The 115,343-nt window shown below is 74.8% G+C and carries 100 protein-coding genes and 3 pseudogenes (2 of these 103 only partly in view); 38 read left to right on the top strand and 65 right to left on the bottom strand.

Annotated elements, in window-relative coordinates:
* Positions 1-1,016, bottom strand: partial view of a histidinol dehydrogenase gene (gene hisD, locus ACGFI2_RS11960; protein ID WP_393514633.1) — the 5' portion only. The gene continues 307 nt to the left of window position 1, outside the view; 1,016 of the gene's 1,323 nt are visible here — the first part of the coding sequence; its start codon is at positions 1,014-1,016; the stop codon falls past the left edge of the window.
* A gap of 107 nt (positions 1,017-1,123) precedes the next feature.
* On the opposite strand from hisD, the gene ACGFI2_RS11955 reads away from it, so the two are divergent.
* Positions 1,124-1,834 carry an LON peptidase substrate-binding domain-containing protein gene (locus ACGFI2_RS11955; protein ID WP_393514630.1) on the top strand — a complete coding sequence of 237 codons (711 nt, stop codon included), beginning with the start codon at positions 1,124-1,126 and terminating at the stop codon, positions 1,832-1,834.
* A gap of 91 nt (positions 1,835-1,925) precedes the next feature.
* On the opposite strand, the pseudogene ACGFI2_RS11950 reads toward ACGFI2_RS11955, so the two are convergent.
* The 25 genes and pseudogenes from ACGFI2_RS11950 to mraZ all read right to left on the bottom strand — a co-directional run.
* A pseudogene (locus ACGFI2_RS11950) lies at positions 1,926-2,777 on the bottom strand (DUF2567 domain-containing protein); the annotation flags it as partial.
* A 48-nt stretch (positions 2,778-2,825) separates the two neighbouring features.
* Entirely contained in the window at positions 2,826-4,367 is a 1,542-nt protein-coding gene (locus tag ACGFI2_RS11945) for an ATPase (protein WP_393514628.1), read from the bottom strand.
* A gap of 140 nt (positions 4,368-4,507) precedes the next feature.
* Positions 4,508-5,362, bottom strand: coding sequence for a hypothetical protein (locus ACGFI2_RS11940; protein ID WP_393514625.1), 855 nt, complete (start codon positions 5,360-5,362; stop codon positions 4,508-4,510).
* A gap of 2 nt (positions 5,363-5,364) precedes the next feature.
* Positions 5,365-6,309 (bottom strand): RluA family pseudouridine synthase, encoded by a 945-nt coding sequence (locus ACGFI2_RS11935; RefSeq protein ID WP_393514622.1) that lies wholly within the window; start codon positions 6,307-6,309, stop codon positions 5,365-5,367.
* A complete protein-coding gene (lspA, locus tag ACGFI2_RS11930; protein WP_393514619.1) occupies positions 6,306-6,905 on the bottom strand; it encodes a signal peptidase II in 600 nt (199 codons plus the stop codon). The genes ACGFI2_RS11935 and lspA overlap by 4 nt, the downstream gene beginning before the upstream one ends.
* 67 nt (positions 6,906-6,972) lie before the next feature.
* Positions 6,973-7,392, bottom strand: coding sequence for a TraR/DksA C4-type zinc finger protein (locus ACGFI2_RS11925; protein ID WP_091268039.1), 420 nt, complete (start codon positions 7,390-7,392; stop codon positions 6,973-6,975).
* Positions 7,393-7,612: 220 nt separating this feature from the next.
* Complete coding sequence (locus ACGFI2_RS11920) at positions 7,613-9,118, bottom strand: potassium/proton antiporter (protein ID WP_393514616.1); 1,506 nt, start codon at positions 9,116-9,118, stop codon at positions 7,613-7,615.
* Positions 9,119-9,140: 22 nt separating this feature from the next.
* Positions 9,141-9,449: a DUF167 domain-containing protein gene (locus tag ACGFI2_RS11915; RefSeq protein WP_393514613.1), complete on the bottom strand. Its 309-nt coding sequence runs from the start codon at positions 9,447-9,449 to the stop codon at positions 9,141-9,143.
* Between the two features lie 2 nt (positions 9,450-9,451).
* Complete coding sequence (locus tag ACGFI2_RS11910) at positions 9,452-10,099, bottom strand: hypothetical protein (RefSeq protein ID WP_393514611.1); 648 nt, start codon at positions 10,097-10,099, stop codon at positions 9,452-9,454.
* Between the two features lie 73 nt (positions 10,100-10,172).
* Positions 10,173-10,982, bottom strand: coding sequence for a DivIVA domain-containing protein (locus ACGFI2_RS11905; protein ID WP_393514608.1), 810 nt, complete (start codon positions 10,980-10,982; stop codon positions 10,173-10,175).
* 41 nt (positions 10,983-11,023) lie between these two features.
* Complete coding sequence (locus tag ACGFI2_RS11900) at positions 11,024-11,329, bottom strand: YggT family protein (RefSeq protein ID WP_393514605.1); 306 nt, start codon at positions 11,327-11,329, stop codon at positions 11,024-11,026.
* A 29-nt stretch (positions 11,330-11,358) separates the two neighbouring features.
* Positions 11,359-12,063, bottom strand: coding sequence for a cell division protein SepF (locus tag ACGFI2_RS11895; RefSeq protein WP_393514602.1), 705 nt, complete (start codon positions 12,061-12,063; stop codon positions 11,359-11,361).
* A 193-nt stretch (positions 12,064-12,256) separates the two neighbouring features.
* On the bottom strand, positions 12,257-13,003 hold the full coding sequence (locus tag ACGFI2_RS11890; RefSeq protein ID WP_393514599.1) for a YggS family pyridoxal phosphate-dependent enzyme: 747 nt from the start codon (positions 13,001-13,003) through the stop codon (positions 12,257-12,259).
* A gap of 9 nt (positions 13,004-13,012) precedes the next feature.
* Positions 13,013-14,128: a cell division protein FtsZ gene (ftsZ, locus tag ACGFI2_RS11885; protein ID WP_393514596.1), complete on the bottom strand. Its 1,116-nt coding sequence runs from the start codon at positions 14,126-14,128 to the stop codon at positions 13,013-13,015.
* 217 nt (positions 14,129-14,345) lie between these two features.
* Positions 14,346-15,164 carry a cell division protein FtsQ/DivIB gene (locus tag ACGFI2_RS11880; protein WP_393514593.1) on the bottom strand — a complete coding sequence of 273 codons (819 nt, stop codon included), beginning with the start codon at positions 15,162-15,164 and terminating at the stop codon, positions 14,346-14,348.
* Positions 15,161-16,642 (bottom strand): UDP-N-acetylmuramate--L-alanine ligase, encoded by a 1,482-nt coding sequence (gene murC / locus ACGFI2_RS11875; RefSeq protein WP_393514590.1) that lies wholly within the window; start codon positions 16,640-16,642, stop codon positions 15,161-15,163. The genes ACGFI2_RS11880 and murC overlap by 4 nt, the downstream gene beginning before the upstream one ends.
* A 31-nt stretch (positions 16,643-16,673) precedes the next feature.
* Positions 16,674-17,780 carry a glycosyltransferase gene (locus tag ACGFI2_RS11870; RefSeq protein ID WP_393514587.1) on the bottom strand — a complete coding sequence of 369 codons (1,107 nt, stop codon included), beginning with the start codon at positions 17,778-17,780 and terminating at the stop codon, positions 16,674-16,676.
* Positions 17,780-19,195: an FtsW/RodA/SpoVE family cell cycle protein gene (locus tag ACGFI2_RS11865; RefSeq protein ID WP_393514984.1), complete on the bottom strand. Its 1,416-nt coding sequence runs from the start codon at positions 19,193-19,195 to the stop codon at positions 17,780-17,782. The genes ACGFI2_RS11870 and ACGFI2_RS11865 overlap by 1 nt, the downstream gene beginning before the upstream one ends.
* A gap of 237 nt (positions 19,196-19,432) precedes the next feature.
* A complete protein-coding gene (mraY, locus tag ACGFI2_RS11860; protein WP_393514584.1) occupies positions 19,433-20,557 on the bottom strand; it encodes a phospho-N-acetylmuramoyl-pentapeptide-transferase in 1,125 nt (374 codons plus the stop codon).
* A complete protein-coding gene (gene murF / locus ACGFI2_RS11855; RefSeq protein WP_393514581.1) occupies positions 20,554-21,963 on the bottom strand; it encodes a UDP-N-acetylmuramoyl-tripeptide--D-alanyl-D-alanine ligase in 1,410 nt (469 codons plus the stop codon). Before murF ends, mraY begins: the two co-directional genes overlap by 4 nt.
* Complete coding sequence (locus ACGFI2_RS11850; protein ID WP_393514578.1) at positions 21,960-23,522, bottom strand: UDP-N-acetylmuramoyl-L-alanyl-D-glutamate--2,6-diaminopimelate ligase; 1,563 nt, start codon at positions 23,520-23,522, stop codon at positions 21,960-21,962. Before ACGFI2_RS11850 ends, murF begins: the two co-directional genes overlap by 4 nt.
* A 52-nt stretch (positions 23,523-23,574) precedes the next feature.
* Positions 23,575-25,776, bottom strand: a complete 2,202-nt coding sequence (locus tag ACGFI2_RS11845; RefSeq protein ID WP_393514575.1) for a peptidoglycan D,D-transpeptidase FtsI family protein — start codon at positions 25,774-25,776, stop codon at positions 23,575-23,577.
* A gap of 3 nt (positions 25,777-25,779) precedes the next feature.
* Positions 25,780-26,367, bottom strand: coding sequence for a hypothetical protein (locus ACGFI2_RS11840; protein ID WP_393514572.1), 588 nt, complete (start codon positions 26,365-26,367; stop codon positions 25,780-25,782).
* Positions 26,364-27,422 (bottom strand): 16S rRNA (cytosine(1402)-N(4))-methyltransferase RsmH, encoded by a 1,059-nt coding sequence (gene rsmH, locus ACGFI2_RS11835; protein WP_393514981.1) that lies wholly within the window; start codon positions 27,420-27,422, stop codon positions 26,364-26,366. Before rsmH ends, ACGFI2_RS11840 begins: the two co-directional genes overlap by 4 nt.
* Positions 27,423-27,627: 205 nt before the next feature.
* The gene (mraZ, locus tag ACGFI2_RS11830) at positions 27,628-28,059 is read right to left on the bottom strand and encodes a division/cell wall cluster transcriptional repressor MraZ (RefSeq protein WP_091060154.1); all 432 of its coding nucleotides are present in this window, start codon (positions 28,057-28,059) and stop codon (positions 27,628-27,630) included.
* Positions 28,060-28,415: 356 nt separating this feature from the next.
* Here mraZ and ACGFI2_RS11825 point away from each other — a divergent pair, with 356 nt between their 5' ends.
* The 5 genes from ACGFI2_RS11825 (at position 28,416) to ACGFI2_RS11805 (ending at position 32,334) form a co-directional block, all read left to right on the top strand.
* On the top strand, positions 28,416-29,663 hold the full coding sequence (locus ACGFI2_RS11825) for a MurT ligase domain-containing protein (protein WP_393514978.1): 1,248 nt from the start codon (positions 28,416-28,418) through the stop codon (positions 29,661-29,663).
* The gene (locus ACGFI2_RS11820; RefSeq protein WP_393514569.1) at positions 29,653-30,375 is read left to right on the top strand and encodes a type 1 glutamine amidotransferase; all 723 of its coding nucleotides are present in this window, start codon (positions 29,653-29,655) and stop codon (positions 30,373-30,375) included. Before ACGFI2_RS11825 ends, ACGFI2_RS11820 begins: the two co-directional genes overlap by 11 nt.
* Positions 30,372-31,088: a TVP38/TMEM64 family protein gene (locus ACGFI2_RS11815; RefSeq protein WP_393514566.1), complete on the top strand. Its 717-nt coding sequence runs from the start codon at positions 30,372-30,374 to the stop codon at positions 31,086-31,088. The genes ACGFI2_RS11820 and ACGFI2_RS11815 overlap by 4 nt, the downstream gene beginning before the upstream one ends.
* A gap of 1 nt (position 31,089) precedes the next feature.
* Positions 31,090-31,851 carry a phosphotransferase family protein gene (locus ACGFI2_RS11810; RefSeq protein WP_393514563.1) on the top strand — a complete coding sequence of 254 codons (762 nt, stop codon included), beginning with the start codon at positions 31,090-31,092 and terminating at the stop codon, positions 31,849-31,851.
* A gap of 237 nt (positions 31,852-32,088) precedes the next feature.
* Entirely contained in the window at positions 32,089-32,334 is a 246-nt protein-coding gene (locus ACGFI2_RS11805) for a hypothetical protein (RefSeq protein WP_393514560.1), read from the top strand.
* 47 nt (positions 32,335-32,381) lie between these two features.
* On the opposite strand, the gene leuS is transcribed toward ACGFI2_RS11805, so the two are convergent.
* The gene (gene leuS / locus ACGFI2_RS11800) at positions 32,382-35,222 is read right to left on the bottom strand and encodes a leucine--tRNA ligase (RefSeq protein ID WP_393514557.1); all 2,841 of its coding nucleotides are present in this window, start codon (positions 35,220-35,222) and stop codon (positions 32,382-32,384) included.
* 349 nt (positions 35,223-35,571) lie between these two features.
* Between leuS and ACGFI2_RS11795 the strand changes: the two genes are divergently transcribed.
* From ACGFI2_RS11795 to ACGFI2_RS11785, 3 genes are read left to right on the top strand one after another with little or no spacing between them, the layout of a single operon-like run.
* Positions 35,572-36,630, top strand: a complete 1,059-nt coding sequence (locus ACGFI2_RS11795; protein ID WP_393514554.1) for an AAA family ATPase — start codon at positions 35,572-35,574, stop codon at positions 36,628-36,630.
* Between the two features lies 1 nt (position 36,631).
* Positions 36,632-37,930: a DUF58 domain-containing protein gene (locus tag ACGFI2_RS11790; RefSeq protein ID WP_393514551.1), complete on the top strand. Its 1,299-nt coding sequence runs from the start codon at positions 36,632-36,634 to the stop codon at positions 37,928-37,930.
* 16 nt (positions 37,931-37,946) lie between these two features.
* The gene (locus ACGFI2_RS11785; RefSeq protein ID WP_393514548.1) at positions 37,947-40,412 is read left to right on the top strand and encodes a DUF3488 and DUF4129 domain-containing transglutaminase family protein; all 2,466 of its coding nucleotides are present in this window, start codon (positions 37,947-37,949) and stop codon (positions 40,410-40,412) included.
* 771 nt (positions 40,413-41,183) lie between these two features.
* Here ACGFI2_RS11785 and ACGFI2_RS11780 read toward each other — a convergent pair.
* The 9 genes and pseudogenes from ACGFI2_RS11780 to ACGFI2_RS11740 all read right to left on the bottom strand — a co-directional run.
* Positions 41,184-41,585, bottom strand: coding sequence for a DUF3040 domain-containing protein (locus ACGFI2_RS11780; RefSeq protein ID WP_393514545.1), 402 nt, complete (start codon positions 41,583-41,585; stop codon positions 41,184-41,186).
* A 115-nt stretch (positions 41,586-41,700) separates the two neighbouring features.
* The gene (locus ACGFI2_RS11775) at positions 41,701-42,960 is read right to left on the bottom strand and encodes a DNA polymerase IV (RefSeq protein WP_393514542.1); all 1,260 of its coding nucleotides are present in this window, start codon (positions 42,958-42,960) and stop codon (positions 41,701-41,703) included.
* Between the two features lie 39 nt (positions 42,961-42,999).
* Positions 43,000-44,163, bottom strand: a complete 1,164-nt coding sequence (locus ACGFI2_RS11770) for an alkaline phosphatase family protein (RefSeq protein ID WP_393514539.1) — start codon at positions 44,161-44,163, stop codon at positions 43,000-43,002.
* Positions 44,160-44,909, bottom strand: a complete 750-nt coding sequence (locus ACGFI2_RS11765) for a methyltransferase domain-containing protein (RefSeq protein ID WP_393514536.1) — start codon at positions 44,907-44,909, stop codon at positions 44,160-44,162. The genes ACGFI2_RS11770 and ACGFI2_RS11765 overlap by 4 nt, the downstream gene beginning before the upstream one ends.
* Before the next feature lie 14 nt (positions 44,910-44,923).
* Positions 44,924-45,103: a hypothetical protein gene (locus tag ACGFI2_RS11760; protein WP_089157237.1), complete on the bottom strand. Its 180-nt coding sequence runs from the start codon at positions 45,101-45,103 to the stop codon at positions 44,924-44,926.
* Positions 45,104-45,198: 95 nt separating this feature from the next.
* Positions 45,199-48,579, bottom strand: coding sequence for an error-prone DNA polymerase (locus ACGFI2_RS11755; RefSeq protein ID WP_393514974.1), 3,381 nt, complete (start codon positions 48,577-48,579; stop codon positions 45,199-45,201).
* A gap of 312 nt (positions 48,580-48,891) precedes the next feature.
* Positions 48,892-50,688 (bottom strand): annotated as a pseudogene (locus ACGFI2_RS11750) (DNA polymerase Y family protein).
* A 56-nt stretch (positions 50,689-50,744) separates the two neighbouring features.
* Positions 50,745-51,482, bottom strand: coding sequence for a hypothetical protein (locus tag ACGFI2_RS11745; RefSeq protein ID WP_393514533.1), 738 nt, complete (start codon positions 51,480-51,482; stop codon positions 50,745-50,747).
* Positions 51,483-51,741: 259 nt separating this feature from the next.
* A pseudogene (locus ACGFI2_RS11740) lies at positions 51,742-52,173 on the bottom strand (SAV_6107 family HEPN domain-containing protein); the annotation flags it as partial.
* 547 nt (positions 52,174-52,720) lie between these two features.
* On the opposite strand from ACGFI2_RS11740, the gene ACGFI2_RS11735 reads away from it, so the two are divergent.
* Genes ACGFI2_RS11735 through ACGFI2_RS11700 form a run of 8 tightly spaced genes read left to right on the top strand, consistent with a single transcriptional unit; the run spans position 52,721 to position 59,116 of the window.
* Positions 52,721-52,978: a hypothetical protein gene (locus tag ACGFI2_RS11735; protein WP_393514530.1), complete on the top strand. Its 258-nt coding sequence runs from the start codon at positions 52,721-52,723 to the stop codon at positions 52,976-52,978.
* 41 nt (positions 52,979-53,019) lie between these two features.
* The gene (locus ACGFI2_RS11730) at positions 53,020-53,814 is read left to right on the top strand and encodes a TetR/AcrR family transcriptional regulator (RefSeq protein WP_393514527.1); all 795 of its coding nucleotides are present in this window, start codon (positions 53,020-53,022) and stop codon (positions 53,812-53,814) included.
* 51 nt (positions 53,815-53,865) lie between these two features.
* Positions 53,866-54,354 (top strand): YbaK/EbsC family protein, encoded by a 489-nt coding sequence (locus ACGFI2_RS11725; RefSeq protein ID WP_393514524.1) that lies wholly within the window; start codon positions 53,866-53,868, stop codon positions 54,352-54,354.
* Positions 54,351-55,082 carry a monooxygenase gene (locus ACGFI2_RS11720; RefSeq protein WP_393514521.1) on the top strand — a complete coding sequence of 244 codons (732 nt, stop codon included), beginning with the start codon at positions 54,351-54,353 and terminating at the stop codon, positions 55,080-55,082. The genes ACGFI2_RS11725 and ACGFI2_RS11720 overlap by 4 nt, the downstream gene beginning before the upstream one ends.
* A complete protein-coding gene (locus ACGFI2_RS11715; protein WP_393514518.1) occupies positions 55,079-55,633 on the top strand; it encodes a GNAT family N-acetyltransferase in 555 nt (184 codons plus the stop codon). Before ACGFI2_RS11720 ends, ACGFI2_RS11715 begins: the two co-directional genes overlap by 4 nt.
* A gap of 55 nt (positions 55,634-55,688) precedes the next feature.
* Positions 55,689-56,492 carry a carotenoid biosynthesis protein gene (locus ACGFI2_RS11710; protein WP_393514515.1) on the top strand — a complete coding sequence of 268 codons (804 nt, stop codon included), beginning with the start codon at positions 55,689-55,691 and terminating at the stop codon, positions 56,490-56,492.
* Positions 56,489-57,616, top strand: a complete 1,128-nt coding sequence (locus tag ACGFI2_RS11705) for a glycosyltransferase (RefSeq protein ID WP_393514512.1) — start codon at positions 56,489-56,491, stop codon at positions 57,614-57,616. Before ACGFI2_RS11710 ends, ACGFI2_RS11705 begins: the two co-directional genes overlap by 4 nt.
* Positions 57,617-57,628: 12 nt before the next feature.
* Positions 57,629-59,116: a phytoene desaturase family protein gene (locus tag ACGFI2_RS11700; protein ID WP_393514509.1), complete on the top strand. Its 1,488-nt coding sequence runs from the start codon at positions 57,629-57,631 to the stop codon at positions 59,114-59,116.
* Positions 59,117-59,180: 64 nt separating this feature from the next.
* Here ACGFI2_RS11700 and ACGFI2_RS11695 read toward each other — a convergent pair whose 3' ends face one another.
* Positions 59,181-59,870 carry a CDP-alcohol phosphatidyltransferase family protein gene (locus ACGFI2_RS11695; protein WP_393514506.1) on the bottom strand — a complete coding sequence of 230 codons (690 nt, stop codon included), beginning with the start codon at positions 59,868-59,870 and terminating at the stop codon, positions 59,181-59,183.
* A gap of 45 nt (positions 59,871-59,915) precedes the next feature.
* The gene (gene metF / locus ACGFI2_RS11690) at positions 59,916-60,833 is read right to left on the bottom strand and encodes a methylenetetrahydrofolate reductase [NAD(P)H] (protein WP_393514503.1); all 918 of its coding nucleotides are present in this window, start codon (positions 60,831-60,833) and stop codon (positions 59,916-59,918) included.
* Between the two features lie 222 nt (positions 60,834-61,055).
* On the opposite strand from metF, the gene ACGFI2_RS11685 reads away from it, so the two are divergent.
* Complete coding sequence (locus ACGFI2_RS11685) at positions 61,056-62,510, top strand: helix-turn-helix domain-containing protein (protein ID WP_393514500.1); 1,455 nt, start codon at positions 61,056-61,058, stop codon at positions 62,508-62,510.
* A gap of 9 nt (positions 62,511-62,519) precedes the next feature.
* The gene (locus ACGFI2_RS11680) at positions 62,520-63,602 is read left to right on the top strand and encodes a polyprenyl synthetase family protein (protein ID WP_393514497.1); all 1,083 of its coding nucleotides are present in this window, start codon (positions 62,520-62,522) and stop codon (positions 63,600-63,602) included.
* A 132-nt stretch (positions 63,603-63,734) separates the two neighbouring features.
* Here the strand turns inward: ACGFI2_RS11680 and ACGFI2_RS11675 are convergent, their stop codons facing one another.
* Positions 63,735-64,115 carry an Rv2175c family DNA-binding protein gene (locus tag ACGFI2_RS11675; RefSeq protein WP_393514494.1) on the bottom strand — a complete coding sequence of 127 codons (381 nt, stop codon included), beginning with the start codon at positions 64,113-64,115 and terminating at the stop codon, positions 63,735-63,737.
* A gap of 141 nt (positions 64,116-64,256) precedes the next feature.
* On the opposite strand from ACGFI2_RS11675, the gene pknB reads away from it, so the two are divergent.
* Positions 64,257-66,239, top strand: a complete 1,983-nt coding sequence (gene pknB / locus ACGFI2_RS11670; RefSeq protein WP_393514491.1) for a Stk1 family PASTA domain-containing Ser/Thr kinase — start codon at positions 64,257-64,259, stop codon at positions 66,237-66,239.
* Between the two features lie 251 nt (positions 66,240-66,490).
* Positions 66,491-67,354: a deoxyribonuclease IV gene (locus tag ACGFI2_RS11665; RefSeq protein WP_393514971.1), complete on the top strand. Its 864-nt coding sequence runs from the start codon at positions 66,491-66,493 to the stop codon at positions 67,352-67,354.
* Between the two features lie 16 nt (positions 67,355-67,370).
* On the opposite strand, the gene ACGFI2_RS11660 is transcribed toward ACGFI2_RS11665, so the two are convergent.
* The 3 genes from ACGFI2_RS11660 to ACGFI2_RS11650 form a co-directional block, all read right to left on the bottom strand.
* A complete protein-coding gene (locus ACGFI2_RS11660; protein ID WP_393514968.1) occupies positions 67,371-68,390 on the bottom strand; it encodes a threonine aldolase family protein in 1,020 nt (339 codons plus the stop codon).
* A 176-nt stretch (positions 68,391-68,566) separates the two neighbouring features.
* Positions 68,567-69,973, bottom strand: a complete 1,407-nt coding sequence (locus ACGFI2_RS11655) for a class II 3-deoxy-7-phosphoheptulonate synthase (protein WP_393514488.1) — start codon at positions 69,971-69,973, stop codon at positions 68,567-68,569.
* Between the two features lie 90 nt (positions 69,974-70,063).
* Complete coding sequence (locus ACGFI2_RS11650) at positions 70,064-70,573, bottom strand: hypothetical protein (RefSeq protein WP_393514485.1); 510 nt, start codon at positions 70,571-70,573, stop codon at positions 70,064-70,066.
* 213 nt (positions 70,574-70,786) lie between these two features.
* On the opposite strand from ACGFI2_RS11650, the gene ACGFI2_RS11645 reads away from it, so the two are divergent.
* Positions 70,787-71,761, top strand: coding sequence for an AraC family transcriptional regulator (locus tag ACGFI2_RS11645; RefSeq protein ID WP_393514482.1), 975 nt, complete (start codon positions 70,787-70,789; stop codon positions 71,759-71,761).
* Positions 71,762-71,859: 98 nt separating this feature from the next.
* Here the strand turns inward: ACGFI2_RS11645 and ACGFI2_RS11640 are convergent, their stop codons facing one another.
* Positions 71,860-73,500 carry a glycosyl hydrolase family 18 protein gene (locus tag ACGFI2_RS11640; protein WP_393514479.1) on the bottom strand — a complete coding sequence of 547 codons (1,641 nt, stop codon included), beginning with the start codon at positions 73,498-73,500 and terminating at the stop codon, positions 71,860-71,862.
* Between the two features lie 143 nt (positions 73,501-73,643).
* Here ACGFI2_RS11640 and ACGFI2_RS11635 point away from each other — a divergent pair, with 143 nt between their 5' ends.
* Complete coding sequence (locus ACGFI2_RS11635) at positions 73,644-74,132, top strand: glutathione peroxidase (RefSeq protein WP_393514476.1); 489 nt, start codon at positions 73,644-73,646, stop codon at positions 74,130-74,132.
* Between the two features lie 67 nt (positions 74,133-74,199).
* Here ACGFI2_RS11635 and ACGFI2_RS11630 read toward each other — a convergent pair whose 3' ends face one another.
* The 7 genes from ACGFI2_RS11630 to ACGFI2_RS11600 all read right to left on the bottom strand — a co-directional run bounded on the left by ACGFI2_RS11630 (position 74,200) and on the right by ACGFI2_RS11600 (position 79,337).
* Positions 74,200-75,003, bottom strand: coding sequence for an SGNH/GDSL hydrolase family protein (locus ACGFI2_RS11630; protein WP_393514473.1), 804 nt, complete (start codon positions 75,001-75,003; stop codon positions 74,200-74,202).
* 274 nt (positions 75,004-75,277) lie between these two features.
* Entirely contained in the window at positions 75,278-75,580 is a 303-nt protein-coding gene (locus ACGFI2_RS11625; protein ID WP_393514471.1) for a hypothetical protein, read from the bottom strand.
* 4 nt (positions 75,581-75,584) lie between these two features.
* Positions 75,585-75,935, bottom strand: a complete 351-nt coding sequence (locus ACGFI2_RS11620; RefSeq protein ID WP_393514468.1) for a DUF2203 domain-containing protein — start codon at positions 75,933-75,935, stop codon at positions 75,585-75,587.
* 116 nt (positions 75,936-76,051) lie between these two features.
* A complete protein-coding gene (proC, locus tag ACGFI2_RS11615; protein WP_393514465.1) occupies positions 76,052-76,864 on the bottom strand; it encodes a pyrroline-5-carboxylate reductase in 813 nt (270 codons plus the stop codon).
* A gap of 80 nt (positions 76,865-76,944) precedes the next feature.
* Positions 76,945-77,973, bottom strand: coding sequence for a 6-phosphofructokinase (locus tag ACGFI2_RS11610; RefSeq protein ID WP_393514965.1), 1,029 nt, complete (start codon positions 77,971-77,973; stop codon positions 76,945-76,947).
* Positions 77,974-78,152: 179 nt separating this feature from the next.
* Positions 78,153-78,656, bottom strand: coding sequence for a pyridoxamine 5'-phosphate oxidase family protein (locus ACGFI2_RS11605; protein ID WP_393514462.1), 504 nt, complete (start codon positions 78,654-78,656; stop codon positions 78,153-78,155).
* Positions 78,657-78,839: 183 nt separating this feature from the next.
* The gene (locus ACGFI2_RS11600; RefSeq protein ID WP_091060136.1) at positions 78,840-79,337 is read right to left on the bottom strand and encodes a polyadenylate-specific 3'-exoribonuclease AS; all 498 of its coding nucleotides are present in this window, start codon (positions 79,335-79,337) and stop codon (positions 78,840-78,842) included.
* Between the two features lie 246 nt (positions 79,338-79,583).
* On the opposite strand from ACGFI2_RS11600, the gene ACGFI2_RS11595 reads away from it, so the two are divergent.
* Positions 79,584-80,276: a Crp/Fnr family transcriptional regulator gene (locus ACGFI2_RS11595; protein WP_091059444.1), complete on the top strand. Its 693-nt coding sequence runs from the start codon at positions 79,584-79,586 to the stop codon at positions 80,274-80,276.
* A gap of 87 nt (positions 80,277-80,363) precedes the next feature.
* On the opposite strand, the gene ACGFI2_RS11590 is transcribed toward ACGFI2_RS11595, so the two are convergent.
* Positions 80,364-80,537, bottom strand: coding sequence for a hypothetical protein (locus ACGFI2_RS11590; RefSeq protein ID WP_245716295.1), 174 nt, complete (start codon positions 80,535-80,537; stop codon positions 80,364-80,366).
* A 211-nt stretch (positions 80,538-80,748) separates the two neighbouring features.
* Here ACGFI2_RS11590 and ACGFI2_RS11585 point away from each other — a divergent pair, with 211 nt between their 5' ends.
* The 3 genes from ACGFI2_RS11585 (at position 80,749) to ACGFI2_RS11575 (ending at position 86,916) form a co-directional block, all read left to right on the top strand.
* Positions 80,749-84,216, top strand: a complete 3,468-nt coding sequence (locus ACGFI2_RS11585; protein ID WP_393514962.1) for an ATP-binding protein — start codon at positions 80,749-80,751, stop codon at positions 84,214-84,216.
* A gap of 269 nt (positions 84,217-84,485) precedes the next feature.
* Positions 84,486-85,325 carry a DUF308 domain-containing protein gene (locus ACGFI2_RS11580; protein ID WP_393514457.1) on the top strand — a complete coding sequence of 280 codons (840 nt, stop codon included), beginning with the start codon at positions 84,486-84,488 and terminating at the stop codon, positions 85,323-85,325.
* 172 nt (positions 85,326-85,497) lie between these two features.
* Positions 85,498-86,916, top strand: coding sequence for a trehalose-6-phosphate synthase (locus ACGFI2_RS11575; protein ID WP_393514454.1), 1,419 nt, complete (start codon positions 85,498-85,500; stop codon positions 86,914-86,916).
* 15 nt (positions 86,917-86,931) lie between these two features.
* On the opposite strand, the gene ACGFI2_RS11570 is transcribed toward ACGFI2_RS11575, so the two are convergent.
* The 6 genes from ACGFI2_RS11570 to ACGFI2_RS11545 form a co-directional block, all read right to left on the bottom strand.
* Positions 86,932-87,759 (bottom strand): alpha/beta hydrolase, encoded by an 828-nt coding sequence (locus ACGFI2_RS11570; RefSeq protein ID WP_393514452.1) that lies wholly within the window; start codon positions 87,757-87,759, stop codon positions 86,932-86,934.
* Positions 87,756-89,162 carry a flavin-containing monooxygenase gene (locus tag ACGFI2_RS11565; RefSeq protein ID WP_393514449.1) on the bottom strand — a complete coding sequence of 469 codons (1,407 nt, stop codon included), beginning with the start codon at positions 89,160-89,162 and terminating at the stop codon, positions 87,756-87,758. The genes ACGFI2_RS11570 and ACGFI2_RS11565 overlap by 4 nt, the downstream gene beginning before the upstream one ends.
* Before the next feature lie 486 nt (positions 89,163-89,648).
* A complete protein-coding gene (locus ACGFI2_RS11560; RefSeq protein ID WP_393514446.1) occupies positions 89,649-90,350 on the bottom strand; it encodes an endonuclease/exonuclease/phosphatase family protein in 702 nt (233 codons plus the stop codon).
* A gap of 1 nt (position 90,351) precedes the next feature.
* A complete protein-coding gene (locus ACGFI2_RS11555) occupies positions 90,352-91,299 on the bottom strand; it encodes an ROK family glucokinase (protein WP_393514443.1) in 948 nt (315 codons plus the stop codon).
* A gap of 73 nt (positions 91,300-91,372) precedes the next feature.
* Complete coding sequence (locus tag ACGFI2_RS11550; RefSeq protein WP_393514440.1) at positions 91,373-92,077, bottom strand: hypothetical protein; 705 nt, start codon at positions 92,075-92,077, stop codon at positions 91,373-91,375.
* Positions 92,078-92,119: 42 nt separating this feature from the next.
* Positions 92,120-92,575 carry an SRPBCC family protein gene (locus ACGFI2_RS11545; protein ID WP_393514437.1) on the bottom strand — a complete coding sequence of 152 codons (456 nt, stop codon included), beginning with the start codon at positions 92,573-92,575 and terminating at the stop codon, positions 92,120-92,122.
* Between the two features lie 97 nt (positions 92,576-92,672).
* Between ACGFI2_RS11545 and ACGFI2_RS11540 the strand changes: the two genes are divergently transcribed.
* The 5 genes from ACGFI2_RS11540 to ACGFI2_RS11520 all read left to right on the top strand — a co-directional run bounded on the left by ACGFI2_RS11540 (position 92,673) and on the right by ACGFI2_RS11520 (position 99,635).
* Complete coding sequence (locus ACGFI2_RS11540) at positions 92,673-94,481, top strand: AMP-dependent synthetase/ligase (protein ID WP_393514434.1); 1,809 nt, start codon at positions 92,673-92,675, stop codon at positions 94,479-94,481.
* 14 nt (positions 94,482-94,495) lie between these two features.
* Positions 94,496-96,190 (top strand): GAF domain-containing sensor histidine kinase, encoded by a 1,695-nt coding sequence (locus tag ACGFI2_RS11535; protein ID WP_393514431.1) that lies wholly within the window; start codon positions 94,496-94,498, stop codon positions 96,188-96,190.
* A 7-nt stretch (positions 96,191-96,197) separates the two neighbouring features.
* Positions 96,198-96,866, top strand: a complete 669-nt coding sequence (locus ACGFI2_RS11530; protein ID WP_007072219.1) for a response regulator transcription factor — start codon at positions 96,198-96,200, stop codon at positions 96,864-96,866.
* A 197-nt stretch (positions 96,867-97,063) separates the two neighbouring features.
* On the top strand, positions 97,064-97,876 hold the full coding sequence (locus ACGFI2_RS11525; RefSeq protein ID WP_393514428.1) for an SAM-dependent methyltransferase: 813 nt from the start codon (positions 97,064-97,066) through the stop codon (positions 97,874-97,876).
* Positions 97,877-97,880: 4 nt separating this feature from the next.
* The gene (locus ACGFI2_RS11520; RefSeq protein ID WP_393514959.1) at positions 97,881-99,635 is read left to right on the top strand and encodes a putative bifunctional diguanylate cyclase/phosphodiesterase; all 1,755 of its coding nucleotides are present in this window, start codon (positions 97,881-97,883) and stop codon (positions 99,633-99,635) included.
* 96 nt (positions 99,636-99,731) lie between these two features.
* On the opposite strand, the gene ACGFI2_RS11515 is transcribed toward ACGFI2_RS11520, so the two are convergent.
* Positions 99,732-100,400, bottom strand: coding sequence for a response regulator (locus ACGFI2_RS11515; RefSeq protein ID WP_393514425.1), 669 nt, complete (start codon positions 100,398-100,400; stop codon positions 99,732-99,734).
* Entirely contained in the window at positions 100,352-101,656 is a 1,305-nt protein-coding gene (locus ACGFI2_RS11510) for a sensor histidine kinase (RefSeq protein ID WP_393514422.1), read from the bottom strand. The genes ACGFI2_RS11515 and ACGFI2_RS11510 overlap by 49 nt, the downstream gene beginning before the upstream one ends.
* A 151-nt stretch (positions 101,657-101,807) precedes the next feature.
* Between ACGFI2_RS11510 and ACGFI2_RS11505 the strand changes: the two genes are divergently transcribed.
* Positions 101,808-103,934, top strand: coding sequence for an MMPL family transporter (locus ACGFI2_RS11505; RefSeq protein WP_393514419.1), 2,127 nt, complete (start codon positions 101,808-101,810; stop codon positions 103,932-103,934).
* Between the two features lie 176 nt (positions 103,935-104,110).
* Here the strand turns inward: ACGFI2_RS11505 and ACGFI2_RS11500 are convergent, their stop codons facing one another.
* The 4 genes from ACGFI2_RS11500 to ACGFI2_RS11485 form a co-directional block, all read right to left on the bottom strand.
* Positions 104,111-105,235: a glycosyltransferase family 4 protein gene (locus ACGFI2_RS11500; RefSeq protein ID WP_393514416.1), complete on the bottom strand. Its 1,125-nt coding sequence runs from the start codon at positions 105,233-105,235 to the stop codon at positions 104,111-104,113.
* Positions 105,232-106,491, bottom strand: a complete 1,260-nt coding sequence (locus ACGFI2_RS11495) for a M48 family metallopeptidase (protein WP_393514413.1) — start codon at positions 106,489-106,491, stop codon at positions 105,232-105,234. The genes ACGFI2_RS11500 and ACGFI2_RS11495 overlap by 4 nt, the downstream gene beginning before the upstream one ends.
* Before the next feature lie 318 nt (positions 106,492-106,809).
* Positions 106,810-107,031 carry a hypothetical protein gene (locus tag ACGFI2_RS11490; RefSeq protein ID WP_393514410.1) on the bottom strand — a complete coding sequence of 74 codons (222 nt, stop codon included), beginning with the start codon at positions 107,029-107,031 and terminating at the stop codon, positions 106,810-106,812.
* 275 nt (positions 107,032-107,306) lie between these two features.
* Entirely contained in the window at positions 107,307-108,704 is a 1,398-nt protein-coding gene (locus ACGFI2_RS11485; protein WP_393514407.1) for an NYN domain-containing protein, read from the bottom strand.
* Between the two features lie 126 nt (positions 108,705-108,830).
* Here ACGFI2_RS11485 and ACGFI2_RS11480 point away from each other — a divergent pair, with 126 nt between their 5' ends.
* The 5 genes from ACGFI2_RS11480 to ACGFI2_RS11460 all read left to right on the top strand — a co-directional run bounded on the left by ACGFI2_RS11480 (position 108,831) and on the right by ACGFI2_RS11460 (position 114,323).
* Positions 108,831-110,588, top strand: a complete 1,758-nt coding sequence (locus ACGFI2_RS11480; RefSeq protein WP_393514404.1) for a DEDD exonuclease domain-containing protein — start codon at positions 108,831-108,833, stop codon at positions 110,586-110,588.
* 128 nt (positions 110,589-110,716) lie between these two features.
* On the top strand, positions 110,717-112,504 hold the full coding sequence (locus ACGFI2_RS11475; RefSeq protein ID WP_393514956.1) for a RelA/SpoT family protein: 1,788 nt from the start codon (positions 110,717-110,719) through the stop codon (positions 112,502-112,504).
* Positions 112,505-112,553: 49 nt separating this feature from the next.
* Positions 112,554-113,093, top strand: coding sequence for an NUDIX hydrolase (locus tag ACGFI2_RS11470; RefSeq protein WP_393514401.1), 540 nt, complete (start codon positions 112,554-112,556; stop codon positions 113,091-113,093).
* Positions 113,090-113,983 carry a sugar phosphate nucleotidyltransferase gene (locus ACGFI2_RS11465; protein ID WP_393514398.1) on the top strand — a complete coding sequence of 298 codons (894 nt, stop codon included), beginning with the start codon at positions 113,090-113,092 and terminating at the stop codon, positions 113,981-113,983. Before ACGFI2_RS11470 ends, ACGFI2_RS11465 begins: the two co-directional genes overlap by 4 nt.
* Before the next feature lie 52 nt (positions 113,984-114,035).
* Positions 114,036-114,323, top strand: a complete 288-nt coding sequence (locus ACGFI2_RS11460; RefSeq protein ID WP_043329379.1) for an Lrp/AsnC family transcriptional regulator — start codon at positions 114,036-114,038, stop codon at positions 114,321-114,323.
* Positions 114,324-114,385: 62 nt separating this feature from the next.
* Here ACGFI2_RS11460 and ACGFI2_RS11455 read toward each other — a convergent pair whose 3' ends face one another.
* Both ACGFI2_RS11455 and ACGFI2_RS11450 read right to left on the bottom strand, forming a co-directional pair.
* Positions 114,386-115,060: a DUF4142 domain-containing protein gene (locus ACGFI2_RS11455; RefSeq protein WP_393514395.1), complete on the bottom strand. Its 675-nt coding sequence runs from the start codon at positions 115,058-115,060 to the stop codon at positions 114,386-114,388.
* Between the two features lie 204 nt (positions 115,061-115,264).
* A protein-coding gene (locus ACGFI2_RS11450; RefSeq protein ID WP_393514392.1) for a cytochrome b N-terminal domain-containing protein crosses the window boundary here: on the bottom strand, positions 115,265-115,343 show its end. The gene runs 1,553 nt beyond the window's last position; 79 of the gene's 1,632 nt are visible here — the last part of the coding sequence; its start codon lies off the right edge, out of view; its stop codon occupies positions 115,265-115,267.

Raw genomic sequence — 115,343 nt, 5'->3', positions numbered from 1 at the left:
TGGATCTCCAGGTGCTCGGCCGCGTACGCGTCGACCACCCGCAGCCCGGCCTCCAGGTCGTCGACGAGGACCACCCCGCTCTGCTCGCCGCGCAGCGCGGTGCCGATCCGTTCGGCGTGCTTGGCGGCCGGCACCTGCCGGGCCAGCTCGGCGTCGACCGCGTCGGCCAGCTCGGTCGACGGGGTGACCAGCACGCTGGCCGCGAGGGGGTCGTGCTCGGCCTGGCTGATCAGGTCGGCGGCGACGTGCGCCGGGTCGGCGGTGTGGTCGGCCAGGACGGCGATCTCGGTCGGGCCGGCCTCGGCGTCGATGCCGACCACGCCGCGCAGCAGCCGCTTCGCGGCGGTGACCCAGATGTTGCCCGGGCCGGTGATCATTTCGACCGGGTCGCAGCGTCGCTCGCCGGCCGGGTCGACGGTCGCGCCGTACGCCAGCATGGCCACCGCCTGGGCGCCGCCGACCGCGTACACCTCGTCGACGCCGAGCAACGCGCAGGCGGCGAGGACCCGGCGGTCGGGCAGGCCGTCGTTCTCCTTCTGCGGCGGGCTCACCACCACCAGCGAGCGCACCCCGGCCGCCTGGGCCGGGACGACGTTCATCACCACGGTCGACGGATACATGGCCAGGCCGCCGGGGACGTAGAGGCCGACCCGGTCGACCGGCATCCACCGCTCGGTCACCGTGCCGCCGGACACCACCCGGGTGGTGTGGTCGGTGCGGCGCTGGTCGTCGTGCACCCTGCGGGCCCGGGTGATCGACTCCAGCAGCGCGGCGCGGACCTGCGGGTCCAACTCGCCCTCGGCGGCGCGGATCACCTCGACCGGCACCCGCAGGTGCTCCGGGGAGACGCCGTCGAACCGCTCGCTGGCCTCGCGGATCGCCGGGTATCCATGCTCCCGGACCGCCTCGACGAGGGGACGGATCCGCTCGACCGCCACGGAGACGTCGAGCTGGGCACGGGGCAGCAGGCGGCGCGGGTCGGGCACCCCGCCGCGCAGGTCGATCCGAGTCAGCACGCCTGCGAGTCTAGGCCGCCGCCGGGCGGACCGGCCGGGCGCGCCCGCACGCCGGGACGGTGAACCGGGACACGCCGGCCGAGCGCGATGGAGATACGCTCGATCACGTGAGCGCACGGCTGCCGGTGTTCCCGCTCGGGACCGTCCTCTTTCCCGGGCTGGTCCTTCCCCTGCACATCTTCGAGGAGCGCTACCAGGCGCTGGTGCGCCATCTGGTGGGGCTTCCCGAGGGCGCGCCACGCGAGTTCGGTGTGGTGGCGATCCAGGCCGGCTGGGAGGCGGCGCAGGCCGGGCCGCCGGGACGGTCCGCCGCCGGGCTGGCCGGCGGCGAGGTCACCCTGCACGAGGTGGGCTGCACCGCCGAGCTGCGGCAGGTCACCGAGCTGACCGACGGCGGGTTCGACATCGTCACGGTGGGCCGGCGCCGGTTCCGCATCGCCGAGATCGACTCCGCCGCCGAGCCCTACCTCACCGCCGAGGTGGAGTGGCTGCCCGAGCCGGCCGACGCGGACGAGGCGGCCGACATGCTGGCGGCCCGGGTGATCTCGGTGTTCCGGCACTACCTCGGCCTGATCCGGCCCGACCAGGAGGACATCTCCGAGCAGCTCCCGGAGGATCCGACCGTGCTGTCGCACCTGGTCGCGGCGACCGCCGCGCTGACCGTCGCCGACCGGCAGCGGCTGCTGGCCATCGACCACACTCCCGACCGGCTCCGCGCCGAGCTGCGCCTGCTCAACCGGGAGACGGCGCTGCTGCGCCAGATCCGGGCCGTGCCGGTGCCGCTCAGCGAGCTGGCGGGTCTCCCGGCGCCGAACTGATCCCGGGCGGTGGCGACTGGCCGCCGCCGGACCCCTGCGGGTACGGCCGATCCGCACCGAACCCCTCCGGGTACTGCCAGTCGGCGCCGGACCCGGGCGGGCTCGGCCGGTCGGCGCCGGACCCGGGCGGGGGCGGCCAGTCGCGGTCGGGCTCCGGCTCCGGGCGCAGCGACGGCCACCGCGACCAGCCGGCCAGCAGGGTGTACGTGACGGCCGCGCCGAACGCCGCGAGCAGCAGGTTGCCGTGCGGCACGGGCAGCGGGCCGAACCAGTCGACCCCACCGGCGCGCAGGTCGGCGGGCTTGGTGAAGTCGGTGCCCGGCGGCGCGGTGTCCACCAGCCGCCGGAACGTGGCCAGCCCGATCCGGCGGCCCACCTGCCAGGCCACCACGGCCGCGCCGAGGCCGCCCAGGGTGGCCGCGAGCAGCCCCACCGGGCCGCGCCGCCGGCGCAGCAGCACCCACAGGGCGATGGCGGAGAGGGCCCCGAAGCCGAGCGCGAGGAGGCTGAACCAGCCGTCGGCCGCGATCGGTTGTTCCGGCTGCGGAACCGCGTAGACCGCGCCGTCCGGGGTCTGCCGCACCGGCGTGCCCGGCGCCAGCCACGCCCAGAGCAGGCCCAGCGGCGCGCCGAGCACGGTGAGCAGCGCCGTCACGCCGAGGGTCGTCGCCACCGACCGCCCGCCGCCCGGACGCGCGACGGCCGTCGTGCCCGGCGACGGCGCGAACGGGTCCGGACGGCCCGCCCACGGTTCGGCGCCCGGCACCCACCCTGTCGGGCCCTGGTGACCGGCGGGCCGGTCCGCGCCGGGGGCCCGCTCCAGCGGAGGCCCGGGTGCGGCGGGCAGGGCATCGGCCCCGGCCGGGGACGCCTCGGCGGAAGGTCGGTCGGCCGCGCCGGGACGGTCGGCGGTCCGCTCGGGATCAGGGGTGTCCGGGCTCACCCGGTGATCCTCTCAGGCCCGGGCACCGCGTGGGGTGGTGGTCGGCGGTCAGCGCGCGAACGGCTCCAGCATCATCGCGGACGCCTTGAGCCAGGCGGTGCGGGTCTCCGCCTGGAGCTGGGGGTATTCGATCGAGGAGCCGGTCTCCAGCGCCGGGTCGTAGGGCACCACGGCGACCGCCCGGGTGCGGGTGGCGAAGTGCCGCTCCAGGTCGTCCTGCAGCGCGCTGCGTCCCGCGGTCGGGCAGGAGATCAGCGTGACCGCGTTGTCGGCCAGTTCACCCATCCCCACCTCGTGCAGCAGGTCGAGCATCCAGTCGGCGCTGAAGGCGGCGTCCTCGCGCGGCACGGTGGTCACCACCAGCTGGTCGGCCGCCTGCATGACGGTGCGCCAGTTCGGGCTCTCCACGTTGTTGCCGGTGTCCACGCAGACCACCTCGTGGGTGCGGCGCAGCAGCTCCAGCACCCGCTTGACGGTGAACTGGTCGAGCCGCTGGGCGAAGCGCGGGCTCTCCTCGCCGGCCAGCACGTCGTACGAGCCGTCGGAGGCGTGCCGCAGGTAGTCGTCGAGGTGGGACAACAGGGTGTCGCCCTCGAGGATCTCGATCTGCGCGAGATCCTGGACCAGGTGACGGATGGTGCGGGCGTGCCGGGCGCTGCCGGCGCGCAGGCCGAGCGTGCCCCGCAGCTCGTTGTCGTCCCAGGCGAGCACGCCGCGCCCGCGTACGCTGCCGACGCTGGCCGCGGCCAGCACGGTGGCGGTGGTCTTGTGCACGCCGCCCTTGGGGTTGGCGAAGGCGAGCACCCGGGGGGTGCCCAGCTCGCGGCGGAGCACACCGGTCGCCCGTTCCAGCTCGGCGTCCGGCTCCGCGGCGCGCCACCGCGCCCGCGCCGCGTCGACCCGGCCCGGTCGGGCCTCCACCGGCCGGCGCGGGGCGGGCACCACCGGTTGCTCCGGCGCCGGCGGGATCTCCGGCCGGTAACGGCCCCGGTCCAGCAGCGCGTACCGGGACTCCGGCGGCGGCGCCGTGGGGCGGTAGCCGCCGTCGAGAAGGGAGTATCGCGACTCGACCGGCGCCTCGGCCCGTCCGCGCGGGTCCGGGTCGGCCCGCCAGGACGGCTCGGCCCGGGGCTCGATCGCCGGTTCCGCGACGTAGGACGGGTCGGCGCGCCACGCCGGCTCGGCCCGCGGCTCGGGCGGGTAGGACGGATCGGCGCGCCAGGACGGCTCGGCCACCGGCTCCGGGTCGGCGCGGTACGCCGGTTCCGCCCGGTAGGCCGGCTCGCCGTCGTAGCGGGGGTCGGCGCGGAACGCCGGGTCCACCCGGAACGTGGCCTCGGCCCGGTAGCCGGGCTCGGCGCCGTACGACCCGTCGGCGGCCCGGCCGACCGCGGCGGCGCGCCCGGTCCAGCCGGCGCCGGCGCCCCGGCGGGGCAGCGGATCGGGGGGCGGCACGAGGCTCTCCTCGGCGCGCCGGTCGGCGTCGGTCTGCTCCGCGCCGCGACCGCCGAGCCGGGCCCGGTCGAGCAGCGCCCGCCACCGCGGTGCCGGCTCACCCTGCCGACCCCAGCCGGTCTCGCTGCCGTCCAAGGATTCGCCCTCCCCCAGCCCATCGATCTCCGCCTGACAGGCTACGAACGAAACCCTATTCGGACCACTCCCCGCGCCGCACATCGCCCGGTGGCCCTCCTCACCGTGGCACCCGGCGAACAACCGCGTGCCCGGGCGTCTCAGGAGGTGGGAGCGGGATTGGGCGGCCCGGACCCGGCGACGCGCGGCCGGCCGGTCGGTGAAGGCGCGCTCACTGTCGGTGCGGCTTCCGACGAATCGCCCATTCCGCCACCCGCGCCCGGCCCGGCGTCGGCCGGCGGGCGGGCCACGTCGCGCTGCTCGGGCAGCGGCGGGGTGAACACGGTCCGGTCCAGCCGGGTCACCTCCGGCGCCGGGTCCACCACCCGTACCCCCGGACGCCCGGCGAGCGCGCGCAACGCGTCCGGGGCGCCGCGCACCACGGCGGCGTAGACGCAGGCGCACCCGGCCCGGTAGCCGGCCGCCTCCCGGGCCGCGACCGCCGCGCCGGTGTCGTACCGCCGGCGCAGCTCGGCATCGGCGGCGGCCGTCGGGGCGGCGGCGCGGGCCCGGTAGTCCGCGGCCTCCCGGTCCTTGCGACCGGCCACCTCGGCCATCCCGCCGACCACGTCGTCGGGCAGCCGCAGCGCGGCGATCCGGACGATCTCGGTCTGCCGGCCCGGCAGCGGCACCCGCGCGACCACCGCCGACACCGACGTGCCGGCCAGCGTGGTCGCCACCCGGGCCGGCGTCAGATAGGCCGCGAACGAGACCAGGGCGTAGCCGTCGGGCGCGTCGAGCCGGGCCAGCTCGTCGCCGGCGGCCCCCAGGTAGGCCGGCACGGCCGCGCCGTCGGCCACCCCGACGCGGGTCACCTCGCCGACCGTGCGGTCGCCCACCGGCCGGTCCCGCCGCTGCGCCCCCGCGACCACCAGCACCACAAGCGCGCACCCGAGCGCCAGCCAGCTCAGCACGGCGGAACGGGACCGGCGCGGCGGCACGGCGTCGTCACCCACGGTCAGTCGCGCAGGTTCTCCAGCGCCCGGGCCAGGTCGTCCGGGTAGTCGCTGACGAACGTGACCTCCTCGCCGGTGCGCGGGTGCCGGAAGCTCAGCGAACGGGCGTGCAGCCACTGCCGGGCCAGCCCGAGCCGGGCCGACAGGGTCGGGTCGGCGCCGTAGGTCAGGTCACCCACGCAGGGGTGTCGCAGCGTCGAGAAGTGCACTCGGATCTGGTGCGTCCGCCCGGTCTCCAACCGCACGTCGAGCAGGCTGGCCGAGGGAAACGCCTCGATCGTGTCGTAGTGGGTGATGCTCGGCTTGCCGCCGGAGACCACCGCCCAGCGGTAGTCGTGGTGCGGGTGCCGGTCGATCGGCGCGTCGATGGTGCCGCGCAGCGGGTCCGGATGGCCCTGCACCACGGCGTGGTAGCGCTTCTCCACCTCGCGTTCCTTGAAGGCCCGCTTCAACGCGGTGTAGGCCAGCTCGCTCTTGGCCACCGCCATGACCCCGGTGGTGCCCACGTCGAGCCGGTGCACCACGCCCTGCCGCTCGGCGGCGCCGCTGGTGGAGATCCGGTGACCGATGCCGGCCAGCCCGCCGATCACGGTCGGGCCGGTCCAGCCGGGGCTCGGGTGCGCCGCCACCCCGACCGGCTTGTCCACCACCACGATGTCGTCGTCGGCGTAGACCACGGTCAGGCCGGGGACGGCCTGCGGCACCACGGTCGGCGGGGCGGCCGGCGCGGGCAGCGTGACCTCCAGCCAGGCGCCGGCCTTGACCTTGTGCGAGTTGGCCCGGGCCACGCCGTCGACGAGCGCGTCACCGGCGTCCACAAGCGCCGCCGCAGCGGTGCGGGAGAGCCCGAACAGCCGGGACACGGCCTGGTCCAGCCGCATGCCGTCGAGGCCGTCCGGGACCGGCAGGGACCGCTGGTCGCCGCCGGTGGCGTACGCGGGAGTCATGCCCGCTCCCGCTCGTCGGCCGGGGCGGCGGCGGCGGTCTCGGCGCGGGCCCGGGAGCCGTCGCGCTGCCGGCCGGTCAGCTCCAGGAAGACCGCCAGCACCACCCCGCAGCACAGCGAGCTGTCGGCCAGGTTGAACACCGGGTAGTACTCGCCGTACGGGCCGAACAGGCTGATCATGTCGACCACGTGGCCGACGAAGTGACCGGGGGCCCGGAAGATCCGATCGGTGAGGTTGCCCAGCGCCCCGCCCAGCACCAGGCCCAGCGACACCGCCCAGGGCAGCGAGCGCAACCGCAGCGCCATCCAGGCGATCCACCCGATCACCGCGAACGTGATCAGCGGGAAGATCCAGGTGTGGTCGGAGCCGATGCTCCAGGCGGCGCCACTGTTGCGGGTGAGGGTGAAGTAGACGGCCCCGCCGAGCACCGACACCGGCTCCCGGCCGGGCAGCTCGCTGAGCGCGAGCTGCTTGGTGCCCAGGTCCGCCAGGAGCGAGACGAGGGAGACGCCGAGCAGCAGCGCGGCCGCCCTGCGGCGGGGCGTGCCGGCGCCCGTCTCGGTGGTGCCGGACCCGGCGGGCGGTGCTGCGGTCATCTGCTCCCCATCGACGCTCGCGACGGTGGCGGTCACCGTCTGCCGTTCGGCCGCCGGGGAACGGACGTCAGCGCCGCTCCTCCAGCTGCTTGCAGCTCACGCAGAGGGTGGCCGACGGGAACGCGGCGAGCCGCTCCACCGGGATCGGGTTGCCGCACCGCTCGCACCAGCCGTAGCCACCCTCGTCGAGCCGCTCCAGCGCGCGCTCGACCTGCGTGATCCGCTCCTTGATGCTGTTGGCGAGTGAGATCTCCTGCTCGCGCTCGAACGTCTTGGTGCCGGTGTCGGCCTGGTCGTCCCCGGCCGAGTCGGTCAGCCGGTCGCGCTGCAGCTCGGTGATCTCGCTCAGCGTCTGATCGTACTCGGCGTTGAGTTCGTCCCGCCGTGCCGCCAACGCGGCCCGGATCTTCTCGGTCTCCGCCGCGCTGCGGGTGGCCTTCGCCACCGGCTTGCGACCGGCGGTCCTGGTGTCGGCTGGCTTCGCCATCGTCAGCTCCCTCAGCCGCGTGGCGCGGCGGTCAACGGTACGTGGGCAGGGGGCAGCGGCGTGTCCCCCGCGAACGGAACGGGGCACGCGGCGACCTCGCCGCGCACTCCGGAGGTTGGCAAGAATACGGAACGTACAGGCGTCCGACAACGTGCCGCACCGTCGCTCCGTGTTTCCGCCGTCAACTGCCACCAATCGGGGCAAAGGGAACGCTAGCAGATCAGCCGGTCCGGTCCTCGCCGTACTCCCCAAACCACCGGGCCAGGCGACCCCGCCGGCTGACCGCCCGCAACCGGCGCTCGGCGGCGTCCCGCACCCCGGCCGTGGCGACGATGAGCAGGCTGTCCCCCACCTTCAGCCGGGTGTCCGGACCGGGCACGAAACCGACGCCGTCGCGCAGCACCAGCGTGACCACGGCGCCGACCGGCAACCGCAGCTCGTCCACGTGCACCCCGGCCAACCGGGAGCCGGACGGCACCTCCAACTGGAGCAGGTCGGCCCGCATCCGCTCCAGCGGGGCGGTCTCCAGCAGGATCTCGCTCGCCTCCGCCGGCGCGGTCACCCCCAGCCGGCGGGCCGCCGGGGCGAGCGTGCCGGCCTGGAGCAATGTGAAGATCACCACCAGGACGAAGACCGCGTCGAAGAGCCGGTCCGCGCCCGGCACCCGAAGCGAGAGCGGAATGGTGGCCAGCACGATCGGCACCGCGCCGCGCAGCCCGGCCCAGGAGAGGAAGAGCTGCTCGCGCGGGGAGACCCGGAACAGCAACGCGGAGACCGCCACCGACAGCGGCCGGGCGAACAGCAGCAGGGCCAGCCCGGTGATCACCGCCGGCAGCACCGCGGCGTCCAGCCGGCTCGGCGAGACGAGCAGGCCCAACAGCACGAACAGGCCGATCTGGGCCAACCAGGCCAACCCGTCGGCGAAACCGAGGATCGCCTGCCGGTGCGGGAGGCGGGAGTTGCCCAGCAGCACCCCGGCCACGTAGACCGCGAGGAAGCCCGAGGCGTGCAGCGCCGAGCCGGCCGCGTACGCCAGGACGGTGAAACCGACCACCGCGATCGGGTAGAGGCCGGCCGACGGCAGCGCGGCCTGGCGCAGCGCGTACCGCCCGGCCAGCCCCACGCCCACCCCCACCGCCGCGCCGACCCCCAGCTCGTAGCCGAGCAGCAGCACCTCGTACCACCAGGCGTGGGCGGCCTCCACCCCGGCGCGGGACAGCAACAGCACCAGCAGGACCACCGGGGCGTCGTTCATCCCGGACTCGGCCTCCAACGTGGCCACCAGGCGCGGCGGCAGGCGCAGCCGGCGCAGGGTGGCGAAGACCGCCGCGGCGTCGGTGGAGGAGAGCACCGCGCCGTAGAGCAGGGCCAGCCGCCAGTCCACGCCGAGCAGCAGATGCACCACCACGCCGACGACCGCGATGCTGACCACCACGCCCACCGTGGAGAGCGCGGCGGACAGGCCGAGCACCGGCCGCAGCAGGCTCCACCGGGCGCTCAGCCCGCCCTCGGCGATGATCACGATGAGCGCGCAGAAGCCGAGCACCCGGGTCAGCTCGACGTCGTCGAACCTGATGCCCAGGCCGGCCTCGCCGATGAGCACGCCGAGCGCCAGGTAGACCAGCAGGCTGGGCACGCCGAGCCGGGTGGAGAAGCGCACCGCGCCCACCGCGACCAGCAGCACGGCGGCGCCCACCAGCAACGCGAGGTTCAGCCCCGGGGTCATCGCCGAGCGGCCCGCCGGTCGGTCACCCGGCGCTGCCGTCGCGCAACCGACGCAGCACCTCGGGCAGCCCGTCGGCCGGACGCTTGACCAGGAAGAGCTTGTCCCGGCTGGCCGCGCCGGAGCGCAGCGACACCGCCGCCGGCCGGATGCCGAGCGCGTCGGCCAGCGCCCGCCGGGCCGCCTCGGTGGCCCGGCCGTCCACCGCCGGCGCGTGCACGGCGACGACCAGGGCGGGACCGTACGGCCCGTCGAACCGGCCGCCGACCCGGGCACGGGCCGCGCCGGGCTTCACGCGCACCGCGACGGTGAGCGGGGCGTCGGCGAGCGTCATGGTCAGCGGGGCCGCGCGTCGCCGAGCAGAGTGGTGGCGGGGGCGCAGTGGGCACACGGGGTGAACCCGAGCCCGACCGCCTCGGCCACCGGCAACGGCTCGTCCAGCCGGCCCACCAGGTGCGGGCAGTCGTCCAGGTGGAAGCGTGGGTGGCCGTCGACCACCCGGACCTGGTCGGACAGTCGCGCCAACCGGGCCACCTGCCCGGCGGAGACGAACTCGGCCGGCGGGTCACCGTCGAACGGGCCGTCCGGCGCCGGCGAGGTGGGCGCCGGCTCGGCCACCGGCGAGTACGGCTCGGCCACCGGCGAGTACGGCTCGGCCACCGGCGAGTACGGCTCGGCCACCGGTGACCCGGGCGGTTGCCGCCACCCGGGTCCACCGGCGCCGACCGTGGACGTGTGGTGCGGGACCGGGCTCACCGGCTCGTCCTCGGACGGGCCGGCGGGTGCGGTCCGGAAACGCGGGCCGGCGTCCCGACCCGCCGCGGCCCGGGTCGCGGCCGCCTGGCGGGCGAACGCGATGAAGGCGACGGCGGACAGCAGGCTGGCCGCGATCGAGACGATCAGCAACGGGCTGGACCCACCGGCCAACCCGACCACCAGCAGCACGACCGCGACGAGGATGAGCAGGAAGCTGGCGGCTATCACGGCTCACCCCCGGCCGCGTCGTGTCGGTCTGGTGGGGTCGGTGGCCGTCACCGGGACGGCCACCGACGCGGGATCAGCGGCCGGACTCGAGCGAGCCGCCGCGGCCGCCGCCGTAGGAGCCGGCGAGGCCGGCGGTGGCGAGGCCGTTGCTGCCGCCGGCGGCACGGGTGCCCTCGGCGCCGCGGTTCATCTCGACCTCGAGGCCCTGGCCGCGACCGTCGAGGTCACGCAGCTGGCTCTCCAGGTAGGCCTTGAGGCGGGTGCGGTACTCGCGCTCGAACTGCTTGAGCTCCTCGATGTGCTTCTGCAGCGCGGTGCGCTTGGCGTCCAGGCCGCCCATGGCCTCCTGGTGCCGCTGGCGGGCGTCCCGCTCCAGGGCGTCGGCCTTGGCCCGCGCCTCGCGGGTGACCTCCTCGGCCTTGGACCGGGCCTCGGAGAGCAGGCTGTCGGCCTCGCGCCGGGCGTCGGAGACGTGGTCGTCGGCGGTGCGCTGGGCCATCATCAGCACGCGCAGCGCCTGCTGCTCGCCGTCCCCGGTCACGCCCGCGGGGCCGCCCTGGGCGCGGACCTGCTCCAGCTCCGACTGCATCGCCCGGGCCGCCTGCTCGGCGGCCGCCTTGTCGCGCTGCACCCGGTCGAGCTGGGCCTTGACGTCGTTGAGCTCCGCCGCGAGCCGGGCGTCGCCGCCGGGGCCGGCGGGTGCGCCACCCCGACCGCCGCGCTCCACCTGGGCGCGCAGCTCGTTGTTCTCCTCGATCAGACGGGCCAGCTCACGCTCGACCTCGTCCAGGAAGGCGTCAACCTCCTCCTCGTCATACCCCCGCTTGCCGATCGGCGGCTTTTTGAAGGCGACGTTGTGGACGTCGGCCGGGGTCAGCGGCATCGAAACTCCTCGGGTCAGTTGCGGCCGCGAAAGCGCTCTGGTCAGGCGAACGCCACGATCAGGCGCTGTAACACGAACTCCATCAGCACGAACAGGATAACCAGGAGCACAAGGGAAGCCAGGTCGATGCTCACGGTACCAATTCGCAGTGGTGGGATCACACGCCTCAACGCGCGCAGGGGCGGATCAGTGACGCTCCACACGACTTCCAGTCCCGCCGATGCCCCCCGCCCCGGTTGCCACCGGCGACCGTAGGCCAGCACGGCTCCGAGGACAAATCGGGCCAAAAGGATAAGCAGGAAGAAGTAGAGCAGCAGATAGAGCACCTGGAACAGGATCGACAACACGGCAGGCGACGTCCCTCGGTCGTGCGTGGTTAGCTCAGACTGAAAAAGCCGCCCTCAGCGATCTTGGCCTTGTCCTCCGCGGTGACCTGGACGTTGGCCGGTGAGAGCAGGAACACCCGGTTGGTCACGCGCTCGATCGTACCGCGCAGCCCGAACGCGAGCCCGGCGGCGAAGTCGACCAGTCGGCGGGCGTCCGCCTCGTCCATCTCGGTGAGGTTGATGATCACCGGCACCCCGTCCCGGAAGTGCTCGCCGATGGTCCGCGCCTCGCGGTAGGTGGTCGGGTGCAGCGTGGTGATCTGGTAACGCTGCTCGTCCTCCGGGGCCACCGCCCGCTCGCGCGGCGAGGCCTGCGGCGCCAGGGCGAGATTGTCCCGGGTGTGGTAGGTCAGCGCGCCGGACGTCTCGCCGGCCGAGGACCGGGTGATCGACCGCACGCTGGCGCGCTCGGCGCGCTCCGGGCGGTCGAGGCGCTCGGCCTCGGACCGGTCGGTGTCGACCCCGCGGCTGGTGGCGCGCTCGGACAGCCGACCCCGGTCGCCGGTCCGGGTCCGGGGTGCCGGCGGCTCCTCGGACTCCTCGTCGTCCTCGTCGGCGAACTCCTCGGCGTACCGGCTCGACCGGTAGCGCGAGTCACGGTAGCCACCCTTGTCGTAGCCACCGTCCTCGTACGCCCGCTCGTCGTCCTCCTCGACGAGACCGAGCCAGACCCCCGCCTTGCGCAGTGCACCCATCCCCGCGCCCTTCCGTCCGCCGTGCGGCACGCGCCCCCGTGCCGTGTCGCTTGATCACGAGTGGACGATCATGCCCACCGGACCGGATCGGCAATCCCCTGACGCGCGGTTCGCGGCCCGCACGCCACGGCCCCCGGCCAGGGGAACGCCGTCCTGAACAACACTGATGTAATTTGCTTCCGTCGCGGCCAGGCTACCCCAGCGTGGGGCGCATTCCGAGCAACGCGCTGCCGACGCGGACATGTGTCGCGCCGTGAGCGATCGCGCTCTCCAGGTCGCCGCTCATCCCCGCCGACAACGCCGTCGCACCCGGATGGTCGGCCCGCAGCCGCGCCGCCACCTCGGCCAACCGGGCGAACGCCCGGTCCGGTTCCGCGCCCAGCGGGGCCACCGCCATCAGGCCGGCCAGCCGCAGCCCGGCCGCCCCGGCGACCGCCGCGGCCACCAGGTCCAGGCCCCGCTGCGGGTCGGCCACGCCCGGCAGCGCCCCGCCCCGGGCCGGGTCACCGTCGATGCTCACCTGCACCAGCACGTCCAACGGCCGATCCCGGACGTCGGAGGCGGCGGCGTCCAGGGCGGCGGCCAGCCGGACGCTGTCCACCGACTGGACCACGTCGGCGTACCGGACGACCGAACGGGCCTTGTTGCGCTGCAGCTGGCCGATGAAGTGCCAGCGCGGCGCCGCTCCCGCGCCGGCCACCGCCGCCGCCTTCGGCGCCGCCTCCTGGTCCCGGTTCTCCCCCACGTCGGTGACCCCGAGCCCGGCCAGCGCGACCACGTCGGCGGCCGGGTAGGTCTTGGTCACCGCCACCAGGGTGACCTCGTCGGGGTCCCGGCCGGCGGCCGTACAGGCGTCGGCGACCCGGGCCCGCACCCGGGCCAGGCCGGCCGCGAGTTCAGCACGACGCTCGGGTCGCACCACGGTGGGTGAGTCCGTCATCGGCGCGGCTCAGGACCCGTTCTTGAGGAAGTCGGGCACGTCGACGTCGTCGAAGAGCACCCGGCGCGACGGCTGCTGCGGGGCCGGCATGGTGGCCGGCGGGCTCACCGGCGCGCTCGGCTGGGTGGGCGGGTTCTGGTTGCTCTTGCGCGGCGGCTCGACCGCCTTGTAGGCCGGCGTGCCCCCGTCGAAGCCCGCCGCGATCACGGTCACCCGCACCTCGTCGCCGAGCGCGTCGTCGATGACCGCGCCGAAGATGATGTTGGCATCCGGGTGGGCCGCGTCGGTGACCAGCTGCGCCGCGTCGTTGATCTCGAACAGGCCGAGGTCTGAGCCACCGGCGATGGAGAGCAGCACGCCCCGCGCGCCGTCCATGCTCTGCTCCAGCAGCGGGCTGGAGATGGCCGCCTCGGCCGCCTCGACCGCGCGGTTCTCGCCGCGGGCGCTGCCGATGCCCATCAGCGCGCTGCCGGCGCCGCTCATCACGCTCTTCACGTCGGCGAAGTCCAGGTTGATCAGACCCGGCGTGGTGATCAGGTCGGTGATGCCCTGGACACCGGAGAGGAGCACCTGGTCCGCGGTGCGGAAGGCGTCCATCATCGAGATGTTGCGGTCGCCGAGGGCGAGCAGCCGGTCGTTCGGGATCACGATGAGGGTGTCGCACTGGTTGCGCAGTTCCTCGATGCCCGTCTCGGCCTGCACCTGCCGGCGCTTGCCCTCGAACGAGAACGGCCGGGTGACCACGCCGATGGTGAGCGCGCCGAGCTTGCGCGCGATGTTCGCCACCACCGGCGCGCCGCCGGTGCCGGTGCCGCCACCCTCGCCGCAGGTGACGAAGACCATGTCGGCGCCCTTGAGCACCTCCTCGATCTCGTCGCGGTGGTCCTCGGCGGCGTTCTTGCCGACGTCCGGGTTGGCGCCGGCGCCCAGCCCGCGGGTCAGCTCCCGGCCCACGTCCAGCTTGACGTCCGCGTCGCTCATCAGCAGCGCCTGCGCGTCGGTGTTGATCGCGATGAACTCGACGCCCTTGAGCCCAACCTCGATCATCCGGTTGACGGCGTTCACGCCGCCACCCCCGATGCCGACGACCTTGATGACCGCCAGGTAGTTGTGCGGAGGTGTCATCTCCGGTCCTTTCCCTTCGAGATTGGCATGGGCCGACCCCACACGGCTTGGCCGGACCAGAGGAGAACCCTCACCCTCTACTAGAGGCTTAGAGTTATGTCAACCACTGATCTCTTCGGGGCAACGTATGCGCCGCCGCGCCAGGAGCCAAGGACCCTTTCCGGCGTGTCGCCGTCCGAGCGACCGGCGACACACCGGACACTCCCTGACTGACCGGTCACTGGAACGTGACCACGTCCGGGGCGCTGACGTCGATCCGGTCGGCCTCGCGCGGCAGCAGGGCGGTGGCCACCGTGGACTTGTCCGCGCTGCGCGAGGCGTCGCCCCAGAAGATCTGCCGGTCGCCGCGCAGCACCAGCGTGATCCGGGCCAGCCCGGCCACGTCCACCGCGACCAGCTCGGCACGCAGCTTCGCACCGAGCGCGGCCAGCACCGTCAGCCCGGCCCGGGTGCCCGGGTCGTCCGGGCCCGGCGCGGCGACCCGGACGAGCGGCAGCCCCGCGGGCGCCCGGTCCGCACGCTGGAAGACCACGCCGGCGGCGTCGACGACGGCGAACCGCCCACCCTGCGGCACCGCCGCCACCGGCACCCGCTCGACCACCCGGATCACCAGCGCCCCCGGCCAGTCCCGCTCCACCGTGGCCCGGGCCACCGGCGGCAGCGTGCCGACTCGGCGGGCGGTCGCGGCCAGGTCCACCCGGGCCAGCGGGGTGTCGTCCGGCACCGCCGCCGCGTCCCGGATCTCCACCGGCGTGACCAGTCGAGCGCCGACCACCCGCACCTCGCGGACGCCGAACAGGCCGGTGCCGAGCATCGTCCAGGCGACCAGAGCGGCGACCGCGACCACCGCCGCGGCCACCGCCCAGGGCAACGCGGCCCGCATCCGCCGCTGCCGGGCCCGCGCCATGAAACGGCGGGTCGACGGCGGCACGGCGTCCGCGCCGGCCCGCACCAGCTGCCAGCGCCGGACCGGGTTGCGCCGGCCCGCCCCGCCGTCCTGGCCGGGGGTGCGGCCGCGGGCCGGGCCGGGGCTCATCCGGCGGTGGTCGCCGCGCCGTCCGGACCGACGCCAGCGCCCAGGGCCGTGACGCCACCGGTACGCGCCAGCAGCGCGTCCAGCAGCTGGTCACCCATCAACGAGATCGGCGGGGCCCCCATGGTCACCACCACGTCGCCGGCGCGGGCCCGGCCGGCCACCTCGGCCGGCACGTCGTCCCACGAGTCGACGAAGACCTTCCGCTCCGCGGGCAACGGCACCGCCTCGACCAGCGCGGCCGACCCCTCACCGGGCTTGCGCGGCTCACCGGGGCCGAAGACCTCCAGCAGCACCAGCTCGTCGGCGATGCCGAGCGCGGCGGCGATCTCCGCCTGCAGGTCACGGGTGCGGTAGAGCCGGTAGGGCTGGAAGACCACGATCAACCGGCCGTCGCCGGCCACCTCGCGCAGCGTCTGCAGGGCCAGCGTCATCGACGTCGGGTGGTAGGCGTACTCGTCGTAGACCAGCACCCCGTCGGCGACGCCCTTGCGCTCGAAGCGCCGCCGCACGCCGGGGAACGCGGCGAGCGCGGCCTCCGCGGCCGCCACCGGCAGCTCCAGCAGGTACGCGGCGAGCACCGCCGCCGCGCTGTTCAGCGCCATGTGCCGGCCCGGGACCGGCAGCCGGATCTCGCCCAGCGCCCGGCCCTCGACCTCGGCCAGGTAGCGCACGCCCTGCGCCGACGAGGTCACGTCACTCATCCGCAGGTCCGCGTCGGCGGACTCGCCGTACGTCCAGACCCGACGGCCCTCCGCCCGCAGCGTCTCGGCCAGCCGCCGTCCACCGGCGTCGTCGGCGCAGGTGATGACGAAGCCGTCCGGGTCGGTGAGGCGGGCGAACTCGGCGAACGCCGCCTCCAGGTTGGCCAGGTCGCCGTAGGTGTTGAGGTGGTCCGCCTCGGCGTTCGTGATGATCGACAGGTACGGGCGGTAGATGAGGAAGGAACGGTCGCTCTCGTCCGCCTCGACCACGAAGTGCTCACCGGTGCCGTGGTGCGCGCCGGAGCCGACCTCGGAGATCTCGCCGCCGATGACGAAGGACGGATCGGCGCCGGCCTGCTGGAGCACCATGGTGACCATCGACGTGGTGGACGTCTTGCCGTGCGTGCCGGCCACCGCCACCGTGCGGCGGCCGGTCATCGCGGCGGCGAGCGCCTCGGAGCGGTGCAGCACCCGCAGGCCCCGCCGGCGCGCCTCGACCATCTCCAGGTGGTCCTGCGGGATGGCGGTGGAGTAGACGACCGTGTCCACCCCGTCGAGGTTGGCCGCCTCGTGACTGGAGTGGATCGTCCCGCCCAGCGCCCGCAGGCCGGCCAGGGACGGCCACTCCCGCAGCTCACTGCCGGAGACCGGCAGGCCACGGGTGAGGAAGAGCCGGGCCAGCCCGGCCATCCCGACCCCACCCACCCCGATCAGGTGGATCCGGCCCAGGTCCTCCGCGGTCATCGTGCCGGCGGGCGTGAACTGCGCGGTGTTCATCTCAGGTACCTTCCCGTCGCGACGCCCGCCATCAGCGGGCCACCGCCTCGTAGACGAAGTTCAGCAGGGCCACGTCGCCGTCGCGGCGGCCGTAGCCGGCCGCGGCGTGGCTCATCGCCCAGAGCCGCTGCGGGTCCCGGATCAGCGGGATCACCGTGTGCTCCACCCAGGCCGGGGTCACCTCGGCGTCGTCGACGAGCAGCCCGCCGCCGGCCTCCACCACGGGCAGCGCGTTGCGCTTCTGCTCCTGGTTGCTGTGCGGGTAGGGCACGTAGACCGTGGGCAGGCCGATCGCGGCCACCTCGGCGCAGGTCATCGCGCCGCCGCGGCCCAGCATCAGGTCGGCCGCCGCGTAGCCGAGCTCCATCTCGGACAGGTAGGGCAGCGTCACGTACGGCACCGGCAGGTCGGTGGGGACGGAGACCGGCTCGTTGCGGGCGCCGATCACGTGCAACACCTGCACGCCGTTGCGGGCCAGCTCCTTGGCGGCGCCGGAGACGGCCAGGTTGATCGACCGGGCGCCCTGCGAGCCGCCGGCCACGAAGAGCACCGGCAGGTCCGGGCGGAGCCCGAAGTGCGCCCGGGCGGCGTCGCGCAGGGCCGCCCGGTCCAGGCCGGCGATGCCGCGGCGCAGCGGCACCCCGACCACCCGGGCGTCGCGCAGCGCCTCGGCCTGCGCCGGCTGGTGCGGGAAGCCCACCGCGACGTTCTTGGTGAACTTCATGCCGAGCCGGTTGGCCACCCCCGGCGGCACGTTCACCTCGTGGATGACGATCGGCAGGTCGCGACGCCACGCGGCCAGGTAACCGGGCACCGAGACGTACCCGCCGAAGCCGACCACGGCGTCGGCCTGGACCTCGTCGATCACCTTGCCCGCCGCGCGGGCCGCCGTCCACATCCGGCCCGGGGTGCGCACCAGGCCCATGTTGACCGACCGGGGCAGCTGATAGGCCGGGATCTGCCGCAGGTCGTAGCCGGCCGGCGGGATCAGCTCGTTCTCCAGCCCCTTCGGGGTGCCGAGGCAGGTGATGCGGACGCTCGGGTCGTGTCGGCGCAGGCAGTCGGCGAAGGCGAGCAGCGGGTAGATGTGCCCGCCCGTACCCCCTCCGCAGAGCACCACCGAACGCAGCGGACCCATCAGCGTCTCCTCTCGCTCGCCGAGCCGGCGCGTGTCCGGTCGGACCGGACGCCGCGGGCCGCGGCCTGATCGTCCTGCCGACGCTGGCGGGACCGGGGCACGGGCCCTCGGTCCGCCGGTGGCGGCGCCGGTCGGCGGCGCCGGCCGGGAAGCGGCGGCAACGGGGCCCACACTAGTCGGACCCATCGGGCCGGCGGACGGGCGTGCAGCGCCCGGGCCGCGTCCGGCTCGGCACGGGCGAAGGAGGCGAGCATGCCGATCGCGGCCAGCGTCACCACCAGCGCGCTGCCGCCGTCGGAGATGAACGGCAGCGGTACGCCGGTCAGCGGCAGCAACCCGGTCACCCCGCCGATGTTGATCACGGCCTGACCGACCAGCCAGGCGGTCACGCCGGCGGCGGCGAGGCGGCGGAACGGGTCCTCCACCCGGCGGGCGATCCGCATGCCGGTGTAGGCGAGCACGGCGAAGAGCACCAGGATCACGGTGCAGCCCACCACGCCCAGCTCCTCGGCGACGATGGCGAAGATGAAGTCGTTGTGCGCCTCGGGCAGCCAGCCGTACTTGAAGCTGCTCTGGCCCAGCCCGACGCCGAACCAGCCGCCGTTGCCGATCGCGTAGCGGGCCTGGATGAGCTGGTAGCAGTTCTCCAACTCCTGGTCGAAGCAGGTCTTCGGCGAGGGCGGGTCGAGCCACATGGTCAGCCGGCCCAGCCGGTAGTTGTCCGCGTCGCGGGAGCCGGAACCGGCACCGAGCGAGGCCACCGCGACCAGCAGGCCGATGCCGACCAGGCCGATCGCGGAGAGCGAGGCGAAGACCCGGCCCCGCACGCCGGCCGCCCACAGCAGGCCCACCACCAGCGCCATCAGGCAGAGCATGCTGCCCAGGTCGTTGTAGCCGACGAGCACGAAGAGCAGACCGACCACCGGGAACAGCGGCGTGGCCAGCTCCCGCCACCAGCCCAGCGCGGCTCCCTTGCGGGCCAGCACGTGCGCGCCCCACAGCACCAGCGCGAACTTGGCCACCTCGACCGGCTGGAGCGAGATCGGCCCGAGGTAGAGCCAGAGCAACTCCGCCCGCAGCGGCCCGATCGACTTGACGCTGAACAGCGACTGGAGCGCGACCAGCAGGTTGAGCAGGAGCAGCAGCGCCACCGCCACGCCGAGCGCCGGGCGGCTCACCGCCCGGAAGGTGCGCGCCGGCAGCCGCTGGCAGGCCCAGAACGCGCCCACGCCGATCACCGCGAACACGGCCTGCTTGGTCAGCGAGGCCGCCGCGTCGTCCTCCAGCACGTAGTCGCGCACGCTCGTCGCGGAGAAGACCATGGTGAGGCCGATCAGCAGCAGCAGGCCGGCGCTGGAGAGCAGCAGGTAGTACGACGCCAGCGGCCGGGCCAGCAGGCCGCGCAGCGCGGCCAGCCCACCGGCCGGGTCCCACCGGGTCGCGTCGGGCTGCGGATCGGCCGTCGGCGTGGCCGCGGGCGCGCGGCGAGCCGGCGGGTCGCTGGTGACCTGGATGTCTCGTCCCTCCCCCACCCGCCCATCATGGCGGCTCGACCCGCCCGCCCGTGGCGCAACCGCCCGGTCGGCGTGTCGGGTCTGAAGGAGGGGCCCCTTTTCAACAGACGGCTGTTGAAAAGGGGCCCCTCCTCACACCTAGCTCACCGCGGCGAGGAACTCGCTGTAGAACAGGCCCAGCGCGATGGCCACCGCGATACCGGCGATGATCCAGAACCGGACCACGATGTTGACCTCGCTCCAGCCGGCCAGCTCGAAGTGGTGCTGCAGCGGCGACATCCGGAACACCCGCTTGCCGGTGGTGCGGAACGAGATGATCTGGATGACCACGGACATCGTGACGATCACGAACAGGCCGCCCAGGATCGGCAGCAGCAGAACCGTGCGGGTGGACATCGCCATGCCGGCGATCAGGCCGCCCAGCCCGAGCGCGCCGGTGTCACCCATGAAGATCCGCGCCGGCGAGGTGTTCCACCAGAGGAAGCCGACACAGGCCCCGGCCGCCGCGCCGGCGATCAGCGCGATCTCCAGCGGATCGCGCACCGTGTAGCAGTAGGCCTCGGTGTAGTTCGGGTCCGCGCACCAGTGCCGGTACTGCCAGAACGCGATCAACGCGTACGCGGCCAGCACCATCACCGAGGCGCCGGTGGCCAGACCGTCCAGACCGTCGGTGAGGTTGACGCCGTTGGTCGCCGCCATCACCACCATGATGATGACGATCACCGCGCCGATCTTGCCGATCTCCAGCGCCGGGATGTCCCGGATGAAGCTCAGCGTCGTGCTGCCCACGGTCTCGGTGTTCGTCGCGTTGCCCCGGACGTCGGTCATGCTCGACGGGAAGTAGACCGCCACCGCGCCGAAGACGGCGCCGACCAGGATCTGCCCGGCCAGCTTGCCCCGCTTGTTGAGGCCGCCGCTGTGCCGCTTGCGGACCTTGAGGAAGTCGTCGATGAAGCCGACCGCGCCGGAGAACACCATCAGACCCAGCAGCACCAACGCCGTGATGGTCGGCTCGACCTGCGCGATCTGCGCGTCCGGCAGCGTGGTCAGGGCCAGGTGCCCGGCGACGTACGCGATCACCGTGGCCAGGATGAAGACCACGCCGCCCATCGTCGGCGTGCCCTTCTTGGTCTGGTGCATGGCCGGGCCCTCGGCCCGGATCGGCTGGCCCGCCTTGAGCCGGGTGAACACCTTGATCGCGATCGGGGTGCAGAACAGCGAGATCAGGAACGCGACCCCGATGGCGACGATGACCGCCCTCATGCGGCGCCGCCCTCCGTCGCCGCCTCCCGGGCGTCCGCGCGCAGCGCGTCGGCCACCTCCCAGGTCCGGTACCGCGAGCCCTTCACCAGCACCACGTCTGACGGACGCAGCTCGCTCCGCAGCACCTCGACGGCCGCCGCCTGATCGGTGAGCAGCACCGACTCTCCTCCCCAGTTGCCTACCGCTGTCGCGCCCTCGTGGATCGGCGCCGCCGGCTCGCCCACCACGAGCAGCCGGTCCACTCCCAACTCGGCCGCGAGCCGGCCGACCTGCTGATGCCCTTCCTGTTCGAACTCGCCCAGCTCGGCCATGTAGCCGAGCACCGCGACGGTACGCCCCTCGCCCCGCATGCTGGCCAACGCCCGCAGCGCCACGCCGGTGGAAGCCGGGTTCGCGTTGTACGAGTCGTCGATCACGGTCACCCCGTCGGGGCGCTCGAAGACGTCCATCCGCCGGGTCGAGACCAGGCCCAGCTCGCCCAGGGCGGCCGCCAGGTCGGCCAGCGGCAGGCCCAGCTCGCGGGCGACCGCCGCGGCGGCAAGCGAGTTGGACACCTGGTGCCGTCCGGTCAACCCGAGTCGTACCGGGACCCGCCCCTCCGGCGTCACCAGCGTGTACGAGGGCCGGCCCCGGCCGTCCAGCGTCACGTCCACCGCGCGCACGTCGGCACGCTCCGACTCGCCGTACCGGATCACCCGGGCGGAGGTCCGGGTCGCCATCGCGTCGACCCGGGGGTCGTCGGCGTTCAGCACCGCCAGCCCGTCGTCCGGCAGCGCCTCGACCAGCTCCCCCTTGGCCAGCGCGATGGTCTCCACCGAGCCGAACTCGCCGAGGTGCGCCACCCCGACGTTGAGCACCACCGAGATCCGCGGCGGCACCACGTCGCACAGGTAGCGGATGTGCCCCACCCCGCGGGCGCCCTTCTCCATCACCAGGAAGCGCGTCTCCGGGGTGGCCTGCAACGCGGTGTACGGGTGCCCCAGCTCGTTGTTGAACGAGCCGGGCGGCGCCACGGTCGGGCCGAGTCGCACCGCGAGCTGGGCGATCAGGTCCTTGGTGGTGGTCTTGCCGGACGAGCCGGTCAACCCGATCACGGTCAGCGCGGGCAGCCGGTCGACCACCGCGCGGGCCAGCCGGCCCATCGCGTCGAGCGCGTCGTCGACAAGCACCATCGGCACGCCCGGCACCTCGCGGGTGCCGAGCACGGCCACCGCGCCGGCGTCCACCGCGCCGGCCGCGTAGTCGTGGCCGTCCACCCGCTCGCCCGGGAACGCGACGAAGAGGCCGCCGGGGGCCACCTTGCGGGAGTCGAACTCCACCGTCCCGGTGACCCGGGCGTCCGGGTCGGCGCCGGCCAGCCGACCGCCGACCGCCTCGGCCACCTCGGCCAGCGTCAGCGGGATCACCGCTGACCCACCAGATCGCCGAAGCGGGCGCGCAGCGCGGTCGCCAGCTCCACCCGGTCGTCGAACGGCAGCACCTCGCCGCCGATCTCCTGGCCGCGCTCCTGTCCCTTGCCCAGCACCGCCACCACGTCACCCGGTTCGGCCACCCGGACCGCCTCCTCGATCGCCGCCCGCCGGCCGGGCACCTCGACGATGCGCGCGGGTGCGGCGGCCGCGTACGCGCCGGCCAGCACCTCGGCCCGGATCGTGGCCGGGTCCTCGGTGCGCGGGTTGTCGTCGGTCACCAGCAGCACGTCGGCGCCCCGGGCGGCCGCGCCGCCCATCACCGGCCGCTTGCCCCGGTCCCGGTCGCCGCCGGCGCCCACCACGCAGACCAGCCGGCCGTCGGTCAGGCCGCGCAGCGCGGTCAGCACCGCCTCGATCGCGTTCGCCTTGTGCGCGTAGTCGACCACGCCGCGCACCGGGGCGTCGCCGCTGACCAGCTCAAGCCGGCCGGGCACGCCGCCGCAGGCGGCCACGCCGCCCGCCGCGGTGACCGGGTCGACCCCGGCGGCCACCAGCGTGGCGACGGCAAGCAGCGCGTTCGCGACGTTGTGCCGGCCGGGCAGCGCCACGCCGGTGGGCAGCGTCAGCGCGTCCGGGCCGTGCAGGGTGAAGCGCTGCGCGTAGCCCTCGCCGTCGATCCGGTCGGCCCACCAGGTGGCGGACGGGTCACCGGCCGCCGAGTAGGTCACCGTCGCGGGCCGGCGCAGCGGGCGCAGCGCCGGGTCGTCGTGGTTGAGCACCTCGACCCGGCAGCGCCCGTCGAAGAGCCGGGCCTTGGCGGCGAAGTAGTCCGCCTCGTCGGCGTGGAAGTCGAGGTGGTCGGAGCCGAAGTTGGTGTAGCCGCCGACGTCGAACCGGACGCCGCCGACCCGACCCATGGCGAGCGCGTGGCTGGACACCTCCATGACCACGGCGTCCACCCCGCGCTCACGGGCCACCGCCAGCATGGCGTGCAGGTCGGTGGCCTCCGGGGTGGTCCGGACGCTGTCCACCACCAGGTCGCCGAGGCGGGTCTCCACGGTGCCGATCAGGCCGGTGGTGAGCCCGGCGGCGCGTAGTCCGGACTCGATCAGGTAGCTGGTGGAGGTCTTCCCGGCGGTGCCGGTCACCCCGATCACGGTCAGCTGGGCGGTCGGGTCGCCGTAGACCGTGGCGGCCACCTCGCCGAGCACGCCCCGGGCGTCGTCGACGACCAGCACGGGCAGGCCCGCGCCCTCGGTCAGCGGCACGCCGGCCGGGTCGGTCAGCACGGCCACCGCGCCGGCGGCGGCCGCGGCGGCGGCGAACTCCGCGCCGTGCCGGCGGGCGCCGGGCAGGGCCGCGTACAGGTCGCCGGGGCGGACCTCCTGGCTGGCGTGGGTGACCCCGCTGACGGCCAGTTCGGCGGCCCCCTCCGGTGTCGGAACGGCCAGCCGGGCGGCGAGGTCGCCGAGCCGGACGGGCAGTACGGTGGCGGGACGTGGATTGCCGGGCACGGCGTCAGACCCTACCCGGTCGTCCGGTTCCGACCGCACAGCCGCCCCGGTGGTTCGTCGCCACTCACCGATGATGTCCCGCCGGGCCCGCTCAGCGCGGAAAGACCTCGAACTTCGGGGACCTGTCGGTAAGCGACGGCGGCACCCGGTAGTGGCGCAGCGTGAAGCCCATCATCTCGCGGAACGCCGGCGCGGCGACCGCCCCGCCCTCGCCGCCGGGGCTCCAGACGAAGACCGCCACCACGTAGCGGGGCTTCTCCGCCGGGGCCATCCCGATGAAGGAGCCGACCTCGCCCGGCTGTCGCTTGCCGTTGTCGTAGCGCAGGCCGGTGCCGGTCTTGCCGGCCACCCGGTAGCCGGGCACCGCGGCGGCCAGTCCGGTGGCCGGCCCGTCCGGGCCGTCCACGGTGGTGACCGCCTCCAGCATCCGGCGCAGGGCGGCCGCGTTGGTCGGGCTGAGCACCGAGCGGGTGGTCGGGTCGGCGCCCGGGGTCCGGGTGCCGTCCGGCCCGATCGTCTCCTTGATCAGGTGCGGCTGCACGTACGTGCCGTTGTTGGCGATCGCGTTGTACGCGGCGGCCATCTGCAACGGCGTCGCGTCCACGCTGTGCCCGATCGGCACCGACCCGTACGACGACCCGCTCCACTCGTCGGCCGGGAGCAGCCGGCCGGACGCCTCGCCGGGCAGGCCCTCGCCGGTCGGCTGGCCCAGCCCGAACCGCTTCTGGTAGTCGATCAGCCGGTCCTTGCCCAGCTTGTCGGCGATCTTGATGGTGCCGATGTTGGAGGAGAAGGCGAGCATCCCCGGGATGCTCATCACGCGCCCGTCCGCGTGGTGCGTGTCCTCGAACGGGACGTCACCCAGGACCATGGTGTTGGGCACCGGGAACGTGGTGTCCGGCGTGATCACGCCCTCCTGGAGCGCCGCGCCGAAGGTGATCGCCTTGTGGATCGAGCCCGGGTCGACCACGAAGCTGGTGGCCGCGTCGTCCCGGTCGGCCGGCGAGGCGACCTTCGTCGGGTCGGCCGCGTCGTAGGTGGGCTGGCTGGCCTGGGCCAGCACCTCCCCGGTGGGCACGTCCATGATCACCGCCGCCGCGACGCTGCCCTTGGCCTGGGCCACCTGCCTGGCCAGGATCCGCTGCGTCATGAACTGCAGGTCCCGGTCGACGGTGAGCTGCAGCGAGCTGCCCGGCCGGGGCTGGGTGGTGCTGCTGTAGCCACCCGGGATGGGCGCGGCCAGGTCACCCAGGCCCGCCTCGTAGGTCCGCTTGCCGGGCTGGCCGCGCAGCAGGTCGTCGTACTTCGCCTCCAGGCCCTCCAGGCCGTTCATGTCCTGGCTGACGAAGCCGATCATGTTGGCGGCCAGGTCCCCGCCGGGCACCTCGCGCCGCTCGTCCCGGTGCACGCCGATGCCGGCCAGGTCGAGCGCCATGAGCTTCTTGGCCGTGCCGATCTCCACACCCCGGGCCAGGTAGACGAACTCGGTGTCGCGGTCGGTGCCGGGCTGCTTGCGCCGCTGCATCTTGTCGGCCAGCTCCGACGCCGGCACGCCGAGCAGCGGGGAGAGCGCCTGCGCGGTGGCGAAGCGGTCCTTGACCCGGGTCGGGTCGGCGAAGACGTAGCGCGCCTCCACGCTGTGCGCCAGCGGCTCGCCGTCGCGGTCGAGGATGGCGCCGCGCGGGGCCGGCAGCTCGATCACCTTGACCCGGTTGGGCAGGCCGCCGTCGGCGTACGCCGGGCTGTCCGCGGTCTGCAGGTAGACCAGCCGGACGCCGATGCTGGCGAACAGCGTCAGGGCCAGCACCGTGGCGAGTCGCAGCCGCCGGCGCGGGTCGCCCAGGCGGGGCGGCCGGCGCGGCTTGCGGACCGGCCGCCGGGCCGCCGGGCGACGCGGGCCGGGCCGGCGCCGCGGCGGCGGGTCGTCCTCGTCGTCGAACGGCTCGTGCACCGGGCGGGCGGAGACGGTCCGCACCACGCCGGCGCGGCCTCCTGCCGCCCGGCGGCCGGCCCGGGCGCTCTCGCCGGCCGCGGGCGGCTCCCGGCGGCCGGCCCGGGCGACCCGGCCGCCGTCGAGCACCTGCAACGCGGGCCGGAACGGATCGCCGGAGCGACTGGTGCGCGGGGTACGCCGTTGCTCGGCGCCGCCCTCGCGGATGGTCCGCCCGCGCGGCGTGTACGCCCGGGCGTCGGAGATCCCGCCGACGCCCGGCTCCCGCGGCTCGGCCCCACGCGACGAGCCGCGCCGGGAGCCTGTGGCGTCCCGGCGCGGTTCGTCCGATCTCGGCGGCACTTGTCAGCCTCCGTTGCCCTGCTGGCCGGCGCCGGCCGTCCCGCCCTCGGCGGGGTGCGGCACGCCGATCGTGCGCCCGTCCGGCAGTCGGATGTAGGCCGGGTCCTCGGATTCCACCAGGCCCAGCTTGCGGGCGTTGGCGGTGAGGTTGCCCGGCGCCTCCTGGTCGGCGATCTCCTTCTTCAGCTCCTGCTCGTCCACGTCGAGCTTGGCCTGCTGCTCCTGGAGCCGCTCCAGCCGGAAGGCGTTCTCGTTGATTTTGGTGTTGACCGCCAGGATGCCGAGCACCCCGCCGACCACGAGCATCAGGATCAGCCCGACGAAGGGCGCCCGCGGCACCCGGATCGGCGGCGGCGGAGCGACTCGCAGCCGCGGCGCCGCCGGCGCGGTGGCCCGGGCGGCCCGCTCGGCCGGACGCAGCGCGGCGCTGCCCGCCGTCGGGTACTCGCGCGTCCCCCGGGCGCGGGTCCCCTCCCGGCGGTCGGCCGCCGTCGTCGTGTCTCGCGTGGTGCGCTGCGCCGTGGTCCGGCCCCCCGACCGCGGTGCGCGCTGCCCGACGGCCCCCCGGCCGTCGTGCTTCTCGACGTTCATGTCCCCTCCCCCTCCTCGTCCGTCCCGTTCCCCGGTTGGTGCATCGCCTTCACCCGGCGGCGGTACCGTTCGCGGTCGGTACCGCCCTGCCGGGTCGCCTCCGGATCGAGCCGTTCCGCGGCCCGCAGCCGCACCGAGGCGGCCCGCGGGTTCGCGGCCACCTCCGCCTCCCCGGGAAGCTCGGCGCCCCGGCTCAACAGCCGGAACGTCGGGCCCGACCCGGGCAGTTCGACCGGAAGGTCGACCGGGCCCTTGCTGCGGACCCGGTCGGCGAGCGCCTGCTTGGTGAGCCGGTCCTCCAGCGAGTGGTAGGACAGGACCACCATGCGGCCGCCCACGGTGAGCTTGTCCAGAGCGGCCGGCAGCGCCGTCTCCAGCGCCGCCAGCTCTCTGTTTACCTCGATCCGTAAAGCCTGAAACGTTCTCTTTGCCGGGTGTCCGCCCGTTCGTCGGGCCGGCGCGGGAATCGCGTCCCGAACCAGCTCGGCCAGCCGGGCCGACGACGTGATCCGGGCCCGCTCGCGCTCCCGGATGATCGCCGACGCGACCTTCCCGGCGAACTTCTCCTCGCCGTACACCCGTAGCAGCCGGGCCAGGTCCGGGTGTCCGTAGGTGTTGACCACCTCCTCGGCGGTCATCCCCCCGGTCTGGTCCATCCGCATGTCCAGCGGCGCGTCCTGGGCGTAGGCGAACCCGCGGTCGGGCGCGTCCAGTTGCAGGGACGAGACGCCGAGATCGAAGAGCACGCCGTCGATCGCCGGATAGCCGAGCCGGTCGAGCACCTCGGGCAGCTCGTCGTAGACGGCGTGCTCCAGGTGGATCCGGTCGGCGAACCGGGCCAGGCGGGCCCGCGCGTGGGCGAGCGCCTCGGTGTCCCGGTCGAGGCCGACGAGGACCGTGTCCGGGTGCGCCGTGAGCACCGCCTCGGCGTGCCCGGCCAGGCCGAGCGTGGCGTCGACGTGCACGGTCCGGCCGGGGCGGCCCAGCGCGGGGGCCAGCAGCTCGAGACACCGCTCGAGCAGCACCGGCACGTGCGTGCCGCGCAGCTCCCCCATGTCGACCCCCACTGCTCGAAAACCGTTTCCGTCCACGTGTCCGTCGTCGTCACGACGCCTCGCCATACCGCCAGATCCCCATCCGCTCCCCGCCCGCCGGAGGCCGCGGCCCTCCGTGTCGGATCGTGCGCCTGGCACCGGGGAAGGGGTGCCAGGAACTCGAAAGCGGCTGGAGATCTCGCAGTACGTCGGGCGCCGTCACGCCCTACAGACCGCCGGGCAGCACCCCCTCCTCGATGTCGGCGAAGTCGTCTTCGCTCTCCGCGAGGTAGGCCTCCCAGGCCGCCCTGTCCCAGATCTCCACCCGGGTGCTCGCCCCGATCACGACCAGCTCCCGGTCGAGCGCCGCGTAGGACCGCAGGTGCCCGGGAATCGTGACCCGCCCCTGCTTGTCCGGCACCTCGTCGTGCGCGCTGGCGAAGAAGACCCGGCTGTAGGCCCGGGCCGCCTTGCTGGTCATCGGTTGCGCGCGCAACTGGTCGGCGATGCGCTGGAACTCGGGCATCGGGAAGACGTAGAGGCAGCGCTCCTGCCCTTTGGTGATCACGACACCCCCCGCCAGCTCATCCCGGAACTTGGCCGGCAGGATCAACCGGCCTTTGTCGTCCAGGCGCGGAGTGTGGGTGCCGAGGAACATCGGCCCAACCCCCTCGCCTTGAGCGGCGTTCGCGGCGCCGCTGACCCCCCGGGCCGGTGTGGCCCTCCCGGCCTCACCATCGCGCCCCACTCTACTCCACTTCCCTCCACCTGCAACCAGAATCGCCGCCTCGGCGCGGCGTGTCCGCGCGTAAAACCGCACGTCAATGCGGGTGGAGCGGAGTGGAGGGGGTGGACGCCCCCCGCCGGCGGTCCGTTACCCGACATCGACCGCCGCCGTCCGGCCGAGCGCGCTCCGGCCGTCCACCGGGACGTCCCCGGCCGAACGGTTCGCCGTCGGCGGCGATCTGGCGGCGGTCGTGGTCCGGTAACCTCGCTCGGGTGACGGACGCGAAGATGCCCATGCGGGCAAAGGTGGCCAGCTCCGTGTCGCGCACCGCCGCGGCGCTGTCGCGGGCCGCGGGTCGTGGCGACGGCTCGGTGATCGGCGGCTGGATCGGCCTCAAGATCGACCCCGACCTGCTCGCCCACCTGTCGGCCGGACGCGCCATCGCCCTGGTGTCCGGCACCAACGGCAAGACCACCACCACCCGGCTGACCACCGCCACGGTTGGCGTGCTGGGCCGGGTCGCCTCCAACGCCTTCGGCGCCAACATGCCCACCGGGCACACCTCGGCGCTGGCCAAGGCGGGCAGCACGCCCTACGCCGTGCTGGAGGTGGACGAGCACTACCTGGCCCAGGTGCTGGAGGCGACCGAGCCGCACGTGGTGGCGCTGCTCAACCTCTCCCGCGACCAGCTCGACCGGGCCAAGGAGGTCGCCATGATGGCGCAGCTCTGGCGCGCCGCCCTGGTCCGGCATCCCAAGGTGCGGGTGGTCGCCAACGCCGACGACCCGATGGTGGTCTGGGCCGCCTCCCCGCCGGCCGACCCGGCCCAGGGTCACGTGCCCCCGCACGTCACCTGGTTCAGCGCCGGCCAGCGCTGGCACGACGACTCGTGGGTCTGCCCCGAGTGCGGCTCCACCATCCAGCGCTCCGGCGGGCAGTGGTGGTGCACCGGCTGTCCGCTGCGCCGCCCCGAGCCGCAGTGGACGGTCGAGGACGACGGCGTGCTCGACCCCACCGGCGCCTGGCACAAGGTCCAGCTCCAGCTCCCCGGCAAGGTCAACCTCGGCAACGCGGCCACCGCGCTGGCGGTCGCCGCCGAGTTCGGCGTACGCCCGGTGGACGCGGTCTCCCGGCTCGGCACGGTCACCTCGGTGGCCGGCCGCTACGCCCAGGTCGACCGGGACGGGCGCAACATCCGGCTGCTGCTGGCCAAGAACCCGGCGAGCTGGCTGGAGGCGTTCGACATGGCCGACGTCGCGCCGACCCTGCTCTCGATCAACGCGCGCGACCCCGACGGGCTGGACACGTCGTGGCTGTTCGACGTCGACTTCTCGCCGCTGGCCGGCCGGCAGGTGCTGATCACCGGCGACCGGGCCTACGACCTGGCGGTGCGGCTCGACGTCAACGGCGTGCCGTTCCGGCACGTGCGCACGTTCGACGAGGCGGTCCGGGCGGTGCCGCCGGGCCGGCTGGAGGTCATCGCCAACTACACCGCCTTCCAGGACATCCGAGCGGAGCTGGACCGTGTCAACTGAGAGCCTGCGCATCGTCTGGGTCTATCCCGACCTGCTGTCCACCTACGGCGACCGGGGCAACGCGCTGATCCTGGCCCGCCGGGCCCAGCTGCGCGGCATGCCGGTGGAGGTGCTGGAGGTCCGCTCCGACCAGCGGCTGCCCGCCACCGCCGACATCTACCTGATCGGCGGCGGCGAGGACGGCCCGCAGGCGCTGGGCGCCCAGCGCCTGCTCGCCGACGGCGGCGTGCACCGGGCGGTGGCCCAGGGCTCGGTGGTGTTCGGTGTCTGCGCCGGCTACCAACTGCTCGGCACCTCCTTCTTCGCCAAGGGCACCCGCTGCGCCGGCCTGGAGCTGCTCGACCTCTCCTCCGACCGGGGTCCGACCCGGGCGGTCGGCGAGCTGGCCGGCGAGGTGGACCCGCGACTGGGCATCCCGCACCTGACCGGGTTCGAGAACCACGGCGGGCGCACCCGCCTCGGCCCGGGCGTGTCGCCGTTGGCCCGGGTGACCGCCGGCGTCGGCAACGACGGCGCCACCGAGGGCGCCTGGCGGGGCAAGCTGCTCGGCACCTATTCGCACGGCCCGGCGTTGGCCCGCAACCCCGACCTGGCCGACCTGCTGCTGCGCTGGGCCACCGGCATCCACCAGCTCCCGCCGCTCGACGACAGCTGGGCCGACCGGCTCCGGTCCGAGCGCCGCGCCGCGGTCACCGCCGCCGCCCGGGCATGACCGGCGCCGCCCCGCCGGGGCGGCGACCGGTGGTCCGCCGGCTCGCCGGGCTGCTCGGGCAGCCGTCGGCGCGGCGGTTCGGGCTGTTGCTCCTCCTGCTCGCCGGGTTCGCCGTCACCCTGCTGCTGGCGCCCCGGCCGGACGCGGCCGACCTGCCCCGGCTCGCCGACGCGCTCGGCGGGTACGCCCCGGTCGCGGCCGTGGTCGGCGGCGCGCTGCTGCTGGTGGCCCTGGTGCCCCGGACGTTCGTCACGCTGGCCTCGGGCGCGATCTTCGGTCCGGTGCAGGGCGCCGCGTACGCGCTGGGCGCGGCGCTGCTCGCGGCCGCGCTCGGCTTCGCGGTCGGCCGGATGCTGGGCCGGGACTTCGTGGCCGAACGGGTCCGCGGCCGGCTGGCCCGGCTCGACGGCTGGTTCGCCCGGCAGAGCGTGTTCGGGGTGATCACCGTACGGCTGCTGCCGATCGCCGGCTTCGGGCTGGTCAGCTACGGCTACGGCACCACCGCGGCCCGGGTGCTGCCGTTCCTGGCCGGCAGCGTGATCGCCTCCGCCCCCACCGCCATCGGCTACGCCGCGATCGGCGCCGCGGTGAGCAGCCCCGGTTCGGTCAACTGGTACGCGGCCGCGCCGGCCAGCCTCGGCCTGATCGCCAGCGTGCTGATCATCCACCGCTGGTGGCGGGCCGAACGGCAACGACGGCTCGGTCCGAGCTGACGTGGCCGGCACCGGAGAGACGCTGCCCGGCGGGTTCGTCGCCGAGGTGGTCCGGATCGGAGACACCGTTCGCCGAACCCCGCCCGCCGACGCCGCGTTCGCCGCCGCGCTGCTGCGGCACCTGGCGGCGACCGCGCCCGGAGTCGCGCCCGCGTACCTCGGGACGGACGAGCGGGGCCGGCAGGTGCTCTCCCACATCGACGGGCTGGTGCCGTGGCGCGACCGCGAGGACGCGGCCTTCTTCGCCGACGCCGCGCTGACCCGCCTGGCCGGACTGGTCCGGGCGGTGCACGACGCCTGCGCCGGCACCGTGCTGGCCGGCGGCGCGGAGACGGTCTGCCACCGGGACCTGTCGCCGAAGAACACGGTCTACCGGGTCGGGCCGGCCGGCCCGGCGCCGGTGGCGCTGCTGGACTGGGACCTCGCCGGCCCCGGCCGCCGGATCGAGGACGTGGCGTTCGCCGGCTGGCACTGGGCCGCCCTCGGCGGCGACGCCGACCCGGCCGAGCTGGGCCGCCGCGGCCGGCTGCTCTGCGACGCCTACGAGGGAACGGCCGGCGGGCTGCTCCCCCGGTCCGAGCTGGTCGCGGTCATGCTCGACCAGATCGAGGACACCTGGCGGGGCATCGACGCCGGCGCGGACCGGGGCGAGCCCGCGATGCGCCGGCTGCGCGCCGCCGGCGTGGTCGAGACGGTACGCGGTTGGCACGACTGGCTGCGCTGGCACCGCCCGACGATCGAGGCCGCGCTGGGCACGGGGTGAGCTCCCGGCGGCGGCAGGGCCGCCGGCGGTCCGGCAACGGCATGTTCGGGAGCAGCCCGCCCCGACCGGCAGCGGCACCGACACCACCACGCGGGGCCGCTGATCGCCGCCCGTCACCTCCGCGACGCCTTTGGAGCTGACATCAGAAACGACTCACGGCGCCGAGGCCCGCTCGGGCAACGCGTGAGTCGTTGACGACATCAGCTCGAAAGGCACCCCGACAGCGGCATCGGGCCGGTGGGCACCGCCGACGCCCGCGACCGCCCGACCGCCCGACCGCCGGAGCGGCGGAGCGGCGGCACCGCACGGGCGGGCGGTCCGCCCGGCGGGATCCAGTCAGCGCGGCGGCACGACCAGGCGGGCCTCGTAGGCGGCGATCACCAGGTGCACGCGACCGTGCCCGGGTCCTGGGCGGTGTACGCCGCCTGGCCGGTGGCCGCCGCGTTGCTCGCCGCGGTCGTCGTGCACCGCCGCGAACCCTGAGCCGGGGCCGTGGGCGCGCCCGCACCGGGCGCGCCCACGTACCGGCCTCAGGCGACGACCGAGACCATCCGTCCCTTCACCACGATCACCTTGCGGGGCTCCTTGCCGGCCAGCGCGCCGGCGACCGCCTCCAGCGCGGCCGCGCGGACCGCGTCCTCCGGCGCGTCGGCCGGCACCTCGATCCGACCCCGCACCTTGCCGTTGATCTGCACCGGGTAGGTCACCGACTCGGCCACCAGCAGCGCCGGATCCGCCACCGGGAAGTCCGCGTACGCCAGCGAGGTGTGGTGGCCCAGCCGGCGCCACAGCTCCTCGGCCAGGTGCGGGGCGAACGGGGCGACCATCAGCACCAGCGGCTCGGCCACCTCCCGCGGCGTCTCGGCCAGCCGGGTCAGGCCGTTGGTCAGCTCGATCAGCTTGGCGATCGCGGTGTTGAAGCGGACCCCGTCCATGTCGACGCGGACCCCGTCGACCACCTTGTGCAGCAGCCGTCGGGTCGCGTCGTCGGCCGGCGCGTCGGTGACCCGCGACTCACCGGTCCGCTCGTCCACGACCGTGCGCCAGACCCGCTGCAGGAACCGGTACGAGCCGACCACCGCCCGGGTCTCCCACGGGCGGGACACCTCCAGCGGACCCATCGACATCTCGTACACCCGGAAGGTGTCGGCGCCGTACGCCGCGCACATGTCGTCCGGGGTGACCACGTTCTTCAGCGACTTGCCCATCTTGCCGTACTCGCGCCGGACCTCGGTCTCGCCGTGGAACCAGCGGCCGTCCACCTCGACGACCTCCTCGGCGGGCACGTAGGCGCCACGCGGGTCGACGAACGCGTACGCCTGGATCATGCCCTGGTTGAACAGCCGACGGAACGGCTCGAACGACGAGACGTGCCCCAGGTCGAACAGCACCTTGTGCCAGAAGCGGGCGTACAGCAGGTGCAGCACGGCGTGCTCGGCGCCGCCGACGTACAGGTCCGTTCCTCCACAGTCGCCCTCGCCGCGCGGACCCATCCAGTACGCCTCGTTCTCCGGGTCGGCGAACCGCTGCGAGTCGGTCGGGTCCAGGTAGCGCAGCTCGTACCAGCACGAGCCGGCCCACTGCGGCATCACGTTGGTCTCCCGGGTGTAGCGCTTCGGCCCGTCACCCAGGTCCAGCTCGACCTCGACCCAGTCGCGCCGCCGCGACAGCGGGGTCTCCGGGTTGCTCTGCGCGTCCTCCGGGTCGAACGTCTTCGGCGAGAAGTCGTCCACCTCCGGCAGCTCGACCGGCAGCATCGACTCCGGCAGCGCGATCGGCGCCCCGGTCTCGTCGTAGACGATCGGGAACGGCTCGCCCCAGTAGCGCTGCCGGGAGAACAGCCAGTCGCGCAGCCGCCAGGTGACCGCGCCCGCGCCGTGCCCGTTCGCCTCCAACCACTCGATGATCCGCGCCTTGGCCTCGGCCACTCCCAGGCCGTCCAGGTCCACGCCGCGCTCCGGGGCGGCGCTGTTGATCGCCGGCCCGTCGCCGGTGAACGCCTTGCCGTCGAAGCCCTCCGGCGGCGCCACGGTGCGCACGATCGGCAGCTCGAAGACCTCGGCGAAGTCCCAGTCCCGCTCGTCCTGCGCGGGCACCGCCATGATCGCGCCGGTGCCGTACCCGGCCAGCACGTAGTCGGCGATGAAGATCGGGATCTGCCCGCCGGTCGCCGGGTTGGTCGCCCAGGCGCCGACGAAGACGCCGGTCTTCTCCCGGCTGTCCGCCTGCCGCTCGACGTCCGTCTTGGCCGCGGCGGCCTTCCGGTACGCCTCGACGGCCTCGCGCGGACCGGCGTGCCCGCCGGTCCAGGCGTCCTTCGTCCCCTCCGGCCAGGCGGCCGGCGTCAGCACGTCGACCAGCTCGTGCTCGGGCGCCAGCACCATGTAGGTGGCGCCGAAGATCGTGTCCGGCCGGGTCGTGAACACCCGCACCGGGGCGGCGGCGGTCGGGAAGTCGATGTGCGCGCCGGTCGACCGGCCGATCCAGTTGCGCTGCTGCAGCTTGATCGGCTCGGGCCAGTCCAGCGTGTCCAGGTCGTCCAGCAGCCGGTCGCCGTACGCGGTGATGCGCATCATCCACTGCTTCAGGTTGCGCTTGAAGACCGGGAAGTTGCCCCGCTCCGAGCGGCCGTCGGCGGTGACCTCCTCGTTGGCCAGCACGGTGCCCAGCCCCGGGCACCAGTTCACCGGCGCCTGGGAGACGTACGCCAGCCGGTGGTCGTCGACGACGCGGCGGCGCTCGGCCACGGTCAGCTCGGCCCAGGGGCGGCCGTCCGGGGTGGGTCGGTTCCCGCCCTCGAACTCGGCGATCAGCTCGGCGACCGGCCGGGCCCGCTTCGCGTCCGCGTCGTACCAGGAGTTGAAGACCTGCAGGAAGATCCACTGCGTCCAGCGGTAGAACTCGGTGTCGATGGTCGCGACCGAACGCCGCTCGTCGTGGCCCAGCCCCAGCCGGCGCAGCTGCGCCCGGTACCGCTCGATGTTGGCGACGGTGGTGGTGCGCGGGTGGGTGCCGGTCTGCACCGCGTACTGCTCGGCCGGCAGGCCGAACGCGTCGAAGCCCATCGCGTGCAGCACGTTCCGCCCGGTCATCCGCTGGTAGCGGGCGTAGCAGTCGGTGCCGATGTAGCCCAGCGGGTGCCCGACGTGCAGGCCGGCGCCGGACGGGTAGGGGAACATGTCCAGCACGTACAGCTTCTCCGCGCCGGCGCGGGGGTGGCCCGGGTCGGCCAGCGGGCCGGTCGGGTTCGGCGCGTGGAAGGTGCCCTCCCGTTCCCAGGTGTCCTGCCAGCGGTTCTCGATCTCGTCGGCCAGGGCGGCGGTGTACCGGAACGGGGGAATGTCGGTGGCCGGTGCGGCTGCCTCACTCATGGCGTCTCCTCGGCGCGGGTCATGTCGGGTGGTGGAGGTCTGCTTCGGGCACAAAAAAGCCCCTCGCGCAGGAGGGGCGGCCGTGCTGTCGCGTGTTCAGCGCATCAGCACGGCTCGGTAAGAAGCAGGAAGGCTCCGGCCATGCCGGCAGTGTACCCCGGTCCCCCGTCCGGCGAATATTCGGGGCGTAACCGACCGACCACCTGCGGGAGTCGGCGATAACGACAAACATGGTTAGCCTGAGAGGCCAGTGAGATGCGTGCGGCAGAAGAGGCTCGGCGTCGCGAACCCAACGGCGGGTCCAGGTGCTCTATACAGAGCTGCCGTTCCGGCGACGAGGAGGAGGCCCGTGACACAACAGACCTGGGACGAGGTGGGCGGTCTGCTGCCGCACGACGAGTTCCGTGCCGCCAGCGAGGCCATCGTGGCCAACATCGAGCAGGTCATCGCGGGTAAGACGGCCACCGTCCGGCTCGCCCTGGCGGTGCTGCTCGCCGAGGGTCACCTGCTCATCGAGGACGTGCCCGGCGTCGGCAAGACCAAGCTCGCCAAGGCGATGGCCCGATCCATCGACTGCTCGGTCCGCCGCATCCAGTTCACCCCCGACCTCCTGCCCAGCGACGTCACCGGCGTCAGCGTCTACAACCAGGAGACCCACGACTTCGAGTTCCGCCCGGGCGCGGTCTTCGCCAACCTGGTCGTCGGCGACGAGATCAACCGGGCCTCGCCGAAGACCCAGTCGGCCCTGCTCGAGTGCATGGAGGAGCGACAGGTCACGGTCGACGGGGTGACCTACCAGCTGCAGACGCCGTTCATGGTGGTCGCGACGCAGAACCCGATCGAGATGGAGGGGACCTACCCGCTGCCCGAGGCGCAGCGGGACCGGTTCACCGCCCGCATCGCGATGGGCTACCCGGACCCGACCGCCGAGCTGGCCATGCTGGACGGCCACGGTGGCACCGACCCGTTGCCGGGGCTGCGGCCGGTCGCCGACGCGGCCACCGTGCGCCGGTTGATCGGTCACGTCCGGCAGGTGCACGTCGCCGACGCCGTCAAGCAGTACGCGATCGCCCTGGTGACCGCCACCCGCGAGGCGCCCGACCTGCGGCTCGGCGCGTCGCCGCGGGCCACCCTGCAACTGCTGCGCACCGCCCGCGCGGTGGCCGCCCTGGAGGGCCGCGACTACGTCCTGCCGGACGACCTCCAGGCTCTCGCGGTGCCGGTGCTGGCGCACCGGATCATCCCGACGGCGGACGCGCAGCTGGCCCGGCGCACCACCGACGCGATCGTCGCCGAGCTGGTGCACCGCCTGCCGTTGCCGCACGACCGGCAGCGGTCCCCGTACGACACCCGGCCCGGCAGCGGGAACGGCAACGGCCGCGGGCCGTACGAGCCGCGGAGGCCATGACGTGCGTGACGGCCTGCGCGGGCTGACCACCCGCGGCCGCTCCTTCCTGGCGGCCGCGGTCGCCGCCGCGATCTCCGCCGGCATCCTCGGCGAGAAGGACCTGCTCCGGGTGGCCGTCCTGCTCGCCGTCCTGCCGCTGCTCGCGGCGGCGTACGTCGGGCGCAGCCGCTACAAGCTGGCCTGCCACCGCACGCTCGAGCCGCACCGGGTGCCGGTCGGCGCCAGTTCCCGGGTGGTGCTGCGGTTGCAGAACCTGTCCCGGCTGCCCACCGGCACCCTGCTGCTGGAGGACCGGCTGCCCTACGCGCTGGGCAGTCGCCCCCGGGTGGTGCTGGAGCGGCTCGGCGCGCACCAGGCCAGCTCCGTGGCGTACACGGTCCGCGCCGACGTGCGTGGCCGCTACGACGTGGGTCCGCTGGTGATCCGGCTGACCGACCCGTTCGGGCTGTGCGAGCTGACCCGGTCGTTCCCCAGCATCGACCACCTCACGGTGATCCCGCAGGTCACCTCGCTGCCCTCGGTGCGGCTGCCGGGCGAGTACGCCGGCAGCGGCGACAGCCGGGCCCGTTCGGTCGCGGTGCACGGCGAGGACGACGCCGCCACCCGGGAGTACCGGAGGGGCGACGACCTGCGCCGGGTGCACTGGAAGTCCACCGCCCGCACCGGCGAGCTGATGGTGCGCCGCGAGGAGCAGCCGTGGGAGAGCCGGGCCACCGTGGTGCTGGACACCCGCGCCGCCGGCCACCGGGGCGAGGGGCCGACGGCCAGCTTCGAGTGGGCCGTCTCGGCCGCCGCCAGCATCGCCGTGCACCTGCGCCAGGCCGGCTACAAGTTGCGCCTGGTCACCGGCAACGGCGTGGACGTCGGCGCCACCGAGGCCGGCGGTGAGGGCCTGCTCCTCGACCATCTCGCCGAGGTGCACCTGGACCGGCGCGGCGAGATCACCACGCTGGTGCAGCAGGTCCGGCAGCGGGCCGACGGCGGCCTGATCATCGCGTTGTTCGGCACGCTCGGCGACGCCGAGGCGGAGCTGCTGGCCGGGCTGCGCGGCAACGGCGCCACCTGCGTGGCGTTCCTGCTCGACAGCAACACCTGGCTGAACCTGCCCGCCAAGGCCCGGGTCGAGGCGGACCGGGCGCACGGCAGCTCCGCCCTCGCCCTGCTGCAGAGCGGCTGGCGGGTCATCGGGGTGGAGCACGGCAACCGGCTGCCGGCGCTGTGGCCGCAGGCCGGCCGCGGCTCCCAGGGCTTCGCCCTGCGGGCGGCACTGGCCGAGACGGTCGCCGGCGGCATGCGATGACCGGAAGGATGACTCGGTGACCCCGCACCGCAACATCGGTTTCGTCGCCGCGGCGGCGACCCTGCTGGCGGCGGCCCCACTGTCGGCGATCTTCGAGCGTTGGACGTGGCTGGTCCAGGCGGCCATCGTGGTCTCCGTGGTGGCCGGCGCGGCGGCGCTGAGCCGGTTGGGCCGAGCCCCGCTGTGGGGTCAGCTGCTGGCCATGCTCGCCGGCCTGACCCTGGGCCTGACGTGGGTCTTCCCCGGCGGCACCGAGCTGCTCGCGTTCGTGCCGACCCCGGCCACGTTCGCCCACTTCGGCGACCTGCTCCAGACCTCCTTGCAGGACATGCGCGCGTACGGCGTCGAGGTCCCCGACGTCGACTCGCTGCTCTTCCTCGCCGTGCTCGGCATCGGCGCGGTGGCCGTGCTGGTCGACGTGCTCGCGGTCGGGCTGCGCCGGCCGGCGCTGGCCGGGCTGCCGATGCTGGCCATCTACTCGGTGCCGGTGGCGGTCTACGTGGACAGCGTCCCCGCCACCCCGTTCGTGGTGGGCGCCGCCGGTTACCTGTGGCTGCTGGTGACCGACAACGTCGACCGGGTGCGCCGGTTCGGCCGCCGGTTCACCGGCGAGGGGCGTGACGTCGACGTCTGGGAGGCGTCGCCGCTGGCCGCGGCCGGCCGCCGGCTGGCCGCGGTCGGGGTGTTGGTGGCGGTGGCGCTGCCGCTCGCCGTGCCCGGGATGACCGGCGGCCTGATGAACAACGTCGGCGCCGGCCCCGGCGACGGCAGCGGGCGGCCCGGCCAGGGCGGCAGCACCGGCCGGATCGACCTGTTCGCCGCGCTGAGCGGCCAGCTCAACCAGAGCGAGCGGTTCGACCTGGTCAAGGTCACCACAAACGAGCCGAACCCGTTCTACCTGCGCCTGGGCGTGGTGGACGATCTGCGGCCGAGCGGGTTCCAGGCGCGCGTGCCGACCGGGCAGCAGGTCACCCGCGACCTGCCCGACCCGGCCGAACGCGCTGCCCGCGGGGTCGGGCAGCGGACCTACCGGGCCACCGTCGAGGTGACGAAGAACCTGAACATGCCGCTGCTCCCGGTCTACGCCGAGCCGGTCCGTACCGAGGGCCTCAACGGCAACTGGCGTTACGACCCCAACCAGCAGGTGGTCTTCTCCAACCGGGAGAACGCGCGCGGCAAGCGCTACTCCTTCGACTACGTGCGATCGACGTTCAGTCAGGACGCGCTGCGCGCCGCGCCGGCCCCGCCGTCGGAGAGCGCGGTGATGCGTCAGCAGACCACCAGACCGACGATCCTGGACGTCGAGCGACTGGTCACCCACCTCACCGAGGGCCGGAAGACCAACTACGACAAGGTCCGGGCGATCTACGAATACTTCTCGGTGGAGAACGGCTTCACCTACGCGCTCTCCACCCGCAACGGCAGCAGCGGTGCGGACATCACCGACTTCCTCGCCACCAAGGTCGGCTACTGCCAGCAGTACGCCGCGGCGATGGCCTGGCTGGTCCGGGCCGCGGGCGTGCCGGCCCGGGTGGCGGTCGGCTTCACCAACGGCAGCAACACCGACGGCGGCACCTACGTGCTGACGAACCAGAACCTGCACGCCTGGACCGAGGTCTACTTCGGCGGGATCGGGTGGGTGCCGTTCGACGCCACCCCGGCGGCCAGCATCCCCGGCTCGGTCCGGTCCGTCTGGGCCCCGGACACCGACGCGCCGAAGGAGATCACCCCTTCCCCGGGTAGCAGCGCCGCGCCCGGCGCGGCGGACCCGTCGGCGGGCCCGAACGAGCCGGACCGTCTCGACAAGGACGCCGACCAGGGCCTGGCGGTCGGCGAGAGCGGACCGACCCGGCAGGACACGGTCTGGCCGTGGTGGCTGGCCGGGGCGCTCGCCCTGCTGGCGCTGCTCGCCGTGCCGGCCCTGCGCCGCTCGGCGCTGCGCCGCCGACGCCGGGTCCGGGCGACCTCGCCGGTGGCCACCGCGGTGGCCGTGCCCGGCCAGCGGGGTCAGGCCCGCGAGGTCGTGGTCGGGGTGGACGCCGAGGCGGCCCGCGCCGACGCGCACGCCGCCTGGGACGAGTTGCTGGACACGCTCGTCGACTTCCACGTCCCGGTCGACGGCACCGAGACACCGCGGGCGACCGCCGAGCGGTTGACCCGGGAGACGCTTGTCGAGGACGCCGGGGCGGCGACCGGGGTACGGCTGCTGGGCCGGGCCGAGGAGCGGGCCCGCTACGCCCGCGATCCGCTCACCGACGCCGAACTGCAGCCGGCGCTGCGGACGGTACGCGGGGCGCTCGTCGCGCGCGCGAGCCGGCGTACCCGGCTGCTGGCCGCGGTGCTGCCGCCGTCGGTGCTGATCCGGTGGCGAACCACCCTGGCCGAGCGCTCGGCCCGGCTGGTCACCACCAGCGGGCAGGCGCGGCAGTGGATGCTGCGCTGGAGCCCACGTCGCCTGTTGGCGAGCCGCCCCGCCCGCTGACCCACCGCTGTCGGCCGACGTCCGGCCGGACCGGCCCGCTGACCACCGGGACTGGCCGGTCTGGCCGGTCTGGCCGGTCTGGCCGGTCTGGCCGGTCTGGCCGGTCTGGCCGGAACGCGTCCCTGCCCGCCGCTGACCACCGGGACTGGCCGGTCTGGCCGGAACGCGTCCCTGCCGGCCGCTGACCCGACCCCGGCTCGCTGACCGCCCGCCGGCCACTCCGAGCCGAAGTGCGGACCGGTCTCGCCCCGCCCACCGCTCCCCGGCCGCTCCCTCAGCGCGTGCCCGCACCGCCACAGTCCGTATCGATCAAGGAGTTTTCGTCAGCGCGGAGCGAATCCCGGACGCGAACTCCTTGACTGCGCGGCGAAGAACCCGGTCGCTCGAGATCTTGGTACCAAACGGCCCCTCTGGGGGCCTGTTCGTACCAAGATCTCCACCTGTCCAGACGTTCGGGCGGCCGGAAACGTGGCACGGAGTCGGGCAGACCGCAGGAGCGGAACGGCCCGGAGCGGGGACCAGACAGGAGCCGGGACCGGACAGAAGCGGAGACCGGACAGAAGCGGAGACCGGACAGAAGCGGAGACCGGACAGAAGCCGGGACAGGGAACGGGAACCCGGATCGGAACGGGAGCGGGGATCAGGCCGGACGGGGTCAGGCCGAAGCGGGCCGGGACGTGATCACGGGCGCGACGGAGCCGGCGCGCTCGCCAGCGGGTGCCGGCGAGGACGGCCTGTCGTCGCCCGCCCCGGTCAGGGGCGGGGGCGTGGTCAGCGGTGGCCCTCCGGGCGCTGCCGCCAGCGGTCCTCCATCCGATCCAGGAAGGAGCCGCGGCGACCACCACTGCGGCCACGGGGACGACGCCGGCTCGTCGTGGTGCCGCCGACCACGTGCAGGTCGGGCGACTGGGATCGACGGTGCGACTGCACCGCGTAGCCCAACGAGCCCAGCATGACGACGAAGCCCGCCACGGCCACCGCAGGAATCTTGATCACGGCCCCATAGATCAACAGGGCCAGACCAGCGACGACCACGCCGGCAGCGACGAGCACGCGACGCCGCGCGTGGAAGCGCGGGTCGCTGGCGCGCACGGCCGAGGCGAACTTGGGATCCTCGGCAAGCGACCGCTCGATCTGCTCGAACAGCCGCTGCTCGTGCTCCGAGAGCGGCACGGCACTCCTCCCCGGTCACGTTGGTCGGCCCGGTCGGGCCGACAGACCGTGGCAGCCAGCCGGCTGCTTACCCGCAAGTCTACGAGGGCCCTCGCGCGTCGGAAAGCGGGACGACCTACGGCCGGGTCGGTTTTTCGACTCGCCGCTGGTCACGCCGGCTGAGAAGACTGGCCGGACCTATGACGGACCGCCCGAAACGGGCGGCTGCCGCATCCGCCGCCGCCTCCGCCTCCCGCCAGCCCCGCTCCGGCTCACCCAGGGTGAGCTGCCGCGGCGTCTCCTCCGCCGGGGCGAGCCCTTCCATCCGGACGCCGACCAGGCGGACCGGCTCGGCCGGGGCGAGGACGCCCCAGAGCGCCCAGGCAGTGTCGAACATCTCCCGGGCGGTGTCGGTCGACACGGCGAGGGTGCGGGCGCGACTCACCGTGCGGAAGTCGGCGAACCGGACCTTCAGCGACACCGTGCGACCCACCTGCCCGGCCGCCCGCAGCCGGGCGCCGGCCTTGTCGGCGAGGGCGAGCAGGGCCCGCCGGATCTCGCCCGGGTCGGTGACGTCGGTCTCGAACGTGGTCTCCGCGCCGATCGACTTCTCCACGTGCTCCGGGGACACACCGCGCGGGTCCCGCCCCCAGGCCAGCTCGTGCAGGTGCGCGGCGGACGCCTCGCCCACCGCCCGGCGCAGCAGACCGGGCGGCGCCTCGGCCAGGTCGCGCACGGTGCGCAGGCCGAGCCGGCGCAACGCCTCCGCCGACCGCTCCCCGACCCCCCACAACGCCGACACCGGCAGCGGGTGCAGGAAGTCCAGCACCCGGTCGGCGGGGACCACGAGCAGGCCGTCCGGCTTGGCCCGGGTGGAACCGAGCTTGGCCACGAACTTGCTCGACGCCACCCCGACCGAACAGGTCAGCCGCTGCTCCTCGGCCACCCGGCGGCGGATCAGCGCGGCGATGGCCGCCGGCCGGCCGAACAACCGCCGGGCGCCGGCCACGTCGAGGAACGCCTCGTCCAACGAGAGCGGCTCGACCAGCGGGGTGACGTCGCGGAAGATCCCCATGACCGCCCGGGACGCCTCCGAGTAGGCGCTGAAGTCGGGCGGCAGGTAGACCGCGCCCGGGCAGAGCGCACGGGCCCGCGCGGTGGGCATCGCGCTGCGCACCCCGTGCCGGCGGGCCTCGTAGCTGGCCGAGCTGACCACGCCGCGTGGGCCGACGCCGCCCACCACCACCGGCCGGCCGCGCAGCTCGGGACGGCGGCGCACCTCCACCGAGGCGAAGAAGGCGTCCATGTCGACGTGCAGGATCGAACAGCCGGTGTCGTCGGCGTCCGGCCCGAAGCGTGGCTCACCGCCCCGGGGCAACGACTGGCTGCGGCCCATGACCCGCAGGCTAGCCCGCCGGTCCGACACGCGCCCCGGTCAGCCCCGGACCACCAGCAGCGGCACGGTCATCTCCGCGGCGGTGTCCGCTCCGTGGTACGCCACCAGCCGCGACACGATCGGCGGCTCCGAGCGGGTGGCGACCACCGCGTACGTGTCCCGGCAGACCACCACCACGTCGCCGATCCGGGCCAGGTGCGCCTCCGGCACCGGCCCGAACCAGCCGGTCGCCACCGCCTCCGCCCGGGTCAGCACGTCGGCCGTGCCGCCCAGCACCGCCGTCCAGGCGGCCACCACGTCGGCCTCCGCGCCCGGCTCGACGTGCAGGTAGCGGACCCGGGGCTCGCCGGCCACCACCCGGACCCCGGCCCGCAGCCGGGGATCGGCGTCCAGGTCGATCCGGTGCCCGGCCGGCACGTCGAGCTGGCCGTGGTCTGCGGTGACCAGCAGCGCGGCGTCCGGCGGCAGCCCGTCGACCAGCCGGGCCAGCAGCGCGTCCACCTCGGCGGCGGCCGACCGCCACGGCGCGGAGTCGACGCCGCTGAGATGCCCGTGCCGGTCCAGGTCCGGGTGGTAGCCGGAGACCAGGGTCGGCCCGGCGCCGGCGGCCAGCGCGGCCAGCATCCGCGCGGCGAGCGCGTCGATCCCGGCCGCTCCCCGGTAGTCGCCGCCCCGGTTGGCGGCCAGGGTGAGGCCGCTGCCGGCGAACTCGGGACGGCTGACCACGGTCACCGCCACCCCGGCGGCGCGGGCCCGCTCGTACCAGGTGGGGACCGGCTGCCACCGGGACGGCTCGGGGTCGCCGGTCCAGTCGACGTGGGTGAGCACCCGGTCGGTGCCGGGCACCCGGACCGTGAAGCCGAGCACGCCGTGCGCGCCCGACGGGGTGCCGGTGCCGAGGCCGACCAGGCTGGTCGGGGTGGTGGAGGGGAAACCGGCGGTGAGCGGGGAGCCGGTGGTGGCGGCCAGCCCGGCCAGGGTGGGCGCGTACGGCGCGGCGGTAGGTATCTGGTGCCAGCCGAGCCCGTCCACCAGCAGCACGGCGATCCGGCGCACCCCGGCCAGCCGGGGGGTCAGGCCGAGCAGGTCGACCGCGCCGGGGACACCGAGCAGCGACAGCGCGCTGGGCAGCACGTCGACCAGGCTGCCACCGCCGTAGCGGGGCGCGACCCGCTCCAGCGGCCCCGGGGCCGGGCCGGTCATGCCGGGCGGCGGGCGAACAGGTGCAGCTGGGCGGCGAGGTCGCGGTACGGCGGCTTCGCCGACAGGGCGCGCTCCAACTCGAGCAGGGCGGCCGGCTGGCCGTCCGCCACGGCGGCCGGGAGCAGGTCGGCGAACACGCGTACCCCGTGGATCTCCTCGACGGCGAGCCCGGCGGCGGTGAGCAGCGCGCCCGCGCCCTCGGCGTCGTACCGGCGGCGCAGGGTGTCCCGGCCGCCCGCGGTGCCGTGCTCGTCGGCGGCGAGCGCGGCCGCGGCGTCGAGCTGACCGTTGATCGCCCGGCCGAGCACGGCGGCGGCCCGCGCGGCGACCAGCACGCTGGCCGCGCCGCCGGGGCGCAGCGTGCCGGCCAGCGCCGTGATCACCGGCGTCGGCTCGTCGACCACCTCCAGGACGGAGTGGCAGAGCACCAGGTCCATGGAGGCCGGTTCGACCAGCCCGGTGAGCGCGTCGGCGTCGCCCTGCGTCGCGCGTACCCGATCGGCGACCCCGGCCTCGGCGGCCCGGCGGGTCAGCGCGGCGAGCGCGTCGGGGCTGGCGTCGACCACGGTGACCCGGTGGCCGGCCTCGGCGAGCGGGACGGCGAAGCCGCCGGTCCCGCCGCCGACGTCGAGCACGGAGAGTCGCTCGCCGGCCCGCCGGTCCAGCTCGGCCCGGAGCACCGCCCAGATCACGGCGGTGCGGGGGGTCAGGGTTCGGGTCTGCTCCACGCCGCCGAGCCTAGTCACCCCCGGGCGCGGGGTCAGGACTCGCCGCCGCCGGCCGGGTCCTCCTCGGCGCGGGAACGCTGGGCGTTGGCCACCGGGCCGTCGGTCACCTGGTGCTCCCGCGGCTCGATCTCGTGGGTGGGCGCCCACCCGGCGCCGAGCCGGGTCCGCCGGGCGTTGGCCACGCCACCGGGGTACGTGCTGTGAAAGGTCATCGTTCATCCCCCATACCGGGGTGGGCGACTCTGCCCACCCGCGTCGGGAGTCTCCCGTGTCCGGGCCCCGGAAACCGTAATGTGGATCACTGCCATCAACGGAAATCCCGGGACGCCGGCGTGACGGGCGGCTCGATCGCGTCCAGCCGGTCCGCGGTGAGGTTCGTGACGCCCTCGTGCCGCTGCAACCGGCCCCGCACCACAAGTGCTCCGCTGGTGCGGGCGATTCGACGGTAGCGCTGCCAGAGCCCCGGCGAACACGTGACGTTGAGCATGCCGGTCTCGTCCTCCAGGTTGAGGAACGTGACCCCGCCGGCGGTCGCCGGCCGCTGCCGGTGGGTGACGATCCCGCCGACCCGGATCCGCTGCCCGGGCGGCACCTGGCCGAGCCGGGCGATCGGCACCGCGCCCAGCGCGTCGAGCCGGTCCCGGATGAACCGGGCCGGGTGGCTCTCCGGGGACAGGCCGGTGGCCCAGACGTCGGCGACCAGCCGGTCCACCGCCGCCATGCCGGGCAGGGTGGGCGGGTCCACGCCGGTCACCGTGCCGGGCAGCCGGCCGGGCCGGTCCTGGGCCGCCGCGCCGGCGGCCCAGAGGGCCTGCCGCCGGGTCAGCCCGAAGCAGGCGAAGGCGTCCGCGGTGGCCAGCGCCTCCAGCTGCGCCGCGGTGAGACCGGCCCGGCGGGCCAGGTCCGGCATGTCCCGGTACGGCCCGTGCGCCGCCCGCTCCGCCTCGATCCGCTCGGCCACGTCCTCGCCGAGGGTACGGACGCTGCCCAGCCCGAGCCGGACCGCCGGACCGCCCAGCCCCCAGGCGTGCGGCGGCTCCCCCGGCACGCTGCCCCACCGGGTCTGCGGCGTGGACTCCAGCACCGCCTTGGCGCCGCTGGCGTTGATGTCCGGCCGGCGTACCTCGACGCCGTGCCGGCGGGCGTCGTCGGCGAGCGTCTGCGGCGAGTAGAAGCCCATCGGCTGGGCGTTGAGCAGCGCGGCCAGGAACGGGCCCGGGTGGTAGCGCTTGAGCCACGAGCTGGCGTACACCAGGTAGGCGAAGCTCATCGCGTGGCTCTCCGGGAAGCCGTAGCTGGCGAACGCGGTGAGCTTGCGGTAGACGTCGTCGGCCAGCTCCCCGGTGATGCCCCGCTCGGCCATCCCGGCGTAGAGCCGGTCGGCGATCTGCGCCATCCGCTCCACCGAGCGTTTCGCCCCCATGGCCCGGCGCAGCTGGTCCGCCCCGGCCGCGTCGAAGCCGGCGAGGTCGATGGCGAGCTGCATGAGCTGCTCCTGGAACAGCGGCACGCCGAGCGTCTTCTCCAGCGCGTTGCGCATCAGCGGGTGCGCGTACGTCACCGGCTCCTGGCCGTTCTTGCGCCGGATGTACGGGTGCACCGAGCCGCCCTGGATCGGGCCGGGCCGGATCAGCGCCACCTCCACCACCAGGTCGTAGAACTCGCGGGGCTTGAGCCGGGGCAGGGTGGCCATCTGGGCCCGGCTCTCCACCTGGAACACCCCGACCGAGTCGGCCCGGCAGAGCATGTCGTAGACCTCGGGGTCGTCAAGCGTCATCTCGCCCAGGTCGAGGCTGGAGCCGATCAGGTCGTAGCCGTAGTGCAGCGCGGACAGCATGCCGAGGCCGAGCAGGTCGAACTTGACCAGGCCGACGGCGGCGCAGTCGTCCTTGTCCCACTGGAGCACGCTGCGGCCGGGCATCCGGCCCCACTCCACCGGGCAGACCTCGATCACCGGCCGGTCGCAGATCACCATGCCGCCGGAGTGGATGCCCAGGTGCCGGGGGAAGGTCTGCAGCTCGTTCGCGTACGCGACCACCTGCTCCGGGATGTCCGCCACGTCGACCGCGGCGACCGAGCCCCACCTGTCGATCTGCTTGCTCCAGGCGTCCTGCTGGCCGGGCGAGAAGCCGAACGCCTTGGCCACGTCCCGCACCGCCGACCGCGGCCGGTACGAGATGACGTTGGCGACCTGGGCGGTGTGCTCCCGGCCGTAGCGGGCGTAGACGTGCTGGATCACCTCCTCCCGGCGGTCGGACTCGATGTCCACGTCGATGTCGGGCGGCCCGTCCCGTTCCGGGGCGAGGAAGCGCTCGAACAGCAGCCGGTGCCGGACCGCGTCCACGTTGGTGATGCGCAGCGCGTAGCAGACCGCCGAGTTGGCCGCCGACCCCCGGCCCTGGCAGTAGATGTCCTGCTCGCGGCAGAACGTGACGATGTCGTAGACCACCAGGAAGTAGCCGGGGAAGCCCAGTTCGTCGATCATCCGCAGCTCATGCTCCAGCTGCGCGTACGCCTCCGGGTGCGCCTCGGGCGGGCCGTAGCGCTCGCGGGCGCCGTCCATGGTCAGCCGGCGCAGCCAGCTCATCTCGGTGTGCCCGGCCGGCACCGGGTACGCCGGCAGCTGCGGCGCGACCAGGTGCAGGTCGAACGCGAGTTCCGCGCCGAACTCGGCGGCCCGCGCCACCGCGCCCGGGTACGCGGCGAACCGCGCCGCCATCTCCGCGCCGCTGCGCAGGTGGGCGGTGGCCGCGGCGGGCAGCCAGCCGTCGATCTCGTCGAGGCTGCGCCGGGCCCGGACCGCGGCCAGGGTGGTGGCCAGCCGGCGCCGGCCCGGGGTGGCGTAGTGCACGTTGTTGGTGGCCACGGTGGGCAGCCCGGCCGCGGCGGCCAGCTCGGCGAGCGCGTCGTTGCGGTCGGCGTCGACCGGATGCCCGTGGTCGGTCAGCTCCACCGCCACCGTCTCCGCGCCGAACAACGCGGTGAGCCGGTCCAGCTCCCGGGCCGCCGCGTCGACCCCCTCGGTGAGCAGCGCGGCGGGCACGTGCCCCTTGCGGCAGCCGGTGAGCACCAGCACGTGGTCGCGCAGCTCGGCGGCGATCTCCGCCAACTCCCCGTAGACCGGGCGGCCCTTCTCCCCGCCGCGCAACTGGGCCCGGGAGATGGTGGCGGCGAGGCGCGCGTACCCCTCGTGCCCGTGGGCGAGCACCAGCAGGTGCCGGCCGAGCGGGTCGGGCTCGCCGTTCTGCGGGCCGGGCAGCCCGAGGGACAGCTCCGCCCCGAAGATCGTCGGCAGCCGCAGCGCGCGGGCCGCCTCGGCGAAGCGCACGACACCGTAGAAGCCGTCGTGGTCGGTGACGGCGAGCGCGGTGAGCCCCAGCCGGGCCGCCTCCTCGGCCAGTTCCTCGGGGTGGCTGGCCCCGTCGAGGAAGCTGAAGTTGGAGTGCGCGTGCAGCTCCGCGTAGGCGACCGTGCCGGCCGGGCGGTCCAGCTCCGGCGGCCGGTATTCCGGCCGCTTGCGGCTCCAGGCCGGGGAGTCGCCGCCGTCGGCGTCGACCGCGAGCGGGTCCACCACGTGCAGGTGCCGTTCGCCCCTGACTCGCTCGTCCTTCGCCCGCTCGTCCTTCGCCCGCCCGGAGAGCACCTGCTCCAGCTTCGACCAGGGCATCTTCGGGTTGTGGAAGCTCACGCCGCGCTCCCCCGCCCGGTGCCGGCCGAGATCCTCCGGCTTGCCGAGATCTTGGAAGATCTCGGCCCCCAGAAGGGCCACGGGCTTCCAAGATCCCCCCGGCCGGCCGCACGCGCCGGCCGAGGGCCGGCCTGCGGTTGCCTACGAACTTGATGGCACGGATGAGTCACGGCGACGGCGACGGCGACGGCGGCGGCAGCAGCGGCGTGGTGGTGGTGGTGCGGCGATCCGTTTGCGCCATCAAGTTTGTAGCCTCCGTCGGGTGGTAGCCGGCGCGGCACGTCGACATGCCGCGGAGGCGAGACTCGCCGCTCAGTCATAGATCGCCTCCACCAGCCACTGCCCGCCCTCGACCGCGAGCAACAGGGCCGTGCCGTCGACCAGGCAGACCTGGAACCGGGCTCGACGACGCGCCTCGGCCGGCGCCCACCAGCGTTCGTCCACCGGCCACGGGCCGGCCCATCCGGAGATCTCGGCCGGGCGGCCGGTGCCCACGGTCAGTCGGACCGGCGCCGCGCTGACCGCCAGTCGGGCGCTCACCACGACCGGCTCCCCCACCGCGTCGTGCACCTCGGCCGGCAACGGGGCGGGCAGCACCACGGCCGGCGCCGGCGGCGGGATCCGCCCCGGCCACGGCGGTTCGGCCGCCGCCCGGCCCCGGCCGGCCCGGCGGCCGCCCCGTCCCGCCACCCCACCCGAACCGGCGGACGCGACCGACACGGCAGCCGAGCCCGACGCCACCGTCGAGGTCGGCGGCACAGCCGGGGTCAGCGGCACAGCCGGGGTCAGCGGCGCCGACGCCACGGCCGGGGTCGGCGGCACCGACGCCAGGGCCGGTGGGGCGGCACCCGGCGGCGGGAGAGGCGGCAACGGCGGCGGGCCGGGGCGGGCGGGCACCCGCTCGTCGCCCCACGGGACCAGGCGCACCTGATCGGCCGGGGAGCGTCCGCCACCGAGCACGGCGGTGACCACCGCCTCTGGGCCGAGGATGCCCTGGACCCGGCTCAGCGCGCGGTGCGCCCGCTCCCGCTCCGCGCCGGTCTCCCCCCACAGCCCGGGTTGCAGGCCGGCCCGGGCGAGCACCCCGTCCGGCACCAGCCGCAGCCGGATGATGCCGGCGGTCGGGCGGGTCGGGCGGGCTCCGCCCCGGCCGTTGCTGCCGGAGAGCCAGCCGTCGAGCTGCCAGCGGACCCGGTCGGCGATGGCCGCGGCGGTGAGCAGGCCGTCGTGCCGCCACACCCGGTGCAGTTCCTGGCCGTGCGCGGTGACCGCCTCGATACCGAGCCGGGTGCAGGCCAGCCCGTACGCGGCGAGCCGCTCGTGCAGGCACTCGGCCAGCGTCCGGGCGGCGAACGCGGCGGCGTCGACCCGGTCGATCGGCTCGTCGTGCTCGGCGGTGACGGTCAGGTCGGCGGGCGGCTGCCGGACCGCGAGCGGACGGTCGTCCCGTCCGGCGGCGAGCCGGTGCGCCAGCGCCCCGTCGAGGCCGAACCGGGCCAGCACGTCCCCGGCGGGCAGCGCGGCGAAGTCGCCGAGGGTGCGGATGCCGAGCCGGCGCAACAGGTCGGCCAGGGCGGGCCGGCCGAGCGCCTCCACCGGCCGGCCGGCCAGGAACTCCGCGGTGCCGCCGGGGCGCACGATCCGCCCCTCCCGGGCGGCCAGCCCGGCCGCGAAGACACCCTCGGCGATGCCGACCTGGCTCTCCACCGCGCAGCTCTGGGCGACGTGCTCGACGATCCGCTCGGCCGCCGCCTCCTCGCCGCCGAGGTAGCGGCTCGGCCCCCGGGCGGCGGTCGCGCACGCGCCGGGCCGGATCACCTCGACGCCGGCGACCACCTCCTCGACGGCGGCCACCACCGGCTCGAACGCCCGCGCGTCCCGCCCGGGGTCGTGGTCGACGACGGTGAGCCCGGGGCAGCGGCCCTGCGCCTCCCGGCGGCGCAGCCCACGCCGGATCCCCTCGGCCCGGGCCCGCTCGGAGCAGGCCACCACCCGATTGGCGTGCAGCACCACGACCGGGTCGGTGGCGGGCACCCCGTCGACGATCTCGGCGGCGAGGACGGGCCAGTCCGGGCACCAGAGCAGCAGGGCCCGCGGCGGGGCGCTCACGGGGTTTACCTCAGTTCGCGACTGCGGGGCTCGCAAACCCGGCTCACTCCTCGCGCTCACGGGCGGGCTGCCGGGGTCACCACGCGCAGCCGGCGGGGCGGGGCGGCGGGGACGCCGGACCCGGCGAAGCGGGGAATCACCCGGGTCAGCTCGTCGCCGGGCAGCCACACCTTGATCTCCTTGGGCCGGGCGGCGGCGCCCCGGCCGCGGGCCGAGACGGTCACCTCGCGGCGGCGCAGCCGCCCGCGGCCCGGCCCGAGCCCCTGCCAGACGCCGCGGACCACCTGGAGCGTCACGTCCGCACCGTCCCACCGGCCGTACGGGACCAGCACGCTGCCCCGCTGCCGGGCCCGGGCGGCCAGCCGGGCGGAGACCGAGGCGGAGACCGTGGTCGGCACGGCGGTGACCACCACGTCGACCCCGTCGATGAGCGCGGCCACCACGGTGGGCCACTCCGGCCCGGGGTCGGGCACCAGGGCGAGCCGGTCCAGGGCGATCCCGGCCTCCGCCGCCGCGCCGGCCCCGAAGGTGGGTACGCCGACCACGGCGCACCACGAGCCGGCCCGGGACGCCTCGGCGAGCAGCGCCAGGATCAGCGAGGTGGCGCCGCTGTGCCGGGGTTGGCCGACGCCGACCGCGACGGTGCTGCCGCGCCGCAGCCCTCGGTTGGGCAGCAGCCCGGTCAGCTCGGCCCGGACGGGGAGCATCCGATGGCCGCCGGCCGGGTCGGGCGCGCTCGCCGGACGCACCAGCTCGGCCAGGGCGGCGGAACCGACCACCATGCGGCCCGCCATCGGACCAACCCCCCGTCGTGGTTCGCCACGGGCCCGGCCCGTGGGTGGTGCTGTGGATCGTGTGGAGCGGCGCCCGGCCACCCGGGTCCCGCCGATGGCGGCCGGGCGCCACGACTCAGGCGGCGGCCGCCCCGGGACGCGGCGCGGCGACCGAACCGGGACGCGGCGCGGCGACCGAACCGGGACGCGGCGCGGCGACCGAGCCGGAGCGCGGCGCGGCGTCGGATCCGCCCAGCCGGAGCGGTCGGTGCAGGCCGTCGAGCGTCGGTTGGTGCGCCAGCCCGAGCGCGGTCTCCACCACGGTCACGAACTGTTCGGCGGCGCGCAGCAGATCGTCGGCCTCCCGGGCGGTGACCACCCGGGGGATGCCGGCCTCGGCGGCGGCCCGCTTGCTCGCGCCGGCGGCGAAGAGGGCGGCCCACTCGTCCAGCTCGGGGGCGACGGTGGCGAGCAGCACCCAGACGCTGGTGATCCGGTTGCGCCGGGTGGGCGCGGGACGGGCCCGGGCGGCGAGCACGGCGGCGGCGGCGCGCAGCGCCGCGAGGTGGGCGGCGGCGTAGCGGAGACCGTCGGGACGGGTGCGGGCGGCCTCGACCAACCCGTCGCGGGCCACCACGAGCAGCTGGGCGGGGGTGCGGTGCGGCAGCACGTGCGCGGGCACCGTGGGCGCCTGGGCCGGACTGGTCGGCATGGGTCTCTCCTCCGCGTGTGGCCGGGGCGGGCGGTCGCGCGACGGGGAACCGTCGCCCGGTCGCCCGGAGCGGTCGGTGCGGAGGAAGACGCACCAGTGCTGGCGGCCGGCCGGGTGTGGACGCTTCCCCACACCCACACCCGGCCGGCGTGCCGGCGGGTCCGTCGCCCGCCGCCCGGGGGTCGTGGGCGGCGGGCGACGACCTGCCTGACGGGCTCGAACTCGCGACTGTCCGAGGCCCGGTGCGGCCCGCGGAGCCGCACCTTCCGGAAGCCGGTGCCGCGAAACACCGCTTCCGGAGCTTGGCGAACGGTGTGCGCCCCGGTCGCGTCGGCGGGGAACCGATCGCGGTCGAATCGAACACTCGTTCTAACTACCCTGACAGTACACCTCCCCACCGACGAAAACGCAATGTGTGACGCGCCGGGGACACTCCGGCCGGCGGTGCGGATTCTCCGCCGGGGCACAGCCTCGGGCGAAGGAGAACCGGAACCCACCGGCCGACGGTTTACCCCATGAACGCCTGCCGTGCCGAGAAGACCGTCCGGTGACCGCCACCGTGGCCGGCCGGCGGGCCGTACGCCCCGCGCCGCCGGCCGCCCCGGCCTGGTCGGCCGACGTCGCCGGCATCCTCGCGGCGCTCAGCCCGCTGGTCGTCACCGCCCTGTGGAGCACGACCGCGGGGCGCGGGAGCCGCTGCCGGGGCCACCACCGGGCTCACCTGCTGGTGGACGCCGCCGCCCGGTCCCGGGCCACCCCGGGCTGGCCCGGGGACCGGGCGCGGGTGACCGTATCGTCTGCCTGACGGCGGTCGCGGGCCCGCCGGCGAGGCGGGAGGGGCGAGCCGTGCGGGCCGGTGAGGTCGACAAGAAGCGGCTGTTCGAGCTGCTCTGGGGCGCGCCCGCCGGGCCCCGGCGCGGGCCCCGTCCCACGCTCTCGCCGGCCGCCGTGGCCCGCGCCGGCATCGCCGTCGCGGACGCCGACGGGCTCGACGGGCTGACCATGCAGCGGGTCGCCGAGTCGCTGGGCGTCACCAAGATGGCGCTCTACCGCTACGTGCCCGGGCGGGCCGAACTGGTCGCCCTGATGCTGGACGCGGCGCTGGGTAAGCCACCCCCGCCACCGGCCGGCGCCGGGTGGCGCGAGCAGCTCGACGACTGGACCCGGCGGCTGGTCGAGCGGTTCCGCCGGCATCCCTGGGCGCAGGCGGCGGCCGTGGGGGCCCGCCTGCCCGGGCCGAACGAGCTGTCCTGGGTGGAACGCGTCGTCGCCGCGCTCGCCGGCGCCGGGCTCACCGCACACGAGCGGCTCGACGTGGCGACGCTGCTGGTCGGGCACGCCCGCAACCTGGCCGCCCTGCCGCCCGGGTCCGGGCGGGAGACGGCGTTCGGCGCGCTCGTCGAGGGCCGGGAGGACCGCTTCCCGGCCCTGGCCGCCGCCCTGGCCGACCCCTCCACCCCGGCCGCCCTCCACGCCTCCGCCTCTCCCGCCCCGGACCCCACCCTGGACTTCGGTCTCACCCGGATCCTGGACGGCATCCAGGCCCTGCTCCACGCCCGCGCCGCCGCACGCCACCACAACCCCGTCGATCATGAGGTTGACGGTCCGACACGCCGGGGACCGGACACGCCAACCTCATGATCGCCGCGCCCGGCGGCGGGCGGTCCGCGCGGTGGGGGGAGAATGAACGGCATGCAGCCACATCCGAACGTGCGGGCGGTGCAACGGGCGCTCGACGAGGCGGGGGCGCGGGACGGGGCCGGCGGCCCGAGCACCGTCCGTCTGCTGCCGGCGGCGGTGCACACCGCCGCCGCGGCGGCCGGCGCGCTCGGCGTCGACGTCGGCGCCATCGCCAATTCGCTGGTCTTCGACGCGGACGACGCGCCGCTGCTGGTGCTCACCTCCGGCGCGCACCGGGTGGACACCGCCGGGCTGGCCGCCACGCTGGGCGTGGCCCACCTGCGCCGGGCCAGCCCGGACTTCGTCAGGCGGCACACCGGTCAGGTGATCGGCGGGGTCGCCCCGCTCGGCCACCCCGGGCCGCTGCGCACCCTGGTCGACACCGCCCTGAAGGGGTACGACGAGGTGTGGGCGGCCGGCGGCGTGCCGCAGGCGGTGTTCCCCACCACGTACGCGGAACTGCTGCGGATCACCGGCGGCGACCCGGCCGAGGTGGCGTGAACCCCGACCTCGTCACGCTGCACGTGTGGCGCGTCCCCCGCCGGGCCGTACCCGGCGCGCTGGCCCGGATGGCGACCCACCCGGCGCGGCTGCGCCGGCTGCCCGGCGTCCGCTTCGCCAAGCTGCTCGGCACCGGGACCGGCACCGGCTTCGGCCCCGGTGACGCCGACCTGACCCGGTGGGCCGCGCTTGTGGTCTGGGACTCCCCCGCCGCCGCGGCCGGCTTCGACGCCTCACCGGTCGCCCGATCCTGGGCCCGGATCGCCGACGCCGCCGTCCGGCTGGAACTGCGACCGCTGACCAGCCGGGGCGAGTGGTCCGGCCGGGAGCCGTTCGGCGCGCCGACCGGCGGGCGGGTCACCGGGCCGGTGCTGGCGCTGACCCGGGCCCGGCTGCGGGCCCGCCGGGCGGCCACGTTCTGGCGGGCCATCCCGCCGGTCGCCGCGGAGCTGCGCGCCGCGCCCGGGCTGCTCGCCCGGTTCGGTGTCGGCGAGGCGCCGCTGGGCTGGCAGGGCACGGTGAGCGTGTGGCGCGACCCGACGGACCTGGTCGCCTTCGCGTACCGTTCCCCCGAGCACCGCGCCGCGATCACCCGCACCCCCACCGAGGGCTGGTACGCGGAGGAACTGTTCGCGCGGTTCGCGGTGGGCGACGTGGTCGGCGACCGTACGGTGCTCGGCTGGGTCGCCGCCGGCGGCGACCCCGACTCGGCGAGAGGGAACGCATGAGGCTGGTGCGCTGGACGCCGGACGACCTGGTCCGACGGCTGGACGACGTGGTCGCCGTCTACGGCGAGGCGATGGGCTACCGCGCCGACCTGCTGGAGGCCCGGCGCGGCTACATCGCCACCCACGTCCGACGGCCCGGGTTCCGCGCCGTCGCCAGCCTGACCACCGAGGGGCACCTGGCCGGTTTCGGGTACGGCTACCTCGGCGCCACCGGGCAGTGGTGGCATGACCAGGTGCATCGGGCGCTGGACGCGGAGGCCCGGCAGCGCTGGCTGGCCCGCCCGTTCGAGGTGGTCGAGCTGCACGTGCGACCGCCCGCGCAGGGGCACGGCGTGGGCGCCCGCCAGTTGCGCGCGCTGCTCGCCGTGGCCGAGGGCGACACCACACTGCTGTCCACCCCGGAGGCCGACGAGGAGAAGTCCCGGGCCTGGCGGCTGTACCGCCGGTTCGGCTTCGTCGACGTGCTGCGACACTTCCACTTCCCCGGCGACGAGCGGCCGTTCGGCGTGCTCGGCCGGGACCTGCCGCTGCCCCCGCCGGACACCCCGTGAGCGCGAGGAGCGAGCCGGGCCTGCGAGCCCCGCAGCCGCGAACGAAAGCGGCACCGTGAGCGCGCGGCTGCCCTGGGCGCTGCTGGCCGTGCTGGTCCTCGCCCAGATCTGCTACCCGCTCACCGGCGGCGCGACCCGGGCCGGGCTCACGGTGGCCACCGTGGTGCTCGGCTGGCTGCTGTCGGTCGGCCACGCGCTGCTCACCCGCGGCGCCCGTACCGCCGCCGCGCTGGTCGCGGTCGTCACCGGCGGCGGGTTCGCGGTGGAGGCGATCGGCGTGGCCACCGGCTTCCCGTTCGGTACCTACGACTACTCCGGCGAGCTGGGCCCGAAGCTGGCCGGGGTGCCGCTGATCATCCCGCTCGCCTGGACCTGGATGGCCTGGCCGGCGTGGCTCACCGCGGTCCGCCTCGTCCGCTCCCGCGTCGCCCGGATCGCGCTCTCGGCGGTCGGGCTGGCCGCCTGGGACCTGTTCCTCGACCCGCAGATGGTGGCGGAGGGCTACTGGACCTGGCGGAACGCCACGCCCGCGCTGCCCGGGCTGCCCGGCATCCCGATCAGCAACTACCTCGGTTGGCTGGGCTTCGCCGTGCTGCTGGCCGCCGTGCTGCGCCCGCTCGCCGGGCCGGCCGTCGACCGGGTCGACGGCCGGGACGCCCCGATGTTCGCGCTCTACCTCTGGACGTACGCCTCCAGCGTGCTGGCGCACGCGGTCTTCCTCCGGCTGCCCGCGTCCGCGGTGTGGGGCGCGGCCGGCATGGCGGTGGCCGCGGTGCCGCTGGCGGTGGCGCTGTGGCGGAGCCGCCGGGACCGCGCCGTCGCCGCCGATCCCGCGTCCCGGGTCGACGCGCCGGCATGACCGCCGCCCTCGCGCTGGTGGTGGCGGTCGCCGCGCTCACCGGGCACACGCTTGTCAACGCCGTCGCCTGGCTGCGCCGCCCCACCGCCGGGCCGGTCGAGGTCGCCGAGGCGGTGGCGGTGCTGCTGCCGCTGCGCGACGAGGCCGACCGGGTCACCCCGTGCCTGCGCGCGCTGCTCGCCCAGCGCGGCGTGCCCGGGCTGCGGATCGTGGTGCTCGACGACGGGTCCACCGACGGCACCGCCGACGTGGTCCGCACGGTGGCCGGCGCCGATCCGCGGGTCACGCTGCTCACCGGCGTCGCCCCGCCGCCCGGCTGGCTGGGCAAGCCGCACGCCTGCTGGCAGCTCGCCACCCGCGCCGACCCGGAGCCGACCGTGCTGGCGTTCGTCGACGCCGACGTGGTGCTCAGCCCGTACGCGGTCGCGGCGGCGGTGACCGAGCTGCGCGCGGCGGGCGCGACGCTGCTGTCGCCGTACCCCCGGATCGTGGTGCGGACGGCGGCGGACCGGCTGGTGCAGCCGCTGTTGCAGTGGTTGTGGCTGACGTTCCTGCCGCTGCGCGCGATGGAACGCTCGCGGCGGCCCTCGCTGGCCGCGGCCGGCGGGCAGTTCCTGGTCGTGGACCGGGCCGGCTACCTGCGGGCCGGCGGCCACGCGGCGGTGGCCGACAAGGTGCTGGAGGACATCGAGCTGGCCCGGGCGGTGAAGCGGGCCGGCGGCCGGATCGCCCTGGCCGACGGCTCCCGGCTGGCGTCCTGCCGGATGTACGACGACTGGCCGCAGCTGCGCGACGGCTACACCAAGTCGCTGTGGGCCTCGTTCGGGCACCCGGCCGGCGCGGGCGGCGTGCTGGCCCTGCTGCTCCTGCTCTACACCGCGCCGCCGCTGCTGGCCGTCGCCGCGCTGGTGGCCGGCGCGCCGGGGGTGGCCGGGGCGGCGACGCTTGCCTACCTGGCCGGCGTGGTCGGGCGCGTGGTCAGCGCCCGGGCCACCGGCGGCCGGGCCTGGCCCGACGCGCTGGCGCACCCGGTGTCGGTCGTGGTCCTCGGTTGGTTGACCGTCCGGTCGTACCATCTGCGGAAGCGACGCCGGCTCACCTGGCGGGGTCGCCCGGTCACCTAGGAGGGGCACCCCATGGCGCGCATCGTGGTCATCGGCGCCGGCGTGGGCGGCCTCGCCGCCGCCGCCCGGCTCGCGGTCACCGGGCACGAGGTCACCGTCCTGGAACGGGCCGGCACGGTCGGCGGCAAGCTGGGCCGGTGGGCGCACCACACCCCGGAGGGGTCGTGGCTTTTCGACACCGGGCCGAGCCTGGTCACCCTGCCGCAGGTCTTCCACGACCTGTTCGAGGCCACCGGGGCGAAGCTCGACGAATACCTCGATCTCGTCCCGCTCGACCCGATCGTGCGGCACGTCTTCCCCGGCGGCGGCCCCGCGCTGGACTCCTGCGCCGACCCGGACGAGTTCACCGCCCGGATCGGCGCCGCGTTCGGCGACCGCTCCGCCGCCGACTGGCAGCGGCTGTGGCGGCGCGCCGCCCGGGTGTGGGAGGCGTCGCACCGGGACATCCTGCGCCGCACCGTGGACTCGCCGCGCGACCTGGCCGCGCTGGCCTGGCGGCTGGGCGACCTCGCCGCCATCGGCCCCGGCCGCACGCTGCGCGGGCTGGGCCGCAGGCACCTGTCCGACCCGCGGCTGCGGATGCTGCTCGACCGGTACGCCACCTACACCGGCGCCGACCCGCGCCGCGCGCCGGCCGCGCTGGTCGCCGTCCCCTACGCCGAGCTGGCGTACGGCGGCTGGTACCTGCGCGGTGGGCTGGGCACGCTTGCCGACGCGCTGCTGTCGCGCTGCCTGGACCTCGGCGTGGTGGTGCGCACCGGCGCGGCGGTCACCCGGATCGACGCGGCCGGCGGCCGGGTGCACGGGGTACGCGTCGCCGGTTCGGCCGTGCCGGTCCCGGCCGACGTGGTGGTGGCCAACACCGACGCGCTCACCGTCTACCGGGACCTGCTGCCGGACCCGCGCCGGCTGGCCGCGCTCACCGACCGCAGCCTGGCCGGTTTCGTGCTGCTGCTCGGCGTGCGCGGCGCCTCCGGGCTGGCCCACCACAGCGTCTTCTTCCCCCGCGACCACGACGCCGAGTTCGACGCCGTCTTCGGCGACCCCGGCCGGGGCGTGCGGGCCCGCCCGGCCCCCGACCCGACCGTGTTCGTCACCGCGGCCGACGACCCGGCGGTCCGGCCGGACGGTCACGAGGCGTGGTTCGTGCTGGTCAACGCACCCCGGCACGGCACCGCCGCGGACGCGGTGGACTGGCGGCGGCCGGGGCTTGCCGAGGCGTACGCGGACCGGATCCTCGACGTGCTGGCCGAGCGGGGGGTGGACGTGCGGGACCGGCTGGTGTTCCGGGAGGTCCGCACGCCGGCCGACCTGGACGCGGCCACCGGCGCGCCGGGCGGGGCGATCTACGGCACCGCGGGCGGGCTGCTGCGCCCGGCCAACCGGGGCCCGGTGGCCGGGCTCTGGCTGGTGGGCGGCTCCACCCACCCCGGTGGCGGCCTCCCCATGGTGACCCTCTCCGCGGAGATCGTCGCCGACGCCATCGGCCCGGCGTGGTAAGGAGGGGCCCCTTCTTAACGCCTCCGGTAGAGAAGGGGCCCCTTCTCGCACCCACGGCGGGCGGTCAGCCGGCGTCGACGAGCGCGCGGCGGACCGCGGAGAGCAACTGACCGAGGCCGAAGCCGGCGAGCAGCACCCACACCGTGGTGGCCATGGTGATGGTGCCGGCGGTCAGGTCGGCGTCGATCAGCCCGGTGAGCCCGGCGACCAGCAGCCCGACCAGGGCCACGCAGACCCGGGTGGGCCGCTCCCCCACGGTCACCGCGCCGATCTCGCGCATCCCGGCCGACACGGAACGGGCGCGCACGTACTCGTGCAGCCAGGACAGGCCGCCGGCCGCGGCGACCAGCGCGCCGGGCGCGCCGAGCAGCCAGAACGCGATCAGCCAGGCCACCTCGCCGAGCCGGTCGGCGACGGAATCGTAGACGTAGCCCAGCCGGGTGGTGCGGTGGGTGGCCACCGCCACCGCGCCGTCGACGCTGTCCGCCACGGCGGCCAGCAGCACGAACAGCGAGCCCAGGAACGGCCCGTCGCCGGCCCGGCCCACCAGCAGGGGTACGCAGAAGCAGAGCAGCACCCCGAACACGGTCACCGCGGTCGGGCCGACCCGCAGCCGGCCCAGCACGAAGCCCACGTGGTAGGCGAAGCGTAGCCACGCGCGCACCACCGGCGCGGCGCTACGGGGATCGAACCCACCGTGCAGCCGCGCCCACGCGGTCGCGTACTGGTCCCAGTTCAGCTGTGTGCCCACCACGGGATCAACCGTAGAAGGGCGTTCCGGGTGTCGTGTGGCGGGTGGTCACACCCGGGCGTCGGCCCGCAGGCGCTGCCAGACCTCGCGGGTCGCGGTGGACCGGTTGAGCGTGATGAAGTGGATCCCCGGCACGCCCTCGTCCAGCAGCTTCGCGCACATCTCGCCGGCCTGCTCGACGCCGAGCCGGTGGACCGCCTCGGGGTCGTCGGCCACCCGGTCGAACCGTTCGGCCAGCGCCGGCGGGAACGGCGCGCCGGAGAGCTGCACCGAACGCGCGATGGTGCCGATCTGGGTCACCGGCATCACCCCGGCCAGGATCGGGGTGTCGCAGCCGGCGGCGGCGACCCGGTCGCGCAGTCGCAGGTAGTCGTCGGCGTCGAAGAACATCTGGGTGATGGCGAACTCGGCGCCGGCCCGGCACTTGCGGACGAAGTGCGCGGTGTCGCTGGCCACGTCGGGCGAGCGGGGGTGCTTGTACGGGAAGGCGGCCACCCCGACGCTGAAGTCGCCGCTGTCGCGGACCAGCCGGACCAGGTCCTCGGCGTAGTGGACGCCCTCCGGATGGGTGATCCACTCGCCGCCCGGGTCGCCCGGCGGGTCACCCCGCACGGCCAGCACGTTGCGGACCCCGACCGAGGCCAGCCGGCCGATCACGTGCCGCAGCTCGGCGACCGAGTGGTTGACCGCGGTGAGGTGCGCCATCGGCAGCAGGGTCGTCTCGGTGGCGATCCGCTCGGTCACCGCGACCGTGGTGTCCCGGGTCGAGCCGCCCGCGCCGTAGGTGATCGAGACGAACGACGGGAGCAGCGACTCCAGCTCGCGGATCGCCTGCCAGAGCAGTTTCTCGCCGGCGGGGGTCTTCGGCGGGAAGAACTCGAACGAGAAGGTGGGGCGGCCGTCACGGATCAGCTCCCCGATCGCCGGCTGGGGATTGGGGAGGACCGAGGGGAGACCGAGCGCCACGGACCGACTCTAACCGGACCGGGCCGGTGTGCCGAGGACCTTCCCAGCCCGCGAGCGCGCCGGCCGCGACGTCGTACCCCGGGGGTAGAAACGACGTCAGCGCGGTGGGCGGCCGGCGGCCGGCCCGGGGGCCCGCGCGGGGGTCGCCACGACGGCGACGCGCCGGTGCGGCAACAGCCGGGCGTCCGCGTCGCCACCCGCGCCGTCGCCCCGGAGGTCCCGATGAACCCGTTCTCGCCGTCCGGCCCCCGCCTGCTGGGGCCGCTCCTGGCCGAGCTGCGGGCCGCCCGCGGCTGGAGCCAGCAGCGGCTCGCCGCCGCGCTGTGCGCCGCCTCCGGCGTGCCCACGCTGACCCGGCACGAGGTGTCCCGATGGGAACGCCAGCTCCGGCTCCCCGGCGATTTCTGGTCCTCCTGGCTGGCGACCGTCCTCGGGGTCCCGGGCGAGCTGATCGCCGAGGCCACGGCGCGCAGCCGCCGGCTCGGCGCGGCGCCCGCGCAGGTCGACGCCGGCGGGTCCCGCGCCCGGCTGGCCCTGCTCACCCTCGCGCACCGCTGGGCGGCCGACCCGACCGGCGACACGCTGGCCGGGCCGCTGGCCGACGGCGTGCCACCACCGGTCGACCGGTGCAGCCGCACCGGCGCGCGACACGTGCCGGTGGGTCCGCTCGGTCTCGACCCGGTCGGCCGTCAGGTCGCGCCGGCGGTGCCGGACGACCCGCCCGACGGGACCGGGCTGGCCACGCTGCGGCGGTGGGACGACCTGCTCGGCGGGGGCGATCTCGCCGGGCACGGCGCCCGGCGGCTGCGACGTACGGTCCGCGTCCACCGGGCCGCCGGGCCCGCCGGCCGACGCCGGCTGCTGCCGACGCTGGCCGAGTCGGCCCAGCTGGCCGGGTGGTTGGCCGCCGACGCCGGCGACCTGACCGGTGGCCTGGTCGCCTACCGGCTGGCGCTGCGGGCCGCGCTCGCCGCCGGGGACCGGCCACTGGCCGGGCACGTGCTCGGCTCGGCCAGCCACCTGCTGGCCGGCGCCGGCGACCCGGTCGGCGCGCTCACGCTGGCCCGGATCGGGTACGCGGCCGGCCGTGCCGGCGCCTCCGCCGGGCTGCGGGCGCTGCTGCTGCACCGGGTCGCGCTCGCCGCGGCGCTGGCCGGCCGGCGCCGCGCCGCCGGGCAGGCACTCGCCGGAGCGGCCCGGGCCGGCACGCCCGATCCGGGCCGGGAGCCGCCCTGGCTCTACTGGCTCGACGAGGTCGAGCTGGCGGCGATGACCGGGCGCACGCTTGTCGCGCTGGGCCGCCCGGCGCCGGCCGTCGCGCTGCTGGCGCCGGTGGTGGCCGGCCGCCGGGGCGGTCCACGCCGGGCGGCCGTCTACGGCGCCTGGCTGGCCCGGGCGCACCTGCGGCTCGGCGCGACGCCCGAGGCGTGCGCGGTGGCCGGCGCGGCGCTGCTCGACGCGGTCCGCTCCGGTTCGCCACGGGCGGTCGGCGAACTCACCGGGTTCCGCCGCGAGCTGGCCGGCCGACCGGCCGGTCGGCGCTGTCCGGAGCTGCTCGCGGCCGCCCGTCCCTACCTGCCGGTCCCCGTCGTGGGCGGGTCCGACCCGAGGCGGGCCCGGTGGCCCCGGGCGGCGCGCCGGGGCGGCGACGGGGCGCGTCCGGCGGGAACCGACTAGCGTCGGGGCGTGACCCATGCTGCTTCCGTCTCCCCCGTCGACCGTGCCGGCCTGCGCCAGCGGATCGACAAGGCGCTCACCGAGTTCCTCGCCGGCCAGCGCGCCTGGCTGGCCGCCGTCGACGACGGCCTGCTGCCGGTCGCCGAGGCGATCGAGGCGTTCGTGCTGGGCGGCGGGAAGCGGCTGCGCCCGGCCTTCGGCTACTGGGGTTACCGCGGCGCCGGCGGGATCGACTCCGACCAGGTCGTCGCCACCCTGGCCGCGTTGGAGTTCGTGCAGGCCAGCGCGCTGATCCACGACGACCTGATGGACCGTTCGGACACCCGTCGGGGTGAGCCCGCGGTGCACCGGCGGTTCGCCGCCCGGCACCGCGCGGCCGGTTGGGGCGGTGACGCCGACTCGTTCGGCGACGCGTCGGCGATCCTGCTGGGCGACCTCTGCCTGGTCTGGTCCGACGAGCTGCTGCACTCCGCCGGCCTGGCCCCGGCGACGGTGGCGCGGGCCCGGCCGGTCTTCGACGAGATGCGCACCGAGGTGACCGTCGGGCAGTACCTGGACGTGCTGACGCAGGCCACCGGCGACACCTCGCTCGACCGGGCCGGCAAGGTGGCCCGCTACAAGTCGGCGAAGTACACCGTCGAGCGTCCGCTGCTGCTGGGCGCCGCGCTGGCCGGCGCGCCGGCGGAGGTGCACGCGGCCTACTCGGCGTACGGGCTGCCGCTGGGCGAGGCGTTCCAGCTGCGCGACGACGTGCTGGGGGTGTTCGGCGACCCGGAGCGCACCGGCAAGCCGGCCGGCGACGACCTGCGCGAGGGCAAGCGGACATATCTGGTGGCGGCGGCCCTGGAGACGCTCGACCCGGCCGGCCGGGAGCTGCTGCTGGGCGGGCTCGGCGCACCGGATCTGGACGCCTCCGGGGTGACCCGGCTACGCGAGCTGATCACCGCGAGCGGCGCGCTGGATCGCGCCGAGCGCCGGATCGCCATGCTGACCGAGGGCGCCCTGGCCGCGCTGACCGCCGTCGACCTGGACACCGAGGCGCGTCAGGCCCTGGTCGACCTGGCCATCGCCGCCACCCGTCGCGCCGACTGACCCCGACCCCACCCCCACCCCGGTCCGCGCCCCGGTCCGCGCTGATTCACGGAAAACGTGGGCATTCCGCGTGCGACAGCCACGCTTTCCGTGAAACAGCGGGCACCGGGGGTGGGGTGGGAGGGGTCACTGTCAGAAGGCTATGGCTTGGGCGCGGCGCTTGACCTCGCGGGCCAGGTCGCCGGCGAGCGCGGCGGCGGGGGTGCCGGGAAGGCTCGGGTCCTCGCGGTAGAGCCAGCGCAGCGCCTGCTCGTCGTCGTACCCGGCGTCGGCGAGCAGGTTGAGCACGCCGGGTAGGTGCTTGAGCACGATGTGGTTGGCCACCAGTTCGGCCGGGATCCGGCGGACGCCGTCGCGGCGCACCGCGAGCAGCTCCCGGTCGCGGATCATCTGGTGCACCTTGCTGATCGACAGGTCGAGACGCTCGGCCACGTCCGGCAGGGTCAGCCAGCCGGCCGGGTCGGTCGGTCCGGGCAGGTCGGCACCGGTCTCGGCGGGTACGGAATCGGTCACCCGACCACCCTGCCACGTGCCCGCCGCCCGGGGTGCACGGCACCCCCGCAACCGCCGGGGGCGTGCCGGTCCACCCTCGTCGCACCCCGGCGGTAGCATCCTGTTCATCCTTCACCGTCCCGACACATAGACTGCCTGCCGATGGACACACAGGTCGCCGACACGTTGCTGGGCTCGCTGCTCGACGGGCGCTACCGCATTCGCGGTCGCGTGGCCCGTGGCGGCATGGCGACCGTGTACACCGCCACCGACGAGCGCCTGGAGCGCACCGTGGCGGTCAAGATCATCCACCCGACCCAGGCGCCGCAGGCGCGGGCCCGGATGGCCGGCTTCGTCGAGCGGTTCACCGACGAGGCGAAGACCATCGCCCGGCTCACCCACCCGAACGTGGTCGCGGTCTACGACCAGGGCATCCACGCCGGGCTGCCCTACCTGGTGATGGAGTACGTCCGCGGCCGCACGCTGCGCGACGTGCTCGCCGAGCGGCGCCGGCTCAACCCGGACGAGGCGCTCGCGATCGCCGAGCAGATGCTCGCCGCGATCGCCGCCGCGCACCGGGCCGGTCTCGTGCACCGCGACGTCAAGCCGGAGAACGTGCTGGTCGCCGAGGCGCCCGCCGGCGGCAGCGGCAACCTGGTCGACAGCGTGGTCAAGGTGGCCGACTTCGGCCTGGCCCGGGCCGTCGAGGCCAGCGCCGAGGAGGAGAACGGCAGCCAGCTGATGGCGACCGTGGCCTACGTGGCGCCGGAGCTGGTCACCCAGGGACACGCCGACCCGCGCACCGACGTCTACTCCGCCGGCATCGTGCTGTTCGAGATGCTCACCGGCCGGGTGCCCTATGACGGCGACCGCCCGGTCGAGGTCGCCTGGCAGCACGTCGACCGCGACGTGCCGGCGCCGTCGACCCTGGTCCCGGCGGTGCCTCCGGTCCTCGACGCGCTGGTTGCCCGCGCCACCCGGCGTGATCCGGCCGCCCGCCCGGCCGACGCCGGGACGCTGCTGACCGAGGTGCAGGCGGCCCGCGACGAGCTGGGCAACCCGCACGCGCACACCGCCGTGCTGCGCCAGATCAGTGACGACACGTCGGTGCTGAGCCAGCCGACCCAGGTGGTGGCCGCGGTCCGTCCGGCCGAGCGACCGACCTGGGCCCGGCTGCCCGAGGGCGGCGGGCAGCGCCCGCACCGGCGCCGGGCGGACGAGCCGGAAGGGCTGGGCGCCCGGCTGGCCGCCCTGCGTACCCGGGTCATGGGCTCGCCGCGCGGCCGGTTGGCCGTCGCCGCGGCGGCCGTGGTGCTCGGCCTGGTGGCCGCGCTCGGCGGCTGGTGGTTCGGGGTGGGCCGCTACACGGTCGCGCCGCAGCTGGTCAGCATGACCAAGGCCGAGGCCGAGGCGCAGGCCCAGCGCGGCGGCTTCACGCTGCGCTACGCCGACCCCCGATACGACGAGACGGTGCCGAAGGACACGGTCCTCGGGCAGGCGCCCGGGTCGGCCGCCCGGATCGTCAAGGGCGGCACCATCACCCTGACGCTGTCGCTCGGCCCGGAGCGGCTGCCGGTGCCGGACGTCGTCGGCAAGGACTACGAGCTGGCCCAGGCCGACCTCAGCGGCGCCAACCTGGTGCCCGCCAAGGGCGCCTCCCGCTACGACGACGCGCTGCCGGCCGGCGTGGTGCTGGCCACCGACCCGAAGGTGGGCACGGTGGTCAAGCCCGGGTCGAAGGTGACGCTGATCCTCAGCAAGGGCCGCGCCCCGGTCACCGTGCCCAACCTGGTCGGCAAGAACATCAACGAGGCGCGCGGCGTCCTGGCGAAGCTCGGGCTGACCCCGGAGGAGAACTACAAGGACTCCGACAAGCCGAAGGACGAGATCCTCGGCCAGAGCCCGGCCGACGGGACCGGCGTGGAGAAGGGCGCCAAGGTCAAGCTGGAGATCAGCAAGGGTCCGCCCCAGGTGGCCGTCCCCCGGGTGATCGACATGCCGTGCCAGCAGGCCAAGCAGACGCTGGAGAGCCAGGGTTTCCCGGTCACCGTCCAGCTCAACCCGAACGGTGTGGCCCGGCTGCAGAACCCGCCCGAGAACACCCAGGTCCCGCCGGGCACCCCGGTCACGGTGACCTGCCTGTGAGCGCGAGGAGCGAGCCGGTCCTGCGAGCCCCGCAGTCGCGAACGAAGGCAGGCCCTGTGAGCGCGAGGAGCGAGCCGGTCCTGCGAGCCCCGCAGTCGCGAACGAAGGCAGGCCCGGCGAGCGCGAGGAGCGAGCCGGTCCTGCGAGCCCCGCAGTCGCGAACGAAGGCGGGCCCGGCGAGCGCGAGGAGCGAGCCGGTCCTGCGAGCCCCGCAGTCGCGAACGAAGGCAGGCCCGGTGAGCCCGGGGCACGTGGCCGGCGACCGCCGGCGGGTGGGCTCGCACACCCCCACCTCCGGTGGGCTGGCCCGGGCGGCGTTGCCGTACGCCGAGGCGGCCGCCTCGGAGGTGGTGCAGGTCTACGTCTCCAACTCGCGCGGCTGGGCGCTGCCGGCCGGCGACCCGGCGCAGGACGCGCTGTTCCGCGACGGCTGCGGCGAGCGTGGCCTGCCCGTCTTCATCCACGCCTCGCTGCTGGTCAACCTCGGCTCCCCCACCCCGGCCACGGTCACCCGGTCGGCGGAGACGCTGGCCCACGCGCTGCGGCGGGGCCGTGCCATCGGCGCCGAGGGCGTGGTGTTCCACGCCGGCAGCTCCGTCGACGCCGGGCACGCCGAGGCGGCCCTGCGGCAGGTGCGGGAGTCGCTTCTGCCGCTGCTGGACGAGACCGCGGCGGCCGGCGGGCCGATGCTGCTGGTCGAGCCGAGCGCCGGGGGCGGCCGGTCGTTGGCCTCCCGGGTCGAGCACCTCGGCCCCTACCTGGACGCGGTCGACCGGCACCCGATGCTGGGCGTCTGCTTCGACACCTGCCACGCCTGGGCCGCCGGGCACGACCTGGCCGCCGAGGGCGGCATGACCGCCACGCTGGACACCCTGGTCGCCACCGTGGGCGCGGACCGGCTGCGGCTGGTGCACGCCAACGACTCGAAGGACCTGTGCGGCTCCACCCGGGACCGGCACGAGAACATCGGCAAGGGCAGCATCGGCGAGCCGGCGTTCGCCGAGCTGATGCGCCACCCGGCGACCGCCGGCGTGCCGGTGCTGGTGGAGACGCCGACCGAGAAGCACGTCGGGCACGCCGCCGACATCGCCACCCTCAGGCGCCTCCACCCCTGACCCGGGCGGGAACGGGTCAGGCTCGCAGGGCGGTGGCCAGGATGTCCGCGGCGCGGTCGATCTGGGCGTCGGTGACGTCCAGGTGGGTGACCAGCCGGGCGGTACGCGGGCCGAGCACCGAGATCAGCAGGCCCTCCGCCCGGGTGGCGGCGGCGAGGGCGTGCGCGTCGAGCGGGTGCTTGGCCAGGTCCAGCGGCACGATGTTGGTCCGCACCCCGGTCGCCAGCACCCCGTGCGGGGCGACCGCCTCGGCCAGCCGGGCCGCCTTGGCGTGGTCGTCGGCGAGCCGCTCGACGTGGTGCGCCAGCGCGTACCGGCCGGCGGCGGCCAGGATGCCGACCTGCCGCATGCCGCCGCCCATCCGCTTGCGCAGGAACCGGGCCCGGGCGATCTTCTCGGCGCTGCCCACGACAAGCGAGCCGACCGGCGCGCCCAGCCCCTTGGAGAGGCAGACGGAGAGCGTGTCGAACAGCGCGCCGTACTCCGCCAACGGCACCCCGTCGGCCACGTGCGCGTGCCAGATCCGGGCGCCGTCGCAGTGCAGGGCGAGCCCGTGCTCGTCGGCGACCGCACGCAGCCGGCGCAGCGTGGACAGCGGGATCACCCCGCCACCGCCCCGGTTGTGGGTCTGCTCCACCGCGATCGCCCGGGTCGGCACCGCGAAGTAGCCGTCCGGCCGGATCATCCCGACGACCACGTCGGGGTCGAGCTCCGCGCCCACCGCCGGCCAGGTCCGCGACGAGATTCCGGCGTACGCGGCCGCGGCGCCGACCTCGTACGTGACCACGTGCGCGTCGGCGTCGCAGAGCAGCTCGTCGCCGGGTGGGACGAGCAGTTGCAGGGCGAGCTGGTTGGCCATCGAGCCGCTCGGGGCGAACAGCGCCGCCTCGTGCCCGAGCCGGGCGGCCACCTCGGCCTCGAGCGCGGCCACGGTCGGGTCCTCGCCGTAGACGTCGTCGCCCACCTCGGCGGTGGCCATGGCTTCCCGCATCCCCGGCGTCGGCCGGGTCACGGTGTCCGTACGAAGGTCGATCACACTATCCACGGTGTCTCCTTTCGGCTGCCGACTGCGGGGCTCGCAAGCTCACTGCTCGCGTCAGCCACTCTCATCTCTTCGGCTGCCGACTGCGGGGCTCGCAAGCTCACTCCTCGCGTCAGCCACTGTCATCTCTTCGGCTGCCGACTGCGGGGCTCGCAAGCTCGCTCCTCGCGTCAGCCACGGAGCATCTCCGCAACCAAGAAGGCCAGCTCCAGCGACTGCTGGGTGTTCAGTCGCGGGTCGCAGGCGGTCTCGTACCGGTCGGGCAGGTCGAGGTCCTCGATGCCCTGGGCGCCGCCGAGGCACTCGGTGACGTCCTCGCCGGTCAGCTCGACGTGCAGGCCGCCCGGATGGGTCTCCAGGCCGCGGTGCACCTCGAAGTAGCCGAGCACCTCGTCGACGATCCGGTCGAAGTGCCGGGTCTTGTAGCCGTTGGAGGACTCGTGGGTGTTGCCGTGCATCGGGTCGCACTGCCAGACCACCTTGGCGCCGGCGGCGGTGACCTTGGCGACGATGGGCGGCAGCGCGTCCCGGACCCGGTGGTTGCCCATCCGGCTGATCAGCGTGAGCCGGCCGGGGACGTTGTCCGGGTTGAGCTTCTCGCACAGCTCGATCGCCTCGTCCGGCGTGGTGGTGGGGCCGAGCTTGACGCCGATCGGGTTGGCGATCCGGGAGATGAAGTCGATGTGCGCGCCGTCGATCTGCCGGGTCCGCTCGCCGATCCAGAGGAAGTGCCCGGACAGCCCGTACGCCCGGCGGTCGGAGATGCGGGTGAGCGCCCGGTCGTACTCCAGCGCCAGCGCCTCGTGGGAGCAGTAGAGCGTGACCGTCCGCAGCGCCTCCTCGTCGGTCATCCCGCAAGCCCGAATGAAGGCGATGGCCCGGTCGATCTCCCGGGCGATCGCCTCGTAGCGCTCCCCGGCCGGGGACTGCCGGACGAAGTCCTTGTTCCAGTCGTGCACCGCGTGCAGGTCGGCCAGCCCGCCGGCCAGGTACGCCCGCAGCATGTTCATCGCGGCGGCCGAGTTGGCGTACGCCCGGATCATGCGCTGCGGGTCGGCGATCCGCGCCTCCGGCGTGGTCTCCAGCGAGTTGATCATGTCGCCGCGGTAGGCCGGCAGGCCGCGGGCGTCGGTGGGCAGCGACCGGGGCTTGGTGTACTGGCCGGCGACCCGGGCCACCTTGACCACGGGCAGCGACGCGCCGTAGGTGAGCACGATCGCCATCTGGAGCAGGGTGCGGGCGTTGGCCAGCAGGTGGCTCTCGGTGTTGTCGGCGAAGGTCTCCGCGCAGTCGCCGCCCTGGAGCAGGAACGCCTTGCCCTCGCAGACCAGGGCGAGCCGCCGCCGCAGCTGGTCGACCTCGTAGGGCGCGACCACCGACGGCACCGTGTCCAGCACCGTGCAGACCTCGGCGACCTGCGCGGGATCACTCCAGGGCGGGGTCTGCGCACGCGGCAACTCCCGCCAGCGGTCGAGGCCGAGGGCCACGTCCTCGGCGGAGTCGGCGGTCGGGCGGCTGGTCTGCAGACCCGGGCTGCCCACGGCGGGGTGACTCAGCTGGTGCCACTCATGGCGCATGCGGGAAAGCGTACGGCGACCGTCCGGCTCACCCGACGCCGAGGGGGACGATTCCGCTGCATGGGAGATCGCCGCCACATCGACGCCGGATCAGGGCGTGGCATCCGGCCGGACGGGGTCGCCATCCGGCGGGGCGGGGTTGCCGATCGGTGCCTCGCCGGCGATGCACCAGTCCGCGCCGGTGCGGGTCACCGTGAACAGCAGCGACCGGACGGCCTTGCGCGAGCCGGCGGCCACCGTGACCGAGGCGCTGACCTCCTGGCCGCGCGGCCCGGTGCGGACGGCGGTGATGGTGGCCTGCGGCACCGTGAAGTGGTCGGCGAAGTCGCCGTTCGGGCCGGTGGCGGCGGTGTCGAAAGCGGCCTGCATGGGCGCGCAGAGCTGACTGCGACCGGCGGCCGCGTCCCGGGCGGCCAGCGCGTCCAGGTACGCCTGCACGCGCTCCCGGCTCTTGGCGGCGGCCTCCTCGGCCGGCGCCCGACCGGTGGGCGCGGCGGCGCTCCCCCCGTCGTCGCCCGCGCCGCAGCCGGCCAGGCCGGCCGGCAGGAGCGCGAGCAGGGCGAACGCGGCCACCGGGCGGCGGCGGTGCTTCGGGACCATCGACCCTCCTCCTCGGCACGGACCGGTCGAGCGGCGAGTGTGTCACACCGACCCGCGCGCCGGTCGCCGGCCTCCCCATCCTCGCCTCGATCGTCCCGCCCGGCCAGGCGGCACGCCCGCCGGCCCGCGACCCCGGCTTGACGATCACTAGTCTCGGGTGCCGTGGCGGCACCGGGCCGCGTCCTTCGGAGGAGGTGACGAACCATCCTCACCGTGACATCCGTCGACACCGCGTGGCTGCCCCCGGCCGAGCGGTTCGACTTCTGGCAGGAGCTCGTCGCCCGGCAGGCGTCCACGGCCAGGATCCGCAGCCCGCACGTGGACGACTTCACCGCGTCGGCCCGGGTGATCGACCTGGGCACGATCCGCCTCGGTGTCTGGCGTTACCCGTCCCTGGAGTTCACCCGACCGGCCCACCTGATCGACAGTGGTGACCCGGAGCTGTACCAGCTCGCCCTGCCGCTGTCCGGGAGCGGGGTGGTGACCCAGCAGCGCCGCGAGGGGCCGCTCGACCCGTCCGCGTTCACCCTCGTCGACACCGTCCGGCCGCACGGCTCCCGGCTGCGGCCGGACGGCGCGACGGCGGGAGCGGTGGAGACGCTGACCGTCCTGGTGCCGCACCGGGCGTTGCCGTTGGCCCCGCACCGACTGACCGGCCTGTTCGCCGCCGACATCCCGGCCCGCACCGGGATGGGCGCGCTGCTCGCCGCGTTCCTGCGGCGGATCGTGGCGCACCCGGAGCAGTACGCGGCGGCCGACGCCCCGCACCTCGACCGGATCACCCTGGACCTGGTCGCCGGCACCCTGGCCGGGCGGCTGGACGTCGAGCGGGACCTGCCGGTCGACATCCGGGTCACCGGGCTCCGGACGCGGGTGACGGCGTTCGTCCGGCAACACCTGGCCGATCCGGAACTCTCCCCGGCCGCCGTCGCGGCGGCGCACCACCTGTCGTTGCGGTCACTGCACCGGCTCTTCGAGGGCACCGGCACGACGGTCGGCGGGCTGATCCGTGCCGGCCGGCTGGAGCGGGCGGCCCGGGAGCTGGCCGACCCGAGGCTGGGGCGGCTGAGCGTCGCGCAGGTCGCCGCCCGGTGCGGTTTCGCGCACCCGGCGCACTTCAGCCGCGCGTTCCGGGCCGCCTACGGGTTGTCCCCGGGGGAGCACCGGGAACGGGCCGCCCGGGGTTGACCACGCGGGCGGGGAGGGGCCGGTGCGGTCCCTCCCCGCCGGGTGGGTGGTGCGTCGGCCCTCGGCTCAGCCGAGGGTGTGGTGCGTCGGCCCTCGGCTCAGCCGAGACCGCCCTTGATGGCGCCGATCAGCTCACCGTTGCTGGTGTCTCCGGAGAGCTCCCAGAAGAACGCGCCACCGAGGCCCTGGGTGTTGGCGTAGCTCATCTTCCCGCCGATGGTCGCCGGGGTGTCGTAGCTCCACCAGTTGCTGCCGCACTTGGCGTACGCGGTGCCGCCGACCGTGGCCGTGGCCGGGCAGGTGTTCTTGAGGACCTTGTAGTCCTCGATGCCGGCCTCGTAGGTGCCCGGCGCCGCGCCGGTGGCGCTGCCGCCGGGAGCGGTCTGGGTCACGCCGGTCCAGCCCCGGCCGTAGAAGCCGATGCCGAGCAGCAGCTTGTTGGACGGCACGCCCTTGGACTTCAGTTTCTGGATCGCCGCGTCGGACCAGAAGCCCTGCTGCGGGATCCCGGTGTACGAGTAGAGCGGCGAGTGCGGCGCGGTCGGCCCCTGGGCGGCGAACGCGCCGAAGTAGTCGTACGTCATCGGCATCAGCCAGTTGAGGTTCGTCGCCGCGCCGGCGTAGTCGGTCGCGTCGATCTTGCCACCGTTGCTTCCGTCGGCGGTGATCGCCGCGGTGACCAGGAAGCTGGAGCCGAACTTGGTCCGCAGCGCGGAGACCACGTTCTTGAACGCGTTCGGGCCGCTGCCGTCGCACTGCAGGCCGCAGGCGTTCGGGTACTCCCAGTCGACGTCGATGCCGTCGAAGACGTCCGCCCAGCGCGGGTCCTTGACCAGCGAGTAGCAGGAGTCGGCGAACGCGGCCGGGTTCTGCGCGGCCTGGGTGAAGCCGGCCGACCAGGTCCAGCCGCCGAAGGACCAGAGCACCTTCAGGTTCGGGTACATCTTCTTCAGCTTGCGCAGCTGGTTGAAGCTGCCGCGCAGCGGCTGGTCCCAGGTGTCGGCGACGCCGTCGACGCTGTCCGCCGCGGTGTACGCCTTGTCGTAGTCGGCGTAGCTGTCGCCGATGCTGCACCGCCCGCCGGTGGTGTTGCCGAAGGCGTACAGGATGTGGGTCAGCTTCGCGGCCGAGCCGCTGGTGTGGATGTTCTTGACGTGGTAGTTGCGGCCGTAGACGCCCCACTCGGCGAAGTAGCCGACCACCTTCTTGCCGCCGGTCGGCGGGGTCGTGGTGGGCGGGGTGGTGGTCGGCGGCGTGGTGGTGGGCGGCGTCGTCGTCGGCGGGGTGGTGGTCGGCGGCGTGGTGGTGGGCGGCGTGGTCGTCGGCGGGGTGCCGCCGCCGGCGCAGGAGCCGCCGTTGACGGTGCAGTTCAGCGGCCCCTTGTACGCCCCGGTGCCGTTGTAGCCCCAGCTGAAGCTGGCGCCCGGGGCGAGCGGCCCGGCCCAGCTCTTGTTGACCGCGACGTAGTGGTTGCCGCTGCGGGTGACGTCGGCGTCCCAGGAGCTGCTGATCGAGGTGCCGGAGGGCAGGTCGAACTCGATGCGCCAGCTGTTCACGGCCGCGCCGGTGCCGTTGGTGACGGTGACCCGCCCCTCGTGACCGGTCCCCCAGTCCTGCACCTTGGTGAACGTGGCGGTGACGCTGCCGGCGGCCGACGCGGTGGTCATGGGCACCGCGGCGACCGCGAGCGCGACCACGGCGCCGGTGGCCCAGAGGGCCCGGCGGAGCGATCTCTTCATACGGCGTCTCCCCAAACAGTTAGGAAACTTTCCAAATTGATGCTGAGACGCTACTCACGCCGTCATCAGTTCGTCAAGATGTAGATGCGTCGATTTCACGGGTGGCGCGGGGCGAGCCGCGCGGCGGCCCGTAGCCTCGTCACATGACCGTTTTCGACGTACCCATCGACGCCCTCGCCGGCGGCCCGACCGACCTCGACCGCTACCGCGGCCGCGCCCTGCTGGTGGTGAACGTGGCCTCCCGCTGCGGCCTCACCCCCCAGTACGCGGGCCTGCAGGCGCTCGCCGACACCTACGCCGAGCGCGGGCTGACCGTGCTCGGGGTGCCGTGCAACCAGTTCGCCGGCCAGGAGCCGGGCGGCGCGGCGGAGATCGAGGAGTTCTGCCAGGTGAACTACGGCGTGACCTTCCCGCTCACCGAGAAGGTCGACGTCAACGGTCCGGACCGGCATCCGCTCTACGCCGAGCTGGTGTCCACCCCGGACGCCGAGGGGCACACCGGCGACGTGCGCTGGAACTTCGAGAAGTTCCTCGTCGCGCCGGACGGCGCGGTGGCCGCCCGGTTCGCCCCGCAGGTCACGCCCGAGGACGCCGAGCTGCGCGCCGCGATCGAGAAGGTCCTGCCGGCCTGAGGAGCACGGCGGAGCGGCATGCCTCCTCCTGCCCGAGGCATGCCGCTCGCGGATCGAGCGCTTCCGGTCAGCCGGCGGCGGACCGGAAGACCGGGTAGTAGCCGCCGGACTGCCCCGCGGCCGTCGGGTGGTAGGAGATGGTCAGGTTCAGCACGTTCAACGCGTGCAGCCACTTGGTGCCGTAGCTGCAGAGCTGGTGACCGACGAAGATGGAGCGGACGTCGGCGAACGTGAAACCGGCCGAGGTGGCGGCCGTCCGGGTGATGTCGTCGAGCAGGTTGATGCCCTCGTTGATCTTCGCTCGCGAGGTCGCGGTGAGCCCGACGCAGACGGTGCCGAGCTGGTAGAAGACCGGGTAGCCGACCACCACGACGCGGGCCGAGGGAGCGCGGCTCCGGATGCCGTTGTAGACGTTGGCGAGCCGGCCCGGCATCTGGGTGCGGGCCACGTCCATGGCCGAGTTCACGGCCGCCACACACTGCGACTCGCCCTGGAGCACGCAGGTGCTCATGATGTTGGCGAAGCCGACGTCGTTGCCGCCGATCGTGACGCTGACCAGCGTGGTGGTCGAGGAGAGCGCGGAGAGCTGGTTGTTGATGACGTCCGCGGTGGTGGCGCCGGAGCAGGCGACCGAGCGGTACGAGGCCGGTCGGATGTTGGCGTTGTAGAGCGCCGGGTACGCGTTCGTGCTGCGCAGGCAGTTGCCGCTCTCGGAGGTGTAGCTGCCGGCACCGACGCCGGAGGCGTACGAGTCGCCGAGCGCGACGTAACGGTCGGACGGGGCGGCCTGGGCGGGGGCGGCCAGGGACAGGGTGAACCCGACCGAGGCGGCCAGGGTCAGGGCGAGGGTGGCAAGACGGGATCTCCGCACGTCGCACTCCTGGGGGTGGGAAGTGGTGGTGAGAGATTGATATCAATAAGATCACCAAACATGGAAGATCACCGATTTGCAGCCCTAGTCCATAGAGACTTGTCCATACAAATCGATGCCGCGCCGGGATCCGCCAATGAAGGTTTCCGCCAGGGTGGGCAACTACCACCACGGTCGGGAATGCCGGGGCGGGCAGGCGGCCGCCCGCCGCCACGCCGACGGCTGACCGGCCGGCGGGCATCCCGCCGGTCCGGCGCTCAGCGCTCGGGAAGCGTCAACCGCATCGCCGGGTCGGCGGTCTCCCGGAACCCCAGCTCGCGGTAGAGCGGCCGGCCGGCCGCCGTCGCTCGACCGTGCCCACCGCGCACGCCGCCAGCGACACGCCGTCCGGCGCGTCCACCACGAAGGCCGCCAGCCGGGGATCCGGCTCCGCCAGCCAGGCGCGCAGACTGTCCCGCGCGACGTCCCGCCAGTGGCCCGGCGCGGCCGGCGCGCCGCTCATCGCGGCGAGCATCAACCCCCGGAGCCGGACCAGCTCGTCGGCGTCCGACGACGTCGCGCGACGCGGCCCGCCCACCGGCTCAGACCGGACGGCGGCCGGCGAAGCCGCACTCGACCCGGTGGTACCACCGGACGTCGGTGTCCCCCTCCAGCCAGCACCACAGCACCGCCCGACCGTCGCGCTCACCGGGGAAGTCGAGCAGCACCGGGGCGATCCCCTTGACCTCGATGTCGTGCTGGTGCAACTCCTCCACCACGGCGTGCAGCCGGGCCTCCAGCGCCTTCACCTCGGCGAGCCCGCCGAGCGCGCTGGCGCCGTGGTCGGCCAGGTCGACCCGCAGCTCGGCGAGGTCGGCACGGAGCTTGATCAGCTCGTCGACACGGGGCCGCAGGGTGGCCACCAGGTGTCGCGCCTGGGCGAGAGTGAACACCCGGCCAGTATGCGGTACCGAGGCTCCGCCAGGCTGACGACGGCCCGGCCGCGGTCACGACTCGGTCCAGTTCCGGGACGAGCGCCCGTCACCGGCCGCACCGACGCGCTGACCGGTCAGTCCGCGTGGGCGGCGAGTTCGCGGGCCCGGTCGCGGGCGGCCTCCAGCGCCGCCAGCATGGCCGCGCGTACGCCGTGGTTCTCCAGCTCGCGGATAGCGGAGATGGTGGTGCCGGCCGGCGAGGTGACCGCCTCGCGCAGCTTCACCGGGTGCTCGCCGGAGTCGCGCAACATGACCGCCGAGCCGATCGCGGTCTGCACGATCAGCTCGTGCGCCACCTGACGAGGCAGGCCGAGCAGGATGCCGGCGTCGATCATGGCCTCGACCAGCAGGTAGAAGTAGGCCGGGCCGGAGCCGGAGAGCGCGGTGACCGCGTCCTGCTGGGACTCCGGCACCCGGACGGTCGAGCCGAGCGGGGAGAACATCTCCTCGGCCAGGGCCAGGTGCGCGTCAGTGGCGTGCGCGCCCGGCGAGATGGCGCTCATCGCCTGGTCGACCAGGGCCGGGGTGTTGGTCATCACCCGCACCACCGGGGTGCCCTCGGGCAGCCGGCGGTTGAAGAAGCTGGTCGGCAGGCCGGCGCAGAGCGAGATGACCAGCTTGCCGGCGGGAACCTTGGGGCCGATCTCGTCGAGCAGGGCGGCGGCGTCCTGCGGCTTGACCGAGACGGCCAGCACCTCGGCCTCGGTGACCGCGGTGACGTTGTCCACCACCCGGACGCCGTAGCGGTCGGTCAACTCCTGCGCGCGGGCCGGCCGGCGCGCGGTGGCGAGCAGCCGCTCCGCCGGCCAGCCGGAGCGCAGCAGCCCGGAGAGCATCAGCTCGCCGATCTTGCCGGCGCCGATCACCGCGACCGTGTGCCCGCCCACCGCGCCTCCTCGTCCGACAACTGTTAAAAAGAGGGCCCCTGCTATACGCCAGGCGTTAGGAAGGGGCCCCTCCTTACACCTCAGCTGCCGAAGAAGACCTCGGCTTCGGCGTACCGCTCCAGCGGCACGGTCTTCAGCTCCGCGGTGGCCTCGGCCAGCGGGACGCGGACGATGTCGGTGCTCTGCATCGCGACCATCTTGCCCCAGTCGCCCTCGTGCACCGCGTCGATGGCCTGCAGGCCGAGCCGGGTGGCGAGCACCCGGTCGAACGCGGTCGGGGTGCCGCCGCGCTGGATGTGGCCGAGCACCACGGTGCGGGCCTCCTTGCCGGTCTTGGCCTCCAGCTGCTCGGCGAGCCACTGGCCGATGCCGCCGAGGCGGACGTGGCCGAACGAGTCGAGCTCCTGGTTGTGCAGCACCATCTGGCCGTCCAGCGGCTGGGCGCCCTCGGCGACCACCACGATCGGGGCGTACTGGTGCTGGAAGCGCTTCTCGACGTAGCCGGCTACCTGTTCGACGTCGAACTGCCGCTCCGGCAGCAGGATCACGTTGGCGCCGCCGGCGAGACCGGCGTGCAGGGCGATCCAGCCGGCGTGCCGGCCCATCACCTCGACGACGAGCGTGCGGTGGTGGCTCTCGGCGGTGGTGTGCAGCCGGTCGATGGCCTCCATCGCGATGTTGACCGCGGTGTCGAAGCCGAACGTGTAGTCGGTGGCGCCCAGGTCGTTGTCGATCGTCTTCGGCACGCCGACCACGTTGACGCCCAGCTCGTGGAGCTTGGTGGCGACGCCCAGGGTGTCCTCGCCGCCGATCGCGATCAGGGCGTCCACGCCCTGCGCGGCCAGGTTCTCCTTGATCCGCTCCACGCCGTTCTCGATCTTGAACGGGTTGGTCCGGGACGAGCCGAGGATGGTGCCGCCGCGCGGCAGGATGCCGCGCACCTCCGCGATGCCCAGCGGCTTGGTCAGACCCTCGAGCGGGCCCTTCCAGCCGTCCCGGAAGCCCACGAACTCGTGACCGTACGTGGCGACGCCCTTGCGGACCACCGCCCGAATCACCGCGTTGAGACCAGGGCAGTCGCCGCCGCCGGTGAGCACGCCGATACGCATGATCTGCTCATCCTCCTGAAGCATCAGGTGAAGCCCGGATTTAGCCCCAGGATATGTGTCGGATCAGACCATCGGCGCCGTTGCCGGCCCGGGGCGGGCCGTCACTGCGAACTGTAGTCGGCGCGGGTGTGTCCCGGCACCGCACCCCGGACCGTTCCGCCCTCCGGGTCGGCTACCGGTCAGTAGCCGACCTCCCGGTTCTCCCCCGCCTTCGGCGGCTTGCCGGTCACCGCCGCCTTGGCGAAGCCGAGCAGGTTGACCACCGTGCTGCCCGGGGAGTCCCAGTACTCCGCCGAGCCGGCGTGCACCTTGATCAGGGTGAGCCCCGGCGTCTGGAGGCCCTCCGGGAACCACGCCTTCAGCAGCGGGTTCCACAGCTCCTTGGCGCGAGCGGCGTCCCACTCCTCGGTGGCGGTGCCGGCCACCGAGACCCAGGCGTTGTGTCGCTGGTCGGAGAAACCGACGTTGACCTGTGGGTTCACCCGGATCTGCCGGATCTTGGCGGAGTCGGCGTACGCGAAGAACCACAGGTCACCGTCGAAGTCCGCCTCCTGCAGGCCCATCGGCCGGCTGACCAGACGCCCGTCGACGGCGGTGGTGGTGAGCAGGCCGATCCGGGCGTCCCGGATCAGCTCGGTGACCTTGCGGCGGGCGTCGGCTGCGCTGGTCGGCTCGTTGCTCATGGACACTCCTCGGATCGGCCTGATGCCGCTCCCGTGCCCAGGGCAGAACGGGTCAAACCTGCTGCACTGGCCGGGCAGGCGCTCACGGCCCTCGCTGCGCTCGGTGCGTTCGCTCCTGCCGCACTGGCCGGGCAGGCGCTCACGGCCCTCGCTGCGCTCGGTGCGTTCGCTCCTGCTCGGCGCTCAGCGCGTGGTCATGGCCCGCCAGCGGGCCAGGTTGTGCCGGGCGTCGACAAGCGCGTCGTGCCGGCCGGACTCGGCCTCCGGCAGCCGGGGCCGACCCCGGTCGTCCCAGAGCTGACGCAGCTCCTTGGTGAACCGGGGGATCTCCCGGGGCAGCGCCGGCATGGCGCCCCAGAGCTGGGCCAGCACCACGTGGTCGTACGCCGCGTACCAGGCCCAGAGTTCCAGCTGCTCCCCCGGCCGGTCGCGCACCGGCGCCAGCAGGAACTCGTGCAGGTCGTCGCGGATCCGCTCCCGCGACCGCCAGGCCCGGTCGGCCGGCGAGGGGAGCTTGTCCAGCACGTTGCGCCGCACCCAGGGCACCGCCCGGGAGTCGTCGAACTCGGTGGAGACCGCGTAGAACTCGCGGCCGTACTCGTCGACGACGCCGATCGACACCAGGTCGACGGTGCGGCCGTCCTCGATGAATTCGCAGTCGTAAAAGTAGCGGTAGGCCATCGGCCCCATCCTCGTCCATCGGCCCCGCCGGGCTGTCGCCGGGGCGTCGGCCGAGGTCGGCGCGGCGCCGGTCGCAGGCCGGGCATGGTCACGGAAGTGTCTCCAGGGGTGTACAGCACGCTACCGGGACGTCATGATCTGATGTGTACCGCCGTCGGGCGCCGAACCGGTTGAGCTGCCTCGTACCGGGACTGACAGCTTCACCCGGTGTGCGAGTGGTGACTTCTGACCGGGGAGGGGTTGGCCGTGGAGTCTCGCCTGCCGGAGCCAGGTGACGCGCTCACGGGCGTGGAGATGTTCGCCGGGCTGGAGCCGGAGGTGCGGCAGCGGGTCATCGCCGCGGCCGTGCCGCGCACCTACCGCAAGGGGCAACTTCTCTTCGTCGAGAACGACCCCGGCGAGTCCCTGATCGTGCTACGCCGCGGCGCCGTGGCGGTGTTCCGCACCGCCCCCACCGGCGAGCGCGCCGTGCTGTCGGTGATCCGACCGCCCGACGTGCTGGGCGAGGTCTCCCTGCTGGACGCCTCGACCCGGTCGGCCTCCGCCGAGGCCATCGAGGACTGCGCGGCGCTGGCGCTGTCCCGTCCCGCCTTCATGGAGCTGGTGCACTCCAACCCGCGCATCCTCGACGCGGTGATGCGCTCGCTCGGCCAGCTCATCCGCCGGCTCACCGAGCAGAACGCCGACCACGTCTTCCTCGACCTGCCCGGCCGGGTGGCCAAGACGCTGGTCCGGCTGGCCGGCGAGAGCCAGGCCCCGATGATCACCATCGAGCTCAACCAGAGCCAGCTCGCGGAGATGGCGGGCGGCTCGCGGCAGAGCGTCAACCAGGCCATCGGCTCGTTCGCCAGCCGTGGCTGGCTGCGTACCGAAGGGCGTCGGATCGTGGTCACCGACGTGGCCGCGTTGCGCCGCCGCGCCGGCATGAGCGACCGCTGACCCGCATCACGAGCGACCGCCGACCGCACGACGGCGGGGCCCGGCGATCGTTCGCCGGGCCCCGCGGTCAGCTGTGACGTCGCCGCGTCAGTTGTCCTTGGTGTCGGCCGGCGGCGCGCTCGGGCCGGGGCCGATCTTCGACGGGTCGGTCTTCTTCGGCGGCGTGGTCGTGGTGGTGGTCGTGGTCTCGGACGATCCGCTGCTCGTGGGCTGCTCCACCATGCCTTTTTCCTCCAGTTCGGCGAGTGTGACGGCGTCCACGTCGACCGTGTCGCCCGAGGCCCACACCGTCCCTCGTGGATCGGTCCATGGGGCGGAAAGCCGGACGTGCACGGCACTCTCCCTGTCGACGGGACTTCCTGCTAGGGGAGACTAGACCCGGCCGAACAGCCGTGACGTCCCGCCGACCCGTCGGTTACCCGACTGCCCGGCCGCGCGGGACACTGGGCACCTCACGCGTACGGAGCCGGACATCGACCTCACCTGTGGACACTGCTCCCGGAACGCCGGGCCGGACGACCGCTTCTGCGGCGGGTGCGGCCGGCCGCTCGCCGCCGCCTGCCCGGGCTGCGGTCACGCCAACGACGCCGGGGCCAACTTCTGCACCAACTGCGGCCAGCCGCTGCGCGACCACGCGATCGCGGTGCAGGAGGACCGCCGGCAGGTCAGCGTGCTCTTCATCGACATCGTCGACTTCACCACGTACGCCGAGCAGGCCGACCCGGAACAGGCCCGCGGCCTGCAACAGGTCTACTTCGCCACGGTGCGCCGGCTGGTGCACCAGTACGGCGGCGTGGTGGAGAAATACATCGGCGACGCGGTGATGGCGTTGTTCGGCGCGCCGGTGGCCACCGACAACGACGCGCTGCGCTGCGTACGCGCCGGGTTGGAGCTGCAACGGAGCCTGGCCCGGCAGCCGGCCGGGCCGCACCCGCCGCTCGGTTTCCGGGTCGGCATCGCCACCGGCGAGGCGCTTGTCGACCTGGCCGCGGCGCGCGACGGCGGCCAGGCCTTCGTCACCGGCGACGTGGTCAACACCGCGAGCCGGTTGCAGGCGCTGGCCCCGGTCGGCGGCGTGGTGGTCGACGAGAGCACCTGGGCGGCCACCCGGCGCGAGATGGAGTACGCGGACCAGCCGCCGGTGACGCTGCGCGGCCGGTCCGCGGTGAGCCGGATCTGGCTGGCCGTGCAGGCCCGGCCCCGGCGCGACGACCAGGGCGCCGAGCTGACCCCGATGGTCGACCGGGACCACGAGCGGGGCCTGCTGGTCAGCGCGCTGCACCGCACGGTGACCGAGCGCACCTCGCAGCTGCTGACCGTCTTCGGCCCGGCCGGGGTGGGCAAGAGCCGGCTGCTGCGCGAGTTGGCCCGGCACGCGGCGAACCTGCCGGGCGCGCGGGTCACCTGGCTGACCGGCCAGTGCCCGCCGTTCGGCGAGAACGTCACCTACGCCGCGCTGGCCGACATCGTCCGGCGCTGGACCGGGCTGACCGGCGCCGACGACCCGGCCGCCGCCCGCGAGCGACTGCGCGAGCGGTTGGGACGGCTCGCCGACCCGCACGCGGTCCGGCTGGCCGAGGCGCTGGGCCCGCTGGTCGGGGTGCCCGGCGAACGGCTCACCTCGGCCGAGACCGAGGCGGCGTGGCGGCGCTTCCTGCTCGCGCTGGGCGCGACCGGCCCCACCGTGCTCGTCTTCGAGGACATGCACTGGGCGGACGAGGCGATGCTCTCCTTCGTCGAGCAGCTCGGCGCGGCGGCCCGCAACGTGCCGCTGCTGGTCGTCGCCACCGCCCGGCCCGAGCTACGCGAGCGGCACCCGGCCTGGACCGGCACGATCAGCGGCGCCATGTCCATCTCGGTGCCGCCGATGCACGACGGCGACATCGACACGCTCTACTCACTGCTGCTCGGCCAGGCCACGCTGCCCAGCGACGCCCGGGCGCCACTGATCGAGTTCGCCGACGGCAACCCGCTCTACGCCCAGGAGTACGCCCGGATGCTGCTCGACGGTGGGCTGATCGAGCGCACCGCCACCGTCACGCGGCTCGGCCCGGCCGGGGGCGCCGGGATGCCGCGTACCGTCCAGGCCGTCATCGCCAACCGGCTGGACCTGCTCGACCCGGCCGACCGGGCGGTGCTCCAGGCCGCCTCGGTGGTCGGCGTGCAGTTCTGGGCGGCGCCGGTGGCGTTGGCCCTGGGCCGGCCGGCGGAGTGGGTGGAGCGGGCGCTGCACCGCCTCCAGCGCCGCGACCTGGTCTTCGAGCTGCCCGCCTCCACCATGCCCGGGCAGCCGGAATACCGGTTCCGGCACGTGCTGGTGCGCGACGTCTGCTATCAGCGACTGCCGCGCGCCGAGCGGGTCGCTCGGCACCAGGGCGCCGCCGACTGGCTGGAGCAGCTCACCGACGGCCGGCAGCACGACCTGGCCGAGGTGGTGGCCAACCACCGGTGGGCGGCACACGAGATCGCCCGCACGGTGGGGCTCGACCAGGCCCCGCACGCCGCGGCCACCCGGTCCGCGCTGCACCGGGCCGCCCGCCGGGCGTACGAGCTGCACGCGCTGGAGACCGCGGCCACGCTCGTCGAGCGCGCGCTCAGCGTCGAGTGCGGGCCGGACCCGGCGCTGGAGCTGTTCCAGGCCGAGCTGGCGTTCTATCGGGACCGCGACGGGTTCCTGGACGACGGCGGCACCGAACTCCTCACCGGCCTGGCCGACCGGCTGGCCGACGCCGGCGACCTGCCCGGCGCGGCGAAGGCGTGGCGGCTGCTGGCCACGGCGGCGTGGGCCCGGGCCGACCGGTCGGAGACGTTGCGCTGCCTGGACCGGGCGATCCGGCTGCACGCGGAGCTGCCGGACAGCGAGGACAAGGTCGGCGCGCTGCTGGAGCTGGCCCGGGCGCACATGCTCGACGCGGAGACCGAGCCGGCCTGCGCCGCCGCGCGCAGCGCCGCCGAGCTGGCCGAGCGGCTGGAGCTGCGCGAGGCCCGGGCCAACGCCCGGATCACCCTGGCGGTGGCCCGCTACCAGGCCGGCGCCGAGGACGCGTACGCCGAGCTGGCCGAGGTCACCGAGGAGTGCCGGGTGGAGCGGCTCACCGGCCGCCGTCGGGCGGTGCACAATCTGGCCTGGGCGTTGCAGGAGGAGGGCGACCTGGCCGGCTCGGCCCGGCTGGTCGACGAGCAGCGGTCCATGGACCTGGCCGGCCTGCACGGCCTCACGGTGAGTTTCAGCGACCAGTGGACCCGGTCCTACTACAGCGGGGACTGGACCGCGGCGCTGCGGATGGCCGAGGGGTCCACCCGGCGCCCGACCGACGAGTGGGACCTGCACATCGTGGCGGTCTCCGGCTGGATCCGGGCGCTCGGCGACGGCCCGGGCGCCGGTCACGACGACCCGGACCTGGTGGACCAGGCGCTGGTCGCCGCCCGGCGCAGCGGCTTCCACCGGGTGCTGCGCTCCACCGTGGCGCACGCCGCGCTCTGCCGGGCGGTGCAGGGCCGCCGGGACGAGGCGCTCGCGCTCCTCGCCGAGCTGGACGAGGACTGGCGGCGGACCCGGATGATCCCGTTCGCCGAGTGGGTGCCGGCGGCCGGTCACGTCGCCGGCCTGCTCGGCGGCGACGCCGCGGTGCTGGTGCGCGACCTGTTGGGCCGTGCCCCGCGGGTGACCCGTTGGGCGCGGGCGGCCGGCCGGTCGGCGGACGCGGCGCTGGCCCGGCGCGACGGTGACCCGGCCCGGGCCGGCCGGCTGTTCACCGCCGCCGCGGAGGACTACGCCGGGATGACCGACGTCACCGACCAGATCATCGCCTCCGCCCTGGCGGTGGGGCCGTTGGTCGAGGCGGACCCGCCGGCTGCGACGGAGACGCTGGCCCGGGTACGCGCGTTCGCGGACCGGCACGCCGCCGGCGGCCTGCTCCGGATCGCCGGGGCCGGCTGACCTCAGGCGGGGACCGGCTGCGGCGGCCTGGTCGACCATCCCTTCACGCCCCTGCCGGTGAAGTATTCGGCTTTCGCGATGAAGGTGACTTTTCGCTCGACGTCGGCCAGTACGCACCCGGGGTCCGTCCGGATCAGGTGGTGACGCGGGGGAACGTCCGGGACGAGGGTACGAACCACGTACGCCGCGCCACAACGCACTCCCGGAACCGGGCCCCGACGTGTCAGGATTCAGGGCACGACGTCAGGCTGCGGTGAAGGGGGTGTCCGGTGTCAGGGGGCGGGCCCCGCCGAGGGCGGCGGGACAACGGGCTCGACGCGGCCGAGTACGCGGTCGCGGGCGACGTCGATCCGCGCGTCGGTGAACACCTGCTCGACGTGCTGGCCGCCGGCGGCATCGCCGCCTACCTCCAGCCCTCCGCCGACCTGAATCCGGTGACCCGCACCACCACGGTCCCGGCCCGCCCGGTCGACCGGCTCTACGTCGACCGGTTCCACCTGACCACCGCCCGCGACTACCTCACCCAGCTCGCCGACGAGGGCGGTGGCGACCCGCCGCGCGCCGACGAGCCGGACATCGAGGCCGAGTGGGCCAAGATCGTCGCGGGGTTCCACACCGGGCCGACCGCCGGCAGTCACCCCTGGCCGGCCGCCGAGGACGTCGACGACCCGGGCACGCCGGGCGGCGGCGCCACCGGCCGTGCCGAGGAGCCGGCCGGTCCGACCGCCACCGACGTACGCCGGCTGCCCTACGCCGCGGACGTCTCTGGCATCTCGGTCAGCCGCGACCGGCACGACGAGCCCTCCCTGCTGGACGGCCTGGACACGTTCGGCGCCGGCCTGCCGGACGAGGCGTCGGCGGAGGAGCACTACACCCCACCCCCACCGCCCCCGCTGCCGCGCTTCTCGAAGTACGCCGTGCTGGGCGTGCTCAGCATCGTGCTCGGCTTCCTGCTGTTCCTGTCCCCCACCGTGATGTCGCTGGTCGACCCTTCGGTGGTGACGCTGCTCGGCTTCACCGGCATCCTGGCCGGGTTCGTGATGCTCATCTGGCGACTGCGCCCGGGTGACCGGGACGACCACGACCCGGACGACGGCGCGGTCGTCTGAGCGACGCCTCGGGGGCCTGCCCGGATCGCGGGACGAGGCACGCCCTGGGTCGAACGTGTAACAGGGGTGTAACTTACGGTCAGTAGGAATACCGCTGAACGTCACGTCCCGCACCGGCTGTCCGGTTCGCGCTTGATCCGGTCGCCGGTCCCCCTGCTGAGCGGATTGCCCGATGCGACAGAGCCCCCTCGTGGTGGTGGCCAACCGCCTCCCCATCGACGACAGTGTGGCGCCGGACGGCGCCTTCGAGTGGCGCCGCAGCCCTGGCGGTCTGGTGAGCGCCCTGCACCCCCTGCTCCGGCACACGCCCGCCACCTGGGTGGGCTGGGCGGGCGGCACCGGCCCGGCGCCCGAGCTGCCGGACGTGGACGGGGTCCGGATGCGCACGGTCCCGCTGAGCGCCGAGGACTTCCGCGACCACTACGAGGGCTTCGCCAACGCCACCCTCTGGCCGCTCTACCACGACGCCGTCGAGCAGCCGGAATACCACCGTCGCTGGTGGGAGGCGTACCAGCGGGTCAACCAGCGGTTCGCCGAGGCCGCCGCCGAGGTGGCCGAACCGGGCGGCCTGGTCTGGGTGCAGGACTACCACCTCCAGCTGGTGCCGGGCCTGCTCCGCGCGCTCCGCCCCGACCTGCGGATCGGCTTCTTCCTGCACGTGCCGTTCCCGCCGCCGGAGCTGTTCATGCAGCTCCCCCGCCGCTCCGAGCTGCTGCGCGGGATGCTCGGCGCCGACCTGATCGGCTTCCAGCGGGCCCAGGCCGCGCACAACTTCGCCCAGCTCGCCGCGAAGGTGCTCGGCCTGTCCGCGACCGACCGGCGGATCGGCGTGGACGACCGGGTCGTCCGCATCGGCGCCTTCCCGGTCGCCATCGACACCGCCGAGATGTCCGCGCTCGCCGCCCGGCCCGAGGTCGCCGACCGGGCCCGCCGGCTCCGGCAGGACCTCGGCCAGCCGGAGAAGGTGATCCTCAGCGTCGACCGGATGGACTACACCAAGGGCATCGAGCAGCGGCTCAAGGCCTACCGTGAGCTGCTGGCCAGCGGCGACGTCAAGGTACGGGACACCGTGCTGGTGCAGGTGGCGGTGCCCAGCCGCGACCGGGTGGGGCAGTACCAGATCCTGCGCGACCGGGTGGAACACCAGGTGGGCCGGATCAACGGCGAGTTCGGCCGGGTCGGCGAACCGGCGATCCACTACCTCACCCAGCCCTTCGACCGGGCCGAGCTGGTCGCGCTCTACCGGGTCGCCGACGTGATGGCGGTGACCCCGTTGCGCGACGGGATGAACCTGGTGGCCAAGGAGTACGTGGCGGCCCGGGTCGACGGCACGGGCGCGTTGCTGCTCAGCGAGTTCGCCGGCGCGGCCGCCGAGCTGGAGCAGGCGTACCTGGTCAACCCGCACGACCTGGACGGCCTGAAGCAGGGTCTGCTCGCCGCGCTGCGGGCCGGCCCGGAGGACGTGGCGGCCCGGATGCGCGCCATGCGGGAGCACCTGGCGCACAACGACATCCACGCCTGGGCCGCGTCCTACCTGAGCGCCCTGGAGGAGAGCGGGTCGCTGGTCGCCCGCCGGGCCGCCGCCCGCTGAGCCGGCGCCCGGCGCTCAGCCGGAGGTGGGCGCCGGGTCCTTGTCCAACCAGTCCAGGAGCGCGTCGATCGGCTCCCGCCAGCGGGCGTCGAGCATCAGGTCGTGGCCCATGCCGGGGAAGAGCAGCGGAGCCGAGGCGTACCGGCGGGCCGCCCGGTTCAGCGCGGTCGCCGGCAGGACGCGGTCGTCGGGGCTGCCCAGCACCAGCATCGCCGGCCGGCCCACCGCCGGCTCCGGCTGCCGGCCGGTGAGCAGCTGCCACTGGGCGCGGCGGCCGGCCCGGCCCAGCCGGGCGACGTGGCGGCGGGCGTCCGCGTCGGGCAGTTCCCGGCTGAACAACTGCCGTCGGTTGAGCCGTAGGCCGGCGCCGAAGACCGCCGGCAGCGTGCCGGCCGGGTTGCGGCGCAACGCCGTGCCGAACGTCCCCCAGCCGCCCAGCACCGGCGCCACCAGCACCGCGGCCCGCGCCGGGTAGCGGGACAGCGCGTGCGCCACCACCCGGGCGCCGGCGCCGTGCCCCACCAGCACCGCCTGCCGCGGCAGGCTCGCCGCCACCTGGACCACGTCATGGGTGTACGCGCGCAGCGTCGCCTCCGGCGCCGGCTCGCTGCCGCCGTGCCCGCGCAGGCTCACCGCGTACGCCGGGAAGCCGCGACCGGCGGCGTGGCCCAGCCAGTGCTCGGCGAACGCCCACGCGCCGTGCCCGAAGCCGGGCACGAACAGCAGCGGCGGCTTGGCCTCCTCCTGATCCGGCACCGCGGCCAGCACCTCGCGGCGCACGGCCCGCTCCGGCCGGGCCCACTCCCAGGCCCGGACCACCCGCACCCGCTCGTTGGTGGTCATTTGCCGCCCTCCAACTCGTGCAGCGCGCGTTGCAGGGCGCGCAGGTAGTCGGCGTGCCCGACCTCGAACCAGTGCCGGGTGCTGTCCTTGACCTTCGCCGAGTACCGCTCGCCGAGGCCGGCGCGGACCTTGCGGTCGAACGCGGCGACCTGCTCCGGCCGGGTGGCGCGCAGCGTGAGCAGCCGGGCGAAGAGCACGCTCTGCCAGTGCGAGATGGCGAAGATGCCGGAGTCCGGCTGGACCAGGCCGACCACGGCCAGCGTGGGACAGCCGGCGCTGAAGGCGTTCAGCCACAGCCGGGGTTTCCCGGAGCCGTCCTCGTCGCCGAGTACCCGGCCCTGCATGAACTCGAAGCGCGGCAGGTATCCGGTGGCGAAGACGACCAGCTCCGGGTCGATCCGCCGGCCGTCGGTCAGCTCGACGGTGCGGTCGTGGAACCGGGCCACGTCCGGCACCGGGGTGATCTCGCCGTGCCCGACGTAGTAGACGAGCTGGCTGTTGGCGATCGGATGCGTCTCGTAGACCCGGTGGTCGGGCTTCGGCAGGCCGAACCGGGTCAGGTCGCCGACGGTCAGCCGCAGCGTCCAGTGGTAGAGCCACTGCCGCACCCGCAGCGGCACCCGCAGCGCCAGCAACGTGTCGTTGACCTGGTCCGCCGGGCGGCCGAGGACGTACTTCGGCGCGTACCAGTAGCCGCGCCGGGTGGAGTGCCAGCAGTGCGACGCCTGCTGGGCCGCCTCGACCGCGATGTCGCAGCCGGTGTTTCCGGCGCCGACCACCAGCACCCGCTTGCCGCGCAACTGGGCCGGGTCCTTGTAGGACGAAGCGTGCATGACCTCGCCACGGAACTCCGCCAGCCCCTCGTACCGGGGCAGCTTGGGCGACCAGTTGTGGCCGTTGGCCAGCACCACGGCGGCGTACCGGGCGGTGCGCTCGGGGCCGTAGCCGCCGGTGCTGCGGGTGGTCACGTCCCACCGGTCGCCCTCGACCGGCTCGACCCGGACCACCTCGGTGCCGAACCAGACGTGCTGGCGCAGGTCGAAATGGTCGGCGTAGCGCTCGAAGTAGGACAGCAACTGGCTGTGGTGCGGGTAGTCCGGCCAGTCGTCCGGCATCGGGAAGTCCGGGAACTGGGTGAACGGCCGGGACGAGATGAGGTGGGTGCTGGCGTACACCGGGCTGCGGTCGTGCCGCCAGTTCCACGCCCCGCCGACGCCGGTCTCCCGCTCGTAGCAGTCGACGCCGAAGCCGGCCTCGCGGAGGTTCTTCACGGCGGTCAGCCCGCTGGCGCCGGCGCCGATGACGCAGACCGTGTCGCCCCGGTCGGAGACCGGCCGGTCGTCCCGGCTCGGGGTGGCCGTGGCGTCCGGATCGGGGCGGCCGAGATCGGTGGAGGAGGGCACCGGGAAATCTCCTTTTGTGCGGCACGCATGCCGGTCGGTGCGAAATCCTGCCGAGAATGCCCGCCGTTGTCCAGCCGCCCCGAGCGCCATCCAGGCACCGGCACGGCTTGGCCCCCTGACCAGCCTGACGCTCGGTTACCAGGGGTGACTTACCCAGCGTGAGGGCGAGGCCGCGCGGTGGGCGTGCTCCTTCCGCGCCTTTGCTCTGCAGCCACCGGCGCAGCACGGCCGTGAGCTGGGCAATCCCGTCGGGCACGACGCGTCGTGTGTCGCCGCCACGATCACGGTGGGTGAGCGCTGCGCATGTGGCTGCAGAGCAAAGGCGTCGGCGGGCGGAGCCTCCTGCCCGCCGGTGCGTCACGTTCCGTTGCGATGTTCGGCGCCGCCGGCGGCCTCGCGCGCCGCCGGTCTCACGGGCCGCCGCCGGTCTCACGGGCCGCCGCCGGTCTCACGGGCCGCCGGTCTCACGGGCCGTGGTCGGGTGGGTCAGCCGGCAGTCGGAAGCAGCAGGTCGACCAGGACCGGGAAGTGGTCGCTGGCCCGGCGGGTCCGCGGCGTGTCGACCACGTCGTAGTCGACCACGGTGATCCGCGGGTCGACGAAGAGCGCGTCGATGCGACGCCGCGGATCGGCGCAGGAGAACGTGTGCCGGTCGGCCCGGTCCGCGGCGACCGCCGTGTCGGTCAGTCCCTCGGCCACGGTCCGCCAGGCCGGTCCGTCCGGCCCCTCGTTGAGGTCCGCGCCGGCCACCACCGGCAGCGGGGACGCGCCCAGCTCCCGCTTGAACGCCGCCGCCTGGGCGGGCCGCTCGGCCGGGTCGGTGGACAGGTGCGAACCGGCCAGCAGGAAGTCGACGCCGCCCACCCGGCACCTCGCGTACGCGGCGCCGCGCAGGTGCCGACCCGGGGTCAGCGGGTAGCGCTCGCAGCGGGCGTCGGTGACCCGCACCCGCAGGCTGGTCAGCAGCACGTTGCCCAGCGACGGCAGGCCGCCGGCGGCGACGACCAGGCCGAACGAGTCGGCCAGCGTGGCGCACTTCTGCCGCCACCGGAACCGGCGCGGCCCCTCCTGGACGATCACCACGTCCGGCGCGGCCTCCCGGACCACCTCGGCCAGCGCGGCCGTGTCGTCGCGCTGCGAGTGGACGTTGTACGACACCACCCGCAGCGGCACCCCCGGGCCCGGCACGTCAGATCCGCCGGGCCAGGTCGGCGGCGCCGATCACACCGGCGGTGTTGCCCAGCTCGGCCGGGCGCACCTCGGCCACGGGCAGGCGACTGCGCTGGGCCAGCGCGTCGGTGAACGACCGCCGGGTCGGGCCGAGCAGCAGGTCACCGGCGTCGATCACGCCGCCGCCGACCACCAGCACCTGCGGGTCGAGGATCTGCGCCATGTCGGCGAGGCTGGTGCCGAGCCAGCGGCCGACCTGGGCGAACGCCTCGGTGGAGACCGGGTCGCCGCCCTTGGCCGCGGCGGTCACCATCGGGCCGGTGATCGCCTCGGCCTCGCCGTCGGCCAGCTCCAGCAGCGCGGTGGCCCGGTGCGGCTCCTGCCGGGCGGCGGCGCGGGCGAAGCGGACCAGGGCGCTGCCGCTGGCGTACTGCTCGATGCAGCCGAGCCGCCCGCAGCCGCACTGGTGGCCGTCCGGCACGGTGAGCATGTGCCCCAGCTCGGCCGCGATGCCGTTGGCGCCGCGCACCAGCTCGCCGCCGAGCACGATGCCGCCGCCGACGCCGGTGCCGATGGTGAACATGACCATCGAGTCGTCGGCGTCGCGGGCCGCGCCGTAGCGGAACTCCGCCCAGGCGGCCACGTTCCCGTCGTTCTCCACGATCACCGGCAGGCCGGTGGCGTTGCCGACGTACTCGCGCAGCGGCTCGTCCCGCCAGGCCAGGTTGGGGGCGAAGAGCACGGTGGAACGGGAGGCGTCGATCCAGCCGGCCGCGCCGACGCCGACGGCCTCGACGGTACGGCCGGTGGACAGCTCGGTGACCACCTCGATGATGACGTCGCGGGTCTTGGCCACGTCGTCGGCGGGGGTGTCCCGTCGCGTCTGCACGAGTACCGCGCCGGTGTCGTCCACGACACCGCCGGCCACCTTCGTGCCACCGACGTCGACTCCGATGGTCAGCGTCACCGCTGCCACTCCCCTCTGCTGTGCTCTCCCGGCACCGGCCGAACCGGCCGTGCGATCCCGGGATGTCCGGTGGTCAGGCCCCGTCGCCTGGAGTGTCCGCGCCCGCCTCGCCGGGCGCCCGCGAGGCGGGCACCGCCGGGCGGCCGGCCGGCGGCCGGCTGGACGCCGGCTCGTCCGGCCCGGCGGCGTCGGCGGGCGGCTCCGACGGCTCCGTCCCGGGGCGGCTGACGCCACGCCACGAGCTGGAGCCGTCGACGGCACCCGGATCGGCCGCGCCCTCCCCCCGGGTGGCGGCGGACCACACGTCCTGCTCGGGTGCCGGCTGAGAATCATGCCCGGTACGGGTCGCCTCGCGCCACACGTGGTCCGAGGACCCGGTCGGCGCGGGACCGCCCGGGCCGGCCGGCGCCGGAGTTTCCGGCGACTCCGCCGGTGCGGCCGGTCCGCCCGACGCCGGCGGCGCGAACGCCCGCAACATGCTGGCTACGCCGGCCGCGAGATCACCGGCGCCGGTGGCGAGCCGCTCGGCGAATTCCGGACTCGGGTCACGCAACGCCGCGATCCCGCGGCAGAGGGGGCAGACGCAGCATTCCGGCGAGCCGGTGGCGAAACCGGTGCCGGCGTCACCCGGGCTGTGACCGAGGACACCCGAGAGAATCCCACCGAGCGGGCCCTGGCCCGCCCCGGACGAGGCGGCGGCGAGCCGCGCGGTGGCCAGCAACGTGACGACGAGGCGCTCGGCCTCTTCCCGGGCCGAACCCGGATCGGTGGTGCCCATGGTTCGGCTCCTCAAGCGTGACGACCGGGACGGCGATCGGGATCAGTCTGCCGCACCGGATGTTTCTACCCGGCGCTTGAGCTGCTTCAACGCCGCATCCATGATCATTTTCTCGGCCTTGCGGCGGAACATGCCGAGCATCGCCACCGACAGCTCCACCTCGAGCGTGTAGGTCACCGTGGTCGTCCCGTCCGGGTTGCCGACCAGGTCGTACGACCCGCGCTGGGACCGTTGCATCCGCGACGGCGCGACCAGGCGCCACTCGATCAGGGAGATGTCCTCGGCGTACTCGTAGGCCAGCACGTACTCGTCGGCCAGCACGCCCGCGTCCAGCGTGAACCGGACCTGGCTGGCGTAGCCGTCCTCGTACTCCTCGACCACCTCGGCCCGCCGCACCGCCTCGGTCCACTCCGGGTAGCGGGGGAAGTCACAGATGACCGCCGCCACCTGGTCCGGTGACGCGCCGATGATGATCGACTGGGTGGAGGAGTCCGCCATGGGGGGAGGCTACCCGGCCGCCCGGCCAGGCGGGCGGGTAGGTTTCGACTGAGCCGACCAGGCCGGCCCCGGCCGGTGCGAGCACGAGGGAGTGCAGGTGCGCGAGTTCTCCGTCCCGCCGATCGTCACCGTCGGCGACGCGGCCAACCTGACCGACCCGGTCTGGGAAAACGCCGAGGTCGCCCCGGACGCCGTGCAGTTCGTCCGGACCACCGGCGACGCCGGGCCGGCGTCCCGGGTCGAGGTGACCTGCCGACAGTTCCGGGACGAGGTGGTCGCGGTGGCCCGGGGCCTGGTCGCCGCCGGCGTCTCCCCCGGCGACCGGGTCGCGCTGATGAGCCGCACCCGCTACGAGTGGACCCTGTTCGACTACGCGATCTGGGCGGCCGGCGCGGTCACCGTGCCGATCTACGAGACCTCCAGCGCCGAGCAGGCCGCCTGGATCCTCGGCGACTCCGGCGCGGTGGCCGTGGTGGTGGAGAGCACCGCCCACGCGACCATGGTCGCCGGCGTCCGGGACCGGCTGCCCGAGCTGCGCGAGGTCTGGCAGATCGAGCTGGCCGCGGTGGACGAGCTGGTCACCGCCGGCGCGTCGGTGGACCCGGCCGAGGTCGAGGTGCGCCGCTCGATGCTCAAGGCCGACGACATCGCCACGATCATCTACACCAGCGGCACCACCGGCCGGCCGAAGGGCTGCGTGCTGACCCACCGCAACGTCTACGCCGACATCGCCAACGCGGTGCCGGTGCTGCCGAACCTGTTCCGCGAGGGCGCCTCCACCCTGCTCTTCCTGCCGCTGGCGCACGCGTTCGCCCGGCTCATCCAGGTCGGTGTGGTGCAGGCCCGGGCCACCATGGCGCACTGCGCGGACACCAGCAACCTGGTCGGCGAGCTGCAGGACTTCAAGCCGACGTTCGTGCTCTCCGTACCCCGGGTCTTCGAGAAGGTCTACAACGGCGCGCGGCAGAAGGCCGAGGCGGACGGCAAGGGCAAGATCTTCGACCGGGCGGAGAAGGTCGCCATCGCCTGGAGCGAGGCCCAGGAGACCCCCGGCGGCCCGGGCCTGGCGCTGCGCGCCCAGCACGCCCTCTTCGACAAGCTGGTCTACGGCAAGCTGCGCGCGGCGATGGGCGGCCGGTGCCGCGACGCCATCTCCGGCGGCGCGCCGCTCGGCGCCCGGCTCGGGCACTTCTTCCGCGGCGTCGGGGTGACCATCTGCGAGGGGTACGGCCTCACCGAGACCGCGCCGGCCGCCACCGCCAACCTGCCCACCGGCACCCGGATCGGCACGGTCGGCCGCCCGCTGCCCGGCGTCACCGTCCGGATCGACGACGACGGCGAGATCCTGATCTCCGGGGACATCGTCTTCCAGGGCTACTGGCACAACGAGGCGGCCACCGCCGAGGCGCTCACCACCGACGGCTGGTTCCGCACCGGCGACCTGGGCCAGCTCGACGAGGACGGCTACCTCAGCATCACCGGCCGGAAGAAGGAGATCATCGTGACCGCCGCGGGCAAGAACGTCGCCCCGGCGGTGCTGGAGGACCAGGTCCGGGCGCACCCGCTGATCAGCCAGTGCGTCGTCGTCGGCGACCGCCGGCCGTTCATCGCGGCGCTGGTCACCCTCGACGAGGAGGCGCTGCCGAACTGGCTGGCCGGGCACGGACGCCCGGAGACCACCACCGCGGCCGACCTGCGCGACGACGAGGCGATGCGGGCCGAGGTGCAGGCCGCGGTCGACCAGGCCAACCTGTCCGTCTCCAAGGCCGAGGCGATCAAGGTGTTCCGGATCCTGCCGCAGGACTTCACCGAGACGACCGGCGAGCTGACCCCGTCGCTGAAGGTCAAGCGACAGGTCGTGCACAAGACGTACGCCACGGAGATCGCCGAGATCTACCAGCGCTGACTACCATCCGTCAGGTGCCCGCCTCCACATCCGGACAGCCGCAGACCCAGCTTCTCGCGGTCGGCGCCCGCGCGGTCCTCCTCGCGCTGGTCGCCGCCCTGACCCTGTTCGCCACCCGCGACCCCGCCCAGCTCTGGTGGATCGTCCTGCTCGGCCTCGCCGGGCTGCCCGCCGTGCTCGCCCCGCAGCACCGGCTGCTCGCCCCGATCAGCCGCTTCGCCGAGGTGGTGGTGCTCGGGCTGGCGGCCAGCCAGGTCGCCGCCGACACCCAACTCACCGGCGTGACCGACGGGCTGGGCGCGTCCGCGGTGCTCCCGTACCTCGCCGTGCCGGTCACCGTGACCGCCCTGCGCCGCCGGTTCCGCGAGGGCGCCGCGCTGCTCGCGGTGGCGGCGGCGACGCTGCTGGTCAGCGCCGCCTTCACCGAGGTCGGCGGCGAGCCGCAGCTCGGCCAGGTCGGCTACCTGGCGGTCTGCGCCCAGTGGCTGATCCTGGCCGGCCTCGGCCTCTACACCGCCGCCACGCTGCAGCGGGTGATGCGGGTCCGCGGCGAGGGCAAACCCCAGCCGTACGCCGAGGCCACCCGCCTGCTGACCCAGCTGCGTACGGTCGCCCGCCAGCTGCCCGGCGCCACCCTGGACCCGGGCGGCATCTCCGAGCACCTGCTGGAGGAGCTGCGGGTGGTCGCGAAGACCGACCGCGGCGCGGTGCTCTCCGCCAGCGGCGGCGGCCGGCTGGTGGTGCTCGCGCAGGTCGGGGCGGACCGGGTCGACTGGGAGACCACGCTCGACGCCGACTCGGCCATCGCCGACGCCTGGGCCACCCAGCAGCCGACCGTCTCGACCCGCTCGCAGGCCCGGTCCCGACACTCCGGGGAGGTGTCGGCGCTGATCGTGCCGCTGGTCGCCGGCGTACGCACGGTCGGCCTGGTGGTGATCGAGGCGGACGCCGGCGCCGCGTACCCGCCGCCGGTGGTGTCCCGGGTGACCGCGCTGACCGGCCCGGCGGCGCTGCGGCTGGAGGCCGCGCTGCTCTTCGACGAGGTGCGCTCGCTGGCCACCAACGAGGAGCGGCAGCGGCTGGCCCGGGAGATCCACGACGGGGTGGCCCAGGAGCTGGTCATGGTCGGCTACGGCATCGACAACGCGCTGGCCACCGTGCACGACGACGCCGAGGAGACCGCCGACTCGCTGCGCACGCTGCGGCAGGAGGTCACCCGGGTGATCCAGGAGCTGCGGTTGAGCCTGTTCGAGCTGCGCAGCGAGGTGGACCGGCACGGCGGCCTGGCCGCCGCCATCGCCGAGTACGCCCGCACCGTCGGCGCCTCCGGCGGTCTGCGGGTGAACCTGTCCCTGGACGAGTCCACCGCCCGGCTGCCGGCCGCCACCGAGGCCGAGTTGCTGCGCATCGCGCAGGAGGCGGTGACCAACGCGCGCAAGCACGCCGGCGCGTCGAACCTCTGGGTCACGTGTGAGGTGGATCCCCCGTACGCTCGGATCGAAGTGTCGGATGACGGTCACGGCATCGGTGACCAGCGCCCCGAGGGGCACTATGGTCTTGCGATCATGGCGGAGAGGGCGGAACGTATCCGAGGCCGGTTGGAGATCAGGCCGCGGCAACCCAGCGGCACAACCGTGGCGGTGGTACTCGGCTCGTCGCCCCGGCGCGATAGGGTGCGCGGCAGCGCCGCAGCAGCAGAAGGGGAGTAACCCGAGGATGACCACTAGCCCGACACCGGCCACCCGGACCAAGGTTCTCCTTGTCGACGACCACGACCTGATCCGCAAGGGTCTGCGACACGCCTTCGAGCGGGACCGGCAGTTCGAGGTCGTGGGTGAGGCCGCCACCGCCGCCGAGGGCGTGCGCCAGGCCGGCGCGCTCCAGCCCGACGTGGTGATCATGGACTTGCGACTGCCCGACGGCAGCGGCCTCGAGGCCACCCGCGCCCTGCGCAAGTCCAGCGCCTCGATGGGCATCGTCGTGCTCACCATGTACGCCGGCGACGACCAGCTCTTCGGCGCCCTGGAGGCGGGGGCGAGCGCGTTCGTGCCGAAGACCGCACCGGCCGACGAGGTGGTGGCCGCCGCCCGGCACGCCGCCTCCTCCCCCAGCGCGTTCACCGCGGCCGACCTGGCCGAGGCGATGAAGCGCCGGCTGGCCCCGTCCGGCCCGCAGCTGTCCCCGCGCGAGGGTCAGGTGCTGCGGCTGCTCGCCGACGGCATGAGCGTGGCCGGCATCGCCAAGCAGCTCTTCGTCAGCGAGTCGACCGCCAAGACCCACATCTCCAAGCTCTACGAGAAGCTGGGCGCGGCCAACCGGGCCCAGGCGCTGATGACCGCGCTGCGGCTGGGGCTGCTGGAGGCCCCGGACGCGCCGAAGTTCTGACGTCCGCCGCCGGAGAGGCCCCGTCCGTACGCCGGACGCGGGCCTCTCCGGCATTCCGGGCGGGCGCGACCGCGCAGAGTGAACGGCCGGACGCGTAACGACGGTGGTCTTTGCACCGCGACGGCGGGCGGGCAGAATACCCGGGTGATCCGCGCGGCGGTGAGGCCGCGAGTCGCCGACACCCAAGGGGCAGGGACATGCAGCGGCCGGACTGGGCACCCGAGACGATCGACATCGAGCGCCCGAGCGTCGCCCGCATGTACGACTACTACCTGGGCGGGTCGCACAACTTCGCGGCCGACCGGGCCGCCGCCCGGGCGATGGTGGAGGCGGTGCCGGAGGCCCCGCTGATGGCGCAGGCCAACCGCGCCTTCCTCCGGCGGGCGGTGCACTACCTGGCCGAGGCCGGGGTGCGTCAGTTCCTGGACATCGGCTCCGGCATCCCCACTGTCGGCAACGTGCACGAGATCGCCCAGCGGATCGCCCCGGAGTCCCGGGTGGTCTACGTCGACGTGGACCCGGTGGCGGTGGCGCACAGCCAGGAGATCCTGGCCGGCAACGAGCGGGCCGTGGTGGTCCAGGAGGACCTGCGCCACCCGGCGGCGATCCTGCGCCATCCGGACGTCACCCGGCTGCTCGACTTCTCCGAGCCGGTCGCGGTGATGATCGTGGCGGTGCTGCACTTCGTCCCGGACTCGGACCGGCCGGAGGAGATCCTGCGGACCCTGCGCGCGGCGCTGCCGCCCGGCAGCCACCTGGTGCTCTCCCAGGCCAGCGACGACGGCCGCGACGACACCGGCGAACGGGCCGAGGCGGAGCGGGTCTACCGGCGCACCGACAGCCAACTGTTCATCCGCGGCCGGGCCGAGCTGACCGCGCTCTTCGACGGCTTCGAGCTGGTCGACCCGGGCGTGGTGTGGGTGCCGCAGTGGCGGCCGGACGCACCGGACCAGGCGGAGAACGCCGAACGGGCGGTCTTCATGGGCGGGGTCGGGCGGCTCGGTGCCTGACCACATGGCCGCGCCGGCGGGCCGCCGCCCCGGCGTCTTCGCCCGGGCCTGGGCCAAGGCGGTCTCCGGCACCAGCTACCTGCCGATGACCCAGGCCCAGCTGGAGGAGGTGCTGCAACGGCTCACCGACCGGTTGGCGCAGGCGCTGCGCGCCGACCCGTTCGACCTGCGGATCGGCCAGCAGGTGGGCGCCGAGCTGGTGCAGTCGCACATCGCCTCCGCCGAAGGGCTGGGCCGCACCGTCGAGGTGATCCAGCTCCGGCTGGTGCGCGACCTCGACCTCGTCGTCGACGACGTCGAGGACCGGATGGCCCGGCTGCTCGCCACCGTCGCCACCGGGTACGCGCGGGCGCTGCGCGACCGCACGCTCGACGAGCAGGAGTCCATCCGCCGGGCCGCCATGATGGCCCGGGCGCACGCCGAACGGGCGCTGCGGGACAGCGAGGCCCGGTTCCGGCACCAGGCCACCCACGACCCGCTGACCGACCTGCCGAACCGCACCCTGTTCACCGAGCGGCTGACCGCCGCGATCACCACGCCCGGGCGGGGCGCCGACCGGGTCGGGGTCTGCTTCCTCGACCTGGACCGGTTCAAAGTGGTCAACGACTCCCACGGCCACCAGGTCGGCGACTCGCTGCTGGTCGCGGTCGCCCAGCGGCTGCGCCGGGCGCTCGGCGAGCACCTGGTGGCCCGCCTCGGCGGCGACGAGTTCGTGATCCTGGTCGAGCACACCGCCGGCACCGACGACGCGGTGAAGGTCGCCGAGGCGGCCCTGGACGCGATGCGCGAGCCGGCGCTTGTCGACGGGCACGAGCTGGCCGTGTCGGCCAGCATCGGCATCGTCGAGCGGCCGGTCTCCGGCACCTCGCCGATGGAGCTGATGCGCGCGGCGGACAGCACGCTGCACTGGGCCAAGGCGGCCGGCGGTGCCCGCTGGTCGCTGTTCGACGCCGACCGCAACCGCCGGGAGCTGGCCCGGTACGCGCTCTCCGCGGCGATCCCGGCCGCCCTGGACCGGGGCGAGTTCTACCTCGACTACCAGCCGCTGACGTCGCTGCGGGACGGCCGGTTGCTCGGCATGGAGGCGCTGGTGCGCTGGCGGCACCCGGAGCTCGGCGTGCTCCGGCCGGACAGCTTCATCCCGCTGGCGGAGGAGACCGGCCTGATCGTCCGGCTCGGCAGCTGGGTGCTGGCCGAGGCGTGTCGCGAGGCGGGCACCTGGACGGCGGCGAGCACGGACGCCCCGTTCGTCAGCGTCAACCTGGCCGTGCGCCAACTGCACCGCCCCGACCTCGTGACCGAGGTGCGGGGCGTGCTCGGGCGCACCGGCCTGTCCCCGGACCGGCTGCAACTGGAGATCACCGAGAGCACCATGATGAGCACCGTGGTCGAGCCGGTCCGGGCGCTGCGGGTGCTGGGCGACCTCGGCGTCCGGGTGGCCATCGACGACTTCGGCACCGGCTACTGCAACCTGGCCTACCTGCGGGACCTGCCGGTGAACGAGATGAAGGTGGCCGGCGAGTTCGTGACCGGGCTGCGCACGCCGGCCGGCGATTCGGACGGTCGCACCGACGAGCGGATCCTCGCCTCGCTGGTCTCGCTGGCGCACGCTCTCGACCTCACCGTCACCGCCGAGGGGGTGGAGACGGCCCACCAGGCGGACCGGCTGCGCGCCATCGGTTGCGACGCCGGGCAGGGCTGGCTCTTCGGCCGCCCCGGCCCGGCGGTGCAGCACCTCGGCCGGGTGCCCGCGGCGTAAGGCGGGGCCCCTTGTTAACGCATTCGGTGCAGGAGGGGCCCCGCTCAACACCTGGGGCCGAGCGCGGGGCCGCGGCCGCGCGCGGGAGCGCCGCGGTCAGCTCGGGTGGCGGCGGGTGTCGGAGCCGTCCAGGTAGGCCAACACGGCCAGCACCCGCCGGTTGTCGTCGCCGGACGGCGGCATCCGCAGCTTGCTGAAGATGCTGTTGATGTGCTTGTCGACGGCTTTCTCGGTGACGAACAGCCGGGCGGCCACCGCCGCGTTCGACCGGCCCTCGGCCATCAGGCCCAGCACCTCGCGCTCCCGCGCGGTCAACTCGGCGAGCGGCCCGGCGCCGTCCCGGCGGGCCAGCAGCTGGGCCACCACCTCCGGGTCCATCACGGCGCCGCCGGCGGCGACCCGGCGCACCGCGTCGACGAACTGGTCCACGTGGGACACCCGGTCCTTGAGCAGGTAGCCGACCCCGCCCCGCCGATCGGCGAGCAGTTCCCGCGCGTAGAGCTGCTCGACGTGCTGGGACAGCACGAGCACCGGCAGCCCGGGCAGCTCGGCGCGGGCCCGCACGGCCGCCTGCAGACCCTCGTCGGTGAACGTCGGCGGCAGCCGTACGTCGATCACCGCGACGTCCGGCCGGTGCGCGGTCAGCGCGGGCAGCACGGCGGGTCCGTTGTCGACGGCCGCCACCACCTGGCAGCCGAACGCCTCGAGGATCCGGGTCAACCCGTCCCGGAGGAGGGCGAGATCCTCGGCGATGACAACTCGCACGGCAACTCCATGCTGACGACGGTGGGCCCACCGGCCGGACTGGTCACCGCCATCGTCCCATCGAACGCGGCCAGCCGGCGCCCCGTCCCGGCCAGCCCGCCGCCGGCCAGCGACGCCGCCCCGCCCCGGCCGTCGTCACCGACCACGGCGGTCAACCGCCCGGCGGCGTGCCGCAGCTCCACCCACGCCCGGGTCGCCCCGCTGTGCTTGCCGACGTTGGCCAGCGCCTCGGCGACCGCGAAGTAGACGGCCGACTCGACCGGGGCCGCCGGCCGGCCGGGCAGGTCGACGGTGACCTCCACCGGCAGCGGCACGGCCAGCGCCAGCGCCCGTACCGCGCCGGACAGGCCGCGTTCGGCGAGCACCGGCGGGTGGATGCCGCGGACCAGCCCGCGCAGCTCGGCCAGGGCCTGGCCGGTGGTCTCCCGGGCCTCGGCGAGCAGCCCGCGGACCGCCTCCGGGTCGTCGCGGACCAGTTGCTCGGCCAGCCCGATGCTCATGCTCAGCGCGACCAGCCGGGCCTGCGCGCCGTCGTGCAGGTCCCGTTCGATCCGGCGCAGCTCGGCGGCCTGCGCGTCCACCGCCTCGGTCCGGGTGACGGTGAGCTGGCGCACCCGCAGCGCCAGCTCGGCGCCGCGGGTCGGGGGCAGGAAGAACCCGGCGAACGTCACGTGCAGCCAGACCAGCCAGCGCCCGGCCGCCGTACCGACGGCCAGCAGGAACGCGCCGATCGGGAAGCAGAGCAGCGCCTCGACGAGCCCGTCGAGCGGCCAGAACGGACCGTAGCCGTACCAGACGCCGAAGGCGCGCAGCACCAGCGGCACGCCGATCAGCCCTTCCAGGCCGTACAGCGGGAGGACGAACGCGGCCAGGCACACCGCGCCGGTGACCGCGCCGGGCAGCAGCCAGGCCAGATCCCGCCAGGTCGCCGGGTCGCCCACCACCCAGCGGAACCGCCGCCAGGTGCCGAACCGGGCGCCGGCCGGCGCCGGCAGGTAGGGCGTGGCCATCTCGACGCCGCCCCAGCGAGCCAGCCGGCGGTGCAGGCCGGCGCAGACCCGGACCGCGGCGGTGACCACCGGGAAGACGGCGAATCCGACGCCGAACGCCGGGATCAACAGCAGCGCGGCCAGCGACAGCACGAAGAGGGCCACGTGCGTGGTCAACGACAGCAGCGCGATCAGCAGCCCCTGGGCGGCCGTCACCGCGGCGGGCCGCAGCCAGGTCCGAAGCAGTACGCGTACCGATGCGTCCACGAACCTCATTCTCCGGCACGGCCGCCCGGTTGCCGGTGGTGCTGGCACCACCCGAGAAGGCGTGCCGGCACCCCTGACCGCCGGCCCGTCGGTTCGCAGGATCTAGGGAGGCCCGTGTGGTCCACCCGGGCGACGAGCGAGAGGAAACCTGATGTCCCCGCACCGAACGGCCGGTCTACCGGCCGGCCGCCGTGCCAAGTACGCCGTTCTCGTCCTCTGGTTGGTGCTGCTCTCGGTCGCCGGCCCGCTCGCCGTGAAGCTGGGCGAGACGCAGGACAACTCGACGCTCGGCGCGCTGCCGGCCGGCGTCGAGAGCAGCCGGGCCGCGCAGCGGGTCGAGGCCGCGTTCCCCGACTCGCGGCGGCAGCTGGCCGTCGCCGTGTACGTCCGCGACAGCGGCCTCACCGCCGCCGACCGGGCCCGGGCCGACGCCGACCGGGCCGCCTTCGCCGGGTACGCCGACGGCGGCGTGGTGTCCCCGCCGGTGCCGAGCGCCGACGGCCGGGCGCTGCTGTTCTCGCTTCCGGTCAGCCTCGACGAGGAGCGGCGCGCCGAGGGGGTGGCCGCCATGAAGGAACGACTGACCGAGGACGTGCCATCGGGCCTGCGTACCGCGCTGACCGGCGACGCGGCCGCCGAGAGCGACGTCTGGGACGCGTTCGACGGGATGGACGGCGCGCTGTTGCTGGCCACCGCGGTCACCGTCGCCCTTCTGCTGCTGATCACCTACCGCAGTCCGGTCCTGTGGCTGGTGCCGCTGATCGCGGTGGGCGTCGCCAACCAGCTCGCCGGCGCCACCGTCTACCTGCTGGCCCGGCACGCCGGGCTGGCGGTGGACTTCCAGAGCCAGACCATCCTCACCGTGCTGGTCTTCGGCGTCGGCGTGGACTACGCCCTGCTGCTCATCGCCCGCTACCGGGAGGAGCTGCGCCGGCACGCCGACCGGCACGCCGCGATGGCGACAGCGCTGCGCCGCTCGTACGGCGCGATCTGCGCCTCCGCGGCGACGGTCGCGCTCGGACTGCTCTGCCTGCTCGCGGCGGACCTGCCGGCGACCCGTGGGCTGGGCCCGGTCGGCGCGGTCGGCATCGTCGCCGCGTTGCTGGCGATGACCACGCTGCTGCCGGCGATGCTGGTCCTGTTCGGCCGGTGGCTGTTCTGGCCGTTCGTGCCGCGTCACGCCGCCGGCGCGGACGAGCGCGACCGCGCCACCGATCACGGCGTGTGGCGGCGGATCGCCCGCCTGGCCGGCAGCCGACCACGGATGGTCTGGGTGGGCACCACCGCCGCGCTGCTCGTGCTGACGCTCGGCATCGGCAACCTCAGCCTCGGCCTGCCCGACGACGAGTCCTTCACCACCGAGGTCGGCTCGGTCACCGGGCAGCGGCTGGTCGCCGACCACTACCCGGGCGGGTCCGCCGCGCCGGTCGAGGTGGTGGCCGCCGCGGGCGCGGCGGAGCGGGTGGTGGCCGCCGCCCGCACGGTGCCGGGCGTCGCGGAACTGACCGAGCCGCAGCGATCCTCCGACGGCCGCTGGGTACGCGTCACCACGGTCCTCGCCGACGCGCCGGACAGCACCGCGGCCCGGGACACGGTGACCCGGCTGCGCGACGCCGTGCACGCGGTGCCCGACTCGGAGGCGCTTGTCGGCGGTCGGACCGCGACGCTGCTCGACGAGCGGCGCACGGTGGACCGGGACAACCGGGTGGTCATCCCGCTGGTGCTCGCCGTCGTCCTGGTGATCCTGGTGCTCCTGCTGCGCGCGCTGGTCGCGCCGCTGCTGCTGATGGCCAGCGTGGTCCTGACCTACGCGGCTGCCATGGGCGGGGCCGGGCTGCTGCTCGACGCGCTGGGCCACCCGCACCTGTTCGTCGGGGTTCCCCTGCAGGCGTTCCTGTTCCTGGTCGCCCTCGGCGTGGACTACACGATCTTCCTGATGACCCGGGCCAGGGAGGAGACGGAGCTGATCGGGCACCGGCTCGGCGTGCTGCGGGCGCTCACCGTCACCGGCGGTGTCATCACCAGCGCCGGCGTCGTGCTGGCGGCCACCTTCGGCGCCCTGCTGGTGCTGCCGCTGGTGCCGTCGGTGCAGATGGGGGTGATCGTGGCGGTCGGCATCCTGCTCGACACGTTCCTGGTGCGCAGCCTGCTGATCCCGGCGCTGACCCTGGACCTGGGCGCGCGTACCTGGTGGCCGGGGCGGTTGTCGCGTCGCCCCGCCGAGCGTAAGCAGGGGCCCCCGCTTAACGCATTCGGTAGAGAAGGGGCCCCCGCTTAACACGTCGTCGCCGAGGGACCCGCGCCGTCCGCCCGGAGCGCCACGACCTCGCCCTCGGGACGGGCGCGGCTCGGGGGCGGGCGGGCGGCGCGCTCGACGCGTCCGGGCACGACGGGGCGCATGGGTGGGGCGGAAAACGGGACGGCGGTGGCCGGTGGGAACCGCTCGGACGCCGGTCAGCCGGCGAGGAGCGCGGCCATCCGCTCGGCCTGGGTCTCCCAGCGCCACTCCCGTTCGACCCAGGCGCGGCCGGCCGCGCCGAACTGGCGGGCCAGGTCCCGGTCCGCGAGCAGGGTGGCCACCCGGTCGGCGAGCTGGGCGGTGTCCCGGCCGCGGACCACGTACCCGGTCTCGCCCTCGCGGACCGCGTCCGGCGCGCCGCCGGAGTCGCCGGCCACCACCGGCAGGCCGGTCGCGCTCGCCTCCAGGTAGACGATGCCGAGGCCCTCGACGTCCAGGCCACGGTTGCGGGTGCGGCAGGGCATCGCGTAGACGTCCCCGGCCGCGTAGTGCGCGGGCAGCTCGGCCGAGGGCACCGAGCCGGTGAAGACCACGTCCCGCTCCACCCCGGCCTGGCGGGCCAGCTTCTGCAGCGTCGCCCGGTAGGGCCCGCCGCCGACCACCAGCAGCGCCGCGTCCGGGACCCGGCGGCGGATCTCGGGCAACGCCCGGATCAGCGTGTCCTGCCCCTTGCGCGGCACCAGCCGCGACACGCACACCACCACCGGCCGGTCGGCGAGCCCGAGACGCAGCCGGACCCGCTCACCGTCGACGTCGGGGTGGTAGGTCTCCACGTCCACGCCGGGCGCGAGCCGGCGCAGCTCGGTCAGCCCGTCCAGCGCCCGGGCCAGCCGGACCCGGGTGTACTCGCCGAGATAGGTGGTGACGTCCACGCCCCGGCCGATCCGGCGCAGCGCCGACCGGGCGCCGGGCAGCGCCGCCCAGCCGACCTCGTGCCCGTGGGTCAACGCCACCGCCCGGCCGATCCCGGCCCGCCGGCGCAGCCCCGGCGCGAGCAACCCCAGCGGGGCCGCCGCGCCGAACCACACCGTGTCGCAGTCGTACGCCCGGGCCAGCCGCGCCGCCCGGCGGGCCACCAGCGGCGTGGGCAGCAGCACCTTGGTGCGTTCCCGGACCACCTCGAACGGCTGGTCGGCGTCGAACTTCTCCGCCCCCCGCCAGGTCGAGGCGTAGACCACCACCGAACCGGGTGGCTGGCGTACCGCGAGGTGGTGCACGAAGGACTGGATGCCGCCGGGACGCGGCGGGAAGTCGTTCGTGATCAGCAAGGTGCGGCTCATCGGTCCGACTCCCTGGCGTAGGCGCGGGCGGCGGCCATCCGCTCCACGGTGGACGGGTGGGAGGCGGACCACAGGTATTCCCAGCGCGGCGGATCGGGGTCGGCCAGGTTCACCCCGGCCAGCCGACGCTGCATCGCCTCGAAGGTCGCCGGGTCGCGGGTGAGCGCCAGCGCGTGCGCGTCGGCCCGGGCCTCCACCCGGCGGGAGACCAGCGCCTGCACCGGGGTGGCGACCAGACCGGCCACCGTGACCAGCGCGATCAGCAGGGGGAACGCCCTCGGTTGGGCGATCGAGTCGACGCCGGCCAGGCGCAGCAGCGGCGTCCAGGAGCCGACCAGGTAGAGGGCCACCACCGCGGCGGCGGCGCCGAGCGCGCCGATGAGCGTGCCGGTCCACACGTCCCGGTCCTTGGCGTGGCCCAGCTCGTGCGCGACCACGCTGGTCACCTCCGCCGGCTCGGCCTCGCGCAGCAGGGTGTCGTAGACCACGACCCGCCGGGTGGGCCCGAGCCCGGAGACGTAGGCGTTGACCGCCCGGGTCCGCCGGGACGCGTCGGCGACCAGCACGTCGCGGACCGGAACGCCGTCCCGGGCGGCCATGGTGGTCAGCTCGGTGCGCAGCGGACCGGGCTCCATCGGGGTGAACCGGTTGAACACCGGCTCGACCAGCACCGGCAGCACGAACGACAGCACCACCACGAGCGCGGCGGCGCCGGCCGCGCCGAACGCCCACCACCAGCGGGGGGCGACCCGGACCACCGCGTAGAAGCCGAGCAGGACCAGCGCGCCGATGACGGCGCTGACCGCGTACGACTTGAGCAGGTCGACCGCCCAGCCACCCCAGCCCTGGGTGCTCAGCCCGTAGCGCACCAGCACGGTGCGCCGCCAGGCCGAGAAGGGCAGCGTGAGTAGGTCGGCGAGGAACATGACGCCCAGTCCGCCGAGCACGGCCTGGGCGATCCAGTGCCCGCCGAACGGCCGGCCGGCCAGCTCGACCAGGCGCCCGCCCAGCGGGGTGAGGCCGAGCAGCAGCGCCACCACCAGCCCGAGCCCGAGCGCCGACCAGCCGGCCGGGCGCAGCGCGTCGTGGAAGGCCCGGCCGCGGGCCACCTGCTCGACCGGGAGCGTCCGCAGCGCGGCGAGTTGGTCGGCGCGGGGCGCCGGCGGCCGGCTCCACGGCACCAGCAGCGCCACGGCCACGACCAGCGCCACCGCCAGCGCGGCCAGGGTGAGCAGCGCCCAGGCGCGCGGCGTCACCGCCGCACCCCGCCGTCGCGACCCGTCCGCGTCATGCCGCTCCCCTCCACCGTGACCGCCCATCCTATTGCCCGGTCGGAGCGGGCCGGCCCCGGTGCCCGGCGCGGATCTGCGCCGGCGCGCTCCGGGTGCCGGCGGTTGTGGGCCCCAGCTTCCGGATCAGCCGCCCGAAGGGGCGACGCGGCCCGAAGAGCGACGCGGCCCGAAGAGCCACGCCGGCCGAAGAGCGACGCCAGCCGAAGAGCGACGCCAGCCGAAGAGCCACGCCAGCCGAAGAGCGACGCCAGCCGAAGAGCCACGCCGGCCGAAGAGCTGGGGTCAGGCGACCCGGCGGCGGATGGAGCGACGGGGTGCGGGCGCGGGTGCGACCGCCGGCGCCAGCACCTCCACGTCGAAGCCGGCACGGGCGAACACCTCGATCGCCCGGTGCTCGGCCGGGCCCAGGTCGGCCGCCGGGGAGTCGGGGTCGAGCAGCGCGGTCACCAGGCAACCGGAGCAGCCGGCGCCGCGGATGCCGCAGCCGTCGCAGTCGATGAGCATGAACGCCTCCTGACGCGGTCGCCGGTGGCGGTCGGGGAAGGGACCACCACCGTCGGTCACCGGAAGGCTATGCGGCGGGTACGACAGAACCGGACAACGAGGCAGCACCCACCCCGAAAACGATCATCCAGCCACCAGTACCCCGAAGTGGCGCGATCAGACCGCCCTCGACCCCGCCACCTCGCCGATCTGGAGTCGATCTCGCACCACCGGCCGCACCACCGGCCGCGCCACCGGCCGCGCCGCGCCATCAGCGGGCGGAGCGGGCTCGCGGGTCAGGAGCGGGCGAGCCGGCGCAGCAGGGAGTCGGCGCCCAGCGGGTACGCGCCGTGCCGGCGTACCCCGTCCGCGACCTCGCGGTCGGACGAGATCACCACCACCGGCCGGCCGGCCGGCTCCGCGCGGACCAGCCGGCGGATCAGGTCGTCCGCGGTCTCGCCCTTGCGGGAGAAGAGGACCCGCACGCCCCGCGGCGCGGGCGGCAGCCCGTGGATCCGCTCGGCGCCGTCGAAGACCACGGTGACCTCGTCACCGGTCTGCGCGGCGATCCCACCCAACCCGGTGATCAGCCGCTTGCGCTGCTGCTCCAGCGACATCTCACCGAAGCCGCGTTTGGTGACGTTGTAGCCGTCCACCACCAGGTGCGCCCGCGGCAGGGCGAGGAGCTGGTCGAGCCGGGCCGGGTCGTCGGTGTCCCGGGCCCGTGTCGCCGCGCCGGCCGGCACGGCGCCCGGCTGGTCGGCGAACGCGTCGGCGACGAAGTCCGCCGGCAACGTGTCCACCGGGTCGAGGGCCAGCTCCCGGCGCAGGCCGACGGCCGCCTGGCCGATCGTCTCCAGCAACAGCCACAACCGGGCGTCGTCGACCGAACGGGCCTCCTTCGCGCTGGCCCGGGCCACCCCGGCGGTGGCCTCCGCCTCGGCCAGCCGGGCCCGGGCGCGGCGCAGCTCGGCGTCCGCGTCGGCCGCCGCGCGGGCGGCTCGGCCCCGCTCGGTGGCCAGCAACTCGGTCGCCTTGCGCTCGCGGGCCTGGGTCTCCCGCAGGGTACGGGCCAACTGGCGGGCCTCCTCGCGAAGCTGCCCCAGCTCCTCGCGGACCCGGGCCAGCTCGTCGCGGAGCTTCTCGGCCTCGACCCGGGCCACCGCCCGGTCGTGCTCGGCGCGGGTGGCCCGCTGTTCGGCCTCGCGGACCAGTTCGGCCACGACCGCGCTGTCCGCCTCGGCGCGTACCGCCTCGCCGCTGGCCTCGATCAGCTCCCGCCAGCCCTGCGGCCGGGCCAGGTAGGCCAGGGCGGCCACCTCGACCGGGTCGGCCGCGGCCGGCGCGGTGCCCTCCACCACCGCCGCACCGAGGTCGCCGGCGTCGGCCAGTACCCGGGCGGTGACCCGCTGCCGGAACAGCGAATCGGCGGTGAGCTGGGCGGCGATCACCGGAGCGCCGAGCCGGGCCCGCCGGTTGGGGGCGAACTTGGCGACCCGGCGCAGTGGCACCGGCACCTCGTCGCCGGGCAGTCCGGGAAGCACCGCGGCGGTCAGCGCGACGATCCGCTGCCGCACCGGCTCGGGGAGCGTGGGCTCGGGCTCGACGGTCGAGGCATCCTCACCGGCCTCGGGCGCGCCGACCACCGGCTCCTCCGCGGAGGAGCGGTCGTCATGCGGCTCGGCGAGGGGCATGTGGCAAGTCTCCCACCCCGACCGGGCCCACCACCCGGTGAGTGAGCCGATCTCTCATCGTACCCCCGTGGTAGCAGCGGGACCGGAGTGACGGGAGTGTCGGACCGTGCCGTTACCGTCCCGCAGGTGACGGGAACGGAGTACGTCCAGGAGGCCCTGGCCGGTCTGGACCGGGCGGCGGGCGGCGGCGTCGATCCCGCGCTGCCGCTCTACGCGACCACCTTCGTGGTGGTCGACCTGGAGACCACCGGCGGCGCGCCGGACGGCGGCGGGATCACCGAGATCGGCGCGGTCAAGGTCCGTGGCGGCGAGGAGTTGGGCGTCCTCGCCACGCTGGTCAACCCGGGCGTGCCGATCCCGCCGTTCATCACCGTGCTGACCGGCATCACCCAGGCCATGCTGTTGCCCGCCCCGCCGATCGAGCAGGTGCTGCCGAGCTTCCTGGAGTTCCTGACCGACGCCGTGCTGGTCGCCCACAACGCCCCCTACGACGTGGGCTTCCTCAAGGCCGCCTGCGCCCGGCACGGCTATCCCTGGCCCAACCCTCGGGTGCTGGACACGGCCGCGCTGGCCCGGCGGGTGCTCACCCGCGACGAGGTGCCCAACCGGAAGCTGGGCACGCTCGCCGCCTACTTCCGCACCGCCACCCAACCCAACCACCGGGCGCTGGACGACGCCAAGGCCACGGTCGACGTGCTGCACGGGCTGATCGGCCGGCTGGGCGGGCACCGCGTCGACACGGTCGGCGAGGCGATCGAGTTCGCCCGCGCGGTCACCCCGACCCAGCGTCGCAAGCGGCACCTCGCCGACGGGCTGCCGAAGGTGCCGGGCGTCTACATCTTCCGGGCCGCCGACGACCGGCCGCTCTACGTCGGCACCTCCGGCGACATCGCCACCCGGGTGCGCAGCTACTTCACCGCCGCCGAGAAACGGGCCCGGATCTCCGAGATGCTGGCCGCCGCCGAGCGGGTGGAGGCGGTCGAGTGCGCCCACTCGCTGGAGGCGGAGGTCCGTGAGCTGCGGCTGATCGCCGCGCACGCCCCGCCGTACAATCGTCGGTCGAAATATCCGGAGCGCCAGGTCTGGCTCAAGCTCACCGACGAGGCCTACCCGCGGTTGTCGGTCGTGCGTGGCCTCGGGCCCGCCGACACCGCCTACCTCGGCCCGTTCCGGTCCAAGCAGGCCGCCGAGCTGGCCGCCGCCGGCTTCCACGACGCGGTGCCGCTGCGCCAGTGCACCCACCGGCTCTCCCGGCGCACCACCACGCCGGCCTGCGCGTTGGCCGAGCTGGGTCGCTGCCCGGCGCCCTGCGAGCACCTGATCACCCCGGAGGAGTACGAGCACCGCGCCGCCGCCCCGTTCCGCACCGCCACCCGCGACGATCCCGCGGTGGTGGTCGACGCCCTGCTCGCCCGGATCGAGGTGCTCTCCGCGGCCCACCGCTACGAGGAGGCCGCAGTGGTCCGGGGGCGGCTGGCCGCGGTGCTGCGCGCGGCGGTCCGGATGCAGCGGCTGGCCGCGCTGACCGGCATCGCCGAGCTGGCCGCCGCCCGGCCGGCCGCCCGGGGCGGGTGGGAGCTGGCCCTGGTCCGGCACGGCCGGCTGGCCGGGGCCGGGGTGTCCCCGCCGGGTGTCCACCCTCGACCGACCATCGCGGCGATCCGGGCCACCGCCGAGACGGTGCTGCCCGGGCACGGTCCGGTGCCGGCCGCCACCGCCGAGGAGACCGAGCGGATCCTGTCCTGGTTGGAGCGGGACGAGACCCGGTTGGTCGAGGCGACCGCCGGATGGGCGTCCCCGGTGGCCGGTGCGGGGCGGTTCCGTGACCTGCTGGCCAAGGCCGAGAACGGCGGATCCCACCGATTCTCGACCGAACGCTCATGACCAAGTGTCCGATCGGACTACGTCGGCTCCCTTAGGCTGTTGAAGGAGTGCAGTCCTGCCCGATTCGCGGGCCTGCTCCCGGTCGCCGGTCCCCGGCGGTCGAGGGCCGGGGTGAGGAGGTGTCCCAGGTGGACGTCGACGCCGGACACGGCGCCGCCCTGGGCGGCTCCCTTCCGACCCAGGGCGAGCTGCCGCTCACCCGCCGGCTGCGCTCCCTGCTCACCTGGCCCACCGCCGACGGCGACCCGGTCACCGCCCTGGTCCGCGCCCACCGTGGCATCCACCCCAGCGCCGACGCGTCGGTGCTGCGCCGGGCCTACACGATCGCGGAGAACATGCACCGCGGTCAGTTCCGCAAGAGCGGCGAGCCCTACATCACCCACCCGTTCGCGGTGGCGCAGATCTGCGCCGACCTCGGCATGGACACCACCACGCTGGTCGCCGCGCTGCTGCACGACACGGTGGAGGACACCCGCTACACGCTCCAGGCGCTCCAGGAGGACTTCGGTCGCGAGGTGGCCCACCTGGTCGACGGCGTGACCAAGTTCGACAAGGCGTTCTACGGCAAGGCCGCCGAGGCGGAGACCGTCCGGAAGATGATCGTGGCGGCCGGCAAGGACGTCCGGGTGCTGGTCATCAAGCTCGCCGACCGGCTGCACAACATGCGCACGCTCGGGGTCCGCTCCGCCGCCTCGCGGGAACGGATCGCCCGCAAGACGCTGGAGGTGCTGGTCCCGCTCTGCGACCGGCTGGGCATCCAGACCCTCAAGCGCGAGCTGGACGACGTGGTGCTGCTGCACCTGCGGCCCGACGAGCACGCGCGCATCGCCCGGTTCGTGCACGACCGGCCGGGCTGGGACTCCTACCTGGCCGACGTCGTGGCCCGCACCCGGGCGGCGCTGCGCCGCAGCCGGGTGGACGCCGGGGTCTCCCCCCGCCCACGGCACCTCTACTCGATCTGGAAGGACACGGTCGCCGGCGACCACGCCGCCCCGTTCGACCTGCCCCGGATCGCCATCGTGGTGGACGGCCCGCCGACCGACTGCTATGCCGCGCTGGGCGCCGTGCACGGGCTCTGGCGTCCGGTGCCGGGCCGCTTCAAGGACTTCATCGCCTCGCCGAAGAACAACCTCTACCGGTCGCTGCACACAAGCGTCTGCGGCCCGCAGGACCGCACCGTGGAGGTGCTGATCCGCACCACCGAGATGCACCGCGCCGCGGAATACGGCGTGGCCGCCCACTACCGGTTCCCCCGGGCCGCGAGCCGGGCCGCCGACCGCGCGGAGGAGCTGGCCTGGCTGCGCCGGGTGCTCGACTGGGAGCAGGAGACGGTCGACCCGACCCAGTTCATGGCGTCGCTGCGCTGCGACCTGGCGGAGGCACAGATCCAGGTGGTCGCCGACGGCCGGCAGGTGGTGCTGCCGGCCGGGGCCACCCCGGTCGACCTCGCCTACGAGCTGGGCACCGAACGCGGCGACCACTGCCTCGCCACCCGGGTCAACGGCCGGCTGGCCCCGCTCTCCTCCGAGCTGGAGGAGGGCGACGTGGTGGAGATCTTCACCGAGAGCGACGCGGAGAGCGGCTTCGAGGTCGACGTGGCCCCGCGCGGGCCGCGCCGGGAGTGGCTGGGGTTCGTCAAGTCCCCGCACGCCCAGATGCAGATCAACCGGTGGTTCGCCGAGCACACCGAGCCGGGCATCTCGATCGCCGACAAGGTCCGTCTCGGCCGGGCGTCGATCGGCCTGGCGCTGCGCAAGCACAACCGGGGCCTGGCCAGCGACCTGCCGCTGCTGCGGCTCTCCGAGGAACTGGGCTATCCCGACCTGGAGACGCTGCTGGTGGCGGTCTTCGACCGCTCGGTCGAGCCCGACACGGTGGTGCAGCAGTTGATCGACCTGGTCGACCACCGGCAGTAGACGAAGGGCGTTCGCCCGCGGCCCCCGGCCGGCCACTAGCCTGGACGGCATGATCCCCCGCGCGCGTGCCACCGGACGGGCCCTCGGCTACCGGCTCTTCTATCGGCTCCCGGTCCCGCTGCGGCGGCGGCTGGTCCGGCTCGCCGTGCCGAAGTACATCGTAGGCGCGGTGACGATGGTCCGGGACGCGGAGGCCACCGGCGCGGGGCGGATCCTGCTGCTGCGCCAACCGCCCGGTCACAGCTGGAGCCTCCCGGCCGGCCTGCTGCAACGCGGTGAGGCGCCGGTGGTCGGCGCGGCCCGGGAGCTGCACGAGGAGTCCGGCGTCCGGCTCTCCCCCGACCGGCTCCGCCCGGCCGTGCCGAACGCGGTCGTGCACGCCAAGGGCTGGGTGGACGTGGTCTTCGAGGCGGACGTGCCGGCGTCGCGCACCGAGCTGAAGGTGGACGGGGCCGAGGTGTTCGAGGCCGCCTGGCACCCACTGGACGACCTGCCCCGGCTCAGCCGCGCCACCGCCAACCTGCTGGCCCACTACGGCATCGGCCCGCGCGCCGGCGAGGTCCCGCCGGCGGCGCCACCGGCCTCGTGACCACCCCCGACGCGGACGGCCCGGCGGCGGACAGCGGGCCGCCGGCGGGCGTCGAGGTGTGCGCGGTGGTGCTGGCGGCGGGCGAGGGCACCCGGTTGCGGCCGTTGACCGAGCGGGTGCCGAAGGCGCTCTGCCCGGTCGGCAACGTGCCGCTGCTCGACCGGGCGCTGGCCCGGCTGGCCGGGCTCGGGCTGACCTACCCGGACCGGATCGCGGTGAACGCCTGTTACCTGGGCGGGCAGGTGGTCGCGCGGGTCGGCGACCGGGCCCACCTCTCGGTCGAGCCGGGCGACCCGTTGGGCACCGCGGGTGGCGTGGGACGGCTGCGCGACTGGATCGACGGGCGGGGCGTGCTGGTCGGCAACGCCGACGCGTACCTCGCCGACCCGGCGGCCCCGCCCGGCGCGGACGTGGCCGCGCTGCTCGACGGCTGGGACGGGCGGAGCGTACGCCTGCTCGGCCAGCCGGCGGACGACCCGGCCGCCCCCGGCACCTTCGCCGGCCACCGCTTCGTCGGGTTCTCGCTGCTGCCCTGGCGGCTGGTCCGCGACCTGCCGGCGGAGTTCGGCGACCTGGTCCGGGCGGTGTGGCGGCCGGCGGAGGCGGCCGGCGCGCTGACCGTGGTCCCCTACCGGGGCACCTTCTACGACACCGGCACGCCGGCCGACTACCTGGCCGCGAACCTGCACGCCGCCGGCCCGGACGGGCTGGTCGATCCGTCCGCCACGGTGGACGGGCCGGTCACCCGCTCGGTGGTCGGCGCGGGCGCGCGGGTGCACGGAGCGGTCGACCGGTCGGTGATCTGGCCGGGCGCGACCGTCGCCGCCGGGGAACGCCTGCACGGCGTGATCCGGGCCGGCGCCGACCTGACCGTCCCGGCCACGCGTTGACCGCACCGGGCCTTAGCATGGGCCTCGTCGCCGACGAACGGAGAAACGTCCCGTGATCACCGCGATCGTGCTGATCGACTGCGCCACCGACTCCATCCCCGAGGTGGCCGAGACCCTGGCCAACCTGCCCGGCGTCAGCGAGGTCTACTCGGTGGCCGGGCACGTCGACCTGATCGCCATGGTCCGGGTCCGCGAGTTCGAGCAGATCGCCCAGGTCATCGCCGGCAGCATCTCGAAGGTGCCCGGCGTGCTCAACACCGAGTCGCACATCGCGTTCCGCGCCTACTCCCAGCACGACCTGGAGGAGGCGTTCGCGATCGGGCTGGCCAGCGCCGACTGAGAAGCGGAGGGCCGGCCCGCCCCGGTGAGGGCGGGCCGGCCACCGTCGGCCGTACGGGTGCGTCAGCTCTGCGCGGGCGCCGGGGTCTCCGTGGTGCCCGGAGCGGGCTCCTCGGTCCCGTTGCCGCCCGGAGCCGGCGACTCGGTGCCGCCGGTCCCCGGCGACGTGGTGCCGCCCGGGCTGGCCGTACCGCTGGCGCTGGTCTGCGGCACCGGGACGCCCAGGGTCTGCGCCAGGGCCACCAACGCGTCGTAGTGCGCCTGCAGGACCGGCAACGCGTCCTGGGCGACCTGGACCACCGACTGCTCGGAGCCCTGCGAGATCTCCGTCTGGGTGGCCTGGATGGCCTGGACGTGGCCGGCGAGCTGCGCGGTGACCCACGCCTTGTCGAACTGGGCCCCGTTGAGGCCGTTCAACTTGTCGAGGACCTTCTGCTGGTCGGCGGTCGGGTCGGCCGGCAACTTCACGTTGAGCTGCTGGGCGGTCGACTGCACCGTCTGGTCCAGCTGGGTGTGGTCCGTCACGAACATCTTGCCCAGGTCCTTGACCTGCTGGTTCTGGCCCTTCTGCTGGGCCAGGTTACCCGCGGTGATCTCGAACAGGTTGACCTGGTGCACCGCCTGCAGATACTGGGTGTCCTGCGTCGACGGCTGCGCCGCGGCCTGCGCCGCGGCGGCGGGCGCCAGCCCCACGACCACCAGCGCGGCCAGCAGACCCAGGCGTTTGATTCCCCACATGCGTTCCTCCCCCATGAGACGTCGGACCGCACGGATACCCGGCTGACCGGGGTTATTCCTGCGATTCCACCCGTCCGGGTCGGGGCGGCCGGGAGCGCGAGGCGGCAGGCGGGGCCCGCCTCACCCGGACACGCGGGCCGGAAACGCCCGCGGCGCCCGCCGGACGAATCCGGCGGGCGCCACGGTCAGTCGTACCCGGAAGGGTCAGCGACGGCTCTCGCCGCTGCTGATCTCCTCCCGCTCGGGCCGGGGCTCGACCGGCGGGTGCCCCGGCGAGACCGGC

The organism is Micromonospora sp. NPDC049282 (assembly GCF_043197045.1).
Taxonomy (GTDB): domain Bacteria; phylum Actinomycetota; class Actinomycetes; order Mycobacteriales; family Micromonosporaceae; genus Micromonospora.
This window is presented reverse-complemented; position numbering and strand designations above follow the sequence as displayed.

Excerpts from the sequence above, each read along its gene's own strand:
- ACGFI2_RS11610 (WP_393514965.1), bottom strand. The coding sequence starts at position 77,973 with ATGCGTATCGGCGTGCTCACCGGCGGCGGCGACTGCCCTGGTCTCAAC.
- ACGFI2_RS11455 (WP_393514395.1), bottom strand. The coding sequence starts at position 115,060 with ATGTGGGGAATCAAACGCCTGGGTCTGCTGGCCGCGCTGGTGGTCGTG.
- mraY (WP_393514584.1), bottom strand. The coding sequence starts at position 20,557 with ATGAGGGCGGTCATCGTCGCCATCGGGGTCGCGTTCCTGATCTCGCTG.
- ACGFI2_RS11635 (WP_393514476.1), top strand. The coding sequence starts at position 73,644 with ATGACCGTTTTCGACGTACCCATCGACGCCCTCGCCGGCGGCCCGACC.
- ACGFI2_RS11650 (WP_393514485.1), bottom strand. The coding sequence starts at position 70,573 with ATGGTCCCGAAGCACCGCCGCCGCCCGGTGGCCGCGTTCGCCCTGCTC.
- ACGFI2_RS11700 (WP_393514509.1), top strand. The coding sequence starts at position 57,629 with ATGGCGCGCATCGTGGTCATCGGCGCCGGCGTGGGCGGCCTCGCCGCC.
- ACGFI2_RS11905 (WP_393514608.1), bottom strand. The coding sequence starts at position 10,982 with ATGCCGCTGACCCCGGCCGACGTCCACAACGTCGCCTTCAAAAAGCCG.
- ACGFI2_RS11485 (WP_393514407.1), bottom strand. The coding sequence starts at position 108,704 with ATGCCCCTCGCCGAGCCGCATGACGACCGCTCCTCCGCGGAGGAGCCG.
- ACGFI2_RS11685 (WP_393514500.1), top strand. The coding sequence starts at position 61,056 with ATGAACCCGTTCTCGCCGTCCGGCCCCCGCCTGCTGGGGCCGCTCCTG.
- mraZ (WP_091060154.1), bottom strand. The coding sequence starts at position 28,059 with ATGTTCCTCGGCACCCACACTCCGCGCCTGGACGACAAAGGCCGGTTG.
- ACGFI2_RS11705 (WP_393514512.1), top strand. The coding sequence starts at position 56,489 with ATGACCGCCGCCCTCGCGCTGGTGGTGGCGGTCGCCGCGCTCACCGGG.
- ACGFI2_RS11600 (WP_091060136.1), bottom strand. The coding sequence starts at position 79,337 with ATGGCCTACCGCTACTTTTACGACTGCGAATTCATCGAGGACGGCCGC.
- ACGFI2_RS11470 (WP_393514401.1), top strand. The coding sequence starts at position 112,554 with ATGATCCCCCGCGCGCGTGCCACCGGACGGGCCCTCGGCTACCGGCTC.
- ACGFI2_RS11715 (WP_393514518.1), top strand. The coding sequence starts at position 55,079 with ATGAGGCTGGTGCGCTGGACGCCGGACGACCTGGTCCGACGGCTGGAC.
- ACGFI2_RS11760 (WP_089157237.1), bottom strand. The coding sequence starts at position 45,103 with ATGACCTTTCACAGCACGTACCCCGGTGGCGTGGCCAACGCCCGGCGG.
- ACGFI2_RS11840 (WP_393514572.1), bottom strand. The coding sequence starts at position 26,367 with ATGAACGTCGAGAAGCACGACGGCCGGGGGGCCGTCGGGCAGCGCGCA.
- ACGFI2_RS11520 (WP_393514959.1), top strand. The coding sequence starts at position 97,881 with ATGGCCGCGCCGGCGGGCCGCCGCCCCGGCGTCTTCGCCCGGGCCTGG.
- ACGFI2_RS11770 (WP_393514539.1), bottom strand. The coding sequence starts at position 44,163 with ATGACCGGCCCGGCCCCGGGGCCGCTGGAGCGGGTCGCGCCCCGCTAC.
- ACGFI2_RS11575 (WP_393514454.1), top strand. The coding sequence starts at position 85,498 with ATGCGACAGAGCCCCCTCGTGGTGGTGGCCAACCGCCTCCCCATCGAC.
- ACGFI2_RS11825 (WP_393514978.1), top strand. The coding sequence starts at position 28,416 with ATGCCCATGCGGGCAAAGGTGGCCAGCTCCGTGTCGCGCACCGCCGCG.
- ACGFI2_RS11880 (WP_393514593.1), bottom strand. The coding sequence starts at position 15,164 with ATGAGCCCCGGCCCGGCCCGCGGCCGCACCCCCGGCCAGGACGGCGGG.
- ACGFI2_RS11920 (WP_393514616.1), bottom strand. The coding sequence starts at position 9,118 with ATGACCCCGGGGCTGAACCTCGCGTTGCTGGTGGGCGCCGCCGTGCTG.
- ACGFI2_RS11890 (WP_393514599.1), bottom strand. The coding sequence starts at position 13,003 with ATGACGGACTCACCCACCGTGGTGCGACCCGAGCGTCGTGCTGAACTC.
- ACGFI2_RS11655 (WP_393514488.1), bottom strand. The coding sequence starts at position 69,973 with ATGCGCCATGAGTGGCACCAGCTGAGTCACCCCGCCGTGGGCAGCCCG.
- pknB (WP_393514491.1), top strand. The coding sequence starts at position 64,257 with ATGGACACACAGGTCGCCGACACGTTGCTGGGCTCGCTGCTCGACGGG.
- ACGFI2_RS11935 (WP_393514622.1), bottom strand. The coding sequence starts at position 6,309 with ATGACTCCCGCGTACGCCACCGGCGGCGACCAGCGGTCCCTGCCGGTC.
- murC (WP_393514590.1), bottom strand. The coding sequence starts at position 16,642 with ATGAACACCGCGCAGTTCACGCCCGCCGGCACGATGACCGCGGAGGAC.
- ACGFI2_RS11500 (WP_393514416.1), bottom strand. The coding sequence starts at position 105,235 with ATGAGCCGCACCTTGCTGATCACGAACGACTTCCCGCCGCGTCCCGGC.
- ACGFI2_RS11640 (WP_393514479.1), bottom strand. The coding sequence starts at position 73,500 with ATGAAGAGATCGCTCCGCCGGGCCCTCTGGGCCACCGGCGCCGTGGTC.
- ACGFI2_RS11530 (WP_007072219.1), top strand. The coding sequence starts at position 96,198 with ATGACCACTAGCCCGACACCGGCCACCCGGACCAAGGTTCTCCTTGTC.
- ACGFI2_RS11925 (WP_091268039.1), bottom strand. The coding sequence starts at position 7,392 with ATGGCGAAGCCAGCCGACACCAGGACCGCCGGTCGCAAGCCGGTGGCG.
- ACGFI2_RS11570 (WP_393514452.1), bottom strand. The coding sequence starts at position 87,759 with ATGACCACCAACGAGCGGGTGCGGGTGGTCCGGGCCTGGGAGTGGGCC.
- ftsZ (WP_393514596.1), bottom strand. The coding sequence starts at position 14,128 with ATGACACCTCCGCACAACTACCTGGCGGTCATCAAGGTCGTCGGCATC.
- ACGFI2_RS11725 (WP_393514524.1), top strand. The coding sequence starts at position 53,866 with ATGCAGCCACATCCGAACGTGCGGGCGGTGCAACGGGCGCTCGACGAG.
- ACGFI2_RS11870 (WP_393514587.1), bottom strand. The coding sequence starts at position 17,780 with ATGGGTCCGCTGCGTTCGGTGGTGCTCTGCGGAGGGGGTACGGGCGGG.
- ACGFI2_RS11490 (WP_393514410.1), bottom strand. The coding sequence starts at position 107,031 with ATGCTCATCGACTGCGACGGCTGCGGCATCCGCGGCGCCGGCTGCTCC.
- ACGFI2_RS11815 (WP_393514566.1), top strand. The coding sequence starts at position 30,372 with ATGACCGGCGCCGCCCCGCCGGGGCGGCGACCGGTGGTCCGCCGGCTC.
- ACGFI2_RS11545 (WP_393514437.1), bottom strand. The coding sequence starts at position 92,575 with ATGGCGGACTCCTCCACCCAGTCGATCATCATCGGCGCGTCACCGGAC.
- ACGFI2_RS11525 (WP_393514428.1), top strand. The coding sequence starts at position 97,064 with ATGCAGCGGCCGGACTGGGCACCCGAGACGATCGACATCGAGCGCCCG.
- ACGFI2_RS11895 (WP_393514602.1), bottom strand. The coding sequence starts at position 12,063 with ATGGGTGCACTGCGCAAGGCGGGGGTCTGGCTCGGTCTCGTCGAGGAG.
- ACGFI2_RS11505 (WP_393514419.1), top strand. The coding sequence starts at position 101,808 with ATGTCCCCGCACCGAACGGCCGGTCTACCGGCCGGCCGCCGTGCCAAG.
- ACGFI2_RS11775 (WP_393514542.1), bottom strand. The coding sequence starts at position 42,960 with ATGGGCCGCAGCCAGTCGTTGCCCCGGGGCGGTGAGCCACGCTTCGGG.
- rsmH (WP_393514981.1), bottom strand. The coding sequence starts at position 27,422 with ATGGGGGAGCTGCGCGGCACGCACGTGCCGGTGCTGCTCGAGCGGTGT.
- lspA (WP_393514619.1), bottom strand. The coding sequence starts at position 6,905 with ATGACCGCAGCACCGCCCGCCGGGTCCGGCACCACCGAGACGGGCGCC.
- ACGFI2_RS11745 (WP_393514533.1), bottom strand. The coding sequence starts at position 51,482 with ATGGCGGGCCGCATGGTGGTCGGTTCCGCCGCCCTGGCCGAGCTGGTG.
- leuS (WP_393514557.1), bottom strand. The coding sequence starts at position 35,222 with ATGAGTGAGGCAGCCGCACCGGCCACCGACATTCCCCCGTTCCGGTAC.
- ACGFI2_RS11915 (WP_393514613.1), bottom strand. The coding sequence starts at position 9,449 with ATGACGCTCGCCGACGCCCCGCTCACCGTCGCGGTGCGCGTGAAGCCC.
- ACGFI2_RS11605 (WP_393514462.1), bottom strand. The coding sequence starts at position 78,656 with ATGAGCAACGAGCCGACCAGCGCAGCCGACGCCCGCCGCAAGGTCACC.
- ACGFI2_RS11550 (WP_393514440.1), bottom strand. The coding sequence starts at position 92,077 with ATGGGCACCACCGATCCGGGTTCGGCCCGGGAAGAGGCCGAGCGCCTC.